This is a genomic window from Streptomyces sp. NPDC101110 (assembly GCF_044759525.1).
Classification (GTDB): domain Bacteria; phylum Actinomycetota; class Actinomycetes; order Streptomycetales; family Streptomycetaceae; genus Streptomyces.
This window is the reverse complement of the sequence record NZ_JBIVZM010000002.1, coordinates 1-109,893: the sequence shown is the minus strand read 5'-3', so window position 1 is coordinate 109,893 and position 109,893 is coordinate 1. Positions and strand designations below refer to the sequence as shown.

Below are 109,893 nucleotides of genomic sequence, written 5' to 3'. Positions count from 1 at the left end.
AGTACTTCGTCATCGCCGCGCACGCGGCCAGAGAGGGCGGGGACCGGCCCCGCGCGGGCGAGGCCCTGTCCCGCGCGGCCCGCCAGATGGTGCACCTGGGCAGGCCGGACGACGCCCTCGAGCTGATGAAGCTCGCCACCTCCGGCTCGGGTGACGAGGTGCTGCCCCGCACCCGGGCGATGCTCTACACCATCGAGGCCTGGGCGCAGGCGTCGATGGGCAAGGGCCAGGCGATGCGCCGCACCCTGGGGCGGGCGGAGGACCTGTTCGTCTCCGACAGGGCCGACGTCCCGCCGCCGGACTGGATGCAGACCTTCAAGGAGGAGGATCTGTACGGCATGCAGGCCCTGGCGTACCGCACGCTCGCCGAGTTCGAGCCGGGCGCGGCGGCACACGCCCAGCATTACGCGGAGAAGGCCCTCGCCCTGCGGGTCGACGGCAGGCAGCGGTCGAAGATCTTCGACTACCTGTCCATGGCGTCGGCCTGTTTCATCGCGGACGACCCCGAACAGGCCGACCGGTACGCACGCCTGGCCCTGGTGTCGATGGGATCGAACTCCTCCCACCGCACCTGGGACCGGCTGCGCCAGATGTACCGGCTCACGGCCGAGTACTCCGGCTACCCGAGGATCCAGGAGCTGCGGGAGGAGATCAAACTCGCCCTGCCGAAGCCGAAGGGCAGGGGCGGCAACCACGCACAGGCCTGAGTTCCTACGCCGTGACCTTGACCATCAGCACACAGGCGTTGTCCTCGCGCTCACCCCCGCCGAACTCCTCGACCACGCTCCGCAGACACTCCTCCGCGGAGCGGTTCCCGGCCAGACGGGGTGCAAGTCCGAGGAGCAGCCGTGCGGCCTGCGGCCCGGTGCGGCCGGGCACCAGTCCGTCGGTGTGCAGGAGCAGCAGGTCGCCCACTTCGAGTGTCTCCTCGGCCTGCCCGTAGACGGCGCCCGAGGTGGTGCCGAGCAGGACGCCGTCCGGGGCGTTCAGCACCCGCCCCGTCCCGTCGCGGAACAGCAGCGGGGCGGGGTGTCCGGCCTGTGCCCACACCAGGCTCCGGGTCGCGGGCCGGTACCGGCAGCAGACGGCGCTGCCCAGGGCGGGTTGCACGGTGGCGTCGAGTAACTGGTTCAGCCAGGCCATCAACTGCCCCGGCTGAGCGCCGGCCATCGCCATGCCGCGTACCGCGCCGAGCAGCATGGCCATGTCCGATGTGACGCCCGCACCCTGCCCGGTGAGATCGCCGACGCCGAGAAGCGTTTCTCCGTCGGTCAGTTCGAGGGCGTCGTACCAGTCGCCGCCGATGAGCGTGGCCGTGGAGGCCGGGAGGTGGCGGGTGGCGAGGTCGAGGGTACCGGGGCCGCGGTGCGGGAGCCGCAGGGAGCCGCGCCACGGTGGCGGTGCGGCCTCCTGCGGCTCGACCGCGAGCCGCTGCTCGCTCCGCGCGGCCTCCTGCCGGTGGCGCAGCGAGTCACGGGTCTCGCTCACCACCCGCTGGCTGCGCCGCAGTTCGCTGACGTCGCGCAGCACGGCCCACATGGAGGCGGTGCTGCCGTCGGCGTCGAGCACCGGTTCGCCCATCATGTGCAGGGTCCTCACGTCGCCGCCGCGGCGGGCGATGCGGAACTCGCCGTCGATGGGCCTGGCGTCCACGAGGCAACTGGTGACCATCGCCGTCAGCTTCGGCCGGTCCTCTTCCACCACCAGCGACGGCAGCTCGTCGAGCGTGAGTGGGGGAGTGGCCGGGGCGCGGCCCAGGATCTGGTAGAGCTCTCCGGACCAACTCGCCTGGTCCGTCTGCAGGTTCCACTCTGCGCTGCCGACCCGGCTGAGCAGTGAGCCCGGTGGGGCCGCGGCGGGTTCCGGGGCGACGGCCGTGGGCAGGGGGCCGTCCCGCAGCTGGGCCAGGTGCTCGTCGAGATCGTTGAGCTGGTGCAGGGCCAGGTCGCACAGGGCGCGTTGCCAGCGCCCGCGCGGGTGATCGGCTGCCTCCCCCTCGGAATCGCGGCGTACCGCGTCCACGTCGCCCTTGAGCCGCCGCGTCTGCGAGATGAGCGCGTCGACCGAGCCGCGCGGGGGCGGCTGGGCGGCTGGGCGGTCCGCGGAGAGGTGGGACGGCATGACGCACTCCGATGCGGGGACGGTACGACCAAGGCTGACGGAGGGACCGTTACGACTGTTGCACAGCCCGCGACGCCCTGTAAGGGATTCGGCGACACACGATACGGTGGTGCTTCTGGCATATGCCACAGTCTCGCGGAGTTACTCCGAGGTAGGCATCGAGCCCGCCACCCGGAGGTTCAAGTCGTAGCGTACACACGGGATTTGGCGCCCCGGCGCGGCATCGGCACGAGGTCTATTCGGGTGTTCGACGACCCTCTGTTCGAGTCCGCGATGCAGGCCTGCGGGGCGGGTCGTCGGGGTGGGTCTGCGGGGCGGGCCTGCGGGGTGGGTTCACCGGGCGGGTTCCGGGTCAGTAGCGCAGCACCCCGGCCATGCCGTCCGACTCGGCGAGCGTGCCGTCCGGTAGGAAGCGCACGTCGGCCCCGGTCTCCAGGCACTGCTCGACGATCTCGTCCACGATGTCCTCCCGGGAGTCGAGGTCGCCGGCCTCTGCGGGGAGCAGATGGTCCCCGGCGTCGCGGACCGTCACCCGGTAGTTCTCCTCGACGGCCAGCAGCCGGACGCGGCCCTCCCGGGCGCTCTGCCACAGTTCGTCGACACCGGCCGCGAACTCCCGCCGCCCGCGGGCGGTTTCGAGGGCCCGGGTCACGGCGTCCGTACTTCTGCGGGCCTCCTCCTCGATCACCGGCCGCAGCGCCTGCCACACCGTCTCGGGGGTCCCGTGCGCGAGACCGCCGTGCGGGACGTGCACCGCACCCCGGGCGGTGACGCCGACCTCCTCCAGCAGGGACAGGGCGGCCGGCTCACCGGTGACGTAGAGCCTTCTCGGGTGGTCGCGCAGTACGGCGCCCATCGCGATGTCGGCCTCGCGGAGGAACTGGCGCGTGCGCTCCTCACGGAAGGCGCTCGGGGTGTCGCCGATCCGCTGCTGCCGCTCCGGGTCGAAGTTCTCCACGCGCCGGGTCAGCGGGAAGCCGCCGAGGCGGGCCGCGGAGACCCGGTCGACGCCGCCGTTCCACAGCGTGACGCGGTCCGCGGCGAGCGAGAGGACCCAGAACGGCCGCCCGGCCGTCTGGGCGGAGACGAGATTGCGGGTGAGGAAGGTGTCCGAGAGCACCACCCGTTCGGGGACGGGCCGGGCCAGCGACCACACCTGGTGCTCGCCCGGGGCGGCGAAGATCGCCAGGCCGTCCTCGGCGTGGGTCAGGTCGACCTCGGCCAAAGCCCGGTCGAGGTGCGCGCAGACCTCGGTGCGTCGCTCGCGGGTGACGGCCGGATCGGCCTCCAGCTGCCGCTTGGCCTCGGCGACCACGTTGCGCAGCCGGACCTGGTCCTGGGTGCTGTAGGGATCACGCCGGTGTGTCGGGGTCAGCACGGAGACCGCGGGGTAGGGGCGCGGGCGCCGCAGCTCGGACAGGGTCGCGGGACTCAGAACGTGCTCCATGACAGAACGATAGAGCGAATTCGGCACGGGGGCATTTGGGGTGAAAGATCTCATTCGTCGTCGCGGTCGGAGCCGCATGAACTGCCGTCCGGCGGCAGGGTCCCGTACAGCAGGAAGGCGTCCACCTTGCTGTGCACGCACTTGGACGAGCCGTAGCCGGTGTGGCCCTCCCCCCGGTTGTCGAGCACCACCGCCGACGATCCGAGCCGCCTGGCCGTCTCCACCGTCCAGCGGTACGGCGTGGCCGGGTCGCCCCGGGTGCCGACCAGCAGCATCCGCGGCGTCTCGACGTCCTTGACGTCGTCGCGGATGTAGTCGGTGCCCCTGGGGCGGCCGTAGCACATCAGTACCTGGGTGAGTCGGTACCGGCCGAACACCGGTGAGGCCTGCTCGTAGCGGGCGCGCAGCCGGCCGAGGTCCTCGGTGACCTGAGCGGCGGACGGGCGGTCGGGATCGTCGGCGCAGTTGACCGCCATCAGCGCCGCCGGCAGGTTGTCGAGGGGGATGTCAGCCGGGTCGGTGAGTCCGGCGTGCGGGGTGCGCCGCAGCGGCAGGGTGAAGCCGCCGGACAGAAACGCCTCCAGGCCGCGGGTGTCACCGTCCTCGAGCAGCTGGCCGACGGCCCGCTGCAGCGAGGGCCACAGCTCCCTGCTGTAGAGGCCCTGCCCGAGAGCGCCCGCGAAGTCCTGACCGGTGAACGCCTCACCGAAGTCGGTCGGCAGCGGGTCCTTGTCGAGCGACTCGACCACCTCCACGACGTGTTCCCGGGCCTCTCGGGGATTCCGTCCGAACGGGCACGCGATGTCCTCGGTGCACCAGGTCAGGAAACTCTCCAGTGCCGTCTGCTGCCCCTGGGCGCTCGCCACTCCCTGGTCGGTCAGCGGCTCGGTCAGGGTGTCGACGCCGTCCAGCACCATCCTGCCGACCTTCTCGGGGTACTGGGCCGCGTACACCGCGCCGAGCCGGCTGCCGTAGGAGAAACCCAGGTAGTTGAGCTTGTCGTCACCGAGGGCGTCCCGCATGACGTCCAGGTCGCGGGCGGCGTTGACCGTGCCGATGTGGGGCAGGACCGGACCCGAGTGCTCGGCGCACTCGGTCGCGGCCGCGCGCAGCTCATCGAGCACGGCACCGGGATCGGCCGTGCCGGCGTTGCCGTCCGTGGCGTCCAGGGCGGCGGTGGAGGCGTTCCCGCAGCTGACCGGCGAGGAGCGGCCCACGCCGCGCGGGTCGAAGGAGACGACGTCATAGCCGTTGGTCAGGCCCATGAAGTCCTTGCCGCCCATGGCGAGTTGGGCCACGCCCTGGCCGCCGGGGCCGCCGAAGTTCAGCAGCACCGAGCCCCGGGACCTGCCCGTGGCCCGGTAACGGGCGACGGCGAGGTCGAGGGTGCCCTTCCCTGGTTCGGCGTAGTCGAGCGGGACGGTGACCTTCCCGCACTGGAGGTCCTTCGGCATGTCCATGCCCGTGCAGCGTGACCAGGCGACCTTCTGGTCGTAGAAGCGCGTAAGGCCCGGCGGAGGGTCGTCGGCGGCCGGGAGTGCCGTGCCCAGCAGGGCCAGCCCGGCCGTGCCGGTGACCGCGCAGCGCCGTATCGAGGGGCGCGTGGACAGCTTGGCCAGCATCGATGCCTCCAGGTACGCGGGACGTCCCGCAGCGGACCGGATCGGTGCCCTCGCCCACCATAAGCGCGCCCCACGAGCCTCGCCTCCGGGCGGACGGCCCGTGCGGCGAGTCCGCGCGCCCGGTCCGCCGCCCCTGGGGCGTCCGTGCGCGAAACCCGCGTACGAAGGGCTTTACCGCTAGTTCGACAACCTGCCCGCTCGATGGAGTGAAAGGCGGATAAGCCATAACTCGGACCGGGGGCCCGGCGTTCTCTCCGTTGCGGGTGAGTGCCCGTCGACGATGTCTGGAAGGCAGGGTCCCATGCGAAGGGTTACCCGAAACGGAGTGATCGCCGTCGCCGCCGCCTCGGGCGCGATGGCCGTGACCGTCCCCGCGTACGCCGGTTCCGGTGCGGACGGCTCGGCGGCCGGTTCGCCGGGGGTGGTCTCCGGAAACACCCTCCAGCTGCCGGTGCGCGCCCCGGTGAACGTGTGCGGGAACACCGTGAACGTGGTGGGGCTCCTGAACCCCGCCGCCGGCAACGGCTGCGCCGGCCGGGACGACGGGCGGGCCGGGCGGCCGGGCGGCTCCGGCGGCGCGAACGCCGAGGGCAGCGGAAAGGCTTCCCCCGGTGTGGTCTCCGGCAACGGTGTGCACCTGCCGGTCGACCTCCCCGCCGACGTCACGGGCAACTCGGTGAACGTGGTGGGCATCGGCAACCCGGCTACCGGCGACGCGTCCTCGAAAGGCCCCGGCGACCACGACCGGGTCCGCCCCGAGCACCCGGCGAAGCCGGAGCCGCAGCCGGAGCCGGTCGCGCCGCCCCGGACCCACCCGGCCCCGGTACCGGCCCCGCGCACCGTGCCGCACGCCAGGGGCGACCTGGCCCACACGGGCGCTGATCACGCCCTCCAGGCGGTCGCGGCGGCCGCTGCGCTGGTCGCCGGGGGAGTGGTGCTGCGCCGGAGGTTCCGGCCCGGGGCGGACGGCTGACCGGCAGCGGTCACACCGCCTCCGCCACGCCCGTGAGCAGCACCATCCCCGAATCGCCGTAGTCCGGCAGGGTCGGGTCCATGTCGATGTGGGTCACGTCCAGGTCCCGGGTCAGCGGGGCGAAGACCTCCGTGACGGTGGTCGGGTTCACCGGGCAGCCCGGCCAGCGGGAGGCAGGCCCGATCCGGTAGGTCGGCATGTTCTCCATGAACGCGGCGACCAGGTGGCCGCCCGGCCGGGCCGTGCGGACGAAGGTGCGGCAGAAGTCCGCGAACTCGGCGAAGTCCTCGGTGACGCTCTCGGCGACGAAGTGCATGGAGGCCAGTCCGTAGGTGCCCGGGGGCAGGGACCGGACATCGGCGTGGACGACGTTCACCGGGGCCAGCGCCCCCGCCAGCGTCGGGGGCACCGAGGGGTTGAGGCTTCGGCACAGTGCGTGGAAGGGCAGCCAGCTCGCGTCGAGACGGTGGCAGATCTGGTCCTCGAGATAGGCGACATTGCTCGTCCCGGCCTCCACGGCGTCGATCCTGCGGCAGGCGGCCGAGGCGAGCATCAGCGGATACAGGTTCGGGCCCGCCCCGAACTCCACCGACCGGGCGATTCCGCCGGGCGGGAGTCCCCGGTAGAACGCCGAGTGGTGTGCGATGACCGCCGCGTCCGACGCGTGCACCTCGCGGTAGTTCTCCGCGAGGTAGTCGGCGACCGGCCAGCGGTCCCAGTCCACGTCGTCGTTGTGCGTCGTCATGGCCGTCTAGCCCTTCAGCCGCAGCGGGAAACGTTCCGACAACCGGGTCATCGTCGCGTTCAGATGGTCGATGTCCTCGTCGGAGTTGAGGGCGGTGAGCTGGACCCGGAAGCCCACCCGGTCCCGCGGGACCAGCGGGTAGGCGGCCAGGGTCACGTAGACGCCCTCCTCCCACAGGAAGGCCGCGACCGCGTCCAGGTCCGCGGGGTTCGCCAGCGGCACCTCCACGATCGGCAACCGGTCCGAGTTCAGACTGTGCACCCCCAAGCCCTCCAGGTGGTCGAGCACCCGGACCGTCTTGCGGTACAGATCGGCGCGGATCACGTCGCCCCTGCGGTCGTTGACGTCCAGCCCGGCCAGGGCCGTGGCCAGCGACGCCGTCGGCGACGGACCCGAGTACAGATAGGGCGCCGCCGCGGTCTTCAGCCGGTTCTTCAGCTCCGGCGGCAGCGCGAGGAACGCCAGGAGGGACGAGTACGCCTTGGAGAAGCCGCCCACGAGCACGATCCCGTCGTACGACTCCCCGGTGTGCCGCACCACGCAGTTGCCGCGCATGCCGTAGGGGCACGCCTCGTCCGGCCCGCGCTCACCGATCACGCCGAAGCCGTGCGCGTCGTCGACGTACAGCGTCGCTCCCTGCGAGCGGCACACCGCCGCCAGGGCCGGCAGGTCGGGGATGTTGCCGCTCATGCTGTTGACGCCGTCCAGGCACACCAGCCGCGGCGTGCCCGGTGGCACACCGGCCAGCAGGGCCTGCAGTTCGTCGAGCCGCTCGGCGTGGAAACGGTGCAGGGTGGCGCCCTGGGCCCGGGCCACCACGCAGCCGTCGTAGACCGTGCGGTGCGCGGTCGCCTCCACGAACACGTGCCCGTCCTCGGCGAGGGCGGGAATCACCGAGGAGTGGACCAGTGTCAGCGTCGGCAGCAGCAGCGTGTCCGGCGCACCCAGCAGCGCGGCGAGCCGCTCCTCGATGTCGGGGTACAGCCGCGGACTGCCCAGCAGGCGCGACCAGCTGGGGTGGGTGCCCCAGCGGCGCACGGCGGGTTCGACGGCCCCCATGACCTCCGGGTCCCAGTCGAAGCCCAGGTAGTTGCACGACGCGAAGTCGATCAGCCAGTGGTCGCCGCTGCGGATGTGCCGCCCGCGCACCTCGTCCAGGACCGCGTCGCTCATCGGGCTGGTGCGCCGCAGATGCTCCAGATCCGCCCAGCGTGCCTCCCGGCGTCCCCGGGCGGCGTCGATCCGGGGCCGCCGCGCCGGCGGCGACGCGAACGGACGGGCGCTCGGCTCCCGCAGCACCCGCGCGCTCTGCTCCACGGTCATCGGCCGGGCGAACAGGTACCCCTGCCCGAACCGGCATCCCATCCCGGCCAGCAGATCCCGCTGGGCCGCGTCCTCGATGCCCTCCGCGATGACCTGGAGACCCAGGGTGTCGGCGATCCTCACGATGCCCTCGACCAGGGCGACCTGCTGGGCGTCACGCACGATGTCGTCGATGAACGACTTGTCGATCTTCAACACGTCGATGGGGAAGTCCCGCAGGTAGCGCAACGAGGAGAAGCCGGTGCCGAAGTCGTCGACGGCGATGTGCACCCCGAGTTCCTTGAGCGTGTTCAGCACCGTCTGAAGGCGGTCGTCGCGTTGCAGCAGCACCGTCTCGGTCAGCTCCAGCTGCAGCGAGCCCGGCTCCAGCCCCGGTGTGCTCAGCGCCTCACCGACCTGCTCGATGAACCCGGCGTCGCGGAACTGACGGGCGGAGACGTTCACGCTGACGTACGGCGGCCGGGCTGGCCCGGGCAGGCGTTGCAGGTCCACGATGTCGCTGACCGCGTTCTCCAGCACCCATGCGCCGAGCGGGGAGATGTGCCCGGTCTCCTCGGCCAGCCTGATGAACTGGTCCGGCATGACGGGCGGCCGTTGCTCGTGCGGCCAGCGGACCAGCGCCTCGAACCCCACCACCTCGCCCGCCGCGATGTCCACGACGGGCTGGTAGCGCAGCGCGAACGCCTTGTCGGCGACCGCCCGGGCCAGCTGGGACTGCAGATCGTGGCGTTCCACCATGCGGCTGCGCAGCAGCGGCTTGAACCGGCGCCACTGCCGCTTGCCCGCCGCCTTCGCCGCGTACAGCGCGAGGTCGGCATGGCCGAGCAGCTCCTCTGCGTCCGTGCTGTCGCGCGCGGTGGCCACACCCACGCTCGCGGACACCGTCACCGACTCGTCGGCCAGGTCGAAGGGCCGGCTCAGCGTCTGGATCACCTGGGCGGCGAGCAGTTCTGCGTCCAGAGGCTGCTTGGCGTCCTCCATCAGCACGGCGAATTCGTCACCGCCGAGCCGGGCCGCGGTGTCGGTGCGCCGCAGCGTCCGGGACAGCCGGTTGCCGACGGCGACCAGCAGATGGTCGCCGACGCCGTGCCCCATCGTGTCGTTGACCAGTTTGAAGTCGTCGAGGTCGATGAAGAGCAGACAGGTCAGGGACGACTCGCGGCGCCCGCGCAGCAGGGCGCGTTCGATTCGCTCCAGCAGCAGGGTCCGGTTGGGCAGACCGGTCAGCGAGTCGTGGAAGGCCCGCTGCGTCAGCTCCTGTTCGAGCCGCCGCTGCTCGGTCACGTCCCGCAGGGTCACCACCAGACCGGACACGGTGCGCTCGTCGCGGAAGTCGCTGCACCGGACCTCCACCTCGACGCGCCCGTCCCGGCGCCGCACCCACCAGTGGTCGTGCCCCGACCACTGCCCCCGCTCCCGTACGGCGGTCAGTCCCCGCGCGGCCCGGTCCTGGTCGCCCGGATCCACCAGTTGCGGCAGCGGCACCCCCACGAGGTCGTCGGTGCCGAACACGGACCGCGCCGAGGGGCTGGCGTACCGGATGGTGTCGTCGTCCTCCAGGATCAGGATCACGTCGGAGGCGTTGCGGACGAGGGTGCGGAAGTACGCCTCGTTCTCCCGCCGGACGACTTCCTGCCGCAGTGCGACCCGCTCCATGGCCAGACCCGCGTGGGAGGCGAGGATCTCCAGGGAGCTCCGGGTCTCGTTCAGCTGCCGCTCGGGGGCGGCGACCAGCAGGACGCCCGGCACGGCCCCGGCGGGACGGTCCGGCTGCGTCATGGGGCAGGCCAGGACGGACGGCAGGCCGTTCAGGCCGGTGCAGATGTCGGGGTCGAGGGCGGCCGGGCTCACCAGCCGGGTCTCGCGGGCGCCCAGCTCCGCCGCGCGCTCCCGCGGCAGCAGCATGGTCCGGTGCGGTACGTCCGGCCCCATCAGCCGGTCGACCGCCGCTCGGCAGGACAGGTCCACCTCCTCCTGCCGGAAGGCGGAGACCAGCGAAGCGGCGGCCGTCCGCAGGGCGAGCTCCCTGCGGACCGCGTGGCGATGTGCGACGACCATCCCCGCCAGCCGCAGGATCACCAGGAGGAACAGCACGCCGGAGAAGGCCGCGATCACGGCGGCGTCCCGCGTCTGGCCGCTCAGCGCCTCCCAGAGCAGGATCCCCGGGGCGATGAGCGTGGCCACGGCGAGCATGACCAGCCGGCGTGGCGGCGGCAGCAGGGATTCCCGCCGGGGCACGGAGGCCGTCAGCTCGACCATGGACGGATGCAGCGCCGCCAGTCCCCAGGCGGTGTAGAAGGCGACCCAGCCGAGGTCCAGGAAGCTGCCGGTCTCCCACACATCGTTCAGCTGAAGGATCCCGTAGGCGATGTCGGTGACGAGCAGGGTCACGGTGCCGGCGACCAGCAGGCGTACGGCGCGATTGGAACCGTTGACCGGGCTAGGGGTGAGCAGCCGGACCAGCAGGGCCAGAACGAGGATGTCGCCGAGGGGGTAGGCGATGCTGATGGCCCGCTGCTGCCAGGTCAGGCCCTGGACCTCGGTCAGCGGCTGCACCAGGTAGACCCACACGGGCAGCGCGAGGCCGGCGGTGACGATCAGCGCGTCGAGCAGGCTCGGCACGTCGCGGCCGACCCACCGGTGCCGCACCAGCCCCGACAGGCCGAGCGCGATGAGCGGGTACATGGCCAGGTAGCAGGCGTCGGCCGGGGACGGGAACGGGTTGGAGGCCCCCAGATACTGCTCCATCACGAAGTAGTACGTGTCGCCCGCGACGAAGACCAGCAGGCCGGCCGCCAGGACCCACCAGGGCCACGGGTGGGCGGGCCGGTGGAGGCGGGTGCCGATCAGGACGGCGGCGACCCCGGCAAGCCCCATCACGGCCCACATCACGGGGACCATCACCGGCACGGTCATGTACACAACGGTGACAGCCGTGACCAGCGCGACGTAGACGGCCATGAGCCGACGTGCCGGCAATGAGGACATGTGCCTCCCCCCGTCGGGGAGACCGGCGCGTACGCCTGGTCTTACGCCTGGTCCAACTGAAAACGATCGTAGGTTCGTCCGAGCGGCCCTGCATCTCGGGCGGGTGCCCGTCCCGGCCGTGCCGGGCCTCAGCCACGCCCTTGGTGGAGCCGGATGTGCAACTCGCGGACCTGGCCGACGAGTTCCGGATCCGGACCGTCCGTCATCACGTCAGGTGCCACCTCGCGCACGAGCAGTGGCCGCACCGGCGGTGCGGCACACCCGATTCCGCCGGCCATGAGCCGAAAACCATCCGGCCGAGGCCGACCCGGGCCTGCGCGACCGCACCGTAAAACCCGTTGCCGGGCCGGCCCGGTGCCTGCTGAGGTGGGTGCGTGGATCATGCCGAGCTGCTCGCACTCTTCGACCGTGACCTGCGTGCGGGAGCGCGCCCGGACGGTCCCGGCGCCCGTGTCGAGCGGACCGGCGGTGTCGTCCGCCAGGTCGCCTCCGCGCAGGACTGGAACGGCATTCTGTGGTCCGGTCTCGACGAGGCCGGTGCGGATGCGGCGATCGCCGCGCAGATCGGCCACTACTCGGGGCTCGGTCTCGACTTCGAGTGGAAGCTCTACGGGCACGACCGGCCGGCGGACCTCGGGCGGCGGCTGCGCGCGGCCGGGTTCACGCCGGAGCCCGCGGAGACGCTGATGATCGGCGAGGTCGCCGCGGTCGCCCTCGACGCCGAACCACCCGAAGGCGTGCGCGTCGAGCCGGTCACCGGCCCGGCGGGCGTCGACCTCGTGGCCCGCGTCCACGAGGACGCGTTCGGCGCGGACAGCTCCTGGCTGCGCCATCAGCTCCTCGCCCGGCTGGCGGCGGACCCGGACACCGTCGTCGCCGTCGTGGCGATGGCCGGCGACGAGCCGGTGAGCGCGGCCCGCATGGAACTCGTTCCCGGCACGCCCTTCGCCGGCCTCTGGGGCGGCGGCACCGTACGGGGCTGGCGCGGCCGGGGCATCTACCGCTCCCTGGTGTCCCACCGTGCCCGGGCCGCCGGGGCTCGCGGCTACCGCTACCTCCAGGTCGACGCCTCCGACCAGAGCCGGCCGATCCTGGAACGGATCGGCTTCCTGCCGCTGACGACCACGACGCCGTACCTGTACACGTCCTAGCCGCACATGCGTGGCGGACGCGCGGGGACGTCACGCAGCCGGCCGTCCGTTGCACGGGCCGTCATGACGACGAACGGCAAGAGCCGGAGCATCCTCCCCGCCGGGGGAGCGGCGTGCTCGGCGGGCACCTCACCCGTGCCCGCAGCGGGACGGGCCCCGAGGTCATCGGGGGCGTGGCGCAGCGCTTCCCGGGCGCGGCACCAGGAGGGGGGTACGAGCGCGGCACCAGGAGGCGGGCACGAACGGGCCGGTCCAGGGGGGCGGACCGGCCTTGGGCTCCTCTCCGGTGTCCGCTACGGCCTGGGCGTGGCCTTCGCCGCCGTGCCGGCGCACACGAGCCCCAGGATCACGGCCAGTGCACCGATGACGATGTTGTTCCACACGACACCGGCGTCCGGGCTTTCGCCGACGACCCACGGCGAGATGATCATCCAGACGCCCAGGGCGCACATGGCCCAGCTCAGGCCGTACATGCGCTCGGGAGCGCGGGTGAACCCGAGCGCCAGCAGGCCGATCGCGATGCCCATGATCAGGTTGTGGGTCACGAGGGCGGGCTGGCTGGTCGTGTAGTGGACTATCCACGGGGAGGCGGCGCAGTACAGACCGAGCAGGAACACCGGTCCGTCCACGAGCGCCACATCGCGGCCGCCGAGCATGCGGGCGTACCGGTCACGCATCTCGGAGGCGTCGGGGTGGGTGGTGATGTCACCTCTGGTGGGCGAGACGTTGGCCATGACTCGTCTCCTTCGTGGTGCAGGGCGACCGCTTCTGGAGGGGTGTGCGGTAATCGCCGCGTACGTGTCATTCTGCTCTTATTTCCCCTTTATGTGTAGAGGTCGACGGGGCGTGCGGAATCCGTCCCGCGGTACATGTCCGGGCGGATCGGGGGCATCCGGATGTGTACGACAGCGACCGGCGACGTCGCCCCCCGGGCGACGAGGAGCAGGGAGGGCAGCGGACGTGACCACGGCCATCGGCGCGAAGGTGTTGGAGCGGTTCCCGGCGGGGTCTCCTCGCGGATCGTGGCCCGCTGAGGAGTACGCGGCACGCCGCCGTGCCGAGGGTGAGCCGGCCACCGTCGTGATGGACCTGGAGTCGGACGCCTTCCTCGTGGTCGTTCCCGCGGACGACCACTGAGACCGCCGCCGTTCGCCAGGCAGCAAACGCGCCCGCTCGGATCGTGCAGAACCGGGCGGGCGTGCACGGCACTTCCGGGGTGCCGTTCCTGAACGGCCGGTCCGGGATACGAGATGAGCCGCGCATTCCTTGACGGTCCACGACCGCCACTGCCACGATCCATGGCATGACCATGCGACTGGACCTCACGCGGCGACGCCACGTCGACCTCGCACGCGTCTCCAGCGCATCCTGTCGCGCCGCAGCCTGAGTCTCCCGGCTCGCCGCTTCTCCTCACCGCCGTATCCGTCGTCGGCCGGCCCGTGTCGTACCGACGGCTCATCCCGGGCGGTGCGTTCCCCTCCTGACCCGCCATCCCGGGCACACCCGCGGGACCCGACGTCCCGGACGCGGCGGTGCCCCGCGCCCTCGCGCCTTCTCCCGGAAATGAGCGCCCCATGGCCACCGTCCTGTCCGTCTCCGGCAGCCCCTCCGCCTCCTCCCGCACCAGCCGCCTGCTCCGCCACCTGGACCGGCGGCTGGTGGCCCAGGGTCACGACGTGATCCCGCTCGACGTGCGCACCATCCCCGCCGAGGCCCTGCTGGGCGCGGACTTCCGCCACCCCGCCATCGTCGAGGCCACCGAGCTGTTCGCCCGGGCCGACGGCGTCGTCGTCGGCACACCCGTCTACAAGGCGTCCTACTCCGGTGTCCTGAAGGCCCTGCTGGACCTGCTCCCGCAGTACGCACTCGCCGGCAAGACCGTGCTGCCGCTCGCCACGGGCGGCAGCGTCGCCCACGTCCTGGCCATCGACTACGCGCTGCGCCCGGTCCTCAACTCCATGGGCGCGGCCCACGTCGTGCAGGGCTGGTTCACCCTCGACAAGGACCTCACCGCCCACGACGACGGCTCGCTGACCGTCGCGCCCGACGCCATCGAGGCGCTGGGCCAGGTGGTCGACCAGTTCTCCGCGGCGCTCGGCCGCACCCCGCTGCTGGCCGCCGCGAGCTGACCGGCCCGCCGCCGCGCCCCCTTCGTGCCGGTCGCGAGCCGGCGCCGCGGGGGTGCGGCTGCCGGCTCGCGACCGGCCACCGCACCGTCCGAAGATCAACCCTGGAGCCGGGCGCGGGCGTCCTGGTCACCGAGAGGCAGCACCGCCCCTCGGTGACCAGGAGGCACAGACCCATGAAGCAGCGCTTCGCACGCACCGTTCCGCTCACCCTGACCCTGGCGCTGTGCGCCGGAACGGCGGCAGTCGCCCCGGCGGCGCAGGCAGCGGATCACCCGCACGGCCACGAGGCCACCCGGACCGCGTTACGCGCACTGGTCGAGCAGGGCGGCCTCCCCGGAGCGGCGGCCAAGGCACGTGACAGCGAGGGGACTTGGTTCGGCCGGGCCGGCTTCGCGGACACCGGCACCGGACGAGAGCGGTCGGCCGGCGATCACTTCCGCGGCGCCAGCATCACCAAGACGTTCGTCGCCACCGTCCTGCTCCAACTGGAGGCGGAGGGCAGACTGGACCTGGACGACACGGTCGAGCGATGGCTGCCCGGCCTGCTGCACGGCAACGGCTACGACGGCACCAAGGTCACACTGCGCCAGCTCCTCAACCACACCAGCGGCATCGCCAACCACACCGACGACCCCGTCCTCAGCCACGACAGCGCCGGGCCCGGCTTCCCCGAGCACCGGTACGACACCCACACGCCCGGGGAACTCGTGGCGATCGCCCTGCGGCGCGCACCGCAGCCCGGCCCGGAGCGCGAACCGGCCTACTCCAACACCAACTTCGTCATCGCGGGCATGGTCATCGAGAAGGCCACCGGCCACGGTTACGCCCAGGAGATCACCCGCCGCATCCTCCGGCCGCTGAAGCTGCGCGGGACGTCGTTCCCCGGCACGGCGCCCCACATGCCGAAGCCCCACCCCGTCGGCTACTCCCGGCTCCACCAGGACGCCCCCGACGCCGAGATCCACGACGCCACCGAACAGAACATGACCTGGCTGGGCGCGGCCGGCGACGTCATCTCCACCAGTGGAGACCTGAACCGATTCCAACGCGCCCTGGTGAAGGGCAAGTTGCTGCCCCAGCGGCAGTTGAAGAAGATGTTCGACGAGGTCCCGGCCGGTCACGGCACCGGGTACGGGCTCGGGGTCGAGTTCGCACAGCTCTCCTGCGGAGTGAAGGTGGTGGGCAAGAGCGGCCGTACGAACGGCTCCCTGTCGGCGATGGCCGGCACTCTGGACGGCGAGCACCAGCTCACCTTCAACATCAACGGAGACTGGCTGGCGGACTCCTCCCTCTACACCGACGTCCTCGAGGCGGAGTTCTGCGGGAGGATCCCGCCCCGTAAGGACCGGGCGTCCACCGTGCCCCGTCTCGGCTAGCCGGACGCCAGCGAGCCGAGGTGCGTCCTGCGCGCCTCGGCCGTCTGGCCCTGCACCAGCAGGAACATCCCCTCGCGCGCCAGCCGCTGCGCCGGGCTGTCCAGGTCCATGGACCGGCCGCCCCCGGCCACGATCGCCGCGGTCGTGGCCGCGCGCAGAAGGCCGTGGGCACGGGTCTTCACGGCCAGGCGTTCCGGGACGGAGTCCGCGGGGGCGGGCCGGTCGGCCAGGGCGTAGGCCTCGCGGCGGACCTCGTCGAGCCGGACCCGCAGCGAGCGGGCCGTCTCCTCGCCGTCCGGGGCCCGCGCCACCAGGTCCAGCGCCGCGTACGCCACCCCGAACACGGCCGGACCGGTGTTGGCGGCCCGGGCGAGGTCGACCAGGGCGAACTCCTGCTGCGGGGTGCGCAGCACGACGGACTCGTCCGGCACCCACAGGCCGTCCAGCTCCAGGGACACCGTGCGGGCGGCGCTCAGGGCCGCCAGCCGCATCGGCGCCGACGGCGTCAGCCCCGGCTGTTCGCGCGCCTCGACGCACACGAACACCACCTCGGCCGTGTCGGTCACCCCGGCCAGCAGCATCACGTCGTTCAGACCCCAGCCCGTGTACCAGGGCACCCTCCCGTCGAACTGCCAGCCGCCCTGCCGGGGAACGGCCCGCACCGGCACCCGGGGGAAGGCGCGGACATGGGCGAAGGCGATGCCGGCCATCAGCTCTCCGGCCGCCAGCGGACGCAGCAGCTTCTCCCGGACCGGCGAGTCGTATGTGGCGAGCAGCTTCACCGGTGTGTGGTGCTGTGTCTGCACGAACCATGTGGAGCAGCACGCCCCGGCCAGGATCTCCGCGGTCTCCCGGGCCACGGCCACGGGCGCGTCCGCCCCGCCGTACTCCCGGGGAGCCACCACGCCGAGCAGCCCGGCCCGCTTCACCGCCTCGACATGGCTCGCCGGCACCCCTTCCTGGTCGACGCGTTCGGCCTGCGGGACGAGGAGATCGTGGGCCAGTCGCCGGGCGTGGGTGACGAGGGGGTGGGGTGTGGTGGTCATGGGGGAATTCTCACGGTCGGGCGCCGCGTGGCGGGGATCCGGGGGTGTGTCGGCCGGTTCCTCGCCGTCAGGGGCGCACGCGTGTGCGCGCCCCGCGGGGAATGACGGGCCGTCAACCAGCGCGGATGCGACAGGTCCATACCTGACTGGTCTACACCCTTGACTGGTACAGACCAAAGCGGTTGAGTGTGCCTCCACAGCCCCCCACCACGGCCGCCCCCACGCCGTGACCGGACCACCGGTGCGTGCGATCGAGGGCCTGCTCCACCCTGCCCTCGTCAGGGTGCGGCCGTGCTCCGCGAAGGAGTTGAACCCGTGTCGAGACGCCGTATCTCCGCAGCCCTGGCCACCCTCGTCCTCGCCGGCGCCGCGCCGGTGCTCCTGCCCGCCGCGGACGCCTCGGCCGCCGCCTGCTCCAGCTATCCGAACTGGACGGCCGGGAAGTCGTACAACGCCGGCGACATCGTCCGCTACACCGACGGCAAGGCGTACATCGCCGAGCACGCCAACCCGGGCTACGACCCGGTCATCAGCACCTGGTACTGGGAGCCGTACGCCTGCGACAGCGGTCCGGGCACGCCCAACGCGCGCTTCGTGGTGAGCGAGGCGCAGTTCAACCAGATGTTCCCGAACCGGAATTCGTTCTACAGCTACAGCGGCCTGACCGCGGCCCTGAACGCCTACCCCGGCTTCGCCAACACCGGCGGCGACACGGTGAAGAAGCAGGAGGCCGCCGCCTTCCTCGCCAACGTCAGCCACGAGACGGGCGGTCTGGTGCACGTGGTGGAGCAGAACACCGCCAACTACCCGCACTACTGCGACTGGGGGCAGCCCTACGGCTGTCCGGCCGGACAGGCCGCCTACTACGGGCGCGGTCCCATCCAGCTGAGCTGGAACTTCAACTACAAGGCCGCGGGCGACGCGCTCGGCATCGACCTGCTGAACAACCCCTGGCTGGTGCAGAACGACTCGGCCGTCGCCTGGAAGACGGCCCTGTGGTACTGGAACACCCAGACGGGCCCCGGCAGTATGACTCCGCACAACGCCATGGTGAACGGCGCCGGATTCGGCCAGACGATCCGCAGCATCAACGGCTCCCTGGAGTGCGACGGCAAGAACCCGGCGCAGGTGCAGAGCCGAGTGAACAACTACCAGCGGTTCACACAGATCCTCGGGACGTCACCCGGAGGCAACCTGTACTGCTGACGCGGGACCGTGCGGCGTGGTGTCATGCGGGATGTCATGAACCTGACGGTTGACCGAAGGGCACCCTCATGCGCCTACGCACCCCCCACGCCCTGCTCGCCACGACCGCGGCACTGGCCGCCGCGGTCGTGGCACCCCAGCCCGCTGCCGCTGCCGCTCCGGCTCCGGGCGCGTACTACGTCCAGAGCGCCACCACCGGCCTCAACGCGGCCGACACCGGCGGGGCGGTCGAGCAGCACAGACCCCGCGGCAACGAGGACCGCCAGCAGTGGCGGCTGACGCCGAGCGGTTCCTCGTACCTCCTGGAGAACACCGACGCGCCCGGCAGGTGCCTCGGCCGCAGCGGGGACCAGGCCGCGACCGTCGACTGCACGAGCGGCGACGCCGGATGGGAGATCGACCCGATCGGCGCCGACCGCTACACGCTCAAGGCCCCGGGAACCACCCGCCACCTCACGGTCGCCCCCAAGCCGCCCGGCGCCACTTACCCCGCCCGGCTCGCCCTCGGCGGATCCGGCGACCTCGCCGCCTGGTACCTCACCCCGGTCACGCCCGCCACCCAGCCCATGCCGCCGCAGGACCGGCGCACCCTGGACCAGGTCACGTTCCTCACCACGCACAACGCCTACGCCAACGGCGTCGACGGCGGCTTCGCCCCGCCCTTCGTCAACCTCGTGCCCAATCAGACCCGCGGCATCGAACGCCAACTCGCAGACGGTGTGCGGGGATTCATGCTCGACATCCACCAGACGCCGGACGGCGCGATCCTCTGCCACAACAGCTGCACCCTCGTCAGCAGGCCCGTGGCCCTCTGGGTCGACCTCCAGCGCATGGTCGACTTCCTGAAGGCCCACCCCGACCAGTTCGTCACCGTCTTCCTGGAGGACTACGTCGATCCGGCCGTCCTGCGTGCCGAACTCGCCCGCGTCAACGGCCTGTCGGACGTGCTCTACCGACCTGATCTCGCCGGCGTGCGGCAGAGCGGCTGGCCGACGATGACGGAGCTGGCCGCCGCCGGAGACCGGCTGCTGATCTTCACCGACCACAGCCGCTCCGCCGACCAGGCCGCGGGCCTGACCCGGGACAGCTTCGGGGTCATGTACCAGCCCGAGTGGACCGTCGAGAACTACTGGTCGATGGGCTCTGGCCTCGGCACCTCCGACTGGTCCTGCTACAGCCGCTGGTACGGGGCCGACACCAACATCCCGCTGACCCGCACCGAACCGGGATTCCGCCCGCTGTTCGTCATGAACCACTTCCGCGACGTCCCGCTCACCGGCACCGCCGGTACGGACAACACCAAACTGGCCGACCGCGCCCAGAGGTTCTGCCAGCCGGCCGCCCGCAAGAAGCCCAACTTCCTCGCCGTGGACCACTACGACCGCGGCAACCCGGCCTCCGCCGTCACCACCCTCAACTCGTACACGTATCCGTAAACCGGCTTCGCCGGCCCGCGTGCCGTGTGTGAGACTCCGCCGATGAGCTCACAGACGATCACCGCGGCCGCCGCGGGCACCTGGAAACTCGGCGACCTGCCCGTCCACCGCCTAGGCTTCGGCGCGATGCGGCTGACGGGCAGCGCCGCCTTCCACCACGGCACCCCGAGCGACCGCGACCGCTCGATCGGCGTCCTGCGCAAGGCGATCGACCTCGGCGTCGACCACATCGACACGGCGGCCTTCTACTTCTCGTCCCTGCGCTCCGCCAACGAACTCATCAACAGCGCCCTCGCGCCCTACCCCGACGACCTGGTCATCGTCACCAAGGTGGGCCCCTACCGGGCCTACGACGGCGCGTGGGCCACCTCGGCCCGTCCCGAGGACCTGCGCGGCCACGTGGAGGAGAACCTGCGCCAGCTCGGGCGCGACCACCTGGACGTGGTCAACCTGCGCCGCATGCCCGCGTGGGAATCCATCACCGAGCACTTCGGCGCGCTCGCGGAGCTGCGCGAGGCCGGCCTGATCCGCCACCTCGGCGTCTCCAACGTCACGGCCCGCCATCTCGCCGAGGCCCAGGCCATAGCCCCCGTGGTCTGCGTCCAGAACCGGTACGCCCTCGACCGCCCCGACCCCGACGCCGACGAAGTGCTGCGCCGCTGCGGTGAACAGGGCATCGCCTTCGTGCCGTTCTACGCCGTCGCGGGCGAGGCCGGTGAGCAGGGCGCCGTCACCGCCCACGGCGAGGACGTCCTCGCCGTGGCCCGGGACCATGGCGCGAGCCCCGCCCAGATCCGCATCGCCTGGACCCTGCACCAAGGTCCCCACGTCCTCGCCATACCGGGGACTGGCGACCCCGGCCACCTCGCGGAGAACGTGGCAGCGGGCGCGATCCGCCTCACCGACGAGGAACTGAACCGGCTCGGCAGGGCGCACCACAAGGCCCGCTGACAGGCGTCTACACGGCCCGGACGCCCTCCCGGATGAGATGCCGGCGCGGCAGTTCCCGCACTCCGCACCATGCCTGCACCGGGAGCGGCCGCACGTGGAAGAACGCGTACGACGCAGGGTCCTCGCGCGGATCCCGACCGGTCTTCACACGGAAGGCCCCGGCCGCCGCCGACGGCACGTCCGGCGTCGGGTGGGTTCGCACCTCACCGTCGACGAGCACGACGTCCCGGGTGTCCCCGAGGGCCGGCCGGGCCCGCCCGCCGTCCCGCAGATTGCGGCCGGCGGGATTGGTCAGCCGGGTGCACAGCCACACGGCCTCGTCGTGCCACACGAACCACAGCGGGACCAGACACGGCACCCCTTCGGCATCCGCCGTCGCGACCCAGATGTCCATCTCCCGCCCCAGCCGCCCCCGTAGGTCCGCCTTGCGCTGCTCGGGGTGCGGGGCGGCTCAGTGATCTCCATGCGGGGACGCCGGCGGCCGGAGGGGCCGGGACACCTCCGGCCACAGCCCTAAGCCCGTGCCTGGGTCGTGTCCGCAAAGACCCGCCTGCCGCGCGACGCCTGGCACGCCCTCTCGCCGCACCGGGCGAAGCCCCGAGTACGTCCCGTACGAGGGTCTCCGCCCGGCACGCCGAGAGCACGCACCAGACGCCGCGCGGCCCAACCTCCGGGCGGACGACGGGACTTCGCGGACACGACCTAGGACCTCCGGTCGAGGTACTGCGCCACGCCCTCCCCGAGCGACCAGTCCGCCGACTCGTTCTCCGTCAGGACGACGAACACGTTGCGCGGCTCCGTGCCCGCGTACGCGTGGGCCAGCTCGGCGATCCTTCGGTAGAGCGCCTTCTTCTGCGCGGGCGTGCGGCCTGAGCGCAGTGTGATCGCGACGTAGGCGATGCCGTCGTCGCGGGGCACGCCGAGGTAGTCGTCGTGACGCAGGGTTCCGCTCGTGCCGTTGTGGTCCGTCAGCACCTGGAACCGGTCGTCGGGCGGGATGCCGATGGTTTCCGTCAGGGCGTCGTGCACGGCCCGGCCGAGTGCGGCGAGGCGCTCGGGACCGGCCCGGAGCGTGTCGATGCGAACGAAGGGCATGGGACCTCCGGGAGTCGTCGACGGTCAATGTACATACTAGTAGTTACAGGTACTTGGCCGCAGTCGGCCGGGTAGTTGCCATCGGCCGGGTTTTACGTATAACCTCACCGGTCAACCGCCCGCCCCGAGAGGCTCTGATGAGACGTATCGCCCTGGTCACCCTCGTCGTCGACGACTACGACGAGGCGATCCGCTTCTACACCGACGCCCTCGGATTCCGGCTCGCCGAGGACACCCCCCGGCCCGACGGCTCCCGCTGGGTCGTCGTCGAACCCGGCACTCCGGGGGTCGGCACCGGTCTGCTGCTGGCGCGGGCCAAGGGGGAGGCCCAGGCCGCCCGGGTCGGGAGCCAGACGGGCGGACGGGTCGGGTTCTTCCTGTACACCGAGGACTTCGCCGGCGATCACGCACGGATGACAGCCGCCGGTGTGACCTTCCTGGAGGACCCGCGGCACGAGCCGTACGGCACCGTCGCCGTCTTCGAGGACCTGTACGGAAACCGCTGGGACCTGCTCCAGCCCGCCGGCTGACCCCTTCACCGCCGCTTCGCGACCCCGGCTCGAACCACCGCTCGAACCGCCCGCCCGAGGAAAGACCCGCCATGACTGCTACGCGCGTAGACACCGATCTGATCCGCCGCCTCCCCAAGGCCGTGCTGCACGACCACCTCGACGGCGGCCTGCGCCCCGCCACCGTGGTGGAGCTCGCCGAGGCGGTCGGCCACACCCTGCCCACCACCGACCCGGACGAGCTCGCCGCCTGGTACTACGAGGCCGCCAACTCCGGCGACCTGGTGCGCTACATAGCCACCTTCGAGCACACCCTCGCCGTGATGCAGACCCGCGAAGGCCTGCTGCGCACGGCCGAGGAGTACGTGCTCGACCTGGCCGCCGACGGGGTCGTGTACGGCGAGGTGCGCTACGCCCCCGAGCTGAACACCAACGGCGAACTGACCATGGCCGAGGTCGTGGAGACGGTCCAGGAGGGCCTCGCGGCGGGCATGGCGAAGGCGGCTGCCGCGGGCACCCCGGTGCGGGTCGGCACCCTGCTGTGCGGGATGCGGATGTTCGACCGCGTGCGCGAGGCGGCCGACCTGGCCGTGGCGTTCCGCGACGCCGGGGTCGTCGGCTTCGACATCGCCGGCGCCGAGGACGGCTTCCCGCCCGCCGACCACCTGGCGGCCTTCGAGAACCTGCGCCGCGAGAACGTGCCGTTCACCATCCACGCCGGTGAGGCGCACGGCCTGCCCAGCATCCACCAGGCCCTCCAGGTCTGCGGCGCCCAGCGCATCGGGCACGGTGTGCGCATCACCGACGACATCCCGGACCTCGCGGCCGGCAAGCTCGGCAGGCTCGCGGGCTGGGTGCGCGACCGGCGCATCGCCCTGGAGATGTGCCCGACGTCCAACCTCCAGACGGGCGCCGCCACGTCGATCGCCGAGCACCCGATCACCGCGCTCAAGGACCTCGGCTTCCGCGTCACCCTCAACACCGACAACCGCCTGGTGTCGGGCACGACGATGACCCGCGAGATGTCCCTGCTGGTCGAGCAGGCGGGCTGGACCGTGGAGGATCTGCGCACGGTCACCGTCAACGCCCTGAAGAGCGCGTTCATCCCGTTCGACGAGCGCAACGCCCTCATCCGGGACGTGGTGCTGCCCGGTTACGCCGCCGCGCTCTGAAGCAGCCCCCGCAGGTAGGCGGCCTGTCCGATGTGCTGGAGATCGTCGGACAGGACGCTGACCAGCCGCACGCCCAGGGTGACCGGCGGGTCCCAGCGCTCGTCGATGACGCGCTCCAGATCCTTGGCGGCGAGACTCCGCAGCGCACCCACGCTCTGTTCGTGCACGGCGTCGTGGTAGCCGGTGAGCAGCTCGCCGGAGTCGACCCGGACCCGTGCGACCTTGGCGGGGCTGTGGCCGTAGCCGGTGTCGCGGCGGGGGAGGTCGAGACCGAAACGCTTCTCCCAGTCCTGGGACAACCACACCTGTTCGAGGCCGAAGGCGTCGGCCATGTGGTCGTCCTGGACGCGGGTGAGGTGCCACACCAGCCAGGCGATCGAGTTGGTGTCGGGGGAGGGGCGGGCGATCAGCTCGTCCGGCCCGAGACCCCCGACGGTGGCGTGGACTTCTTCGCGGATGCGGTTGAAACCGTCGATGAGGATGTCCTTCGCATGCATAGGTCCACCATCGCGCATCGCCGGGGATCATGCGTCGGCAGTCCGTCCGGCCTCCGCCATGGGGAACGGCGGGAGCCGCCGGGACGGCTCCCGCGCCGGCCCCGAGAGGGTCAGCCGGCCTGGACACCCTCGGGGGAGGGTGCCGGGCCTCCCGCGTCCAGCAGGGTCATCAGCGCCCGGGCGGCAGGACTGGTCGCCTGCTCGGGCGGCAGCAGCGCCACCGTCTCGTACACGGTGTCCCCCGCGCCCTTCACCGGCAGGGCGGTCAGCGAGGCGCGCTTGTGCCGGAAATGGCGCGGCACCACGGCGATGCCCAGATCCTCGTCCACCAGGTCGAGAAGGCTGTGCACGTCGTTCACCTCCAGGGCGACGCTCCGGCGGACCCCCGCCGCGGCGAAGGCGGCGTCGGTGGTGCGCCTCGGTCCCCAGTCCGGATGGAAGTCGACGAAGACCTCACCGCCGAGATCCTCCGGAGTCACCGCCGCCCCGGCCGAGGCGAGCCGGTGACTCGGATGGCACAGCACCGTCATCGGCTCGCTCGTCAGCGGCACGGCACGCAGCTGGTCGGTGTCCTCCTGGGCGGTGCGCACGGCGAACGCCAGATCCAGACGCCCGGCCGCGACCTCCTCCGCGAGGGCCCCCGAGCCCGCCTGCCGCAGGCAGATCTCCACGTTTGGGTGACGCCGCCGGAACGCCGCCAGCAGCCCCGCCACATGTACCCCGGCGATGCACTGCTCCGACCCGAGCGCGAGCATCCCGCGCAGCACGCCCTGCACCGCGGCCACCGCCTCGTGGGCCGAGCGCACCTGCGCCAGGATCCGCTCCGCCTCACCGAGCAGCGCCCGTCCTGCCGGGGTGAGCGTCACCCGCCGGGTCGTGCGCACGAACAGCGGCGTCTGCAGCTCGCGCTCCAGCGCCCGGATGGACGCCGACAGGCCCGACTGGGACACCAGGAGGCGCTCCGCCGCGCGGGTGAAGTGCTGGTCCTCGGCGACCGCGACGAAGTGCTGCAAGTGGCGCAGTTCCATGACTGAGAAGCCTAACCGCTGAATTCCATCGGATTCTTCTGTTGGACGCATGGACGCAGGTCACGCCAGAGTGGACACCGGTTTCCTCCCGACCGTGCCAACACCCTGGAGTCGCGTTGTACACCGCACACCCCGACCGTTACGCGGACATGCCCTACCGGCGCACCGGACGCAGTGGTCTGAAGCTCCCCGCGCTCTCGCTCGGCCTGTGGCACAACTTCGGCCCGGACCGCCCCGTCGAGACGCAGCGAGCCATCCTCCGCCGCGCCTTCGACCTCGGCGTCACCCACTTCGACCTCGCCAACAACTACGGCCCGCCGCCCGGCGCCGCCGAGTCCGCGCTGGGCGCGTTCCTGAAGCGGGACTTCGCGCCGTACCGGGACGAGCTGGTGATCTCCACCAAGGCCGGCTACCTGATGTGGCCCGGCCCGTACGGCGAGTGGGGCTCCAGGAAGTACGTGCTGTCCTCGCTGGACCAGAGCCTGAAGCGGATGGGCCTCGACTACGTCGACATCTTCTACTCGCACCGCCCCGACCCCGACACCCCGCTCGAGGAGACGATGGGCGCCCTGCACTCGGCGGTGCAGCAGGGCAAGGCACTCTACGTAGGCGTCTCCAACTACTCCGCGGAGCAGACCCGCGAGGCCGCCCGCATCCTGGGCGAGCTGGGTACTCCGCTCCTCATCCACCAGCCGCGCTACTCGATGCTGGACCGCCGCCCCGAGGACGAGGGCCTGCTCGACGCCCTCGACGAGCTCCAGGTCGGCTCGATCGTCTTCTCCCCGCTGGAGCAGGGCGTGCTCTCCGCCCGCTACCTCGACGGCATCCCCGAGGGCTCCCGGGCCGCGAGCGACAGCCCCTTCCTGAACTCGGACGCGCTCACCGAGGACCTGGTGGGCCGGCTGCGCGACCTGAACGACATCGCGACGTCGCGCGGCCAGACCCTGGCCCAGATGGCCCTGGCCTGGGTGCTGCGCGGCGGCCGGGTCACCTCCGCGCTGGTCGGCGCGAGCAGCGCGCGGCAGATCGAGGACAGCGTCGGCGCGATCCGCAACCTCGACTTCGACGCGGACGAGCTGGCCCGGATCGACGCCGTCGTCAAGCAGTGACACCTCCGTGCCGCCCGGAGCGCCCGCCCCGGGCGGCACAGGTCAGGAGCCGAGCCGTTCCTCCAGGCGCACGGTCACCGAGTCGCCCTCCTCCTTGCCGATGGCCTTGCGGATGTCCGCCTTCACGGGCAACTTGTGCGTGCCGTCCCCCAGGGCCATGAAGGAGCTGCGGAACGGGTGCCCGTCGATCGTCCCGCGGACCTTGACCAGGCCGCGGGTGCCGAAGAACTCGACGGACCGGGGCCAGACCAGATAGGTCCAGCCGCCCTCGGCGGGGCTCTTGCGCAGGACCGCGGTGAACTCCGCGTCCAGGTCTGCCGTGGTCGCCATGACATCCTCCGGTTGGTCGGCGGTCTCTCCCTCGTACAGACCGCCGGACGCCGGAGAACTCATCGTGGGGCCGTCCTCACGCCCCGGCGGGCACCCGGTCCAGGAACCCGAGCACTGACCTGATCCGGTCCTGGCCGTCCAGGGTGATCACATCCGACCCGCGACCGGCGCGGAGCCGTCGGCGGTGCTCACCGGTTCCCACGAGAAGCGGGCGATGCCATGGTGGCCGTCGACCCCGCCGGTGAGGCGGAACCAAGGAGTCGTACCTGCTGGTCAGGGCCCGGATTTTGCTCGTTGCGGACCCGGTACGACCACGTTGCCCGCACCCGCCGGGAGCGTCGATCACCTCCGGAGTCGTGGGCCGCTGCGACCCCTCGCCGGATTTCGGCCAACGCGGGAGGTGAATATGCCAGGAGAGTGGCCGGAAAGTCGTGGTGACAGTGGTTCAGTAGTGAACATACTGACCTGCGAGAGCGCTTTTCACCTCCAGCGACGGCGCCCTCACGCACAGCACGCGAGCCGCCGGCCAAGCCAGGCCGGGCCGGCGGACGGGCAGGGCACCGGGGGAGGGCCACGTGCACGACGAGTTCCTGTGTCACGTCACGGCGTACGGGGTCTGCGACGGCCGCCGCATCGGAGTGCCCCTCGGAACCTACCGGGCACCGACCCTCGCCCTCGCGCTGTGGTGGCTGCGCGACCGCGCCTCCTGGATCGCCCAGCGCCTCGATCCCCGGCCCGATGCCGAGCACTTACCACCGGGCGCGCTCGTGCCGGTCGCCCCCACCGTGCCCGACGTGCCCGGGCTGCTGCGCGCCTGGTGCGCGGATCCCGCCCAGCAGGAGCGTGTCGCCGAGGAGTTGGCGGCCGGACGGCTGGTGCGCATCGCCACCAGTGACGACACCACCGAATACGAACTGCTCGCCGAGTCCGTCGACGCTCTGCGGATGCAGCGCACCGCCCCCTTCGTCGGCCTTTCCGTCGGCTGACCTGCACGGATGCGCCCAGGCGCAGATCAGGGCAAATCGGTAGAATCTTGACCATGGCGCAACCCTCGGTAGCACCAGAGCTCGTCCTGGAGACGGAGACGGGCACCACCGTGATGATCCCGGGCCGCGACTACCACGTGGGGCGCGACCCGTTGAGCGACATCGTCATCGACGACGACCGGGTCTCCTGGCACCACGCGGTGCTGAAGCCGGTGGACGGCCACTGGACCATCGAGGACGAGGACAGCACCAACGGCACCTATGCCGACGGCCGCCGCATCCACGCATGGAACGTCGGACCCGGCAGCGTCATCCGCTTCGGCAATCCGGCCGACGGACCCCGCATGACCCTGACCGGCCGCCCCGCCCCCGCCCCGCGCAGCGCGGAACGCCCCTCCGCCGTCTCCATGCCCGCCCACACCGGCACCTACCGGCAGCCCACGACCGTACGGCCGTTGCCCTCCCGCACCGTCCGCATCGGCCGCGCCACCGACAACGACCTGGTCATCGACGACCTCATCGTCTCCCGCCGGCACGCCGAACTGCGCGCCCTGCCCGACGGCACCTACGAGATCACCGACCTGGGCAGCCACAACGGCACCTACCTCAACGGCAGCCCCGTCACCAGCGCCGCCGTCGGCCAGGGCGACATCGTCGGCATCGGACACTCGGCGTTCTGTCTCGTCGGCGACCAGCTCCAGGAGTACGTCGACACCGGCGAGGTCTCCCTCGACGTGCAGGACCTCGCCGTCAGCGTCGACCGCGGCCGCAAGACGCTGCTGGACCACGTGTCCTTCCCGGTGGGGGAGAAGTGCCTGCTCGCCGTCGTCGGCCCGAGCGGCGCCGGCAAGTCCACGCTCCTCAACGCCCTCACCGGCCAGCGGCCCGCGAACCACGGCACCGTCCTCTACGACGGCCGTGACCTCTACCGCGACTACGCCGAGCTGCGCCAGCGCATCGGCCTGGTCCCGCAGGACGACATCCTGCACGCGCAGCTGACCGTCCGCAAAGCCCTCTCCTACGCCGCCGAACTGCGCTTCCCGCAGGACACGGCCAAGGCCGAACGGCGCGCCCGGGTCGACGAGGTCATCCGCGAACTCGGCCTGGAACAACGCGCCGACCAGCCCGTGCACAGCCTCTCCGGGGGCCAGCGCAAGCGCGTCAGCGTGGCTCTGGAGCTGCTGACGAAGCCGTCGCTGCTGTTCCTCGACGAGCCGACCTCCGGCCTCGACCCCGGCATGGACCGCTCGGTGATGCACATGCTCCGCGGCCTCGCCGATGACGGCCGGACCGTCATCGTCGTCACCCACAGCGTGCTCAGCCTGGACGTCTGCGACCGGCTCCTGGTGCTCGCCCCCGGCGGGAAGATCGCCTACTACGGGCCGCCCGAGGACGCCCTGCCCTTCTTCGGCTTCGAGGAGTGGCCGGAGGCCTTCGAGGCCTTCGACCGGGACACCGCACGCGACTGGGCGGGGGAGTACCTCGCCTCGCCCTTCCACGGGCGGTACGTGGCCGACGCCTCCGCCCAGCCCCAGCAGTCCCGGTCCGAGCCCGTTGTCATCACGGCCCCGCCCCGCCCGCGCAGCCGTGGCGCCCAACTCGGCACGCTGGTGCGCCGGTACGCCGCCGCGCTGAGCGCCGACCGCACGTTCCTGATCATCATGATCGCCCTGCCCTTCGTGATGGGCGCGATGGCCCGCGCCCTGGCGGGCGGCAAACTGACCCTCGACACGGCGATGAACGCGCTGCTCATCCTGTGCGTCGGCGCGGTGCTCACCGGGGCCGCCAACGCCGTACGGGAACTGGTCAAGGAACGCGTGATCTACCAGCGGGAACGGGCGGTGGGCCTGTCCAGATCGGCGTACCTGATGTCCAAGGTCATCGTTCTGGGCGTCATCACGGTGCTCCAGGCGGTGGTGCTGACCCTGGTCGCCCTGCTCGGGGTGGACCTCGACGCCCCGGGCGGAGAAGGCGTGCTGATGCCGCCCCTGGTGGAGATCACCGTCGCCGTCGCCCTGCTGGCGTTCACGGCGATGATGCTCGGCCTGCTCGTCTCGGCCCTGGTGCGCAAGGAAGAGGTGACGATGCCGCTGCTGGTGCTCATCGCCATCGTCCAGGTCGTGTTCTGCGGGGCCCTGCTGAAGCTGGCGGACACGCCCGGCCTGGAGCAGCTGGGCTGGCTGGTGCCGGCACGCTGGGCGCTGGCCGCGATGGCCGGCACCGTCGGGCTCGCCCGGATCGTGCCCGACGACCTGACGAAGGATCCGCTCTTCGAGCACTCGGCCGGCACGTGGCTGCTGGACATCGCGATGCTGGTCGTGCTGTCGGTGCTCTTCGGCTTCCTCGTGTCCCGGCTGCTGCGCCGGCACGAACCGGCCGTCATGCGGAAGTAGGGGGCGCCGATGACTTCCCCCGGCTTCCGGCCCACGCACGTCGTCCCGCAGCACGGGATGCCCGCCTGGGAGGCCCCCGACCCGTCCCGGCCCACCGTGGACCTCGATGCGCTGCTGCCGGTGCAGTTGCTGGAGCGGCAGGGCGACTGGGGGCACGTGCTGTGCTTCAACGGCTGGTCGGCGTGGGTCGACGGCCGCCGTCTGGTCGCCGTACCGCAGGACCCGCCCGCCGCGGACGGACCCCTCACCCGTGCGGCGGATCCGCGGCCGCTGCTGGGGCGGGCGCAGGAAGCCCTGGCGCGGTACCGCGCCGCGGTGGAGGACCTCGCGGCGGGCCTCGACCGTGAGTCGTTCCGCACCCGCACCCACGGCATGCGGATCGGCGTCGTCGTCGACGGAGAGTCCGTGTGGCTCTACGACTCCGCCCACGGGCACTGGGTGTACGCCGACGGCACCCGGATGAACACCTACGCCACGGACGAGACACCCGAAGCGGAACCGGCGTCCCCTCGAGCGGAAGCGGCGCCCCGCCCGGCGGAACCGGCTTCCCGTCGGGCCGAAGCGCCGGTGCATCCCCCCACGCGGGTGGTGCCGCCCGAGGCATCCGACCCGGCGGGGACGGCCCCGCCCGGGGCCCCCGAACCCGCGGGCGTCGCGTCCCCGGGGCCTCCGGAGCCCACACGGGTGGTGACCCCGGAAACGCCCGAGCCGAAAGGGACCGCCCCGGCCGGGCCTCCGGAGCCCACGCGCGTGGTGCCACCCGGCGCTCCCGAACCGACGCGTGTGGTGGCACCCGACGCTCCCGAGCCCACGCGGGTCGTGGCTCCGGACGTCCCCGAACCCACTCGCCTGGTCGTCCCCGGGGACCGGGAGGACACCGGGGAGAGGGAGAGCGAGGGGGAGAAGGAGCGTCCGGCCGCGGCGCCGCCCACGCGGGTCGTGGGGCACGAGCCCACCCGCGTCGTCCCGCCCGAGGGTGACGGCCGTTGAACCGCCAGACAAGCCTGTTCTCGGGACGTCCCTCCGAGCTGGTCGGGCAGCAGATCGCCGGGTACCGGATCGAGCAGGAGATCGGGCGGGGTGGCATGGCCGTCGTGTACCGGGCCCGCGACCTGCGTCTGGAGCGCACCGTGGCCCTCAAGCTCCTTGCCCCCGAACTCGCCCGCAACGACACCTTCCGCCGCCGCTTCACCCACGAGTCAAGGGCTGCCGCGGCCATCGACCATCCGCACATCGTGCCGGTGTTCGAGGCCGGCGAGACGGACGGTGTGCTGTACATCGCCATGCGGTACGTCCCCGGCAGCGACCTGCGGCACGTCCTCGACCGCGAGGGCCCGATGCCGCCCGTCACCGCCGTGCGCGTCGCCGCCCAGGTGGCCTCCGCGCTCGACGCGGCCCACGACCACGGACTGGTCCACCGGGACGTCAAGCCCGGCAACATCCTGGTGGCACGCGGCACCGACAGCGACCACCCCGAGCACGTCTACCTCACGGACTTCGGCCTGACGAAGAAGTCGCTGTCGCTGACCGGCTTCACCACGGTCGGCCAGTTCGTCGGCACGCTCGACTACGTCGCCCCCGAGCAGATCTCCGGCAAGCCGGTCGATGCCCGCTGTGACGTGTACGGCTTCGCCTGCGTCGTCTTCGAGACCCTGGCCGGTCATCCGCCCTTCCTCCGCGACGACGACATGGCCCTGCTCTGGGCGCACCAGTACGACGAGCCGCCGCCGCTGACCGAGGACCGGCCGGACCTCGACCCGCGGGTGGACGCCGTCTTCGCGCAGGCCCTCGCCAAGAGCCCCGACGACCGCTACCCGTCCTGCCTCGCCTTCGTGGCCGCACTGCGCGCCGCGACGACCGGTGGCGGGACCGAATCCCCGAGGACGCCCACGCGGGTGGACCGGCAACTGCCGGGCGCGGGGGAGGAACGGCCCAAACCACCGCCGCGCTGGGCCGAACCGGTCTTCGTGCAGCGGCGGTAGGGCACCGCGTCAGCTCTCGGTCAGCTCTCGCCGCCGGTGGGAACCTCGCCCCGCCTCCGTACGCGACGCGCCAGCAGGGCACCGGCGAACCCGGCCGCCAGCCCCCAGGGAATGGCCAGGCCCACGGCACCCCACAACTTGGGCCGCATGAAGAGATCGCCCCCGAGTCCGCCGCCGAGATCACCGATGCCGAGCACGGAGAGGCCGAAGTGTGCGGAGACGCGCCCCACGAGACAGATCGTGAACACGGTGATCCCCAGGGCGACCGCCATGTGCACGGCGTGCTGCCAGGCCCGCACCCGGGCCGGTGACCGGGCCGCCATCACGAATCCGGCGGCCAGCAGCAGCACGGCGTCGACGACCAGCAGCCACCACACCCGGCCGTCCTGCTCGGCGAGGGTCCGCAGGTTCAGCTCGGACACGTCCGGCGTGCGCAGCACCTCGTCGAGCACATGCGGCATGGGGAGCCCGAACGGCCCCTCCACCCTGCCGTTCCAGGTGGCGCCGAGCCCGATCGTCAACGCCAGCCACACGAGGTTGGGGAGGCCGAGCAGGATCACCGCGAACGTCTCCCGCGCGTGCCCCTGGGTCGCGGCGACGACCAGGGCGACGACCACGCCGATGACGACACACGCCAGCAGCAGCGCGACCATCGCGTACGCGGCCGGCCGCACCGACGCCTGGAAGCGGAGCAGTCGCGCGGGCAGCGGCGCCCCACGCGACACCAGCAGCGCCAGCACCAGCACACCGGCCAGCCAGACCAACCCGACGAACACGGACAGCGGGACGTCGGTGGTGAAACCGAGCTGCGGGGACGCGCCGAACAGGTCGCCGAGTTCGCCGAGCGCGGCGTCCCCGAGGGAGATGTCGAAGGTGTGACGGGCGGCGAGCGTCAGGCCGATCAGCGCGAGCAGCCACAGGGCCGCCACCCGGCCGGCCCAGCCGGCCAGCTCCGCCGCACCGGCGACCGCGCGGTGCCGCAGCGGCCGCAGGAACCCCCACGCGAGCGCCAGCGCCCCGGTGAGCGTGACCGACAACGGCATCACCGTCAAAGCCGCCTGCGTCTCGGCCAGGTCGCCGGCGCTTCCGGCGAGTTTCACCGCGCCGCCGACAGAGGTGACCAGGGCGGCCGCCACCACTGGGCCGAAGGATCCGTCCGGAAGATCCGCGGCCCCGGCCGCCCACAGGCCGAGCGCGGCGACCACGGCCATGGCGAGCAGCCCGCCGAGCACCGTGACGAGGGCGTGCACCCAGCCATGGGGGGCGACGGCCCGCTGGCCGGAGGTGCGTGCCTGACCGGAGGGGATGCGCGAACTCACGCTGCCACGCTAAGCAGGCCTCACCCGGGACGCCCGCCGGAGAGGTCCGTCCGCGTCGGCTTGCGGGGCGCACGGGACCGGGGCACACAATGAACACGTAGTGGCAGAAGCGGCCCAAACCGGAATGAATGGCCCCGGGCGTGTGAAGGCCGCAGGGAACCCACGCGGGAGAAGAGCTCGTGAGCGTCGATCCACCGTCGTCCGGCCGTCCCACAGGACCTCCCTCGGGCCCGCTGTCGGGTCCCTCCCAGCCGCCCCCGGGCGGGGGCGGGCCGCCCGAGGAGCCGCCGAGCGGAGGCGGCAAGGAGCCGGAGCCCCGCCGCCCGTGGTGGGGGTCCGTGCCCCGGGTCGCGATCGTCGCCACCGCCGTGGTGGCCGCGGTGGTCCTGGCCGTGGTGCTCTCCCGGCCCGACAACGGCGGCACCGGCGCGTCCGACGGCGGCACGAGCACCGCCACCGGCGAGGTGTTCCTCCAGCCCGCGGCCGACACCGGCCCGGACGAGTTCACCGAGTCGACGGCCCAGGAGGACAGCTCCGCCTCCCCGGTCACACCCTCGGGGGCAACCGAGTCGGCCCCGCAGAACGCCGTGCGGGGTGTGAACGGCAACGCGCCCGGCCTGTACGGCGGCACCCGCAACGTCGCCAGCTGCGACGTGGAGAAGCAGATCGCGTACTTCCAGGACGCCCCGGACAAGGAACGCTCGTTCGCCTCGGTCGTCCGGATCCAGCCGTCCGAGGTTCCCGCCTACCTGCGTTCGCTCACGCCCGTGCAACTGCGCATGGACACCCGCGTGACCAACCACGGCTACAAGAACGGCGCCCCCACCAGTTACCAGGCCGTCATGCAGGCCGGCACGGCCGTCCTCGTCGACGACCGCGGCGTGCCCCGCGTGCGGTGTGCGTGCGGCAACCCGCTCTCCCCGCCGGTCGCCACGCCGAGCGCACCGAGGACGACCGGCGCCGCGTGGCCGGGCTACAAGTCCTCGAACGTCGTGACGGTGACGCCCGCGCGGCAGCCAGTCGACGTCTTCGTGATGTGCGAACCCGACGGTGAGTGGTTCAAGCGCGAGGCGGGCGACACGGGCAAGAAGGACCACAAGACCCACAAGCCCGACCAGCCGTCCCCGTCGGCGAGCGTCACCACACCCACGGCGCCGACGGACTCGACGTCGTCCGAACCGCCCACCAGTGAGCCGCCGACGACCTCGGACACCTCGGGGCCGACGACGAACGAGCCGTCGTCCGACACCCCGCCCCCGCCCGACGGCAACACCGACGGCAACACCGGGGGCGACACCGGCGGCGGCACGACGGATCAGCCTCCGGCCTCCTGACCCGGCCGGCTCAGGCGGCCCGGACCACCAGGGCGTAGTCGCCGAGTCCGAGCAGCCGGTCGGCCGGAAGGTCGCCATGGGCGGTGACGACCGCGTCGACGCGACCCGTCCCCGGTTCGAAAGCGACGTCCTGGACCGTGCCGAGCATGTCGCCCGTCTCGGTGAGGATCCTGAGGCCGGGCAGCTCGTGGTGCGGCGGCACCTCGGCCGGCGCGGCGGTCGAGCGGACCAGTACCGCGTCCGGGCCGATGGCGTGCAGGGCGCCCCAGGCCAGCACGGTCTCCTTGCGGGAGTGCCGGCCTCGCACCCGGAGGTGCGTGACCACCCCGGACACGGCGTCGACCGTCAGCGACCGCAGGGTGCCGACCTCCTCCGCCTCGGCCAGCGTCAGCACCGGCAGGCCCCGTGCCTCGGAGAACAGCATCATGACGCCGACCCCTCATGCCCGGCCCGGAAGGCGCCGACCCGGGCGACGAAGGCCGACAGGTCGTCGGCGACGTAGCGGGTGGCGTCCGCCGGGATGACCAGGGCACGGCCCGAGACGGCGAGCGTGTCGCCGCGCGGCACGTACACCCGGTGCCGGCGGCGCCGCGAGCCCTGCACCAGTGCCTTGCCCGCGGCGATCCGGAACCCCACGACGCGCCCGCTCGTTCCGCCCTCGACGATCACGTCGAGCACCGTGCCCACCTCGGCGCCCTCGTCGGTCAGCACCTTCGCGTGCAGCACCCGGCCCTGCTGAGCCTCGCGGCGGGCCACGACCGCGGAGGTGTCCTGGAGGGCGAGGGCGTCGCGGACCATGACCGCGTACGGGCCCAGGGAGTGCACCGCCGACCACGGCAGGCTCTGTTTCAGCGGGCCGCTCAGCAGACCGCGCCCGCTCAGCGTGAAACCGGTGATCCGGCCGCCCGCGGCGTCGAAGACGGTGTCCTTGACCTGTGCGACCGCGTCGCCCCCCAGGGTGACCACGGGCAGGGTCGTCAGGCTGCGCGCAGCCAGCAGCTCGTTCATCGCAGACCCTTCCCGCCCGGCCGGCGCCGGACCGCGATGACGGTTCCCGACCTGCGGCCCGCCTGCACGGCGAGCGACACCGCCACGACGGCGGCGAGCGCCGCGATCACCACGATCAGCCATGTCCACCAGGCCACCGCGCACCTCCGGCGATCCGGACCGGCCGCCCTCGGCCGGTCCTGATTCTTTCCGGGTGCCCCGCGGACGGGGGACAATGCCCGGGGCCGCGACCGGGCCCGCATCCGTGAGGACTGTGAAGCCCGGCTCGGGGTACGAGCACTGGTGCAGAGCGTCCGGCCAGTCCGGCTTCCCAGAGAGAAAAGAATGATCGACCACCTGGACGGGGCAGTGATAACGACTGGTTTCGACGTGCCCGTGGAACCGCTGCGGCGGGCGGCACACTACACCGGCGAGCAGGGATGCATCGCCGAGGCGAGGTCCTTCGCCGCGCTCTTTCTCGACCAGCTGAGGACCGAGTGGTGTGCGCGCATCGACGAGCGGCTCGACGGCGCCGTGCTGCTGGTGGTGAGCGAGCTGATCACCAACGCCGACCGGCACAGCAACGGTCCGTACATCCTGGAGCTCGTCGGCACCGACACCGCGGTGACGGTGTCGGTCTACGACAGCAGCTCCGCACTGCCCCGGATCTTCCCCCGCAACCCCGAGCGCATCGGCCGGCACGGCCTGGAGATCGTCCACGCGCTCGCGGAGCAGGTCAGCGTGGAACGTGTGCCCGTCGGCAAGCGGGTTCGCGCCGTACTGCCGCTCTCCGGCGGAACCGGCGGATGAGTGGTCCGGGTGGGATGCCTCACCCGGACGAAGCGAGTCACTCCCGTGCCCGGCCCGGTCGGGGAACAGCGCGTCCCGGCATGGGGATCTGCGCGCGCCGGACGACGTGCACGGGTGCCGTCCCACTCCCGCATGGGGGACGGCACCCGCTCGTCGCCGACGGTGTCAGGCGCAGCCCAGCTCGCCCAGCATGCCCTCGCGCAGTCGTGTGATGATCCGCTTGATCAGGCGGGAGACGTGCATCTGCGAGCAGCCGAGCCGCTCCCCGATCTCCGCCTGGGTGGCCTCTTCCACGAACCGCATGTGGATGATCTGCCGGTCGCGCTCGCTCAGCTCCGCCATCAGCGGGGCGAGCGAGTGGAAGTCCTCGACGAGTCGCAGCCCGTCCTCCTCGACTCCGATGAAGTCGGCCAGGACGGCCTCGCCGCCCTCGGGGCCGTCGCCGGTCAGTGCGGCGTCCAGCGACGACGAGTTGTACCCGTTCGCCGCGATCTGCCCCTCCATGACCTCACGCTCGGAGATGTTCATCAGCGTGGCCAGTTCACCGACCGTCGGCTCGCGGTCCAGGCGGCTGGCGAGCTCCTCGCGGGCCTTGGCCAGCTCCACGCGCAGCTCCTGCAGCCGTCGGGGCACGTGCACCGCCCACGTCGTGTCCCGGAAGAACCGCTTGATCTCGCCGACGATGTACGGCAGCGCGAAGGAGGTGAACTCGACCTCGCGCGAGAGCTCGAACCGGTCGATGGCCTTGATCAGGCCGATCATGCCGGTCTGGACGATGTCCTCCATGTCGTCGCCCCGGCCCCGGAACCGTCCGGCCGCGAAGCGCACGAGCGACATGTTCATCTCGATCAGGGTGTTGCGCGCGTACTGGTACTCGTGCGTTCCCTCTTCGAGTTCCGTCAGGCGCTGGAAGAACTGGCGGGACAGCTGCCTCGCGTCCCGCGGGGCCACGGACCGCGGGTCCACGACGCCCGGCAGTGCTCCGTCACCCGCGCTGGCCTCGGCGTTCTCCTCGACGACCTGTGCCTTCGACCGGATCACGGCGGTCTCCATTACCTCTCCCACGAACGTCACGGCGGACATCTGCATAGGTACTCCCGAGTTGCGGGTACCCGCGACGAGGCGCACCATGCCCTTCGATTTTGCCATGGGCGAAATGACTGGAATGTCATGTTCCGGCTCATGGTCCGGGTCGGCTCCCGGCCCGGTGATTCCACCCAGGGCGGAACGCCGGGCCCTTCCCCCGGCGGCCGGGATTCCTAGGCTGGAGAAGTGAGCAACCAGCCGCCGAACGAAGCCCGAGTCATCCCGCTGCGCCCGCACGCCGCGCGTCCCGCCGGCGCACCGCCGCGCCAGGGGCCGCCGCTCCCCGCCGCGAAGGAACCGCTCTGGCGGGACCTGGTGGGCGACGTCCTCCGGCGTGAACGCCTCGCGCAGGAGCGCACGCTGAAGGACGTCGCCGACGAGGCGCGGATCTCCATGCCCTACCTCTCGGAGGTGGAGCGCGGCCGCAAGGAGGCCTCCTCGGAGGTCCTCGCGGCCGCCGCCCACGCCCTCGGGCTGAACCTCGGTGACCTGCTGACGCGGGCGCACGGCGAACTGATCCGCCTCACGTCGCGCCATGCGGCGGTCCATCGCCGCGGGGTGGCCACCCCGTCGCACGACGGCATGTGCCTGGCCGCCTGAGCCGTACCCGCCGCCGTACCGGCCTGCGCCTCAGACCTTCACGAGGCGCCGGCTGAGCACCTCGTCGGCCAGTCCGTACTCCACCGCCTCCCGCGCCGTGAACACCTTGTCGCGGTCCATGTCGGCCCTCAGGGTCGCCACATCGTGGTGGGTGTGCCGTGCCAGCACCTCCTCGACCTGCGAGCGGATGCGCACCATCTCCCTGGCCCGGAGCGCCAGATCGGAGACCGTGCCGCGCTGTCCCCCGCTGGCCGGCTGGCCCAGCAGCACCCGTGAGTGCTCCAGCACGAACCGCCGCCCGGGGTCCCCGCCGGCCAGCAGCACGGCCGCCGTGGAGGCCGCCTGCCCGACACAGAACGTGGAGACAGGTGCCTGCACGAACGTCATGGTGTCGTAGATGGCCATGAGTGAAGTGAACGAGCCGCCCGGGGAGTTGATGTAGACGGCGATCTCGCTCTCGGGAGACGAGGACTCCAGGTGGAGGAGCTGGGCGATGACGACGTTGGCGACGCCGTCGTCGATCTCCGTGCCCAGGAAGATGATCCGCTCGGACAGCAGCCGGCTGAACACGTCGTAGGACCGCTCGCCCTGCGGAGTGCGCTCGACGACGTTCGGAATCGCGTAGGAGCCCATCACTGCAGCCCCATCCTGCGCCGGGTGGCCGCGGGGCGGACGTCCGCGAGGGACTCCACGACCCGGTCCACCATGCCGTACTCCCTGGCCTCCTCGGCCGTGAACCAGCGGTCCCGGTCACCGTCCCGGGAGATGGTCTCCGGGCTCTGACCGGTGTGCTCGGCGGTGATCCGCTCGATGGTGCGCTTGGTGAACTCCAGGTTCTCCGCCTGGATCTCGATGTCGGCGGTGGTGCCGCCGATGCCCGCGGACGGCTGGTGCATCATGATCCGCGCGTTCGGCAGGGCGTAGCGCTTGCCCGGCGCCCCGACGCTCAGCAGGAACTGGCCCATGCTGGCCGCGAAACCCATGGCCAGCGTGGAGACGTCGTTCGGGATCAGCCGCATCGTGTCGTAGATGGCGAGGCCCGCGTGCACCCCGCCGCCCGGGCTGTTGATGTACAGGCTGATGTCGGTGTGGGCGTCCTCCGCGGACAGGATGAGCAGCTGGGCGCAGACCCGGTTGGCGGAGACCTCGTCGACCTGGGTGCCCAGCAGCACGATGCGCTGCGCGAGCAGCTGGGCGGCCAGGTGGTCGTCGAAACGGGTGGGAGGGGTGTCGCCCTCCTCCGCCCGCGGGGCGAGCGTCGTGAGTGGAGTCATCGGTTCTCCTCGCCGGGGCAACGCGTGCCGCCGACAGATCGGGGATGTGCCGTCGACTCCACTCTTGGCCTCGGACGATGCCCGCGAACGAATTCTCTGCCCTCGGCAGATCCGCTACCGGCGGAGCCCGGACGGCTCAGCTCCCGTCGCGCAACTGGCGGAAGAACGCCCGCACATCACCGACCAGGAGCTCCGGCTGCTCCAGAGCGGCGAAGTGCCCGCCGCGGTTGCACTCCGTCCAGCGGACGATGTTCTCCGTGCGCTCGGCCCTGCGCGCCGTCGATCTCGGTGACGTACCGCGGCCACACGGTGAGCCGGACCTCCGCGCCCCGCCAGTCGTGGTCGTGCCGCCCGTACCGCACCAGCTCGCGCAGATGGCCCGTGGGAACGCCGTAGGTCCAGCCCTCCCCCGGCAGCCAGTCGGGCCAGTCGGGCCAGTCGGGCCACCGGGTCCGGTCGAGCCGGTCCTGGAGGCCGTCGAGGTCGCTCTGCGGTGCGTCGATGCGAAAGGGACGGATGCCGCTGCCGAAGGGCGTGGACGTCATGAGCATGACGCTGGTTCCGAACGGTGTAACGGTCATCTGAATTGACGGCCGCCCGGCCGATGAGTTCCGGGGCGAGAACCGGTCGACAGTGGTGACAGCGTTCCACGCACCCGGGAGGACTCATGACCACCGACGGATTCACCACCTGCCTCTGGTTCGACGGTCAGGCCGAGGAGGCCGCCCACTTCTACGTCTCGGTCTTCAAGAACTCCAGCGTCGGCAAGATCGCCCGCTACCCCGAGGGCGCCCCGCAGCCCGCCGGGAGTGTGATGACCGTGGAGTTCACGGCCAACGGACACCGGTTCCTGGGGCTCAACGGCGGGCCCGAGTTCACGTTCAGCGAGGCGGTCTCCTTCATGATCTTCTGCGAGAACCAGGAGGAGATCGACTACTACTGGAGCAGGCTCACCGAGAACGGCGGCGAGCCGGGCCCCTGCGGCTGGCTCAAGGACCGGTTCGGCGTGTCCTGGCAGGTCGTCCCGGAGCGGCTCGACGCGATGATCACCGACCCGGATCCGGCGAAGGCCGCCCGCGTCACCCAGGCGTTCATGGCGATGAGCAAGTTCGACATCGCCGCCCTGGACCAGGCCTACGCCGGCGGGTGACGCGTCTTTCCCCGCGGGGGCGGAGCCGTCCCGCACACCGTACCGGCTCGGCCCCTACGCCGTCTCGGCGGCGATCTCCCCGATCACATACCGGGAGTTCGCCGCGACGGGCGGGTTCGTGTCCCAGTAGTAGGGCAGCGCGATGACCGCGATCGACAGGGCCCAGCCCCGGGCCCGTGCCCATTCGGCCTCGCCGGCGCCCACGGCTTCGCGGAACACCCCGCGGGCCGCGGCCGGCAGCAGGCACCAGGCTCCGATCAGGTCGACGGCCGGATCACCGACGCCCACCGTCCCGAAGTCGATCACGGCGCTGAGCCGCCCGCCCGTGATCAGCAGGTTCCCGGCCATCAGGTCGCCGTGGGCCCAGACCGGCGGCCCGGTGTGCTCCGGAGCGCTCAGGGCCGCTTCCCACGCCTTCGTCACCGCGACGGTGTCGACCCGCCCGGTGAGGTCCGAGAGCGCCTCACGCAGCAAGGGGTCCCGGGCCGCCAACGGCACTCCCCGGTAGCCCGGCGGACCTTCCGACGCGTCGATGCGACGCAGGGCGGTGACCCATCCCGCCAGGTCACCGGCGAGCAGCGCGGGCTCCTCGAGCCTGCCGGGCACCGGGTTGCGGCCGTCCAGCCAGCGGTACACCGACCAGGGCCAGGGGAAGCCTTCGCCGGGCGCGCCCCGCCCGAGCGGTTCGGGCGCGCCGACGGGCAGTGCCGGGCCCAGCCGGGGCAGCCAGTGCAGCTCGTGCGCGATGGCTTCCACGGCACGAGGGTGCCTCGGGAGCCGTACGACCTTGTCCGTGCCGAGGCGGAACATGGCGTTCTCCGTGCCGGAGGACTCCAGCCGCCGCAGCGGCAGCCCTGCCCACCGCGGGAACCGTCCGGCGATCAGCCGCTCGACGAGCGCCACGTCGATCTCCAGCTCGTCCTCATGCATCCGCACCGCACCCATGACGCCCATTCGAGCGGTCAACGCACCGCCTGTCGAACGGTTTTGGTGACCTCCCGGGCGATGCGCAGGATCCCGGGGGAGCGGACCGGGCAGGGCTTCGGCCTGGACGTCGTGGGGGCAAGGCAGAAGTGCAGATGGTCGTCGTCGCGGTGCAGCGCCGTGCGGTCGCGGCCCGGCTGGGTGCAGTAGTCCGGGTGGGCGTGCTCGTAGGCCGTGCAGGGCAGGTACTGCGTCCAGGTGTAGCGGCCCCCGGCGGGGCTCACGGCCTTCCCAGCGTCCGCCACCAGACCGCCCGAAGCGGCGGCGCGCTTCGCGTAGAGCGCGTTGACACGGCGCACCCGGTCGGGCGTGAGCGGATCCGGGCCCTGGGACACCCAGACGATCCTCGGCCGGTGGCCGCCCCCGGCCGCGGTGATCTGCTCGGTGAGCCGGCGCGCGTCTGCCTCGTAGCGGCTGAAGTACCGGGCCGGGGACTTGTCGTAGGTGATGCCGTCCATGCACGGCGTGTAGCCCCAGGAGTTCCCCCAGAACTGCAGGACCACGAAGTCCGGCCGCAGCCTGCGCACCAGCGCGGCGGCCTTGTCGGCGGCCGGAACCAGGGACCGCTCGGCCGTGCCCTCCAGGTAGTCGCACAGGGTGGTGCCCGAGTACGGGGCGCCGGTGTACTTCGCTTTCAGATCCCGGCGCAACTCCCCGCCCAGGACCGTCCGGCTCTCCATCGCCAGCGAGTCGCCGAGGTACAGCACCGTCGGCGCCCGCTCGGGCTGAGGGCCGGGGGAGACGGGGGCCCGCCGGTGGGTGGTTGCCGACGCGTGTGCCTCCGGAGCCGGTTCCTCCGGCGCGGAGGCGGGATCCCCGCACCCGCCGAGGAGCATCCCGGCCAGCAGTAACCCCACGACCCACGGCTTGCGCATACGGCAACTCCCGCCCCGGCCACCGAAAGGGCCCTCAGGCAAGCACAACCGGGGCGCCGGGGGGAAGACGTGCGTGCGTCACGTACGGGCCCGCTCGGCGCGCGGGTCCGCCCCCGGGTGACTAGCGTGAGGAAACGGACGCATCCACTCCTGGGGAGAGGGCCGTAGCCATGGCCGTGCAACCTGAAGGGGCCCCGTGCTGGGCCGACGCGATGTTCGGCGACCTCGAAGGGGCCAAGAGCTTCTACGGCGAGGTCCTCGGCTGGACCTTCGCCGAGGCGTCGGCGGAGTTCGGCAACTACACGCAGGCCTCCGTGAACGGCAAGGCGGTGGCCGCGGTCGTTCCGCCCATGCCGGGCCAGGAGGGTCTGTCGCAGTGGTGCCTCTACTTCGCGTCCCAGGACGCGGCCGCCACCGCCGCCCGGATCCGCGACCACGGCGGCGAGGTGCTGATGGAACCCATGCAGGTCGGCGACTTCGGCACCATGTGCCTGGCCCGCGATCCCGGCGGCGTCGTCTTCGGCATCTGGCAGGCGGGCACCCACGAGGGCTTCGAGGCGATGGCCGAACCGGGCGCCTACGCCTGGGCGGAGGTCTTCACCCGCGAGCCGGAGAAGTCCGACGCGTTCTTCCCGGCCGTCTTCTCCTACCGGCAGCGGGACATGGAGGACGGCGAGATGGACTTCCGGATCTACGACCTGGGCGAGCGCAGCGTGCTGGGCCGGATGAAGATGAACGAGGACTTCCCGCCCGAGGTGCAGCCGTACATCAACGTCTACTTCACGGTCGAGGACTGCGACGCGGCCGTCGCCAGGGCCACCGGGCTGGGCGGCGTGCTGCGGTTCGGGCCGATGGACACCCCGTTCGGCCGGTTCGCCGCGATCAGCGACCCGCAGGGCGCGAACTTCTCGGTGATCGACGTCACGAAGACCGAGGGAGAGATGCCGAAGCTGACCGACGTGGCCTAGTGCCCAGGCACCAGGCCCCCGGCCTCCAGGCCCCCCGGCCTCCAGGGCCTCCCAGCCTCCCGGACCGCCCGGGCCTCCAGGATCTCCCCGGGCCTCCCGGGTCGGTCGGGGTGCCCCTCGTGGCCATGGCATGATCGAGCGCATGCCTGAACGTGTTGTGGCCGCGTGTGACGGGGCTTCGAAGGGAAATCCCGGGCCCGCGGGCTGGGCCTGGGTCGTCGCCGACGCTTCCGAGACGCCGGAGCGGTGGGAGGCGGGGCCGCTCGGCAGGGCCACCAACAACGTCGCCGAACTCACCGCGCTGGAGCGCCTGCTGGCGGCGACCGACCCGGACGTGCCGCTCGAGATCCGGATGGACTCGCAGTACGCGATGAAGGCCGTCACGACCTGGCTGCCGGGCTGGAAGCGCAACGGCTGGAAGACCTCGGCCGGCAAGCCGGTCGCCAACCAGGACCTCGTCGTGCGCATCGACGAACTCCTGGGCGGCCGCACGGTGGAGTTCCGCTACGTCCCCGCCCACCAGGTGGACGGCGACCGGCTCAACGACTTCGCCGACCGCGCCGCCAGCCAGGCCGCGACCGTCCAGGAGCCCGCCGGCAGCGGCCTCGGCTCTCCCGAGCCGCCGCCTTCCCCCGATACCCCGGCCAAGGCCCCGCGCTCCCGCCCACGCACCGCCAGGGCCGCGGGGACCGCGGGGAGCAAGGGCTCCGCGCGCACGATCAAGGCGAAGTTCCCCGGCCGCTGCCAGTGCGGCCGTCCCTACGCGGCCGGCGAGCCCATCGCCAAGAACGACAGCGGCTGGGGCCACCCGGAGTGCCGCACGGGCGCGAGCGTCTGATCAGACGTCGAACGTGTAGAACCGCGTGTGGTCCAGCAGGTCCGCGGGGCTCATGTCGTGCCACGGCCGCATCGTCTCGTTCAGGTCGATCACGTTCGGCGTCCCGGCCGTGGGCAGATAGGCCGAGCCGGGGTGGCGGCGCTGCCACTCGGCCCAGAGCTTGTCTATGTACGCGTGATGCAGCCAGAACACCGGGTCGTTGGGGGAGACCCCGGTGGCCATCTGCCCGCCGACCCAGACGTGGACACGGTTGTGCAGATTGACGCCCCGCCATCCCTCGAGGTGATTGCGGAAGCCGTCCGAGCCGCTGTTCCAGGGCGCCATGTCGTACGTGGGCATCGCCAGCACCGACTCGACCTCGGCCCGCGTCGGCAGCTCGCGCACCCCCGCCCCGAGGGCGCGCCGCAGGAACGTACGGCCGTCGACCCGCACGCTGACCGGCCACTTCCCGCCGGCCGCGGAGAACGGCCCGTCCGTCACCCGGCCGTCCCGCTCCCGCCCGGTGCCCCCGAGGAAGTCGGGCGCCCACAGCGAGGCCCGCGGGGTGCGGTCGACCGTCCAGTCCCAGTAGGGCAGCGTCACCGACGCGTCCACCGACTGCAGCGCCCGCTCGAACTCCAGGAGGAATCTCCGGTGCCAGGGCAGGAAGGACGGTGAGCGGTGCCCGGTCCGCTCGCCGTTGTCGGTGTCGGAGACGATGAACGCGTTGTGCGTCGTGACGAACTCGTCGTAGCGGCCGCTGCGCTTCAGCTCCAGCAGCGCGGCGACGAAACGCCGCTTCTCGTCGGCGGTCAGGGTGGACTGGTTCTTGCGGACAGCCATGTGCGGGTGCTCCAGATGCCTTGCGGGTCGGGTCAGTTGGCGGGGAACGGCAGAAGTGGCGCGCCCTGCAGCTCGTCCACCGCGGCGCGGGCCGCGGCGCGAGGGGTGGCCACCGGGTCGTAGTGGCTGACCACGCTGATCCAGCTGCCGTCGGCGTTACGCATCACGTGCAGCTCCACCCCGTCGACGAACACCGCGTAGCCGGCGCCGTGGTGGCCGTGGTGACCGGACCCGTCGGCCGGCCGGCCCTGTATCCGGCGCCCCTTGTAGACCTCGTCGAAGGCCCCGGGCGAGTCGTGGTGCCCGGCGGCCGACGCCGGCGTGATGGCTGACAACGTCCCCGCGCCCGTGGCGAGGACGGCCGCGGCGGTGAGCGCGCTGCGACGGCTGAGTTCCGGCATACGGACCTCCTGGATGGCTTTCGGCTGATGACCCCGCATACCTATCGGCCTGGCCGTCAACGGGAGAAATCCAGGCGAGCCGGTTGGCTGCGATCCGGGCAATTCCCCTTATGTCATGCAAGATTGAACGAAGGTGATCTTGCTGCGGCGGCCCTGCGGGTGAGTCCGGAACGGGAAATTCCGCCCCGGTCGGGGGGTTGTGGCGGATGTTTCTGCCCGTGCGTTGCGTTGCCCGTGGTGCGCGTCACGCCGTGAAACTGGCGTGATCCGGCGGTCGGTTCGGCCGGGTCCGGCACTGCTACTCTGCGTCCTCAATCGACAGCTCTCAGTCACCATGTGGGGTGTGTGTGAAGGTCGCCTGTGTCGGCGGCGGGCCCGCCGGTCTGTATCTCTCGATCCTGCTCAAGCTGCAGGATCCGTCCCACGACGTCACCGTCTACGAACGCGACCCGGAGGGGCGCACCTACGGCTGGGGCGTGACGTACTGGCGGGGACTGCTCGACCGGCTCCACGAGCAGGACCCCGAGTCGGCACGTGCCCTCGACGCCGACTCCGTCCGGTGGAGCGACGGCGTCGCCCACGTGCGGGACCTCACGACCCGGCACAGCGGCGACCAGGGGCACGGCATCGGCCGCCACCGGCTGCTGGAGATCCTCGCGGCCCGGGCCCGCGAGATCGGCGTACGCCTGGAGTACGAGCGCGAGATCGCCGCCGGCGACCTGCCCCACGACGCCGACCTGGTCGTGGCGGCCGACGGCGTCCGCAGCGCCCTGCGCACCCGTCACGGTGCGCACTTCGGGTCGCAGCTCACCCCCGGGCGCAATCGCTACGTCTGGCTCGGCACCGCCAAGGTCTTCGACGCCTTCACCTTCGCCTTCGTCGAGACCGCCCACGGCTGGATCTGGTGCTACGGGTACGGCTACGGCCCCGACCGCAGCACCTGCGTCGTCGAATGCACACCCGAGACCTGGACCGGGCTCGGCCTCGACCGCGCGAGCGACGCCGACGGGCGTGCTCTGCTGGAGAAGCTCTTCGCCGACGTCCTCGACGGCCACGCCCTGATGGGCCGACCCGGCGGTACCCCGTGGCAGATGTTCCGCACCCTTACGAACGACACCTGGCACCACGGCAACCTCGTCCTGCTCGGAGACGCGGCCCACACCACGCACTATTCCATCGGCGCCGGCACCACCCTCGCCCTGGAGGACGCGATCGCCCTGGCGACGGCGCTGCGTGAACAGCCGGACCTCCCGCGGGCCCTCGCCCACTACGAGCGGGAACGCAAGGCGGCCCTCCTGCCCGTCCAGAGCGCGGCCCGCTACAGCGCCCAGTGGTACGAGAACCTGCCGCGCTACATGCATCTGCCCCCGGAGCGCATGTTCGCCCTGCTCGGTCAGCGGCACTCACCGCTGCTGCCCTACGTCCCGCCCCAGCTGTACTACCGGCTCGACCGGGCGGCCGGACAGCTGGAGCCCCTGCGCCGCTTCAAACGCTGGCTGGGCCCGAAGGTCGCGCGGACGGTGCACGCACGGGCGATGACCTCCCGCGAATAGCGCCGCAGGCGTATCTCACGCCGTAGGGCTGACACGTTCCAGGGGGGGCCGGCACGCCCTTGGGGTGTCCGCGTCAGCCGAACAGCCGGTCCAGGAAGGCGTTGGCGTAGACGCGGTGCGGATCGAGGCGGTCCAGGACCGCGTCCGCCTCCGCCCACTCGGCCCGGCCGACCGCCGCGGGAACGGTCTCGCCCAGCACCTCCGCGTCGCTCCACACCCCCTCGTCCGTGTAGGCCCACCCCTTCGACCACTCCACGCGGGTCAGTGCGGAACCGCCGCCGAACGTGCGCAGCAGGAACCGCTCGATCTCGCGCAGGAACGCCTCCGCGTCCGGTGTGCCCGGCAGCGTCAGGACGTCCAGCCACACGGCCGTGTCCCACTCGGGGCGGTCCTCGCGCGGCCGGAGCGCCGACAGCAGCGGCGGGCGCGCCCCGGGCACGCCCACGTCGCCCGGGTCGTCCAGGCCGGTCACCCGGATCTCCACCGAGCCGTTGACGGGGAAGCTGCCCCGGGCGGCGTACGCCGTCAGCCGCTCGCGGTAGAAGGCGGCGAACTCGGAGACGACCCGCTGCACCCCGTCCCGCGAGGTGAGGACGGCGTAGCCGTTGGCGTGCACCCGCAGCGTGGTCGGCTTCAGGTACAGCAGCGTGTTCTTGGACGGCCCCCACAGGTCTGCGGAGAGGGTCGCCACCAGTCCGAGCGCCGCGGCCTCGTACTGGGCGGCGCCGAGCACCGGCGCCAGGTGCCAGGCGGCGTCCGACGTCATGCGGCCGACCAGCTCCGCCACCGGCGCCGGGACGTTGTCGGAGAACGGGTAGTTGTACGGCCGCGTCACCTTCCGCGAGACCGGCGGCCGGGTGGGGGCGAGGCTCCACACCTTCAGCCAGGGGTGCTCCGTGAAGGCGAACCAGATCGCCTCGACCCGCCCGGACTCGTCCAGGAAGCTCGCGAGGGTCCGTCCCCCGTCCTGGCCGGGCGAGGCGAAGAGTTCTCCGGCCGGGATGTCCGTCCGGCTCACGCACCGCAGATCGGTGTTCGCGCCCACCCGCAGCACCACCTCGGTCACCAGGGACCGCCCCAGGTGGGTCAGCAGGGCGGCGCAGTCCGCCTCGCCGCGATCGAAGGTGCGCAGCACGTACTTCCCGGCACGGGAGTCCCACACGACCGCCGTCAGCGACAGGACCAGATTGCTGAGCGAGCCGTAGGTGTGCCCGGGCCGCCGGTGCTCACCCCGCGCGGGTACGGCCGTGCCGTGTGCGTCGACGGCGAGGGCGCCGCCCAGCGTCAGCACGCCGGGCGCGGGTGCCGCCGTGACGCCGAGGCCTTGCTCCTCCAGGAAGGTCAGCAGGGCCTCCATGGTCACGCCGGTTCCGGCGCGCACGGCGGTGGGGGAGTCCAGGGTCAGACCGGTGAGGTGGGGGGCGGTGTCGACGAGGAGGACCGGTGTACCGGACGGCGTCCCGTCCGTGACCGTCAGGGGCGACCAGCCGTGCGCGGCGCCCCGGGCGCGCACCCGCCACCCGTGCCGCCACGCCCAGTTGACGACGGCGACCAACCGGTCCGGGCTGTCCGGAGCACAGGCCCACAGACCGTCCGCCGTGATCTCGCCGACCCAGTTCCGGTACGCCGAGCGGTACAGCGCGACGTCCGCCGGGAAGTCCGGCAGCTCCGCCGCGGCCGCGGCCGGATCCGCCGGCAGACCGGGCAGGGCGGCGAGTGCGGCTGCGGTGAGGAGGAAGCCCCGGCGCGTCCATGGCGAGGCGTTCGACGGGTCGTTGTTCGCGGAACCGGTGATCACGGGAGGTCACGCTAAGGGCCGGTTGACACGTGTCGTGTCCCTGTCGCATCTGATTCACTCGTGTGGGTGAATGGTGCGGGGGTCGGTGGGCCGGAGCGACACGTTCCGCGCCGTGCCGTGACAGGTGACACACTGACGCCCATGGACGAGCGCACATTCGACAGGTCGGGTCAGCACGCCTCCGTCATCGGTCTGGGCACCTGGCAGCTGGGTGCCGACTGGGGAGACGTCGACGACAAGGAAGCCCTCACGGTGCTGGAGGCCGCGGCGGAGGCCGGGGTCACCTTCTTCGACACCGCCGACGTGTACGGCGACGGCCGCAGCGAGCAGACCATCGCCGCGTTCCTCAGCGGCCGCCCGGACCTGCACGTCATGGTGGCCACGAAGATGGGCCGCCGGGTCGACCAGATTCCCGAGAACTACGTGCTCGCCAACTTCCGCGACTGGAACGACCGTTCCCGGCGCAACCTCGGCGTCGACCGGATCGACCTGGTCCAGCTGCACTGCCCGCCGACACCCGTCTACTCCACGGACGAGGTGTTCGACGCCCTCGACACCCTGGTCGAGGAGGAGCGCGTCGCCGCCTACGGCGTCAGCGTCGAGACCTGCGAGGAGGCCCTGACCGCGATCGCCCGGCCCAACGTGGCGAGCGTGCAGATCATCCTCAACCCGTTCCGCATGAAGCCCCTGCGCGAGGTGCTGCCGGCCGCCCGTGAGGCGGGCGTCGGCATCATCGCCCGGGTGCCGCTCGCCTCCGGCCTGCTTACGGGCAAGTACACCCGGGACACCGTCTTCCCGGAGAACGACCACCGCACCTACAACCGGCACGGCGAAGCCTTCGACCAGGGCGAGACCTTCTCCGGCGTCGACTACGCCACGGGCGTCGAGGCGGCCGCCGAGTTCGCGGCACTCGCCCCCGAGGGGTACACCCCGGCCCAGCTGGCGCTGCGCTGGATCGTCGAGCAGCCCGGCGTCACGACCGTGATCCCCGGTGCGCGCTCACCCGAGCAGGCACGGGCGAACGCGGCCGCCGCCCGCCTCCCGGAGCTGCCCGGCGAGACGACGGCGGCGATCCGCGACCTGTACGACCGGCGCATCCGGGAGCAGGTCGAATCGCGCTGGTGAGAGCGGCTCTCACGGCTCCAGGAGCAGCTGCCTCTCCTGCTCCTGGTCGCCGGAGGCGGCACCGTCGTCGCGTGCCGAGAACGCCCGGGTGAGGGTGTCGCTCGCCCGCCGCACGGCCTCCGGGCTGCCCTGCACGGTGACGGTCACCGGCGCGGACAGCCGCCCCGGACCCGTGGCCCCGCCACCGGTGGACGCCGCGTCGCCGTCCCCGTCGAAGGTCGCCGTGTGCACCGTCGCGTTCGAGTCGGCGGGACGTTCGTCCGGCGCCCCGAACGTGTCCTCCAGGGCCCGGACGACCGTTCGTGCGTCGTCGGTGCCTCCGCCGCTGAGCGTCACGGTGAGCTGCGTACCGGACATGCGTCCACGACCTCCTCGGTGCTCTGTGTCTTTCGCGCCGTCCGTGTAACCGTCCCCTGATCGCTCAAACCGCCGCCCGCCCCGGGACGACGAGCCGTTCCGGGGAACCCGGGAGAGCGGAGGGCCCGGATCTCACACGTGGAGGAACAGTGGCGGACGCGGCAGAGGGCGGGGGCATGCGCCGGGGGCGCAACGAGACGGAGGAGGAGCGCGCGGACCGGATGTGGCAGGAGCTCATCCAGGAGGTCCGGGTGGCCCAGATGGGCGTCCAGATCCTGTTCGGTTTCCTGCTCACCGTGGTCTTCACCGAGAAGTACGCGGATCTCTCGGACACCGACCAGACCATCTACCTGGTGACGGTCGTCCTGGGAGCCTGTGCCACCGGTGCGCTCATCGGACCGGTGTCCCTGCACCGCATCGTCGCCGGGCGGCGCGTCAAACCCCAGGCGGTGCGGCTGGCCTCCCGCCTCACCCTGCTCGGCCTCGTGCTGCTGCTCGCCACCACGACGGCCTCGCTGCTGCTGATCCTGCGCGTGGCGACGCACGACGGATTCGTGCCGTACCTGGTCGCCGGCGTGGTCGGCTGGTACCTGCTGTGCTGGTTCGTGCTGCCGCTGTGGACCCGGCACCGCCACACGTCGAGGTGAGGGCCCGGGGACCGGTCCCCGTCTCAGCCCCCGGCCAGGACCCCTTCCAGGAAGTCGTCGACCCGGACCTCCTCGCGGCCCGGCGGGACCACCGCATGGGTCTCGCGCAGGAACGCGGCGAATCCCGGCGCCCACCCGAACACCACCGCGTGGTGCCGGCCGCCATCGGGGCGGGCGTCGCCGAGGAACTCCATGCGCAGCTCTTGCCACATCCCCCGCGCCTGCGGGCGCATCCGCACGTCGCCCACCCCGACCGGACGCCGCAGCGCGTCACCCAGCATCTCCCGGTCCAGCTGCCACCGGGCGAGGACGCGGCCGTCATGGCTGAAGACCACGGTGACGGCGAACGGGTCCGCGGCGTCGTAGCTCAGGTGGGCGAGCACGGAGAAACGGTCCGTGTCGCCCGCCTGGAGCTGCACCACCAGGGTCTTGTGGACGAACGAGTTCACGAGGGGGCCTCCGGGAAGAACCGATGTAGAGCCCTCTAGTACCCCCGATTCCGGTGAAATGCTCAGCCGACCGGGTGATTCCCCCGAGCACCGCGCAGCGACTCGATGCAGACGGCCACGGCCCGCTGGAGATCCTCCAGGCGCTGCACCATGTCGTCCTCGTAGAACTCACCGGCGTCGTCGAAGGTCAGCTCCTCGAACACCTTCGTCGCCTTCTGCAGACTGCTGTAGAACTTCGTGCGCCGCTCCTGCACCCGCAGCCCCGGGTCCGCCTCCACGACCTCCACGACGAGCGCCTTCATGGTGTCGTAGGCCTCTCCGGCCCACTCGCCGGCGTCCTCGCCCTCGTCCAGCTCGTCGATGAGCGACAGGTGCCGCTCGGCCTCCTGCCGGAGCTCGGCGGGCGCCTCGACGGTCTGCCCGGCGGGCGTCTTGATCTGCCCGGACTCGGCGATCTGCCGCACGTACCCGATCCGGTCGGCCGCCCTGCTCTCACCGGCGACGGCCTTCTTCAGCTCGTCGGTGCGCACGACGTCACGGGCCAGCTCCGACTGGAGGTCCGGGTCCTCACGGACCCGGTCGAGCAGGGCCTGGCGGGCCGCGCGGGCGGTGGAGGGGTCGGCGAGGATCGCGGCCCGCAGGGCGGTGGGGTTCTCCGCGACCTCCAGCGCCTTGGTGGGCCGGATGCCCTCCGCCTCGGCTGCCTCGGAGATGGCGGTGCCGCGCTCGGACGTGGCGCTGTTGCGGGAGACGTAGTAGCTCAGCCACACGTCGGCGTCCGGCAGGTCCACCTCCTGACCCGGCGTCAGAGCCTCGAACTGCGGGACCATCCCGTCGTCCGCCGCCCGGTCCCACGCCTTGTAGTAGCGCATGACCCGCTCCGGGGAGCAGCCGGCGAGCTCCGCGAACTCCTTGGCGGACACCTTCGGGGTCTCGTCGGCGCCCTGCCCGCCGGGCCGCACGTTGCGCGCCACCTTCAGACCGAACGCCCACCCTCCGGTCCGGGCGTACGCGCCGAACTCGCGCGCGTCCCGCGCGACCAGGTCGGAGAGGGGCGCCGGGACGGCGGGGGACGTCTCGGGCGGGGTCATGGCTACGGTCACGGACGACTCTCCTGGGGCGGGGCAGATCGGGCTGCACGAGGTGCGGACGGAAGCCTAGCGGCAGCCGCTGACCTCGCCGTTCACCGTCCCCACGGCCCGCCCGAAAACCGTTGCCGCCCCGGGGTGACGGTGCGCGAGGATGCCCGGCATGGGACGAACGGGCAAGGGCGAGGCGCTCCGCCGGTGTGCGGAGTGCGGCGGTTACGCGTACGGCGGCGCTCCCGGCTGCCCGGTCTGCCGTGACTTGGTGGACGGCATCGTCGAGGGGGCGTGGGCGGTCTTCCTGCGGCAGTGGGACATCACGGCCGGAGGCGACCCGGAGCGGGCACTGGCCGAGATGGTCGCCGGTGAACCCGACCGGCACGACTGGCGGCTGGTGGATGCCGCTCTCGACCGGCTCCGGTGCCCCGACTGCGGCGACCGGCTCGCCCGTGGCCCGGCCGGCTGCCCGGCCTGCGACCGGGCGCACGGCTACCGCTACGCCGCGATAGAGACGGACCGGCCGGGCGTCCCGCCCGGCAACGAGCACGCGGTCCGGGTCAACGTTTCGGTGGTGCGCAGACCGCAGGTCAGCTCGGACAGCGAAGTGCTCGTCCGGCGCCTGCTGCTGCCCCTGCTGCTGGCGGGGTTCCTGCCCACGACGGAGGAGGCCCAGCGGATCAGCGCGCTCGTGAAGAAGAGCCCTCCGCAGCGGAGGGCTCGACTGGTGGAACAGACGGTGGGGGAACTGGCCGAGCGCTTCAGCCGAACGCGTCCCGCAGTGCGGGCAGCAGGGTCTTCTCCGACCAGTCCAGATACGCCGGCTGCGACTCGCCGCCGATCTGGACCAGGGCGACCTCGGTGAACCCGGCCTCGGCGTAGGGGCGGACGGCCTCGACGAACGCCTCCGGGTCGTCACCGCACGGGATGGCCTCGGCGACGTCGTCCTGCGTGACGAACTGGGTCGCCGCCTCGAAGGAATCCGGGTGCGGCAGCTCCGCGTTGACCTTCCAGCCGCTGCCGAACCAGCGGAACTGGGAGTGCGCCCGCTTGACGGCCGCGTCCCGGTCGGAGTCGTAGCAGACCGGGAGCTGGCCGACGCGGGGCTTGCCCGCGCCGCCGTGCCGGTCGAACGCCTCCAGCAGCCCGGCCTTCGGTTCGGTGGCGATCACCAGGTCGCCCAGCCGGCCCGCCAGTTCGCACGAGCGCTCCCCGGAGACGGCGATGCCGATGGGCGGCGCCTCGTCCGGCAGGTCCCACAGCCGGGCCGACTCCACGTCGAAGTGCGTGCCGCGGTGGTTGACGTGGCCGCCCTCGAAGAGGGCACGAATGATCTCCACGGCCTCCTCGAACATCTCGTGCCGCACATCGACGGACGGCCAGCCGCCGCCCACCACGTGCTCGTTGAGGTTCTCGCCCGAACCCAGACCCAGCCGGAACCGGCCCTCGGACAGCAGTTGCAGCGTCGCGGCCTTCTGCGCGACCACCGCCGGGTGGTAGCGGAACGTCGGGCACGTCACATACGTCATGAGCGGGATACGGGACGTGGCCTGGGCGGCCGCGCCGAGCACCGCCCACGCGTAGGGCGAATGGCCCTGCGAGCGCAACCACGGAAAGTAGTGGTCGGAGGTCACCGAGAAGTCGAAGCCCGCCTCCTCGGCCCGCACCACGTGGTCGACGAGCTCTCGGGGTCCGGCCTGCTCGGTCATCATCGTGTATCCGATTTGCACCATAACCGGCGAGTCCCCTGACACCGGACTTGAAAACGGGCTCGATCAAGGACGCCGGCAGGTGCAGGATGCGTGCATGAGTGCCCCCGCCCTGCCGTCCTCCCGCCCCGCCGCACAAGGTGTCGACGCCTCCGGAGTGCAGGCCTTCCTCGACGCCCTCGAAGCGGCGCCCGACATCGAGCCGCACAGCCTGATGATCATGCGGCACGGGTACCTGGTCGCGGCCGGCTGGTGGGCGCCGTACACCGCCGGCCGCCGCCACCTGCTGTACTCGCTCAGCAAGAGCTTCACCGCCACCGCCGCGGCCCTGGCCGAGGCCGAGGGGCTGCTCGCCTTCGACGCGCCCGTGATCTCGTACTTCCCGGAGTTCGAGGCCGGCATCTCCGATCCGCGCAGCCGGGACATGCTCGTACGGCACGTGGCGTCCATGACGAGCGGCCACCGGCGGGACACCGTCGACGAGGTCTTCGGGCCGGACGTCACCGAGCCCGTCCGGCAGTTCCTGATGCTGCCCCCGGACGAGGACCCGGGCACCGTGTTCGCCTACAACCAGCCCGCGACCTACACCCTCGCCGCGATCGTCCAGCGGGTGACCGGGCAGCCGCTCACCGCCTACCTGCGGCCCCGGCTGCTGGATCCCCTGGGCATCGGCGACGTGTCCTGGTTGCGCGACCGCACCGGCCGCGAGCTCGGCTTCAGCGGCCTGCACGCCGCCACCGACGCCGTCGCCCGGCTCGGACAGCTGTACCTGCGCGACGGCCTCTGGGCGGGCGAGCGACTGCTTCCCGAGGGATGGGCGGCCCGCGCCTCGCACCCCCGCACACCGACCGCCGGCGCCATGGGAGACCTGGACCGGCAGGACTGGGACCGGGGTTACGGCTATCAGTTCTGGACGTCCCGGCACGGCTACCGGGGGGACGGGGCGTTCGGCCAGTTCTGCCTGGTGCTGCCGGAGCACGACGTGGTGATCGCGGCGACCTCCGCGACCGAGCGGATGCAGGAGTACCTGAACCTGGTCTGGGAGCACCTGCTGCCCGCCTTCGGGCCCGGGCCGCTGGCCGGCCGCGAGGCCGCCGACGCGGAGCTGGGCGAGCGCCTGAGCCGGCTCGCGCTGCCACCCGCCCCGGGCGCCCCCGCACCCCCGGGGCGGGAGCGGGACTGGGCGACCGGCGCGTTCACGCCCTTCGTGCAGGCGGGACCGGTCCGGTCGGCAGGGCTCGACCCCGGCGCGGACGGCTGGACGCTGACCCTGACCGGAGAGGGAGACAGGCCGGACCGACCCGACCGGATCGACCTGCGGATCGGCCGGGCGGGCTGGACGGTCGCCGAGGGCCCCGTTCCGGCCGCGGTGAGCGGCGGCTGGACCGAGGACGGCACGCTGACCGTGGACGTGGCGTTCCTGGAGACCCCGCACCGTCTGGCGCTGACCTGCTCCCTGGCGGACCGGACGCTCACCTCGCACTGGCGCACCGTGCCGCTGCACGGCGGCCGGCTCACCGCCCTGCGCGCGCCGCGCGGTTCAGTCTGAGTCCGGCCGGAAGGTCTTGAAGAAGGTGCGCAACGCCTGCTGGTTGGCCGCGCTCTCCCAGTCCGCGTCCGGGGTCGTCCAGCGCAGTGAGAAGCTCCGGCCCCCGCCGAGCAGGACGCCGCGGCCGTAGGTGTGCAGTCGGGTGCCGTCGACGTCCGCGGTCCATTCCATGTCGGCGGACCTGCGGCCCTGATACGTCGTCGCGCGGATCGCGCCGATCCGGTCGTAGTCGTCCGCCTGTTTGAGGTTGGGCTCGACGTCGTCCCGCCACACGGCCACCGGGTCCGGGCCCGCCTGCTCGCTGTAGGTGACGGCCAGCGTGCGGTCGTCGCCCTCGGCGCCGAAGACGACCCGGTAGGCGGCTTCGTCGCGGTCGGTGTCCAGCCGCTCGAAACCCTTCGGGAGCGCGACGGAGAAGCCCTCCGGCGCCCGGTAGCGCTGGAAGCCGGCCGGCAGGGCCGTGCTCGGCGAGGAGGGCGTGGGTGTGGGTGTGGGTGTGGGTTTGCCCGCCGGGGAGGACGCGGGGGGCGTGGGGGAGGGGGACCCGGTCGGGCTGGGCGCCCCGGACGGTGCGGGGCTGCCGTCGCCGGTGCCCTCGCCCGGCGTGGCGGCGGAGGCAGGCGGGCGGGCCGGCGATTCGGCCGCGTCGCTGCCGCCGTCCGTGCCCGGCAGCCCCTGGGTCGCGGCGAGCACGGCGACCGCGACGGTGACGACGGCCAGGGCCGTTCCCGCCACCATGGTCCGTCTGCTCCACGTGGGGCTCCCTGTCCGCACCGCCGCGTAGGCGCCGCGCAGCCGCGGGACGGGAGACGCGGCCGGCGCGGCCTCGGGGTCCTCGCTGAGCGCGCGGGTCAGCGCCTCACGCACCACCGGGCGGGTCAGCCGCTCCCGCGAGTCCTTGCGGAGCAGTCCCTGGACGACCTGCGTGAGCGGCCCGGCGCGCATCGGCGTGCGCAGCGGCAGCCGGTCCACGCCCTTCAGCGTGTTCTCCGGGCGCCCGCGGTCCCGGAACGGCGGGCGGCCCTCGACCGTCGTGTACAGGATCGCGCCCAGCGCCCACAGGTCGGCGGCGGGGCCGATGCGCTGGTCGCGGGCCTGCTCCGGGGAGGCGAACGCCGGTGCCGTGAGCCGGGGCGCGAGCGTCGCGCCTGCCAGGCCGAAGCCTGTGACGACGACCGAGTGGTCCTCACGCACGAACACCTGGCCGGGGCTGAGTTCGCCGTGTGTGATGCCCTCGGCGTGCGCGGCGTCCAGCACGTCGAGCAGGGCCAGGCCTACCCGTGCCGCCCGCACATAGTTGAACGTGCCCTGCTCGGAGAGGAGTTCACCGAGCGGTGTGCCGTCGATCCACTCGTTGACCGTCCACAGGGCGCCGCCCTCCTCGACGGCGTCGACGACCGCGGCGATCCGGCCGGGGCACAGCAGCGCCATGTTCTCGCTGGTGCGCAGCAGGCGGGTCGCGGCCCGGCGCTCCGCCCTGCTCGGGTCCTCGGGAAGCCCGACCTGGGTGACGAGGCAGGGGCGCGAGAACTCGCCGGCCCCGGTGTCCTCGGCGTACCAGCAGACGCGGTTGGTCTCGCGATGGAGGATCTCGAGCAGCCGGTACCGTCCGGCGACCAACTGGTGTGTGGAGACGTGCGCCCTGCCCATGGCCATCCCTCGCTGGAAACCTGGCTCTCACTTTTCCAGAAGTACGGGGGGTGAGGCGGCCTGCGTTCAATCGGACCGCAACTCCGGCTCCAATCCTGTCTTTTGTTCAAGGGAAGGGATCAAGTGTGCGAGGAAAAGCGGCCTTTCGGGGGCACTGGCGCGGCTTACCTCGGCAGCCGGGCCGCGACGGCCGCGCGGAATTCGATCGCCGCGGCCCGGCTGATTGGCTATTTCGGTCCCGGCCTGCTGGTAACCGGCGGTAAATGCGGACGTGTACAACGTCTGAACTCCGAGCCCTCCGATGAATTCCGCGGTGGATTCGTCAAGAGGGGCCGCGACGTCAGCGCAGCCCGAAGCGGCGCGACCAGGCGAACACGTCGTCCGTCGTCGCGTTGCCCCCGCACACCACCAGACCGATCCTGGCCCCGTCGCCGACCCGCTCCAGGACCCGCCGGGCCGCGGGCAGCAGGCACCCGGCCGCCGGTTCGGCCCAGACCTTGGCGTGGTCGGCCAGGTCCAGCGAGCCCCGCACAGCCTCCCGGTCCGGAACCACCAGGACCTCGGTGACCAGCGCGGAGACATGGTCGTACGTCAGCTGCGACACGGACGGGGCACTGAGGGTGGAGACGATCGACGACAGGGCGACGGGCAGCGGGCCGCCCGCAGCCAGCGCCTCGGACATGGCCTGTGCGCCCTCGGTCTCCACCCCCCACACCCGCACGCCGGGCCGGCGGGCCCGCAGCGCGGCGGCGACACCGGCGATCAGGCCACCGCCCCCGATGCTCACGAGCACGTCGGTGAGCTCGCCGGCGTCGGCCGCCAGCTCCAGCCCCACCGTGCCCTGCCCGGCGATCACGGCCGGGTCGTCGAAGGGGTGGACCAGGGTCAGGCCCTCCTGCTGGAGCCGTGTCATGAGTGCGAACGCGCCGTCCATGTCGTCGGTCAGCCGCACCGACGCGCCGGCGGCCTCCGCGATCTCCACGGCACGGGCGGGCGCCGAGCGGGGCATCACGACCGTGGCCTTCACGTCGAGGGCCGCCGCCATGACGGCCACCGCGATCCCGTGGTTGCCCCCGCTGACCGCCACGACCCCGGCGGCCCGCTCCGCCTCGCCCAGCGACAACAGCTTCACCGTCGCCCCGCGTGCCTTGAACGAACCGGTGCGCTGCAGCAGTTCGAGCTTCACGGTCACCGGTGCGCCGAGCAGCGCCGACAGCCCCGGGCTGTCCACGGTCGGGGTGCGCACGACGTGCCCGGCGATGCGCCCGGCCGCCGCTTCGATCTCCGAAATGCCGATCATGGCAGTGGTCCTTCCGGCGCGGGGTCGCGAAACGCGCCGTGTCGAACCCTGACGCGCCGAGGGGACGAGGTCAAAGCATTACGCGACGGGCGCGCACGCCCCGGACGTGTCGCGGGGCGGGCGCGGGTGCCCCGGAGGTACTGCGCGGAGGGTGCACGCTCCGGACGTGTTGCGTGGCGGGCGCCGGTGCCGCGGACGTGTCGCGGGGCGGGCCCCCGCGCCCCGGGCGCGGCCGGCGCCGGGCGCTCAGACGTCGCGCCGCACCAGGTACTCCAGCAGCGACCGCAGATCGGTGACGGCGTTCGGTGCCAGCGGGGCCCCGGCCAGGGAGGTCTCGACGGCGGCGAGGTGCCGGCGTGCCTCCGCCATGGCGGCCGCACGGCCGCCCGCCTCCTCGATCAGCGCAGCCGCCGTACCGGACGCCTCGCCCGACTCCAGGAGCGCGGCGATGCGACCGCCCATCGGGGAGTCGAGCGCCACCAGCACCGGGAACGTCCTCTTGCGCTCGCGCAGATCACCGTGCACCGGCTTGCCGGTGACACGAGGGTCGCCCCAGATGCCCAGCACGTCGTCGACGATCTGGAACGCGACCCCGAGATGCCGGCCGGCCCGGTCGAGCGCGGCGGCCGTCTCGGGAGCGGCACCACCGAGCACGGCACCGAGCGCCGCCGCGCAGCCCAGCAGCGCACCCGTCTTGTGCTCGGCCATCGCCCGGTACTCGTCCGGCCGCACCCGCTCCGGTCCGGTCCACGGGCGGTCGGCGAACAGCAGGTCGTCCGCCTGCCCACGCACCAGGTCACCCAGTGCCACGGACAGCGTCCGCACGCCCCGCGCACCACCCGGCTGCGCCGCCAGTGTCTCGACGGCCAGGGCGAACAGGGCATCACCCGCGAGCACCGCGGGACCCGTGCCGTAGGCCTTCCACACGGTCGGGCGGCGACGCCGGTCCGTGTCACCGTCCATGATGTCGTCGTGCAGCAGGGAGAAGGTGTGCACGAGTTCCACCGCGACCGCCGCGGACACCCCGGCCCGGCCCGGCGCACCGGCCGCCTCCGCCCCGAGCACCGCGAGCGCCTGCCGCACCCCCTTGCCGCCGGAGGCCACGGCCGGTGCCCCGCCGACCTCGCACCAGCCGAAGGAGTAGGCGGCCATCTCGCCCACCCAGGGGTGCAGCCGCCCCACGGCTTCCTCCAGGGCCGGGCGGACCAGGGCACGGCAGCGGTCGAGAACCCGGGGGACGTCACCGGTGCCGGCCACGCGGTCGTTCGGCTCGCCCCGTCGTACCGCCCGAGCCGTGGCGGCGGCCTCGGCGGCCGTGTCCTGCCGATGCGACCACGCCGGTGCCGGCACCGGGGCCGTCGTGCCCCGGTGTGCCGCCTGCCCGGCTCCACCGGGCTGCGGCGCCTGCGTGACCGGCGCGGTGGACGTCGCGGCGGACCGTGTCGCCTGCGCCGTCGTCGGCAGCGCCGTCACAGGGCCGCCCCCGTCTCCCGCTCGGCGGACGGTATGCCGAGTTCCTCGTGGGCCCGGGCCACCATCCGGCGGGCATGCTGCAGGCCGATGCGCTCCAGCAGGCCGGCGAGGTCGGCCAGTTCGGCCGCCGTCTCGTCACGGTCGCGGCCCAGGCGGGCCAGGGACTTGGCGAGACCCAGCCGCGACAGTGCCTCCCCACGGGGCTCGCTCATCTCGCGGAACTCCGCGAGCGCCTGCTCGTACAGCTCCCGGGCCTCGGCGTAACGACCCGCCCGGTACAGGACGTTGCCGCGCATCTTGTGGTTGTAGGCGAGCGCGCTGGACAGCCGCATCGCGCGGCACGTCGTCTCCGCCTCGCTCAGCAACTCCAAAGCCCGCTCGGTGTCCTGGTCGCGGACCGACACCACGTCGGCCAGCCCGCGCAGCGCCCAGGCGTGACCGCGGCGGTCGTCGGCACGAGCGGCGATCTCGGCGGCCTCCTCGAAGACCGCGTACGCCGTGTCGTAACGGCCGGTGTTGCGGTGCATCTGCGCGATGCCCTCCAGCGCCCACACCGTGTGCCGCGCCTCGCCGCGCCGCCGGGCCTCGGCGAGCAACTGCTCGTGCAGACGGCCGACGGCCTCGTAGTCGCCCTGGATACGGCCGGTCTCGGCCAGTCCGGCCAGGGAGTAGCCGCGGACGACGATGTCCCCGCCGCGTTCGCCCAGGTCGGCCGCCAACTGCAGCAGCCTGCGGGCCAGCGGGAGCGCGCCGCGCTGCCGGGCCAGCGTGCCGCCGCTCCACAGCGCCCAGGCCATCGCTGCGAGGTCCCCGGCCTGCCGGGCCGCGCGGTAACTCGCCTTCCAGGCCCGGTCCGCCTCCTCGACCCGGCCCAGCCGCCGGTGCGCCTCGGCCACGGCGAGTCCGGAACGCGCCGCCTCCGCGGGCTGTCCGGCGCGCTCGGCCGCCCGCAACTGCTCGGTACCGGCGGCCAGGACGTCGGTCAGCGAGGAGTTGACGGACAGGGTGGTGAGCGCGCCCTGGTACTCCGGGGCGAATGCCTTGCCGTACATCGATGCCTTTCGGTCCGTACACACCCGAGGGAGAGCCACGATGTATACACGGAGCGTATACATGGGGTGTATAGAAGAGTGGAAAGCTGCCCCGGCCGTGAGGGCCGGGGCATCACCTGCTGCCGATCAAGACGTCGGCGGAACGGACCGGGTTGCCTCTGAGACGCACGTCACCTGACAGGCATTCAGTGCTGCCCCGCCTTGTGCGGAGTCGCCTCGCTCGGCCGGACGACGACGTACCCCTCGCCCTGGAGCAGCAGTTGCACCGCCTCCCCGGAGCCGCCGCGCAGCATCGACCCGATGGACTGCGAGCGGTGCAGCGATGTCTGCAGGCCCGCCGTCCAGCCGACGATCGCGTCCGTGTCGACGTACACCGGGTACTGCGGCGAGACCGGGATGACGAGCGGGTTGCCCTCGCACACCAGGCCCAGCTTGCCGTGCCCGGTGAAGACGCTGTTGAACAGACCGCCGCCGGTCATGCCGGCGCCCTTCACGGTGACGATGCGGTACGACAACGTGGCGTCGAAGCACAGGACGTTGCGGCCGTTGACCGTGAACTCGTCGCCCGGCTCGACATCGACGACGAAACAGTTCTGCGCCTCGTGCGCGAACCAGGCCTCGCCCTGCCCGCGCACCGCCATCAGGGGCAGACCCTCCCCGGTGACCGCGCGCTTGAGCATGCCGCCCACACCCTGGCCCTTGCGCTCGAAATGGAGGTCGCCGCGATAGGAGATCATCGCTCCCTGCCGGGCGAGCATCTCGCCGTTCACCGTGTACCGGATGCACTTGGCGTTCTCGACGGTCATGCCCGGCGCCACGGCCGGCTGCACCATGTGCTCACTGGAAAAGAGATCACCCTTCATACCGGCATCCTCGCCCGGAGCGTTTCCCTCCGCCAAGATCGGGCAGACGGTCGCTTCGCACACCCAATGCTCACGCCACTTCACCCACCGCCGGGGACGGCACGCCCGGCAAACCCGCCTGCGCACCGTCGCCGGCCGCACCACTACCGTGTCGTACGCCGGGACGACCTGCGCCCGCACCCGACCTACCGGCCTAAGGAGCGCCGCAGATGTCCCGCACCGTACGTTCCCGCTGCCGTGCCGCCCTGGCCGCCCTCACCTGCTGTGTGGCGATGGGCTGCGGGACCGGCGCGGGGTCCGCGGGAGACGGGCCGAGTCCGCCGGCCGACCCCGCGCCGACGGCGGCCGGGCGCGGAGTGGTCACCTGGGCCTCCTCCGCGGGCCAGATCGGCGAGACGGCCGGCGGCGGCCGCGGCTACCGGCTGATGGTGCACACCAGCGTCGGCGGCAGCGACCTCAGGGTGCGGCTCTCCAACGCCTTCGGTGACCGGCCGGTGACGTTCCGGAACGTCCACGCGGGCCTGCGACGGGACGGTGCCGCGCTCGTCCCGGGCAGCAACAGACGCCTGACCTTCCGCGGCGCACACTCCGTCACCGTCCCCGCGGGCGGCATCGTCTACAGCGATCCGCTGCCCGGCAGCGTGCCCGCCGGGCGCACCCTCGCCGTCAGCCTGTACGTCCCCCGGGCGGGCGGCGCGCTCACCGGGCACTGGCTGGCGATGCAGACCTCGTACACCACCCGCGGCGACCACGCGGCGGAGGAGGGCGCGGCCCACTGGAAGAACCGGATCCACTCGTGGTTCTACCTCGACGCCGTCACGGTACGGCCCCGCCGGGGAACGGGCGCCGTGGCCGCCCTCGGCGACTCCATCACCGACGGCTGGCACTCCACCACCGGCCACAACCGCCGCTGGCCCGACTACCTGGCCCGCCGCCTCGGCGCGTCCGCCGGCTCGGTCGAGGGCGTGGCCAACGCGGGCATCGCCGGGAACAAGGTCCTTCTCGACGGCCCCGGGCAGAGCGCCCTGAACCGTCTGCAGCGGGACGCGCTGTCGCTGCCGGGCGTGCGCACGGTGTTCCTCTTCCAGGGCGTCAACGACATCAAGGCCGAGCCCGCCGCCACGAGCGCGGGGCTGATCGCCGGGTACCGGCGGCTGATCGACCGGGCGCACGCGGCCGGGAAGTGCGTCGTCGGCGCCACGATCGCCCCCTACAAGGGCTGGCAGGAGTGGGATCCCGCCGGGGAAGCGGTACGGCGGCAGGTCAACGCATTCATCCGCGACAGCGGAGCGTTCGACGCCGTCACCGACTTCGACCGCGTCCTGCGCAGCCCCCGTGACCCCGAGCGGCTGCTGCCCGCCTTCGACGGCGGCGACCATCTGCACCCCAACGACAAGGGCATGCGGGCGATGGCCGACGCCGTCGACCTCGCCGACCTCGACTGCGGGACCCGCCAGGACACCACGGGGCGGGGGACGCGCTGAGCCCGGGGCGGGGAACCGGTCAGCCGGACGTCGAAGGCTCCGGGGCGATCAGGCCCTCGCGGTAGGCGATCGCCACGGCCTCGCCGCGGCTCGACGCGCCCAGCTTGGCGAGGATGTTGGAGACGTGCACGCTCGCGGTCTTGCCGCTGATGAACAGCTCCTCACCGACCTGACGGTTGCTGCGGCCGAGGGCGAGCAGCCGCAGGACGTCCTGCTCGCGCGCGGTGAGGACGGCGGCCCGGTCCCCGCCGCCGCCCGGCCTGTCCGACAGCCGACCGCGCCGGATCAGGTCGTCCACCTGTTCACGCAGCGGGGTGGCGCCGAGCCGGACCGCGGTCTCCCGCACCGTCCGCGCCTCGGACACGGCCTCCTCCCGGCGCCCGGCCGCCACCAGGGCCTCGGCGTAGCGCAGCCGGCACCGCGCCCGTTCGTGGACGTCGCCGTAACCGAACGCCGACACCACCTTCGCCCAGGCGGCCACCGCGTCCGGCCCCGACGCCGCCCTGAGCCACTCGGCCTCGGCCCGGGCCAGCCACGCCTGCCCCTCGGGACCCTGCGGCGTGCCGTCGTCGCGGACGGCCATGTCCCGCGCCAGTTCCACCAGTTCGGTCGCGGTGTCCGTCCAGCGGCGGGCACCGGCCTCGTCACCGGCCGACCGCAGCCCGACGGCCGCGTCGGCGACCGCCGACAACGCCAGCGCGGCGAGCCGCACCGCGACATCCGGGCGGGTGCCCGTCTCGTCGGTGAGGGCCCTGACCGTCGACCGCGCCCACCGCACCGCGTCCTCCGGGTCCCCCCGCAGCCCCGCCGCCTCGGTCAGCACGATGCCCGCGACCAGCGTGGCCATCCAGTCGAACGGCCCCTCCAGCAGAGCCCGCGCCCGATCGGCGGCCGTGAAGTCCCCCCGTGCGAGCGCCACGTACAGCGCGGGACCCATCGTGTACCCGCCGGCGGCCGGCAGCACGTCGGCGTCGGCCGCCGCCGCGCGCACACACTCGTCCCAGCGGCCCAGCACGTACAGCACCAGCAGTCGCAGATAGCGCATCTCCAGCGGGTACGGCGACGACAGCAGCCCGGCGCGCCGGGCCCGGTCGAGGCCCTCCGTCAGCCAGGGCACGCAGTCCGACAGGGCCCCGGACTCGTAACAGCCCATGGCCAGGTTGAACAGGGCACGCAGTTCCACGGGCGCGTTGCCCGAACTCCGCGCCAGGTCCCGGGCCTTGATCAGACGCTGCCGGCCTTCCGCGCCGCGCCGGCCCTCGCCGTCGAAGACGGCCAGCGAGATCAGCAGGTCCGCCTGGGCGTCGGTCACCCGCAGCCGCTCCGCCACTCCCAGGGCCCGCCGGGCGACCCGCAGCGCGGTCTCATTCTCCCCGACGTGACGTGCGGCCAGGACATGGGTCGCGGCCGCCCACACCCACGTTCGGGACGGGGGCTCCTCGGGGATCATCGCCAGGGCCTCGCTGCTGTAGGCGAACGCCGCCGTCAGGCTGTCCACGCTCAGCAGGTTCCCGGCGAGGGTGTAGCGGACCCGCGCGGCCAGTTCGGACTCGGCGTCCTGGCCGAGGCCGGCCAGCGCGGACCGGGTCAGGGAGACCGCACGGTGCAGCTCCCCGGCGTGTGCGGCCGCCGCCGACGCCCGCAGTGTCAGCGTCACACGGTCGACACCCCCGCCCGAGGGCCGGGCCTCGGGCCCGACCGCCGGCCACAGGTCCAGGGCCGCTTCGAGGTGCCGCTGCTCCTCGGCCGGGGCACCGACCCGCTGGGCGTGATCGGCGGCCTCCAGGGACGCGGCCAGCGCCTCGGCGAGATCGTGGCTCTCCCGGTAGTGGTGGGCCCGCTCCGCGGCACTCTCGGCCCGGTGCCCGCCTCCGGCGAGCAGGCGTGCGAACGCGCCGTGCAGCCTGGCCCGCTCCCCGGGCAGCAGGTCGGCGTAGACCGCCTCGCGGGCGAGGGCGTGCCGGAAGGAGTATGTGTCGTCGGCCCCGGCCACGAGCAGTTGCCGCCCGACCGCCTCGCGCAGCGCCGACTCCAGTTCCGCCTCCGGCAGCCCGGCCGCCTCCCGCAACAGGTCGTGCTCGACCCGGCGTCCGGCGACGGAGGCGGTCCGCAGCACCTGCTGCGCGGTCTCGGAGAGCTGCTCGAAGCGGATCAGCAGCACATCGGCGAGCCCACTGGGCACCCCGCCCGACTCGGTGTCGGTGGCGGCGAGCAGCTCCTCCGCGTAGAAGGCGTTCCCCTCGGCCCGCTCCACGATCCGCCGGACCGTGGCGTCCGGCAGCGGCCGGGGCTCCAGGGCGCGCACCAGCCGGTCCACGTCGGGGTCGGCCAGCGGCCGCAGTTCCAGCCGCTCGACGAGCGGCAGCCGTACCAGTTCCGCCAGCAGCGGCCGCAGCGGATGCCGGCGGTGCAGATCGTCGGCCCGGTACGAGGCGAACACCGCCAGCCGGTGCCGGAGCACGCCCCGGCCCAGCAGGAACCGCAGCAGGTCGCGCGACGACTGATCCGCCCAGTGCAGGTCCTCCAGCACCAGCAGCAACGGCGCGGCCTCCGCGGCGTCGGCCAGCAGCCCGGCCATCCCCTCGAACAGACGCAGCCGCCCGTCCACGTCCCGCACGGAGTCGGTCCCGGACCCCAGCAGCCGCTCGACCACGGGGTGGGCGGCGAGAGCACCGGAGAACCTCTCATCGCCGGCCAGCATCCCGAGGACCTCGGTGAACGGGAGGTACGGCAGCCCGACGTCGCCGAGGTCCACGCAGTGTCCGGTGAGCACGGTCATGCCCGTCGCGGCGGCCTGCCTCCCGGCCTCGTCGAGCACCCGGGTCTTGCCGACCCCGGCGTCCCCGGCGATCAGCACGGCCCGGGCCTCACCGCCTCGCGCGTGCTCCAGCACACCGGCCAGGCGCGCGAGTTCGGCGTCCCGCCCGACGACGGGGGCGGCCGATGAAGCCTGCTGCACAGGACCAACCTTCTTGTTCAGGGCGCGGAAACGGCGCGATCGACCACGAACGGCGTCCGGCCGCCGTACGCCGGACGGGCTCCGTCGCCTATGCGCGCAGGATCTTCGCCCAGTCGACGGGCACCCGCCCCGCCGGCCCCGGCGTGGGCTGATCCACCGGATGGCTCACCGGCGCGGTCAGCTCCGGCCCGCCCTCGTACAACTCGTTCGTCTCATAGTTCCAGTACCAGTCCTCACCCGGTTCGAAGCTCTGCACGAACGGGTGCCCGGTCTCCCGGAAGTGCCCCGTCGCGTGCTTCGCCGGCGAGCTGTCGCAGCACCCCACGTGCCCGCACTGCGCGCACCGCCGCAGGTGGAACCACCACCCCCCGGCCGTCTCGCACTCGGCACACCCGCTGCCGCTCGGCGGCACACTCGGGTCTATCCCGTTCTCGCCCGTCATGCAGACTCCTCCTCGGCCGCTGTCAGCGGAAGCAGTACCTGGAAACGTGTGTCGCCCGGCTCCGACTCCACGCGGATGGTGCCGTGGTGCTTGTTGACCACGATCCGCCAGGAGATGTCGAGCCCGAGCCCGGTCCCCTGGCCCACCGGTTTGGTGGTGAAGAAGGGATCGAAGATCCGCTCCCGGTCCTGTGCCGGGATGCCGACGCCCGTGTCCCCGAACTCCACCAGCAGCCGGTCGTGTTCCGCCGCCGTGCGCACGGTCAGCGTCCCCTCCCCGCCCGCGCTGTTCATCGCCGCGACCGCGTTGTCGATGAGGTTCGTCCACACCTGGTTGAGCTCCGCGGGATAGGCGGGGATCCGCGGCAGCGTACGGTCGTAGTCCTTGACGACCTTGATCTGCTTGCCGATCTTGCCGGACAGCATCAGCAGGGTGGAGTCGAGCAGTTCGTGCACATCGGCGTTCTGGAAGGGTGCCCGATCGAGCTGCGAGTACTGCTTGGCCGCGTCCACCAGGTGCGAGATGCGGGTGGTCGAGTCGTTGATCTCGTCCATCAGCAGCTCGGTCTCGACGGTGTAGTTGAGCCACCCGATGGCGCTCGGCAGGATGTCCTCGTCCACCGCCGCCGCGACCTGGTCCAGCCAGTCCACGTCGAGACCGGCCTGGACGAAGGTGGGCGCGATCCGCCAGCCCTCCGGGATGCCCTGGTCGTCCAGCCAGTCGGCCACGGCGTCCTCGCGGTCGGACGCCTCCAGCGGACTCAGCGCGGGGGCCTTGGCGACCCGCTCGGCCGTGCGCTCCTGGATGTCGATGAGGTTTGCCATGACCTCGGGCGCGTACGAACCCTGCGCGATGATCGCCAGCTTGTGGCGCATCTTGCCGACCCGCTCCCGAAGGGTGGCCGTCGCCCGCACGGCCGCCGCGGCCGGGTTGTTCAGCTCGTGCGTCAGACCCGCGGACAACGAGCCGAGCGCCAGCAGCCGTTCTCGCTGCCCGATGGCCCGCTGGGTGCTCTTCGAACCGAAGAACAACCCCTCCAGCAGGTGCACCGCCATCGGGAACCACTCCTGCATGATCTCCGCGAAGGTGTCGGCGGGCAGCACGAAGAACCGCGTCGGTTCCGTGACACGCATGGAGTTGTTGTAGACCTGCCGCACCCGGTCGCCCAGGTACGCCTGCATGGACCCCGCGTACACCCCGCGCTGCGAGGTCCGGGTCACCTCCACGTCGTCCCCACCGACCCGGCGATACAGCACCACGGTGCCGTCGAGCATCACGTAGAAGCAGGTCGCGGGCTCGCCCTCGGTGTACACCGGTCCGGGCTCGAACCGCTCCACGCGCCCCTCGGCGCACAACCGGCCGAGCTGCTCGGGCGTGAGCTTCTCGAACAGGAACAGCGCACCGATCTCCTGCGGGTTGCAGGGCCCCGCCTGCCCGCTCATGACTGCTCCAGGTACCGGTGGACGAGCATCACGGCCATGGCTCCCTCTCCGACGGCGGACGCGACCCGCTTCGCGGACTCCGAGCGGGCGTCGCCCGCCACGAACACGCCGGGCACATTGGTCTCCAGGTGGTACGGCGGCCGGTCCAGCTCCCAGTCCTCCGGCGGGCGTCCGTCGGGGGTCAGGTCCGGCCCGGCGAGGATGAACCCGCGCTCGTCCCGCAGCACCGTCCCGTCCAGCCAGTCGGTCAGCGGGGCCGCGCCGATGAACACGAACACCCACTGCGCGTCGACCTGTTCGGTGTGCCCGCTGTCCACGTCGCGCAGGGTCAGCCGCTCCAGACGGCCGTCGCCGTGCGCGGACTCGACGACCGTGCGGGCCCGGACCTGGATGTTGGGCGACTCCTCGATCTGCTGGATCAGGTAGTGCGACATCGACGCGGCCAGCGACTCGCCGCGCACCAGCAGCGTCACCGACTTGGCGCCCCGGGACAGGTACATCGCCGCCTGCCCGGCGGAGTTGGCGCCGCCCACGATGTACACGTCCTGGTCCTGGCAGGAGGGCGCCTCTGTGAGGGCCGACCCGTAGTACACCCCGCAACCGGTCAGTTCCTCGCAGCCGGGCGCGGCCAGCTGCCGGTAGGACACCCCGGTCGCGAGGATCACGCTGTGCGCGGCGACCGCCGAGCCGTCCGAGAACCGGACGATCCGCGCGGCGCCGTTGACCTCCAGGGCCGTCACCTCGCGCGCGGTGAGGATCTCGGCGCCGAACTTCGCCGCCTGCCGCCGCGCCCGGTCGGTGAGCTGGGCCCCCGACACGCCGTCGGGGAATCCCAGGTAGTTCTCGATGCGTGAGCTCTGACCGGCCTGGCCGCCGGTCGCCGACCGCTCCACCAGCACGGTCCGAAGGCCCTCGGAGGCGCCGTATACGGCCGCGCCGAGCCCGGCCGGGCCGCCGCCGATGACGACCAGGTCGTAGAAGTCGGCCGTCGGAGTCGTCGCCAGCCCGACCCGGGCGGCGAGGTCGACGTGCTCCGGCTCGACCAGCGGCGTCCCGTCCGGCGTGATCACCACCGGCAGCCGCATCCCGTCCTCGCCGGCCGCGGCCAGCAGCCGCCGCCCCTCCGGTTCGTCGGAGGAGTACCAGCGGTAGGGGACCTGGTTGCGGGCCAGGAACTCCCGCACGCCCGAGGAACGCGACGACCAGCGGTGTCCCACGACCTTGGTGCTGGGCACGGGCCGGAAGTCGCTGGACCGCCACGCCTGGAGCAGATCGTCGAGGACCGGGTACAGCTTCTCCTCGGGCGGGTCCCACGGTTTGAGCAGGTAGTGGTCGAGGTCGACGACGTTGATCGCGTCGATCGCGGCGTTGGTGTCCGCGTACGCGGTCAGCAGCACCCGGCGCGCGCCGGGGTAGACGTCCAGGGCCTGTTCGAGGAACTCGATGCCGTTCATCTGCGGCATCCGGTAGTCGGCCAGGATCACGGCCACGAGATCTCCGCGCAGCTTCAACTCCCGCAGCGCGTCCAGCGCGGACGCGCCGGACTCCGCCCGCACGATCCGGTACGACGCGCCGTACCGCCGTCTCAGGTCCCGGGCCACGGCCCGGGAGACCCCTGGGTCGTCGTCCACGGTCATGATGACGGTCCGCGCCGAATCGGCGGCCTGTGCCATACGTCCCCCACGCCGGGCGGTCGACTCACGGCACGGCGTCCCCGGGGCACCGCGCCGACCTCCGCCCATCGTATGTTCGATCGCCGCGCGGCGCTCCGATACGGAGATCGACTCCCGTGGGCGGGCACGGGCGGCGGTGGTGAAGACTGGGCGGGACAGTGACGTTCCACAGGGAGGCAGCCGGATGACACGCCCGATCACCGCAGGGGTCGACGGATCGGAGGAGAGCCTCGCGGCTCTCGCCTGGGCGGCGCGGGAGGCGGTGCGGCGCGACCGGCCGCTGCGCGTGGTGCACGCCTGGCGGGTGCAGACGCCGGAGCTGATCGAGAGCGCGGTCGCCACGGACGCGGACAGCCAGGCGCAGTGGGTGCACAGCGCGGTGGCCGAGGCCGTCGGGACCGTCACCGAACGGCACCCGGACCTCGAAGTGACCACCGACGTCATCGAGGGGCCCGTCGCCGCCGACACCCTGGTCGCCGCCGCGGCCGACGCCGAGATGCTGGTGCTCGGCTCGCGCGGGCACGGCCGCATCGTCGGGTTCCTGGTCGGCTCGGTCGGCCAGCATGTGATCGCCGAGGCCGACCGGCCCGTGGTGCTCGTGCGGGCAGGCGACCAGTCCTCCTCCGAGGCCGCCGGGCGGGAGATCGTCGTCGGCCAGCAGGGCGACCCGGAGGACAGCGCCGACGCGCTGCGCTTCGCCTTCGAGACGGCTGCCGCGCGCGGGGCGACCGTGCGGGTCGTACGGGCCTGGAGCCTGCCGCCCGTCTTCGCCTACAGCCCGGGCTCTCTGAAACTCCTCGACGAGGCCGGGGGACTGGAGCCGTTCGAGCAGAAGAGCCTGGCCGCGGCCGTCCGGCCGCTGCGGGAAAGGTTCCCCGACGTGCCCGTCGAGGAGCACGTGGAGATGGGCAGCGCGAGCCAGGTGCTGCTGTCGGTGGCCGGCACCGCCCAGCTGATGGTCGTCGGCCGCCGGGCCCACCGTACGGCCGTCGGGGCCCGCATCGGCTCGGTGGCCCACGGGATGCTGCACCACGCCGACTGCCCGGTGGCGGTGGTGCCGCACGCCTGAGGGCGCCGCTCCCTCACTCCGCCGTGGGCTGCAGCGTCTTGCGGGCCGTGGGCAGGATGTTCTGGATGTAGTCCTCGACCACGGCGTCCAGGCCGATGTCGTGCTGGGCCCGCTCGGACATGTACCAGCGGTGTTCGAGGAGCTGGTGGTAGATCTCCGCCGGGTCCATCGCACCGCGCAGTTCGACGGGCACGGCCCGCACGGTCGGCCGGAAGACCTCCCGCACCCAGCGGTGGGCGAGAACCTCGGGGCGTGCTCCCAGGGGATCGCCGGGGGCGTAGTCGTCCTGGGTCGCCATCCAGCTCTCCAGGTCGTTCAGCAGCCGCCGGGCCTGGTTCTCCTCCGTGTCCAGGCCGGTCAGGCGCAGCAGCTGGCGCTGGTGGTGGCCCGCGTCGACGACCTTGGGCACGAAGCTGACCGTGTCGCCGTTCGAGGCGTGCTCGATCTGCATCTCGGCGACGTCGAACCCGAGGTCGTTCAGGCGGCGGATGCGGCGTTCTATGTAGTGGTACTTGCCCGCCGGATAGACGGAGGCCCGGGTCAGCTCCTCCCACAGGCCGCGGTAGCGGGCACAGATCTCCATGCCGAACTCGATCGGGTCCACGGACGGGTGCAGCGCCCCCGACGCCTCCAGGTCCAGCAGCTCCCCACTGATGTTCACGCGGGCGAGGTCGAGGTCGTACTCGCGCTGTCCCGTGCTGAGCTGCGGATGCAGGTCACCGGTCTCGGCGTCCACCAGGTAGGCGGCGTAGGCGCCCGCGTCGCGCCGGAAGAGGGTGTTGGACAGGGAGCAGTCGCCCCAGGCGAAGCCGGCCAGGTGCAGCCGCACCAGGAGCACGGCGAGCGCGTCCATCAACCGGTGCATGGTGGCCGGGCGCATGGTCGTCTCGAACATCGAGCGGTACGGCATCGAGCCGCCCAGGTGCCGGGTGACCAGGACGCTCTCCAGCGGGGCGCCGCTCGCGTCGGTGCGGCCGGTGACCACGGCCAGCGGGTCCACCGACGGGATGCCGAGCCGGTCCAGGTCGCGCAGCATGTCGTACTCGCGCAGCGCCGGCCGCTCGGCCAGTTCCTTGACGGCGATCACCTCGTCGCCCGCGCGGGAGTAGCGCACCACGTGCCGGGAGATGCCCCGCGGCAGCGGTACCAGGTACTCCTCCGGCCACTCCTCCAGAGGTACGTCCCACGGCAGTTCCAGCAGGAGCGCGGGGTGCTCCGGATTGGTCGCGCTGATCTGCAGTGCCATGGGCCGGGTGTCCTTGTCTCGCCGCCGATCGTCACATCAGATTAGAGGGCCCGCTCCCGGGCCCGGAGAGCGGCGTCCCGCACCGGCCCCCGGTGGACCGGCCCGTGCCCGGGGAGCACCAGCTCGCCCTCCAGCTCCGCCAGTACGTCCAGGGATGCCAGGGCGCGCGGGCGCTCGTGGTGGAACATGTCCGGCAGCAGCTGCGGCCCCTCGACGCGTGCGGTGGGGTGGCCGCTGACCAGGGCATCGCCCGAGACCAGGACGCCGGTGCCCGGCAGGTGGTAGGCGCAGTGCCCATCGGTGTGGCCCGGCGTGTGCACCGGTACCGGCCGTCCCGGCAGGTCCAGGGCGCCCGGCGCCGGGAAGGCCCGGGGCGCGGTGACGGGGACGTCGGCGGTGCCGCCCGAGCGGATCGCGTGCACCGCCCACGGCAGCACGCCCGGCCGCCAGCCGTTCCTCAGCACCGTCCCGACGGACACCTGGTGCAGGAACTCCCGCCGGGCGTGCGGCACTTCGGCCTCGTGCAGGTACACGGGCGTGCCGTACGCGGCGCGCAGGTACTCGGCGGAGCCCAGGTGGTCGTTGTGCGCGTGGGTGATCAGCACGGCGGCGACGGCCTCCGGGGAGCCGCCCACCTCCGCGAGGGAGGCGAGGACCTGCTCCCGGTCGCCCGGGTAACCGGTGTCGATCAGGGTGAGTGCGTCACCCTCCGTGAGAATCACCCAGTTCGTGTTGGATCCGTGCACCAGATAGGTGCCCTCCGCGACCTGGTGTACGTCTGCGTGCATGATCGCCCCGCCTCGTGTGGTCCCGCTCCCGGCCCGACGGCACAAGGAAAGCAGAACCAAGAGCGGGCGGAATCGCGGGGTCCGGCTCAACGGGCGGGTGCGCCCGGGCCGTTCCGGCGCGTCAGCGCACGCCGTGCGGACGGAACTGGATGCTGATGCGCGGCCCCGTCGCCCGCGTGCTCTTGGGGATCGCGTGTTCCCAGGTGCGCTGGCAGGAACCGCCCATCACGACGAGGTCGCCGTGGCCCAGGGGGCGGCGCACGGTGTCCCGGCCACCTCGCAGCGGGCGCAGCAGAAGGTCCCTGGGCGCTCCCACCGACAGGATCGCGACCATGGTGTCCTCGCGCGCCCCGCGTCCGATCCGGTCGCCGTGCCAGGCCACGCTGTCCCGGCCGTCCCGGTAGTAGCACAGCCCGGCCGTGGTGAACGGCTCACCCAGTTCCTCGCGGTAGTGGGCGCTGAGCGCGTCCCGTGCCTGGGTCAGTACGGGGTGCGGGAGCGGATCGTCCCCGCCGTAGTACGCGAGCAGGCGGGGGACGTCGACCACGTGGTCGTACATCGTGCGCCGCTCGGCCCGCCACGGGACCTCGGACGCCAGTCGTTCGAACAGGTCGTCCGAGCCGCTGAGCCACCCGGGGAGCGCGTCGAGCCAGGCGCCGAAACCGAGGTCGGTACGGCCGATCCCGTCCAGCGGGCCGAGGCGCAGCTCGTCGGCCTGGTCGAAGAGGGAGCCCTGGAGGTGCATGCCGCCAGCGTACTCCTTAATCGAAAGTGTGTTCCATGTCTGCGAAGGGGGGTCCTCCTCGGGCGGGCTTTCGATGCATCGGTGTATCCAATACAGTCATGTATCGAAAGGTTCGAAGGGAGGCCGGGCATGGCGGTCGAGGGAAGCGCCGGGCGGGTGACCAGGCGCCGGGTCCACACCCGGGCCAACCTCCTCGAAGCGGCGTTCTCCGTGTTCGCGGCCAAGGGGTTCGGGCACGTCTCGATCGAGGAGGTCTGCGAGGCCGCCGGCTACAGCAGGGGCGCCTTCTACTCCAACTTCTCCAGCCTTGACGAGCTGTTCTTCGCCCTCTACCGCGAGCGCGCCGACCTGATCGCCGAGCAGGTCTCCGGAGCCCTCGCCCTCGACGGTCCCGACCTCGACGTGCCCGCCGCCGTGGACCGCGTCACCGACGTCCTGCTCCTGGACCGCGACTGGCTGCTGGTGAAGACGGACTTCCTCGTGCACGCCGCCCGCGACCCGGAGGTGGCGCGCAGCCTGCTCGAACACCGCGCGCGGCTGCGGCGGGCCGTCGCCGACCGGCTCGCCCGGGCCCGCGGGCACACCGCGCTGCCCGCCGTACTGGGTGACGCCGACGGCGCCGCCCACGCCGTGGTCGCCGCGTACGACGGCGTCACCACGCAACTGCTGCTGGACCGGGACCTGGACCAGGCCCGCGCCTGGCTGAAGCAACTGCTCACGGCCCTGCTGACCGACGGCAGCGGCACCCTCGATCACTAGAAGAACTGAAGAAGGGAACGGTCGCCATGGATGCCGATGTCATCGTCGTCGGAGCGGGCCTCGCCGGACTGGTCGCGGCGCACGAACTGACCAGCAGGGGCCGGCGGGTCGCTCTCGTCGACCAGGAGAACGCGGGCAACCTGGGCGGCCAGGCCTTCTGGTCCTTCGGCGGACTGTTCCTCGTCGGCTCACCGGAGCAGCGGCGCCTGGGGATCAAGGACTCCTTCGACCTCGCCTGGAGCGACTGGCGGGGCAGCGCGGGCTTCGACCGGCTGGAGGACGAGGACTCCTGGGCCGTGCGCTGGGCGCGCGCCTACGTCGAGTTCGCCGCGGGGGAGAAGCGGTCCTGGCTGGACGGACACGGCATCACCTTCCTGCCGACCGTCGGCTGGGCCGAGCGCGGCGACCTCACGGCGCACGGGCACGGCAACACCGTGCCCCGCTTCCACGTCGCCTGGGGCACCGGCACGGGCGTCGTCGAACCGTTCGTGCGCTACGCCGAGCAGGCCGCCCGCGACGGCCTGCTCACCTTCCACCACCGCCACCGGGTCGACGCACTCGTCGTCGAGGGCGGCACCGCCCGGGGCGTGCGCGGCACGGTCCTGGCCGAGGACCCGGCACCCCGGGGCGTCGCCTCCAGCCGCGAGGCCGTCGGCGAGTTCGAACTCACCGCCCAGGCCGTCGTCATCACCAGCGGCGGCATCGGCGCCAACCACGACATCGTCCGACGCCACTGGCCCGAACGCCTCGGCAACCCGCCCCGCGAGATGGTCACCGGCGTCCCCGCCTACGTCGACGGACGGATGCTCGACATCAGCGCCGAGGCCGGCGTACGGCTGGTCAACCGCGACCGCATGTGGCACTACACCGAGGGCCTGCGGAACTGGGACCCCATCTGGCCCGGCCACGGCATCCGCATCCTGCCCGGCCCGTCCTCCCTGTGGTTCGACGCCCTCGGCCGCCGGCTGCCCGGCCCGTACCTGCCCGGCTACGACACCCTCGGCACCCTGAAGCATCTGCGCACCACCGAGGACATCGCCGGGTACGACCACTCCTGGTTCATCCTCACGCAGAAGATCATCGAGAAGGAGTTCGCGCTGTCGGGCTCCGAGCAGAACCCCGACATCACCGCCAAGGACCGCGCCGGGTTCCTCAAGGAGCGCATTCTCGGCAAGGGTGCTCCGGGACCGGTCGACGCGTTCCTGCGCAAGGGCGCCGACTTCGTGACCGCGTCCACTGTGGAGCAACTCGTCGCGAAGATGAACGATCTCACCGACAAGCCGCTGCTCGACGCGGACGGGATCAAGCGCCAGATCCAGGCCCGCGACCTGCAGATCGCCAACCCCTACGCCAAGGACGCCCAGGTGCAGGGCATCCGCAACGCCCGCCGCTACATCGGCGACCGCCTCGGCCGGGTCGCCACCCCGCACCGCATCCTCGACCCGGCGGCCGGGCCGCTGATCGGCGTCAAGCTGCACATCCTCACCCGCAAGACCCTCGGCGGCATCCAGACCGACCTCGACTCGCGCGCCCTCGGCACCGACGGCAAGCCGGTCGACGGGCTGTACGCGGCAGGCGAGGTCGCCGGGTTCGGCGGCGGCGGCGTCCACGGCTACAACGCCCTGGAGGGCACCTTCCTCGGCGGGTGCCTTTTCTCGGGCCGGGCGGCGGGCCGGGCGGCGGCGCAGCAGACCGCCTGACCGACGGCGCCGCGTGGTGCCTTCAGGTTTCGAGGAGGCGGGCCAGCACGGTGGCGTGGCTCTGCTCGGGCGTCTTCGACGCGGTCAGCAGGGTCACGTCGCCCCGACGGACCAGCTCGCGCACACCGTCGAGCGCCTCGGCCGCCTCCTCGGAGGCGAGTTCCGCCTCGTACCGCTCGGAGAACTCCTCGTACGAGCCCTCGCCCGTGTGATACCAGCGTCGCAGCTCCGTCGACGGGGTGAGGGCCTTCGGCCACTCGTCCACCCGCGCCGCCTCCTTCGCCAGCCCGCGCGGCCACAGCCGGTCGACCAGGATCCGTGCCCCGTCCTCGGGCTCGGCGGGCTCGTAGACGCGGCGCACACGCACGCTCATGGTCGGCTCCTCTGGGCGGCGACACCGGCAGGTGCCGCGAGCCTAACCCCGGCCGGACGCCCGCACCGCCCGGCGCCGAGCGGCCGGTTCCGCCCGGGCCGGACGGGTACTCCGTTCGCCTGACCAGGTGGAGGAAGGGGGTCATGACATGAGTGCACAGGGCGATCTGCGGGTCGTGCGGACCCTCGACGAACTCGCCGGGCTCGTCGAGCGGCACCGGGGCCTGTACGTCCGCTGGTCGCGGGGCCCGGAGACCGATCTCCGTGAGGTGTCCAGCACCGACGACCTGACAGGTGTGTCCCTGCCGGGGCTGTCCGCCAGCCCGCTCGGCGTCGAGGACTGGTGGGGGGACCGGCCGGTACGGGTGTGGGTGGCCCGTCGGCTGCACGACTACGCGCACCTTCCGCACGACAAGGGGCCGGGCGTGCGCCCCTGGGTGCTCACCGGCACCGAGGCCGCCCGCGGACCCGACAACGAACCGCTGGTCACCGACGTCCGCCCGCTGTGCCGGCTCGACCAGCGGGTGATCGACGAGGCGAGGGCGGAGGTGGCCCGGCAGGCGAACCCCTGGGGACCGCTGCGACGCAGCTGAGACCCCAGGGGCGGTGGCCGTGGTCAGCCGGAGCGGCGGCGGGCGGCGGCGCGGCGCTTCAGCGCACGCCGTTCGTTCTCGCTCGTCCCGCCCCACACGCCGATGGACTGACCGGTGTCCAGGGCCCATTGCAGACACTGCTCCTGCACGGGGCAGCGCCGTCGGCACACCGCCTTGGCCTGTTCCGTCTGCAACAGGGCCGGCCCGGAGGTGCCGATCGGGAAGAAGAGCTCGGGGTCCTCGTGCCGACAGGCAGCGTGGTCTCGCCAGTTGTCCATCGAAGTCACCTGCATCGCAGTAGAAACGTACTCTCTCGGATGCTTACTCCTTTTCGGGTGACCTGTCGATGCCCGGTGAAACAGGCCGTTCCAGGACAGTCGTTCACTGCTCCCGCATGCCCCAGGGGGAGCCGTAGTCCGTCAGCAGGTCCAGGAACGGCCGGGCGGGGAAGGCCTCGGGCCCGAGCACGCCCGCACCGGACCAGGCGCCCGTCGCGATGAGTTCGAGCGCGACGACGGGGTTGATCGCCGTCTGCCACACCACGGCCTGGGAGCCGTACTCGGCCATCGACCATTGGTTGTCGACCACGTGGTACAGGTACACCTCGCGCGGCTCGCCGTCCTTCACGCCCCGTACCCAGGTGCCCGCACAGGTCTTGCCGTGCATCCGCTCGCCCAGCGTCGCCGGGTCGGGCAGGCACGCGGCGACCACGTCCCGGGGCGACACCTTCACCGGGCCGTCCGGCCCCGGCACGGTCACCGGATCGGTGCGGTCCAGGCCCAGCAGGTGCAGCGTCCGCAGCGTCTCGACGAACTCCCGGCCCAGGCCGTACTTGAAGGTCACCCGGCGGGCGTCGACCCAGCGCGGGACGAGCAGCACCTCCTCGTGCTCCACGTTCACGCACTCGACCGGGCCGATGCCCTCGGGGAAGTCGAAGACCTCGGGCTCGCTGAACGGCTCGGTGGTGAACCAGCCCTTTCCGCTCTCATAGACGACCGGCGGGTTGAGGCACTCCTCGATGGTGGTCCAGATGCTGAACGAGGGCGCGAAGTCATAGCCGTCGACGGCCAGGTTCGCTCCGTCGCGGATGCCGATCTCCTCGATCTCGTCGAAGAGTTCGTCGGCGGCGTAGCGCGCGAACACGTCCGAGAGACCCGGCTCCACGCCCATGCCGACGACGGCCAGCAGCCCCTCCTTCTCCCAGTCGGCGGCCTGGGCGAACTGCTCGTCACCCAGCTTGACCCCGCACTCCTCGTACGGCCGCTCGGCATGCGGACGGGACAGCGACATCGCCATGTCGAGATAGGTGGCGCCCGCGCTGCGGGCCGCGCGGAACAGCGGCATCACGAAGCGGGGATCCGTGGCGTTGAGCAGGACGTCGCAGCGGTGCCGGTCGAGCAGGCGGGCCACGGCGCTCTCGTCGCCGGCGTCGACCCGCTCCGCGGTGAAGCGCGCGTCGCCGCCGAGCGCCCCGACGGCCGCCTCCGCACGGTCCGGGTCGTAGTCGGCCACCACCATCGCCTCGAAGAACGGCCGCCGGGCCGCGATCCGGGTGATCGCCCCACCGACACCACCAGCACCCACGAGCAGTACACGCATGACAAAACTCCCTATATGCGAAGAACGTGACGCGCCCTTGCAGTGATGAAACGCCGCCCGGTGTCTTAAGGTCAATGGCGTTGGCATAAGGAGGGAGCCCGTCGTGCCCAAGCCCGTGGTGCCCGAGGAGAAACGCCGCCGGCGCAGGCCCACCAAGAGCGGCACCGTGCTGTCCGAGGAGCTGATCGTCGAGACCGCGCTGCGCATGCTGCGCGAACACGGCAGCGCCGGACTGACCGCCCGCCGGCTGGGGCTCGCCCTGGACGCCGACCCGAGCACGCTGTACCGGTACTTCCGCGGCATGGACGACCTGACCCTCGCCATCGGCGACGCCCTCATCGGCCAGGCGCTCCACGGCTGGCGGCGCACGGGGGAGTGGCGGGCGGACCTCAAGGCCTTCGGGCTGCGCATCCACGCCGCCTACCTCGCCCATCCGCAGGCCGCGCTGCTGACCACCAACCGGGTCACGGGCCGGGCACACGAGCTGGCCGCCGACGAGACCGTCCTGGACGTCCTGCGCTCGGCGGGATTCCCGCTGCCCGACACCGTGCGCATCTATCACGCCTTCATCGACCAGACCCTGGCCTTCGCCGCACTCGACGCCGCCTCGCTGGCCCTGCCCAGCGACTCGCTGCACGCCGACGAGGACATGTGGCGATCGACGTACGCCCGCCTGCCCGCCACCACCCACCCCCGCATCGCCGAGGCGGCGCCGCTGCTGGCCACCCGCATGCTGACCAGCGCCTACCCGACGGCCCTCGAGATGCTGCTGGACAGCGCGGCGGCCCGCCTGGAGGCCCTGCGGGGCTGACGCGGCGGGAACGCGAGCACCGTCGACACCGGTCTCAGGCCCGCAGCGCCTCCGCCGCGGTCGCGGTCACCGTCTCCGCCACCTGCGCGAGCGCCGGCGAGTCGAGCTTCCACTGCTGCCAGTACAGCGGCACGTCGACCGTGCGGCCCGGGTCGATGCCGACGAGCCGGCCGTCGCGCAGCAGCGGATCCGCCTGGGGCTCCGGCACCAGGCCCCAGCCCAGCCCCGCGGCGACGGCCTCGGCGAAGCCCTCCGAGGTCGGCACGTAGTGCCGCAGCGCGCTCGCGCCGACGCGTCCCCGGGTGAGCCCGCGGACGAAACCGTCCTGGAAGTCGTCGCGCCGGTCGAAGACCACCACGGGTGCCCGCGCGAGCGCCTCCGCCAAGGGTCCGCCGAGGTGGCGCCCGGCGAAGTCCGGCGCGGCCACGGGGAGGTAGCGCATGCGCCCGAGCGAGCGCACGGAGCAGCCCGGCACGGGGTCGGGCGACGAGGTCACCGCGGCCATCACGGCGCCCTCCCGCAGCAGGGCCGCCGTGTGGTCCTCGTCCTCGCGGCGCAGCTCGAAGTGGAGCCGCAGTTTCTCCGGCACGCGGGTGAGCACCGGGAGGAACCAGGTGGCCAGCGAGTCCGCGTTCACCGCCACCGACACCCGGGTCGGCTCCCCGGCACCGCTCAGTCCGAGCTCCGTGTAGGCGTCGTGCTCCAGCCGGGCCACCTGACGGGCCAGCCGCACCAGCACCTCGCCCGACTCCGTCGGCCGCACCGGCTTGGTCCGCAGCAGCAGCACCCGCCCGGTGCGCTGCTCCAGCGCCTTCACACGCTGGCTGATCGCCGACGGTGTGACGTGCAACGCGGCCGCCGCCGCGTCGAACGTCCCCTCGTCCACGACGGCGAGCAGGGTCCGCACCTGGTCCAGGGGGAGGTCCTTCATCAGCACAGGAGCTAATGATAGATAAGAATCATTAGCTGGACCCGGGTGGCGGCCGTCCGTAGCGTCGAGTCCATGACCAGCACCTTCACCGCCGGCGCCGCCGGTTTCGGCACCGGCCTGTCACTCATCGTCGCCATCGGCGCCCAGAACGCCTTCGTCCTGCGCCAGGGGATCCGCCGCCAGGCCGTCCTCGCCGTCGTCGGGATCTGCGCCCTGTCCGACGCCGCGCTCATCGCGCTCGGTGTCGGCGGTGTCGGCGCGGTGGTGGTGAAGTGGCCGGGCGCCCTGACAGCGGTCGGCTGGATCGGCGGCGCGTTCCTGCTGTGCTACGGGGCCCTGGCCGCCCGGCGGGTCCTGCGCAAGGACGGCGGCGCGCTGCGCACCGAGGGGGAGGCGGCCGGATCGGTGCGCCGGGCCGTGCTCACCTGCCTGGCGATGACCTGGCTCAACCCGCACGTCTACCTCGACACCGTGTTCCTGCTGGGCTCCGTGGCCGCCGACCACGGCCCGCTGCGCTGGACCTTCGGCCTCGGCGCCGTCCTGGCCAGCCTGTGCTGGTTCACCGCCCTCGGGTTCGGTGCCCGCCTGCTCGGCCGATTCCTCGCCAGGCCCGCCGCCTGGCGCGTCCTGGACGGCCTGGTCGCCGCCACCATGATCGTGCTCGGTGCCGTGCTCGTCGTCGGCAGCTGACCCCTCGGCCGCGGGCCGCCCCCGGGCCGGTGCGATAGTGATCCCCGCCCGGAAAGATGTAACGAGCATCCAGGAAGCGGCGCGTGGACACGAGCGAGAGCACGGACAAAGAGCGGGAACGCATACCGGAGGCGTCCCGGCGGCGCGGCCGGCGGCGGTGGGCCATGGACACCCGCCCTCTGCGCCGCCCCGCCTACCGGCGGCTGTGGGGGTCTACCGCCGTCACCGCCGTCGGCAGCCAGCTCACCGCCGTCGCCGTCCCCAAGCAGATCTACGACATCACGGGCTCGTCGGCATGGGTGGGCGCCGCGAGCCTGGCCGGCCTCGTGCCCCTGATCGTGTTCGCGCTCTGGGGCGGGGCGATCGCCGACACCATGGACCGGCGCAAGCTGCTGCTGATCACCAACAGCGGCATCGCCGTCACCTCGCTGCTGTTCTGGCTCCAGGCCTTCGCGGGCCTGGCGTCGGTGGCCACGCTGATGCTGCTGCTCGCCGTGCAGCAGGCCTTCTGGGGCCTGAACGCCCCGGCCCGCAACGCCTCCGTGGCGCGCCTGGTCCCCGATGACGAGCTGGCCGCCGCGAACGCCCTCGGCTCGACCGTGATGCAGACCGGCCAGGTGGCCGGCCCGCTGCTCGCCGGTGCCCTCATCCCCGTCATCGGGCTGCCCGAGCTGTACCTCATCGACGCCCTGGCGCTGGGGGTGACGGTGTGGGCGGTGTACCGGCTGCCCTCGCTGCCGCCCCTGGGCGGCACGACGGTGCGACGCGCGGGCGTGAAGGAGATCGCCGCCGGTTTCCGCTACATCTCCGGGCACACCGTGCTGCTGCTGTCCTTCCTCGCCGACATCGTCGCCATGGTCCTCGGCATGCCCCGCGCCCTGTTCCCGCAGCTCGCCTCCCAGACCTACGCACCGTACGGCGAAGGGCTCGCGCTGGGCCTGCTGTTCGCGGCGATCCCCGTCGGTGCCGTGCTGGGCGGACTGTTGTCGGGCACCTTCTCCCGGGCCAGGCGGCACGGCCCGATGGTCATCGGGGCGGTGGTCGCCTGGGGCGTGGCCATCACGGGTTTCGGGCTGAGCGGCAACCTCTGGGTCGCGGTGGCCTTCCTCGCCCTCGCCGGCGTCGCCGACATGGTCTCCATGGTCTTCCGTGGGGCGATCCTGCTGTCCGCCGCGACCGACGAGATGCGCGGACGCATGCAGGGCGTCTTCACCGTCGTCGTGGCGGGCGGGCCGCGTCTGGCGGACGTGCTGCACGGCACCGCCGGATCCGCCTTCGGCCCCCGCACCGCCGTCGCGGGCGGCGGACTGCTGGTCGTCGCGGTGATGCTGGTGCTCGCCGCCGCCGTGCCGGCGCTGCGGCGCTACCGCGTCTGAGCGCCCGAAGGGTTCACAGGGCGCCGCGCCGGTGCAGCGTGTACTGCTCCATCAGCTTGCCGCGGGTCATCTCCAGCCGGTGCGCGAGCACCTCGGCGACGTTGCGCACCAGCAGCATGCCGAGCTCCGAGTCCTCCTCGCACAGCCGCAGCACGGCCGCCGCGTCGAACTCGTAGGCCCGCACCGGGCTGAACGCCACCGCGCCGAAGTCCCAGGTGTACGGCGGGAACAGCCACGACCAGCCGAGCAGGTCGCCCGCGCCGAGACTGGCCACGGTCACCCGTTGCAGGGAGTTGACCTGCTGGTCGAGGGAGACGGCGCCGGACCGGATGACCCAGAAGCGGTCGGCCCTGCCGTCCGCCTCGAAGATGCGGGCGTCCTCGGGGAAGGACACCTCCCGGGCGAGCGTCATCAGGCGCTGCCGCTGGGGTGGAGGCAGGGCGGTCAGGAGTTTGATCGCTTTGGTCATGACGCGGAGCTCCTCGCCGGGCGGTCGACTGCGGTGCTGTCCCTAAGCCCATTTCAGCCGCTGCCGGGGCCTTGGGCACCTCGGCGTGCGCGACTTCTTCCGAGAGGTTGCCCGGGCATGAAAAAGCCCTGGCTGGACGGGGGAGACCAGCCAGGGCCGTCACACGGTGATGCACGGAGGACGAGAAGTCGACTCCGTCACCACGTATGAGTGAACGGTAAACCATTCGAGGGGTGTGCGCGCCCGGAGACCGGGTTGCGTGACCCGTTTCACTCCCGGCTCATTGCGCGAGCACCCGCACCGTCTCCAGCTCCGGGTCCTCGGGGTCGGGCAGGTGCATGCCCGCCTCCAGCCCCGTCCTCAGGTACGCCAGCACCGGCTCGGTCAGACACTCGCCGGGCAGCACGGCGGGGATCCCGGGCGGATACGGTGTGATCATCTCGGCGGCGACCCGCCCGGCGGCCTCGGAGACCGGTACGGCCTCGGCCCGGCCGAAGAACGCGTCCCGGGGCAGCACCGCCTGCTCCATCCGCAGCTCCGCCGGCGACGGCACCGCCACCCGCGGCGCCCGGGGCAGGTCCGGCGCCACCCGCGCGAGATCACGCAGCGCCTCCAGCAACGGCCCCGTGGTGTCCCGGTCGTCGCCGTGGGTGATCTGGGCGCCGATACGCCGGTGGTCCACCAGGTGCGCGTCGATGTGCCGGTGCTCGCGCAGCCAGTCCGCCGCCTGGAAGCCCGTGATCCCGAGGCCGGTGAGGTCGATGACCCCGGGCAGCGGGTCGAAGTCGTCGGCCAGGCCCGCACCGCAGAAGTCGTCCCGGTCGTTGACGTGCAGGCCGTCGATCCCCTCGATGGCCGCCCGGACCTCGGCCGCGAGATCCAGCGCACCTCCCATCAGCTCCTTGCCGCGCATCGCCATCTGCCGCCGCCAGCCGTCCAGCCCCGCGAAGATCAGCACCGACGGGCTGGTGGTGCCCAGCAGGTCCGCACGCATCCCCAGCAGCTCCGGCGGCACCAGATCGCCCTGGAGGTGGAAGACCGAACCCTGTTCAAGGCCGCTGCCCATCTTGTGGATGCTGGTCACGCAGATGTCCGCACCCGCGTCCATCGCCCAGGACGGCAGATCGGGGTGGAACGGCAGGTGCGCGCCCCACGCCTCGTCGACGATCAGCGGCCGCGAACGCCGGTGACACACGTCGGCGATCGCCCGCAGGTCCGCGCAGCCGCCGTACGGCGTGGGGCTCGTGACCAGCGCGCCGCGCGCGTCCGGATGCGCGTCGAAGGCCCGGTCGAACTCGTCGGCGGACGGAGGATGGGCGAGGTTGCGCCCGGCGTCCCACCTCGGCTCGACCCAGACCGGCTCGATACCGGAGATGATCAGACCCGCCACCACCGACTTGTGCGCGTCGCGCCCGATCAGCAGCTTCTCGTGCGGCCCCGCGACCGACAGCATCGCGGCCTTCACCGACAGGGAACTGCCGCACGTGCTGAAGAACGTGTGCTCGGCGTGCACCGCGTCGGCCATCAGCTCCTGGGCGCGCTCCAGCACCCGGCCCCGGGTCAGCCGGTCGTCCAGACCCCCCGAGGCCAGCACGTCCCCGTGGAACACCGCGTCACCGAGAATCTCCCGGACCGCCGGGTCCGCGCCACGGGCCTGTTTGTGACCGGGTGGCGTGAACGACAGACGCCCCTTGCGTCGGTACTCGTCCAGGGCTTCCAGGACCGGTGCTCGTGTGTGGTCGGCTGTCATGCGCACCGGGTTCCCGGCGTGTGCCCGCGCAATCCGGACCCGCCCGTACCGGCGGCCGCCGCCCGGTCAGCCCTCCGACGCGTGCCTGCCCGGAGTCACGATCTCGTCCAGCACCCGCAGCACCGCCTCGTAGGACATCCGCCGCACGGTCGCGTCCCGGGCCCCCTGCGGGTCGGTCGCGTCCAGCTCCTCGCTCCTGGCCCGCCACGTCCGCTCCTCCTGCACCGCGCACTCCCTCGCACGCTGGATGCGCCGCAGCAGCTCGTCCGAATCCACCACATCCGTCATGCAGACCGCGTACCCGCCGAACGCGCGGAGATGGCACCGGCATCCGGCCGTTCGAGGTGTTTTCCGATCCTGCAGGCGGACCGGAGGTTTGCAGGTGCGGGGAGAGGTGAGCCGAACAAGGAGACCGCGGCGTTCACGCGGTGCGCGCCCCGAACGCCGCGAGCGCGTTGCGAGCAGTGGGTCCGAGAACCCCGGGCCGCCCCAGCGGGCGGCCACGGCACCCGGTCCGGACCCGGTTTTCCGTCCGTGCTGACAGGGAGCTGCAGAATGTGCGAGGAGCACATGATCGAATTCGTAGGCGAGCCGCTCGGTGCTCACCGGACCCGGCCGTGCAAACCCGCCGAGGCACGCCGGGCGGTGGAGCGCGCCGTGGCCGAACGCTGCCGGGCCACCCGTACCCCGTGCGACACGGATGCCCTCTCCGACGCACTGCTCGTCGCCTCGGAACTGACTACCAACGCGATACTGCACGGTGGCGGTGTCACCGCCTTCCAGGTGGACGTCGACGACCCCGGCGTCCGCGTGTCGGTCAGCGACCGCAGTGACGCGCTGCCCGTGACCGTGCCCCGCACCGACCCGCACGGACGGCTGCGGCACGGCGGCCACGGCTGGCCCATCGTCTGCCGGCTCGCCCGCGACGTGCGGGTGTCGGACCTGCCCACCGGGGGCAAGTGCATCACCGCCGTCGTACCCCTGTCCTGAACACCCGTGAGCCGGCGTCGGACAGATTGCAGTGCAAAGCGGAGTTTGTTCCCCCGGGGTCAGGGCAGACGCACATTCGTGCTTCGGACCGGAGGCGCCCCAGCGGGAGCGGTATGACCGCCCCGGAGGCCCTCCAGGCGATCCGGGCGGCGCCCTTCCCGCGGTCAGTCCCTGAAACCACCGTTCAGGAGCGAATCCGCATGCTCATCGAAACGCCCACCCATCGTCCCGGCACGCCCGAAACGACGACCCCCGCCTCCCGGCGGCGTCACGACGACGCCCCCGACACCGCCGCCCTCTTCGCCCGGATGGCGGAACTCGAGGAGGGCCCCGAGCGGGAGGCCGTCCGCGACGAACTGGTCACCCTGTGGCTGCCCATGGCCCACCGCATCGCCGGCCGCTTCCGCGACCGCGGAGAGTCGATCGAGGACCTCAGGCAGGTCGCCGCCCTGGGTCTGGTCAAGGCCATCGACCGGTTCGACCCGAGCCGGGGTGCCTTCGAGAGTTACGCCGTCCCGACCATCACCGGCGAGGTCAAGCGGCACTTCCGGGACCGTATGTGGGCCCTGCGGGTGCCCCGCCGTGTGCAGGAACTGCGCAACAAGGTGCGGGTGGCACGCCGCGAACTCACCCAGAACCCGGGCAGCCCCGAGCCCTCCGTGGCGGATCTCGCCCGCCACACCGGCCTCACCGAGGAAGAGGTCAACGCCGGGCTCGAGGCCCTGGACAGCTTCAGCACCCTGTCGCTGGACGCCGAACTCTCGGCCGAGGACGACGGCTACAGCCTCGCGGACACCCTCGGCGCGGCCGACTCGTCCTACGACGTCGTCGTGGACCGGGAGTCCGCCAAGGAAGGGCTGCGCCGCCTGCCGGAACGCGAACGCGCCATCCTCTACATGCGCTTCTTCGAAGACATGACCCAAAGCCGCATCGCCGACCACCTCGGCATCTCACAGATGCACGTCTCCCGCCTCATCAGCCGCAGCTGCGCCCGGGTGCGCGACGAGGTCCTGGGGCAGCGAACGGGCAACCGGGGCACCGGCGGCCCCTCCACGACGGCCTGACCACCCGACATCCCGAGGAGCGAATAGTCACCATGCTGAGGCCCCACCCCGCCGTGCTGCGCCGGCTCGTCGACGAGTACGAAGCCCTGGCCGCCGCCGGAGCCACCGGCGGACCGGCGGAGCAGAACCCCCGGGTACGCGACCTGGCGTACACGCTGTGCGTGTCCACCGGCACCCGGACCGTCGAGCGTGCCCTCGAGGCCGCTCACCAGTGGCTCGCCACCGCACCCGCACCGGAGCGCGAACCCGCCGCGTCGGCGGCGGGGCAGCGCCTTGCGGTCACGGAGCCCGTCTGACCCCCGTGCGCCGCTGAGCGGCGGGGAGGACGAGGCCGAACCAGGGCCCGGCCGACGGCGCGAGCCGCGGCCGGGCCCCTTCGCGCCACTGCACCGACACCTTGAGGAGTTCCATGTCCACCACGGGGCGGGAGGCGACCGCCGACGACGGCGAGCTGGAGCGCCTGCGCGCCGAAGTACGCGACCTGAGGGCCCGCGCCCGTGTGCGCCCGTTGATCTCGCAGGCACAGGGGATCCTGCAGGAGCGGTACGCGCTGCAGGACGCCGAGAGCGCCTTCGCACTGATGCAGCGGGCGTCCCAGCGGTACAACGTCAAGCTGCGCACGCTGGCGGGGATGCTGGTGACCGCGCCGCGTCCCGAGGCGGGGGACGCACCGTGGTTCCCGGCGCGGGTGCGCGGGCCGGAACCCGAGCTGACCTTCACCCGGGCGCACCTGTCCGGGTCCGGCAGCCGCGGTGCCGTCCTGAAGGCCGTGCTGGGCTCCACCCTGACGGTGGTCGGCACCGACATGGGCAACGTGCAGCTGACGGACCGGGCGCGGGGCGGGCTGAACATCGAGGCGCACACCGGCCTCACGGCCGACTTCGTCGACTTCTTCGCCCACGTCGGCGAGGACGGCACGTCCTGCGCGCAGGCCGCCCGGGACGTCGCCCAGGTCACCGTGCGCGATGTGGAGAGCGACCCGGTGTTCACCGAACCGGCCCGGCGGGCCATCCTCGCGGCGGGCAGCCGGGCCTGCCACAGCGTGCCCCTGACGACGGCGTCCGGGCTGTGCGTCGGCATGGTCTCGGCCCACGTGGACCGGCCTCTGAGCGGACTGACGACAGCCCAGACCAAGGCGCTCGACACCGTGGGCGGCGAGGCGGGCCGCTGGCTCGCCTGGCATGACGGGACCGTCGTCCTGGACGCCCTGGAGCACCTGCACGCCCTCGGCCGCATCTGCCGTGGAACACGGCTCCGGCGGTCCTGAACCCCGGCAGGCGGGCCGCGGCTCCGGCCGGCCTGACCCCCACGAGCCGGCCGCTGGAACCGGAATCCGCTGGTCCGGGGGGTGCGCGGGTGTGTGGACGCCGCCCGGGGGGCATCCGGATTGCCGGGAGGTCGACATGAACACGAGTGCGATGGCACAAGGCGGTCGGTTCCGGGCCCGGCGAATGGCGCGGGGTTCGGTGACCGAGGGGGCGGCACGGGCGGGCTTCGCCGCCCGGGGCGTGATCTATCTGCTCGTCGGAGCGCTGGCCCTGCAGATCGCCTTCGGCGACACCGGCCGGCAGGCCGACCGTGGGGGAGCGTTGCAGGAACTGGCGCAGAAGCCGTTCGGCGCGGTGCTGCTGTGGGCGCTGGGCATCGGGCTCGTCGGCATGGCCCTGTGGCGGCTGTCCGAAGCCCTCTTCGGCTCGATCGGCAAGGACGGCCGCAGCGCACGCAAGCGGCTGATGGCGACGGTCCGCTTCGCGTTCTACGTCTTCGTCGCCTACTCGGTGCTGACGTTCGCGGCCAGCCGTCACCAGAGCGGCGGATCCAGCGACCAGCAGTCCCGGGACGCCACGGCCAGGGCCCTGGAGATACCCGGCGGCCAGTGGCTGGTGGGCGCCGCGGGGATCGGCATCGTCGTGGCCGGCGGCTGGATCGCGGTGCGCGCGGTGCTGCGCAAGTACCACGACAAGCTCCGGCTGGGGCAGATGAGCCACCGGACGCGACAGCTGGTGGACGTCACGGGCGTGGCCGGCGGAGCCGCCCGCGGGCTGGTGTTCGCCGTGGCCGGTGTCTTCGCCGTCCGCGCGGCCATCGACTACGAACCCGACAAGGCCAAGGGCCTGGACGACACCCTGCGGACCTTCGCCGACACCCCGCTCGGCCCGTGGCTGCTGGTGTGCGTGGCCGCCGGACTGGTGCTCTTCGGCGCGTTCTCCTTCGCCATGGCCCGGTGGCGGCGCGTCTGAGCCGTGTTCTTCGGGGAACACGATGCCAATGAGCGATTCCGAGATTCCGCATGGCGATGGCCGGCCCGTGGACATGTACCTGGACCTCCTGCGCATCCGGATGGACACCGAGGACTACCGCCTGCTGATGCGCGCGGTGGAACCGGTCCTCGAGGCGATCGAGGAGGAACGCCTGTCCAGCCTCGACTTCGCGCTCGACTCCGGGGCCGACGACGAACTGCCCCAGGAGGTCCGTGACGAGGTGGCCCTCGTCATCGCCACCGCCGTCACCGGCCGCCTGGACAACGAAGTGGTCGAACTCGACGTCGACGACACCGGCCCGGTCCGGATCGTCACGGACGCCACCACCGCGTCCGACCCGGTCCGCCTCGGCGAGATCGCCGACTACATCCGGGACCGGCACAAGCAGACCGAGGAGCTCCGGGGCATCGCCGAGGTCAGCGGACTGCCCACGGACTTCTGACGGGCAGCGGCTTCCAGGCCCCCGGGGGCCGGACGGCCGGACGGGCGGTGGCTTCCAGGCCCCGGGAGCCGGGCGGTCGGTGGCTCCCCGGTCACCGTCCCCCGCGGGCTTCACCCCTTGGGCGCCGCCACCGGCACGTCCAGCGGCCGGGCGAGGCCGACGACCGCCTCGTCCAGCCGCTCCAGATGCCGCAGCACGCGGTCGGTGATACGTCCGTAGCGCGGCGTGCCGGCGTCGGAACCCAGCAGGGAGGCGATGCTCGGCCCGGTCTCGACCTGTGCGCCCGCGTGCTCGTCGGCGACCCGGGCGGCGATGGCCTCGATGTTGCGCACGGTGCGCCCGGCGGCCCCGCGCAGTCGCGGGTCCGCCGCGATCGAGGGGTGCGTGGGCAGCAGCTCGGCGGTCGCCGCCAGCGTCCGCGCGTGGTACGCGCACGTCTCCAGCAGCGCCACCACGTACCGGGCCGTGTTCCGCCGCGTCCGCAGCGGTGTGACGGGGTGGATCAGCGGCTGCGTGGCGGCCCGCAGATCCGCCAGCGCCTGGTCCAGGTCGCGCGCCCGGTCCAGCAGCTCGTCCGCGGGCCCGCCGCTGAGCTGACCGACCGCAGCCTCGGTGACCTCGGCCAGCCGTTCCAGCACGGTCCCCAGCAGCTCGTTCGTACGGCGGTCCGTCTGCACCGGAAGGACCAGCGCCGCCGCGACCACTCCGCAGGCCGCGCCGAGCGCGGTCTCCCCGATGCGCAGCAGGAGCACGTCGAGGCTGTACGTGTGCAGCAGGGTGTACAGCAGCCCGAGCATCGCGGTGACGAAGAACGACATCAGCGTGTACGACAGCGGCGCCGAGTAGAACATCGCGAAGATCAGCACCAGGACCAGGGCGAACGCCGTCCAGGTGTGCTTGCCGACCAGCCCCGCCAGAACGATTCCGGCCACCACGCCGAACACCGTGCCCAGCAGCCGCCGGTAGCCCTTGACCAGGATCTCGCCCGTCGACGCGGTGTTGAGGAAAACGATCCAGCACGTCAGCACGGCCCAGTACCAGCGCTGCGTGGACAGCAGCTCGCCCCCGACGATGGCCAGTGAGGAGCCCACGGCGACCTGCACGGCCGCACGCGTGGTGGGCCGCCGCAGACCGGTCTGCTCCTCCTGCGCCGCGCCCTCGCCGCCGCCGTCGATCGCGGCGTCTTCGGCGTCCAGTTCCTCGCGGGAGCGGGCCGTCGCGGGGGTGTCGTCCGACTCGTCCTGGGGGCCGTCCAGGGCGATCCGCAGTCCCAGCACGGAACGGGCGGACTCGCCGATGCCGCGGAAGACGTCCTGGACGGCGGCCGACGCGGGCGGCAGGTTCTCCTCGTCCCGGTAGCCGAGGAGCCGGTTGCGCACATGGGCCAGGCCGGTGCCCGTGTCGCCGCTGCCGGCCTTCAGCACCAGGGCGTGCAGCGCCCGCAGATCGCGGCGCAGCGTGGCACCCGCCTCGTCGGGCATCCGCGGCCCGGCGAGCGACGGGGCGGGCGCGCCCGGCAGGTGCAGGGTCAGCGTGTCGGCCCGTTCGGCGGTACGGGCCGTCAGCAGCAGCAGGCCGAGCCGCTCCGCGGCGATCTCGGCGTCCGCGACCCTGCGCTGCACCAGCCGCGCCGCCGACTCGTCCGGAGTGCCCTCCTCCAGCCGTCCCTGGATCATCATCGCCGTCTCGTGGAGCCGGGCGGTCCCCTCGCGCACGGCCTCCAGCGCCTTGTCCATCTCGTCCGCCGGGGCGTCGAGGAGTTCCGCTTGCGCGGACACCAGCTGGGCCAGCCGGGCCCGGAAGGCCAGACGCAGCCGCAGCAGCACACCCGCGGGCGTCGCGGGCACGACCGCGAAGCGCATCAGGGCGCTGGAGCAGAACGCCAGCACCATGGCACCGCACAGCTCCGGCAGGGTGCCGACGGTGGCGCCGACGAACAGGGACAGGAAGTAGATCTGGAAACCGATCAGCCCGAGGGCCGTGCCCCGGTCGCCGAACCGGCGGCCGTAGACCGCGCAGAAGATCAGGACGACGAAGAACGCGTCACCGACGACGAGCCGCGAGTTGAGGACCGCGCCCAGGGACACCGAGGCCAGGGCGACCGGCAGTCCCAGCGCGAGCGTCACCGCCTGCGCGCCGAGCTGCTTCTCCCGGATGGCGAACGTGGCGACCATCGCCGCCATGGCCCCCGCCACCAGCAGGTGGACATCGGCCCCCAGCAGGGAGAGCACGGCCAGCGTGAGGACGATCGCGCCCACCGTCCGCAACCCGGCCGTCAGACGCAGCAGTCCGGGGTCGGACGCCGCGATCCGGTCCCGCAGCCGTGCCCGCACCGCGCGTCCCGCTGCCCTCACGCCGCCGCACTCTCTTCCGACTCACACCAAGATCCGTATCTCAGCATGACATGCGCCGGCCGGACGCTCCCGTCCGGCCCGTTCCTACTCCGGCCCGCCGGGCCCCCCGGCCTGCGCCCGCACCTGCTCCGGCGTCAGATAGGCGTCGGTGTACTCGAAGTCCTTCAGCCGCGCGGCCTTGCGGGCCTGGAACCCCGTCCGTACGAAGTCGTCACCGGCGACAGCGTTGAGCAGCCAGTTCGTCATCACCCGCGTCTTGGCCACATTGGTGCGCAGCGCCGACCAGTGGTAGCCGCGGGCCACGGCCTGGGCGGGCAGGCCGCGCAGCTCGATGCCCAGCGGCTTGGAGACCGCGTCGGTGCCGCCGAGGTCGACGACGAGCCCGAGGTCCTTGTGGACGTACGGCTTCATCGTCTGGCCGCGCAGCGACGCGATGACGTTGTCGGCGACGTGCCTGCCCTGGCGCAGGGCGTGCTGTGCGGTGGGCGGGCACATGGCCCCGTCGCCCTTGGCCAGATCGGGCACCGCGGCCGAGTCGCCGAGGGCGAACACCCCGTCCTCGCCCGGCAGGTTCATCTCGGCGGCGACGGCGAGCCGCCCCTTGACCGTCTCCGCGCCGAGCGTGGCGATCAGCGGGCTGGCGACGACACCGGCCGTCCAGATGAGCGTGCGGGTCGGGATGACCCTCCCGTCGGTGAACGTGACCTCCTCGGGGCCGGCCTTGGCGATGGAGGTGCCCAGCGAGATCTCGATGCCCCGCCGGCGCAGGATCTCCTGCGCACTGCTGCCGAGCTTGTCACCCAGCTCCGGCATCAGCTTCGGCGCGATGTCGATCAGGTGCCACTTGATCAGACTCGGGTCCAGCCGCGGGTAGCGCTTGACCGCGGCATGCGTCAGCCGCTGCAGGCACGCCGCGGTCTCGGTGCCCGCGTATCCGCCGCCGACCACCACGAACTGCAACCGCGAGGCGCGCTCCACGGGGTCCTGGCTCGCGTCGGCCAGGTCCAGCTGCGAGATGACGTGGTCCCGGATGTAAGCCGCCTCGGCGAGCGTCTTCATCCCGAACGCGTGGTCCGTCAGCCCCGGGATGTCGAAGGTCCGGGTGATGCTGCCGGGCGCCAGCACGATGTAGTCGTACGGCTCGTTGACGATCTCGTCGGTGATGGTGCGGATCACGCAGACCTTGGACTTCAGGTCCACGCCGATGGCGCCGCCCGGAATGATCCGCGTGCGGTACTTCTTGCTGCGCCGCAGGGAGACGGCGATCGACTGCGGCGTCAGCACGCCGGAGGCGACCTGGGGGAGCAGCGGCAGGTAGAGCTGGTAGGCGAACGGCGTCACCAGAGTGACGTCGGCCTCGTCCGGGGAGAGTTTCCGTTCCAGACGGCGGACGCACTCCACGCCGGCGAAGCCTGCGCCAACCACCAGGATCCTGGGTCGTGTCACGGTGTTCATCCCTTTCTGCGGCTCCAGGCGGTCTGCCTCGAACGCCTTCCGACTGCCCCTGGATCGCTGGTTCGCACCCTTTCGATCCCACCGTGTGCCCGGCCGGCGCGCCAGCCGGACGCGGCAGGCAGACGAACGCGTCGATCACCACCATGCCCGCACCCTGGCCGAAAAGCACCGGGCGGGAGTGAAGAACGCGTGCACACCGGGCCGGCCGGACCCGCCGTCAGGACTCCACGCGGCCTTGGAAATGACACAGCAACAGACAGACGTCGTCGTCCCGCTCCGAATCGCTGAGCAGTGGATGCAGCAGCCGGTCCGCCGACCCCTCCAGGTCCGCGTCCAGCTCAGCCGACCGGAACCCGCCGAGCGCCGTGGCCAGCCGCCCGATGCCCGGGTCTATGCCCTGCGCACGCCGCTCCACCAGCCCGTCCGTGTACAGCGCGAGGGTCGAGCCGGGTTCCAGCTCCTCCGTGTGGTCGGCGATCTCCTGGGTGAGCGGGATACCGAGCATCGCACCCGGTTTGGCGTCGAGGGTGCGCACGGTGCCGTCGGGCAGGCGCAGCACCGGCGGCGGATGCCCCGCGGCGGCCCAGGTCAGCGTGGGCTCGTCCGGGTGGAACCGGGCGATGACGGCGGTGGCGTACAGGTCCGGCTGGAGATGGTGCAGGAACCGGTGCAGTCGCGTCAGCAGCCGGCCCGGGCTGTCGCCGTCGACGGCGTACGCCCGCAGCGCGGTGCGCAGCTGGCTCATCATGACCGCGGCGTGCAGCCCGTGACCGGTCACGTCGCCGATGACGGTGATGAGACCGCCGTCCCGCTGGGGGAACGCGTCGTACCAGTCACCGCCGATGTTCAGCCCGTGCGTGGCCGGAAGGTACCGTGCCGCCAGGCTGAGGCCGGGCGTGGTCGGCAGATCCGTCAGCAGGGCGCGCTGGAGCGTCTCGGCGATGTCCCGGTTGTGCTCGAAGCGCCGGGCGTTGTCGATCGCGATGCTGGCCCGGCGGGTGAGCTCGATCAGCATCACCGCGTCGTCCGGGTCCCAGCGCTCCCCGGGCGGTGACAGCGTCAGCACCCCCAGCGGGGCCCGGCGCGTCGGCAGCGGCACGCACAGCAGCGGCCGCCCCGGGTCCAGGGCCGACGGCGGCTGGTCCTCGACGCCGGGCAGGTTGCCCGGATGGTCGGCGGCGTACTGGGGCCGCCCGGTCCGGGCCGCGACCACGGCGGCTGCGGGATGCGCCGGCCGGTGCTCCTCCTCCTCGTGGTCGAACAGCCAGACGTCGACGCTGCGCGCGTACTCCGGCACCAGCAGGTCCGGCAGCCGGCGCACGATCTCCTCGTGGTTCAGCGACGCCGTCAGCACGGCGCTCGCGTCCGCGAGGAACGTCAGCCTGCGCCGGGCGCTCTCCGCCTCGTTGCGGGCACTGCGCTCGGCGGCGAAGGCCTCCCGCTGGGCCCGGCCGGCCGCGTCCAGCTCGGCGTGCAGTGCCAGGACGCCCTGGTTGGTCTGGTGCAGCTCCTCGCGGTGGAAGAGGACCAGATCCTCCTGCTCGGAGAGTTTGTCCAGCACGACGGCCGTGTCCTCGTCGGCGCCGAGCAGCGCCTCCGACAGGGCGGCCGGGTCGTCGGCGACGGTGCCGTCCTCGGTGGCCTCGGCCGACTCCGGGCAGGGGACCGTGACCTCCCAGAGCGGCTCTCCGGCGGCGCACGCCTCCGGCGAGGGGGTCACCGTGACGTGCAGCAGCCCCTCCTCCACGGGGGAGCCGGCCAGGTCCATGGTGAGCCGCCAGGTCCCGCCCTTGGTGAGGCACTGCCGCAGGTGGGCGCTGAGGCCGGAGGCGAGCCGGGTCCGTTCGACGGTGGGCACTCCGTACGCGGCGGCCAGGCGCGCGAGCGAGATGCGGGCCCGGGCCGCGTCGGTGACGGTGGTGATCTGCCAAGTGCGCATCATGGGCGTTCCGGCGGGTTCGAGGTCAGCACGGCCACGGCGGTGTCGTCCCGCACCGGTCGGGCGGGACTGCTGGCGTCACGTATCGCCACGGCGGCCGTCACAGCCGGGTCGGCCGCGTGCAGACCGGGGTCGGACGGCGGCGTCCAGCGGCTGGGCAGTCCGTCGGTGTGCAGGATCAGTACCGGGTCGCCCACCCAGGCGGCCTCCTCCTCCTGGAGGGTGCCGGGCCGGTGGACCCCGACGATGCCGGGCCGCGACAGCAGAGGGCGCCAGGTGCCGTCGGTGCGCAGCCGCGCCCCGACGTTGCCGATGCCGGCGAACCGCAGCCGCCCGGCCGTCAGGTCGAGCTGGGCCAGGGCGACGGCCGCGCCCCGAGTGCCCCGCAGCGCTTCGTGCAGCCGCCGCAGCGACGCGGCGGGGGAGAGGTCGGCCCAGCGGTACAGGGCCGTGACCGCGGCCGACGAGGCGCGGGCGGCCTCCGGCCCGTGCCCGAGCCCGTCCGCCAGCATCAACGTCACCCGGTCCCCGGCCCGGACCCACGCCCAGGCGTCCCCCGAGTACTCGGCTCCGCCGTAGGGGATGTTCACCCCACCGGCCCGCACCCCGGACACGGTCGAGGAAAGGTGCCGCGCGGTGGCTGCGGAGGCCGGGAGACCGTGGACCGACGTCCCTCGGCGATCCCACGGGCTGCTCGGGCCGCCGGCCGCGACCCCGGCGTCCGCGGCCGGGTGCCCCGGTTCCGCCGCACGCGCCCGATCGCCCGCCGGTGCCCCGGCGTCTGCGGGCCCGTGGGACGGTGCCGTCCGGTGGGCGGCCTCGTGCTCCGGTGCGACGGTGGCCGGGAGACCGTGGCCGGGCGCTCCGCAGAGCCCCCGATCGGTCCCCTGCGTACCGCCGCCCGGTTGCGCGGGACCGCCCGGAGCCCCCGGCGGAGTTCCGGCGGAGCCCGCCGTACCGCCCGAAGCCGCCGCGTGGCCCGTCAGACCGCCGCATGCCACCGTGCCGAACGGCGGTGCGCCGCCCGGCCACTGTCCACCGGCGGTGACACGGCCTGCGGGCCCGGCCGGCCCCTCGATGCCGCGCGGCGTCGAGCTCACCCGGGCCACCGCGACCGTGCCGCGGCCCGGGACGCTGTGCAGAGCGAAGTCGTCGCAGAGGCGCTGACACGTGCCGAGGCCCGCGCCCAGGGAACGGGAGGTGGAAAAGCCGTCGCGCAGCGCCGCGGGCACGTCCGGGATGCCCGGGCCGTGGTCGACCGCGGCGATCTGCACCACCCGTGCGTCGGCCCGGTCCTCCCGCAGCACCGGCGCCGCGACGACGTCGATGAGCACCTGACCGCCCCCGGCGTGCTTCAGCAGGTTGGTGGCGAGCTCGGTCGCGACCAGCGCGGCCGCCGCGGTACGCCGCTCGTCCAGCCCGGCCAGCGCGGCGGCGCCTTCCGCCGCGACCCGCGCGTCGCGCACCCGGGTCGAGTCGCGCACCGGCACGTCCCACACGCGTGGCATCAGACCTCCTCGCGCGGACGCGGCGGCCGGCCCACCCAGCACGTCACCCGCACCGTGGTGCCCGAGCCCGGCGTGGTGTCGATGTCGAAGTCGTGCACCAGGCGCCGCGCACCGCTCAGCCCCATCCCCAGACCACCGCCGGAGGTGTAGCCGTCGCTCAGTGCCAGATCGAGGTCGGCGATGCCCGGCCCCTCGTCCGTGAAGGCCAGTCGCAGCCCCCGCGCACCGGCACTGCCGACCTGCGTCGCCTCCATCTGTCCGCCACCGCCGTGCACCAGGGTGTTGCGGGCCAGCTCGCTGGCCGCGGTGACGAGCTTGGTCTGGTCCACCAGTCCGAAGCCGAGCCGGGCAGCGGCCTGCCGTACGTGCTGTCGCACCCACACCAGGTCCATGTCCGACCGGATGGGCAGGCAGGCCTCCACGCCCGAGGCGGTGTGCATCACGGACTCTCCTGACGCGGGCTGCCGGAAGGGGCCGCCGGGGTCCGCTGCGTGAGGAGCTCCATGCCCGCCTCGGTGCTGAGCGCGGTGCTCAGCCCCGGGAGCGTCAGACCCAGTTCGACCAGCGTGATGGCGACCGCCGGGCGCATGCCGGCCACCACGGTGCGCGCGGCCAGCAGCTTGGCCTGCGCGGCGATCTCGGCCAGCACCCGGCCGAGGAAGGAGTCGACGATCTCCACACCGGAGATGTCGATGAGGACCCCGTGCACCCCGGTACGGGAGATGGTCTCGGCGAGGTCCTGCTGGAGCTGCTGCGCCGTGCTGTCGTGCAGGTCGCCCTGGAGCGTGACCAGCAGGACGTCGCCGAGCCGGAGCACCGGCACATGGCCGGTCACGGGTCGGGGATGAGCGTCGTTCACCGCTGACCCGCACCCGGGGTGACGATGTCCGCGCCGAGCTGGTGCAGCGCGTACCCCAGCGCGTCGGCGAGGCTCGCGCGGGTGATCACGTCCAGGTCCAGACCCAGATGCACGATGGTCTGGGCGATGGCGGGGCGGATGCCGGAGACGATGCACTCGGCGCCCATGAGGCGGGCCGCGGCGACCGTCTTCATCAGGTGCTGCGCCACCAGCGAGTCGACCGTCGGGACGCCGGTGATGTCGAGGATCGCGAACCGCGCGTGCTGCTCGACGACGGCGTTCAGCAGCGTCTCCATCACGATCTGGCTGCGGGCGCTGTCGAGGGTGCCGATGAGCGGCACGGCCACGATGCCGTCCCACAGCCGGATGACAGGCGTGGCCACCTCCATCAGCTGCAGCCGCTGCCGGTCGCTGAGGGCCTGCCACTCGCTGAGCGCCGTCTGCATGGCCACCAGTCGCAGGGTCCCCATCAGCACGGTCAGTGCGGTCGAACACGCCCGCAGGTGCTCGGGGGTCGCCTGCGTCAGATCGGCGGCCAGCAGATTGTCCACGGGCGGGCGCAGGGCGGCCAGCTCGCTGGAGACCTGAGTGTTGCTCAGGCCGGCACGGGAACGAGCGGCGCCCATCCGGCCCAGCTGCTCGCGCACGGTGCTGAACCCCGCGGCGTCGGGATCCTCCACCTGCTCCGAGTCGGCCACTTGGGCCAGCGCGTCCACGACGACCTTGCCCGCTTCCACCGCCTCGTCGCGCGAGACGGTGAACACGGTGCGGAACAGGGGCTCGTCCGCCCATCGCTGGGCGATCTGCTCACGCCGGCGGTGCAGGAAGTCCCTGACCTCGTGGGTGGGCGTCGCGAGCTGTCCGTCCGCTTCGTGCTCCGGCACCTGGTTCTCTCCTCATCCGCGTTGCGTCGACCGAGCCCGCTTCTGGCAACGAGACGGCGATGTGACACTTGCCGGGCGACAACTCTAACCATGCGCCGACCTCGTACGACACCAGCTCCGGCGCAAGCGATCCGGTCCGGGACGACGGCGGTCGGCGCCGCGTCCGTCGGTGTGCGGAGGGTGAGCCGGCGTTCGGGCAGGGCGGAACGGGGGACCGCGCCGCCGGGCATCTCCGGCGCCGGGTCCGAACGGACGCTGTGACGGTCAGACGCTCTGTTCCCCCGGCTCCTCGGGGTGCTCCGGCCCCTGGTCGACTCGGGTCAGGGCCTCGTCGACACTCTCCGATATCGGCACGGTGATGCTGACGCCGGTCAGATCGAGGATGCGCCTCACGGCCGGCGTCGGACTGATGACGTGCACGCTGCCCTCGGTCTTACGGGTCTCCTGGTACACCCGCAGAATGATGTTCATCCCGGACGAGTCCATGAAGGGCACGGACGAGAGGTCGAGCAGGAAGTGCCGTCGGCCGTGGTGGAGTTGGTTGGCCAGATGGGCCTGGAACTCGGTCGCGGTGTCGACGTCCAGGTAGCCGTCGACCGTGATCAGGGCCACGTCCTCCCGGGGCAGCTCGACTTCCACGGACAGCGGGTTCTGGGCGAGGGGCACGGATACCTCCAACAAGTGCTACGGCCTGGGCTGGTCACCTCTGGGGATGACCGCGGTGCGAGGGGGTCCCGGTCGTTCTCCGGACTCGAATGCCGTTTCTCATGCGCCTCCCTTCGCTGACGGGCTTCGGATGTCACCGCGCCCCCGCGATTACCCCGGAAACCACCCTCCATGCCCCCTCGTTTCGAACTTCTCCGGGGACCGGCCGCCGGAAGTGCCGTGCGGTAGCAGGTGTGTGCGCCGAATGCGCTTGCGGCAGCAGGGTAATTGCTGCTGTGGAACGGGGCGGGCGCGGGCGTCCGCCGGAGGAATCGCGATCAGTACATCGCCAGGGAGGATGGGACAGCGTGGCCATCGACAGCATCTGGTCGTACGCGCCGGACAGCGGTCACAGCGAAGGGCAGGACCTGACCGGTTTCGCGGTCGCCGCGACCGACGGCACGATCGGGCACGTGGACCGGGAGGCCGCCCCGCACGACATGCGGCACTTGGTCGTCGACACCGGCGTCTGGGTGTTCGGCCGTAGCGTCCTGGTTCCGGCCGGAGTCGTCACCGGCATCGACACGCAGGGGAGGAAGGTCACACTGGCCTGCAGCAGGGCGGATGCCAAGGAGGCTCCCCGCTTCCAGACCGACAGCGAGACCAGGGACCGGGAGTACCTCCGGGCCGTGGGCGACTACTACGACCGGCTGCCGCCTCGCGAGACGGCCACGGTCTGAGCCGGGCACGGGCGCGCGACGCGCCCGTGCCGCTCCCGGCTCACCAGGGCATGAACACGTGGACGTCCTTGCCCCGGTCGTCGGCCACCACGCTGACCTGGTCGCACAGTGTGTGGATCAGATGCCAGCCGATGCCCCCGCCACCGCTGCGCGGATCGAAGGGGCGAGGGGCCGGCTCGGCGGTGCTGGTGTCGCGCAGCACCACGTGCACCCCGTCGAAGGTCCGGCGCATCCGCAGCGCGAACGGACCCGGGGCGTACTGGACCGCGTTGGCGGCCAGTTCCGTCACCACCAGCAGGATGTCGTCCCAGTACTCGGGGGCAGAGGGCGGGGAGGAGCGTGCCAGATCACGCAGGAACTCCTCCGCGGCCAAGCGCGCACCGGTCACGTCATGCGGCTCGCCGACGAAGCTGTTCGTGCGGCTCGGGATCTCCTCGGAGGTCAGGGCGTCGTCCCCACGCGGCTCGGTTGACATATCGCCTTTCCGGCCCGGGCGTCAGCTAGGGCTGTCGTCAGGGCTGTCGTCCTTTCTCTTGCGTCGCCACTGTTGCGTGTTCCCGAGGGGACGTGGCCTACGCGTCCGGCCGCACGCTCAGCGGAACACATTGTCGGAATCCTCCCAGTTCGACGGTTCGTCCTGAGCGCTCGGCCGCCCGGGACGCCTACGGGACTGGTACATCGCGTCGATCTCGGAAGCGTAGTGCCGCACGATCTCGTCCCGGCGCAGCTTCATCGACGGCGTCAGCAGACCGTTGGTCACGTCGAACGCCTCCGGCAGGACCCGGAACACCCGGATCGACTCCGAGGGCGACACGACGCTGTTGGCCGCGGCCACGGCCCGCGCGACCTCCTCGCGCAGCGCGTTCTCCTCCCGCGCCTCCCGCATCTCGCCCTGCAGCGCCAGCCCGGCCCGCCAGTGGGCGAGGAAGTCCGGATCCAGCGTGATCAGGGCTCCGACACAAGGCCGGTTGTCCCCCACGACCACCGCCTGGTGGATGAGCGGATGCATCCGCAGCCGCTGCTCCAGGGCCAGCGGGGCGACGCTCTTGCCGCTGCTGGTGATGATGATGTCCTTCTTGCGGCCGGTGATCGTCAGGTAGCCCTCCGAGTCCAGCCGTCCGAGGTCCCCGGTGGCGAGCCACCCGCCGCGCAGGGCGGCCCGGGTGGCGGCCTGGTCGCCCACGTACCCCTGGAACACCGACGCTCCGCGCACGAGGATCTCCCCGTCCTCGGCGACCTGGATCTCCGTCCCCGGCAGCGCCTGACCCACCGTCCCGGACTTCTCCCGGCCCAGCGGCTGCATCGTCACCCCGCCGGCGGTCTCCGTCAGGCCGTAGCCGTCGTGCACGTAGATGCCGATGCCCTCGTAGAACAGGGAGAGGTCACGGCTGAGAGGGGAGCCGCCGGACGTCGCCCGCTGCACCCGCCCGCCCAGAGCGGCCCGCAGCCTGCGGTACACCGTGCGTTCGTACAGGGCGTGCTGGAGCCGCAGGTCGAAGCCGGGCCCGCGGCCGCGGCCCAGCCGCTGGCGCTCCAGGGCCGCGGCGAAGTCCCGGGCGGTGTCGGCGGCCCGCTCGAACAGTGCGCCGTGACCCGCCTGCTGCGCCGTGCGCAGGAAGTTCTTGTAGATCTTCTCCAGGACCGAGGGGACCGCGTAGAGGTACGTGGGCCGGAACGAGCGCAGTGCCGACGCCAGTGCCTCCCCGCCCAGATCGGCCTGGTGGCCCATCAGCAGCCCGCCACGCATGCACAGCCCCTGGATCATCAGCCCGTAGACGTGGGAGAAGGGCAGGAACGCGAGCACGGAGCCCTGCTCCCCGCGCGGCGCCGCCGTGTGCCCCCAGCCCGCGAGCAGGGTGTCGCAGGGGGCGGCCAGGTTGCGGTGGCTGAGCGCGCAGCCCATGGCATGGCCGGACGTGCCCGAGGTGTAGGCGACGACCGCCGTGGAGTCCGGCAGTACGATGCGGCGCATCGAGTCGACCGTGGCGATCGGGACGAGTTCCCCCTGCACGGCCAGCTCCGCGAGGGCGCCGGCGTCCAGCTGCCAGACATGGCGCAGCAACGGCAGCTTGGCGCACACCGAGCCGACGGTCATGACGCCCTGCTCGTCCTCGACGACCACGGCCACGCACCCGGCGTCCCGCAGGATCCACTCCACCTGGTCGCGCGAGGCCGTCGGGTAGACCGGGACGACCTCGGCGCCCACGGCCCACAGCGCGTAGCACAGGATCGTCCACTCGAACCGGGTGCGGGCCATGATCGCCACCCGGTGGCCCGGCGCGATCCCCGAGGCGATCAGCCCCTTGGCCACGTCCACCACCTCGTCACGCAGCTCGATCGCCGTCACCTCCTCCCAGGCCGAGGAGGCCGGGTCGGCCCGCCGCGCGAGCAGCGGCCTGGTCGGTTCGCGGTCCGCCGTCTCGAAGACGCTGTCGGCGAGCCCGCCGGTCAGGGGCGCCACGGCCGGGGGAGCGAGGGCGAGGTCGCGCATGCACTGCTCCTGACATGTACGGGGTGTGACATTGCCGACGGGTACCGTCATCGGCGGTGCTCGAATGTAGTCGAGTCGAGACCCTTCGGGGTCGGAAAATACGGAAGTCGACACCCTGGTGATCTCGCCGTGATCGGGGGACCCGGACGGCATGACTCACATCAGTCCCGATCCCGAACCCGAACGCACCCCCGGTCTGGAACCCGGCGGCGGCGTACCGCCGGGCGAGACCCCGCCCGCCGAGAGCAGCATGCCCGAAACGCTGCCCCGGGAGACCCACAACCCGACCAAGGGCTGGTCCAAGGGCCCGATGACCGTGATCATCGTCCTCGTGGTGCTGATCGCGGCGTTCTTCCTGGCCTACGCCCTCGTCCTGATCCTCTGAACCCCGATCCGAAAACGACGGGGCGCCTCACGCCTGTGTACGGCGGACGCACTCGGTGACGACGTCCCGCAGGCTCCCCGTGCGCTCCATCAGGGCGCGCTGCACCTGAGCGCCGTTGCCCTCCCGCAGCAGCTCATCGCAGGCGGCGCGGGCCCGTTCCAGGTCCCCGGTGCCGTCGAGGGCCTCCTCGACATGCTCCAGCAGGGCACGTACGACTGCCTCGGCCGGCATGCGCCGCATGGTCGCGGGATGCAGCAGCTCGCCCGAGAGCCCGGACCGGGCGGCCTGCCAGTCGGCCAGCCGCAACAGGCTCACGCCGTGGCCGAGCGGCTCGCGGCCGGCCCGCCACTCGCGCGCGGCCGTCTCGACCAGCCCGCGGACGAGCGTGGCGACCAGCACGGCCGTGCCGGACTGCAGGCACACGTCCGCGACGCGCAGCTCCACCGTCGGATACTGCCGGGACAGCCGCGCGTCGAAGTAGATCATCCCCTCGTCGAGGAGGGCGCCGGTGGCCACCATGTCCGCGATGAGCCGGTGGTACCGCTCGGCCGAGCCGAAGATCTCGGTCGGTCCCGCCGACGGCCAGCGCAGCCACACCCGGCTGCGGTAGCTGCTGTACCCCGTGTCCTTGCCCTGCCAGAACGGCGAGTTCGCGCTGAGCGCCCGCAGCACCGGCAGCCACGGACGCAGCCGGTCGACGACCGCGACGCCCTCGTCGTCCGACTCGACCGACACGTGCACGTGGCAGCCCATGACGAGCTGCTCCTGGGTGGCGATGCCATACTGGTCCGCCATCCACCGGTAGCGCCGGTTGACGCTGACGGCGGGGCTGACCGGCAGCGGTGAGGTGGCGAGCGCCGCCACCGTGCAGCCGATCTCCCCCGCGTGGCGGGCGGCCTCCTTGCGGCAGCGGACGATCTCCTCGCGCAGGCTCTCCATGGACGACTGCGGATGGGTGGCGAACTCCAGCATCTGCTCGTGGAGTTCCTTCTCGAAGACGTCCTGGTCCGCGTCGTCCTTCTCGGCCCGGGCGAGCACCGCTGCGGACAGCGCCCGCGGTTCCCCGGTCTCCGGATCGACCAGGAGGAGTTCCTCCTCCACTCCCACGGTGCGCACCTGATGCCCGCCCTTCTGTGCCCTTGCCGCGTCGTACCACCGGGTGCTCCCGGTGGTACGACCCCCAGTGCCCCTCTAGGCGGGCAGGACACCTGGTGAGGCCGCGGGACTTCACACGGCGGACGGCCTCAGCCACACGGTGGCGAGCGGAGGCAGTGTGATCCGGACACATCCGTCCTCCGGCTTGGCCGGGTCCGGGTTGGTGACGCCGCTGCCGCCGTAGCGCGTGTCGTCGGTGTTGAGTCGTTCCTCCCAGGCGACGGCGTCACCCGGCACCCACAGGCCGTAGTCCTGCCGGACGACGGGGGAGAAGTTCGACACCACCAGCAGCGGATTCCCCGCGGCGTCGTGCCGGAGGAACGCGAAGACGTTGTCGTCGGCCGAGTCCACCGCGACCCACCGGAAGCCCTCCGGACGGGTGTCGCACTGCCACAGCGCAGGCGTCGCCCGGTACGCGGCGTTCAGGTCACGGACCAGGTCGAGCACGCCCCGGTGGTCGCCGGCCGAGTGGTACCCGTCGTCGAGGAGCCACCACTCCGGGCCGTGCTCCACCGACCACTCGGCTCCCTGCGCGAACTCCTGCCCCATGAAGAGCAGCTGCTTGCCGGGATGGCCCCACATGAAGCCGAGGTAGGCGCGGTGGGTGGCGCGCCGCTGCCACCAGTCCCCGGGCATCTTCGACACCAGGGCCTGCTTGCCGTGCACGACCTCGTCGTGGGAGATGGGCAGGACGTAGTTCTCGCTGTACGCGTACACCATCGAGAACGTCATCTCGTGGTGGTGGTACTTGCGGTGCACCGGCTCGTGGGCGATGTACTCCAGCGAGTCGTGCATCCACCCCATGTTCCACTTCAGGCCGAAACCCAGCCCGCCGGTGTCGGTGGGCCGGGTCACCCCGCCCCAGGCGGTGGACTCCTCGGCGATGGTCACCACCCCGGGGGAGCGCCGGTACACGGTCGCGTTCATCTCCTGGAGGAACCGCATGGCCGCCAGGTCCTCCCGGCCGCCGTAGGCGTTGGGCTCCCACTGGCCGTCCTCGCGCGAGTAGTCCAGGTACAGCATCGAGGCGACGGCATCCACGCGCAGGCCGTCGATGTGGAACTCCTCGCACCAGTACACGGCGTTCGCGACCAGGAAGTTGCGCACCTCGGTGCGGCCGAAGTCGAACTCGTAGGTGCCCCAGTCGGGGTGCTCCGCGCGCCGGTCGTCGCCGGGCTCGTACAGCGGCTCGCCGTCGAACCGGGCCAGTGCCCAGTCGTCCTTCGGGAAGTGCGCCGGCACCCAGTCCATGATCACACCGATACCGGCCCGGTGGCAGGCGTCGACGAAGAAACGGAAGTCGTCCGGCGTGCCCAGCCGGGCCGTCGGCGCGTAGAACCCGGTGACCTGGTAGCCCCAGGACCCGTGGAAGGGGTGCTCGGCGACCGGCATCAGCTCCACGTGCGTGAAGCCCAGGTCCTTGACGTACGCCGGGAGCTCCTCGGCGAGCTGCCGGTAGGTCAGCCCCGGCCGCCACGACGCCAGGTGCACCTCGTACACCGAGAACGGCGCCTCCTGCACGGGCGTGTCGGCGCGGTGCGCCATCCACGCGGCGTCGCCCCACTCGTAATGGGAGGCCGTCACGATCGACGCCGTGTTGGGCGGCTCCTCGCAGCGCCGGGCCATCGGGTCGGCCTTGAGGAAGCGGTGCCCGTAGCGGGAGTGGATCTCGAACTTGTATGCGGTGCCCTCGCCGACACCCGGCAGGAACAGCTCCCACACGCCCGAGGCGCCCAGGGACCGCATCGGGAACTGTGTGCCGTCCCAGTGGGTGAAGTCCGTGGCGACCCGCACGCCCTGCGCGTTCGGCGCCCACACCGTGAACCGGGTGCCGGTCACGCCCTCGTGGGTCATGGGCTGCGCGCCGAGCGCCTGCCACAGCTGCTCGTGCCGGCCCTCGCGGATCAGGTGCAGGTCGAGCTCGCCCAGCGCGGGCAGGAAGCGGTACGGGTCGTGGGTCTCCTGCTCGCCCTCCTCGTACGCCACGTGCAGCGTGTACGCGGGGATCGCCTCCAGCGGCAGCACGCCCGTGAACAGGCCGTCGCCCTCCGAGACGAGGGCCGTGCGCCTGCCGCCGATCACCACGCTCACCGCGCGGGCGAAGGGGCGCAGCGCCCGGAACACGACCCCGCCGGGTACGGGGTGGGCGCCCAGCAGCGCGTGCGGATCGTGGTGGGCGCCCGCCAGCAGGCGCCCGCGGTCCTCGGGGCTCAGGGCGGGCGCTGTCGTGCCCGGGACCGGGCCGGACGGCTCCGGGATTGAGGTGTCTCGCAGGGCCACGGCTCAGTCTCCTCTCACGGCGAGGCGCTCGATCGCCGCCATCGGTACGGGCAGCCAGTCGGGGCGGTGCCGTGCCTCGTACAGCACCTCGTACACGGCCCGGTCCGTCTCATAGGCGCGGAGCAGGCCGTGCTTCTTGCGGGGGTCCCAGCCGGCGCGGGCGGCGTAGCCCGCGCAGTAGGCCTCGCGGCAGCGGCGGGCCCACTCCGGGCGCCAGGGGCGGCGCTGCCGGGCGGCGTAGTCGAAGGAGCGCAGCATCCCCGCGATGTCCCGCAGGGGGGAGTGGGCGCTGCGCCGTTCGGAGAGCGGCCGGGACGGTTCGCCCTCGAAGTCGATGACGAACCACTCGCGCCCGGCCCGCAGCACCTGACCGAGGTGCAGGTCACCGTGGATGCGCTGGGCGGGTGGCCCCGGGTCGCAGTTGGTGAGGGCGGCGAACGCGGTCCGCAGGCCGGGCACGAACGGCTGCAACGCGGGCACGCAGTGCGTCGCTGCGTCCAGCCGCTCGGCCATCGCCGCCGCCGTCTGCCCGTTCTCCCCGGGCCCGCCGACGGGGAACGCCGACGCCAGCGCGAGGTGCACCTCCGCGGTGGCAGCGCCCAGCGCGCGGGCCTGGACCGTGAAGTCGTCCCCGGCGGCCAGCGCGTTCAGCCCCAGCGTCCAGCCGTCGGAGGCGTCCCGCAGATACGGCTGGAGCACGCCGAGGGTGGCCTTGAAGGGGTGGTTCGTCTGGAACCAGGCCACGGGCGCGGGCACACGGTGACAGCCCTGGCGGGCCAGCGCGCCCGGCACCTCCAGGTCCGGGTTGACGCCCGGCTGGATGCGCCGGAAGACCTTCAGGATGTACTCGTCGCCGTACACCAGCGAGGAGTTGGACTGCTCGGCGTCCAGCAGCCGCGGCACCAGCCCGGCGGGCACCCGCTGGTCCGGATCGCACTCGAAGCGCAGGGGGCCGGCGGTGCCCGGATGGCGCAGCCGGTCCAGCAGGAGCTGGGCCGAGCGGGGGTCGTGCAGCGCGTCGTAGACCGTCAGACCGGCCAGCGGCCCGTCCTCCACCCGCCCGATGAGGGCCCGTCCCGGGCGCGGCGACGGCTGCTCCCGCACGCCGAGCAGGAGCTGGTAGCAGTCGCCGGCCGGGGGAGTCCCGCCGGGCGAGGGCACCCCCGCGTGGCCGGCGTGACCGGCGTAGACCAGCAGATGCAGACAGCCCGGGAAGAGTTCGGTCATGGACAGCAGACCGAGCTCGGTGACGGGCCGGTCCTTGCCCGCGAACCAGCGCTGCCGGGGCAGCCAGTCGCGCAGCAGCCCGCCGAGCGACTCCATGGGCTCGGCCAGGCGCGGGAGATCCGGGCGCAGGGATGCGGTCTTCGGCATGGTCACGCCTCCTTGTCTCGGCGCAGGCTCACAGTCGCCGGCCGATGCGGGATGCGACTCGAGTGAGCCGGAACCAGTAGAAGCCGTGGCCCCCGAGGGTCAGCAGGTACGGCAGCTCGCCGATGGCGGGGAAGCGGACCCCGCCGAACAGCTCCACCGGGTGCCGCCCCGCGAATGCACGCAGGTCGAGTTCGGTGGGCTGTGCGAACCGCGCGAAGTTGTTGACGCACAGCACCAGGTCGTCCTCGTACTCCCGCAGGAACGCCAGCACCGCGGGGTTGGAGGAGGGTAGTTCGGTGTACGAGCCGAGTCCGAAGGCCGGGTTCTGCTTGCGGATCTCGATCATGCGGCGGGTCCAGTGCAGCAGCGACGACGGCGACGACATGGACGCCTCGACGTTGGTCACCTGGTGGCCGTAGACCGGATCCATGATCGCCGGCAGGAAGAGGCGGCCGGGGTCGGAGGTGGAGAAGCCGGCGTTGCGGTCGGGCGTCCACTGCATGGGCGTGCGCACCGCGTCGCGGTCGCCGAGCCAGATGTTGTCACCCATGCCGATCTCGTCGCCGTAGTACAGGATCGGCGAACCGGGCAGGGCCAGCAGCAGCGCGGTGAACAGTTCGATGGTGTGCCGGTCGTTGTCGAGCAGCGGGGCGAGCCTGCGGCGGATGCCGATGTTGGCGCGCATGCGGGGGTCCTTGGCGTACTCGGCCCACATGTAGTCGCGCTCTTCGTCGGTGACCATCTCGAGCGTGAGCTCGTCGTGGTTGCGCAGGAACATCCCCCACTGGCAGCCCGAGGGGATGGCCGGGGTCTTGGCGAGGATTTCCGACACGGGGTAGCGCGATTCCCGGCGTACGGCCATGAAGATGCGCGGCATGACCGGGAAGTGGAACGCCATGTGGCACTCGTCGCCGCCGGCGGCGTAGTCGCCGAAGTAGTCGACGACGTCCTCGGGCCACTGGTTGGCCTCCGCCAGCAGCACGGTGTCCGGGTACTGGGCGTCGATCTCCTTGCGCACCCGCTTCAGGAAGTCGTGCGTCTCGGGGAGGTTCTCGCAGTTGGTGTCCTCGGCCGCGTAGAGATAGGGCACCGCGTCCAGCCGGAAGCCGTCGATGCCCAGGTCCAGCCAGAACTTCAGCGCGGCCAGGATCTCCTCCTGGACGCGTGGGTTCTCGTAGTTGAGGTCGGGCTGGTGGGAGAAGAAGCGGTGGAAGAAGTACTGGCCGCGCACCGGGTCGAAGGTCCAGTTCGAGGTCTCGGTGTCGACGAAGATGATCCGGGCGTCCGGGTAGCCCTTGTCGTCGTCGGCCCACACGTAGTAGTCGCCGTAGGGCCCGTCGGGGTCCTTGCGCGACTCCTGGAACCACGGGTGCTGGTCGCTGGTGTGGTTCATGACGAAGTCGATGATCACGCGCATGCCGCGTTGGTGGGCGGCGTCGACGAACTCCACGAAGTCGGCCAGGTCGCCGAACTCCGGCAGGACGGCCGTGTAGTCCGCGACGTCGTAGCCGCCGTCGCGCAGCGGCGACTTGAAGAACGGCGGCAGCCACAGGCAGTCGACGCCCAGCCACTGGAGGTAGTCCAGCTTGGAGGTGAGGCCCTTCAGGTCGCCGACACCGTCCCCGTCGCTGTCCTGGAAGGAGCGGACGAGCACCTCGTAGAAGACGGCTCGCTTGAACCACTCCGGGTCACGGTCCCTCGCGGGAGTGTCCTCGAAGGTGTCCAGCACGGGCTCGTTCACGGTCATGACGTTCCTGCCCCTCCGTTCGCGTGCGCGGCGGGCGGGGACTGGACGTGAAAGACGTGCGCGGGAGCCCGCCCCGGCTCCAACCGCACGTAGTTGTTCCTGCTCCAGTGGTAGGTCTCCCCGGTGAGCTCGTCGCGCACCGGTACCGACTCGTGCCAGTCCAGGCCGAGTTGCGGCATGTCCAGGGAGACCGTGGCCTCCTGGGTGCGGTGCGGGTCGAGGTTGGCGACCACCAGGACCACGTCGGATCCGCTGCGCTTGCTGTACGCGAGGAGCGCGTCGTTGTCGGTGTGGTGGAAGCGGAGGTTCCTGAGGTGGTGCAGCGCGGGATGCTCGCGCCGGATGGTGTTGAGCCGGGTCAGCAGCGGGACGATGGTGCGGCCCTCGCGTTCGGCGTTGTCCCAGTCGCGGTGCCTGAGCTGGTACTTCTCCGAGTCCAGATACTCCTCGCCGCCCTCCTTCAGCGGGGTGTTCTCGCACAGCTCGTAGCCGGAGTAGATGCCCCAGGCGGGCGAGAGCGTCGCCGCGAGCACGGCCCGGACCTCGAAGGCGGGCCGGCCGCCGTGCTGGAGGTAGGCGTGCAGGATGTCGGGGGTGTTGGGGAAGAAGTTGGGCCGCATGTAGGAGGCGGCCTCACCCGACAGCTCCGTCAGGTACTCGGTGAGCTCCTCTTTGGTGTTGCGCCACGTGAAGTACGTGTAGGACTGCTGGAAGCCGATCTGCGCCAGCGTGTGCATCATCGCCGGCCGCGT

Annotated in this window: 105 protein-coding genes and 5 pseudogenes (1 of these 110 only partly in view); 44 read left to right on the top strand and 66 right to left on the bottom strand. The window is 72.3% G+C overall.

Features of this window, described 5'->3' with window-relative positions; translation table 11 throughout:
* A protein-coding gene (locus tag ACIQU3_RS03860; protein WP_403728018.1) for a hypothetical protein crosses the window boundary here: on the top strand, positions 1 to 707 show its 3' end. 787 nt of this gene lie to the left of the window's left edge; only the last 707 of its 1,494 coding nucleotides appear in the window; its start codon lies off the left edge, out of view; the stop codon is at positions 705 to 707.
* Between the two features lie 4 nt (positions 708 to 711).
* On the opposite strand, the gene ACIQU3_RS03855 is transcribed toward ACIQU3_RS03860, so the two are convergent.
* The 3 genes from ACIQU3_RS03855 to ACIQU3_RS03845 all read right to left on the bottom strand — a co-directional run bounded on the left by ACIQU3_RS03855 (position 712) and on the right by ACIQU3_RS03845 (position 5,190).
* Complete coding sequence (locus tag ACIQU3_RS03855; RefSeq protein WP_403728020.1) at positions 712 to 2,121, bottom strand: PP2C family protein-serine/threonine phosphatase; 1,410 nt, start codon at positions 2,119 to 2,121, stop codon at positions 712 to 714.
* 352 nt (positions 2,122 to 2,473) lie between these two features.
* Positions 2,474 to 3,568 (bottom strand): chemotaxis protein, encoded by a 1,095-nt coding sequence (locus ACIQU3_RS03850; protein WP_403728022.1) that lies wholly within the window; start codon positions 3,566 to 3,568, stop codon positions 2,474 to 2,476.
* Between the two features lie 50 nt (positions 3,569 to 3,618).
* Positions 3,619 to 5,190 carry an alpha/beta hydrolase gene (locus ACIQU3_RS03845; RefSeq protein ID WP_403728024.1) on the bottom strand — a complete coding sequence of 524 codons (1,572 nt, stop codon included), beginning with the start codon at positions 5,188 to 5,190 and terminating at the stop codon, positions 3,619 to 3,621.
* 325 nt (positions 5,191 to 5,515) lie between these two features.
* Between ACIQU3_RS03845 and ACIQU3_RS03840 the strand changes: the two genes are divergently transcribed.
* Entirely contained in the window at positions 5,516 to 6,163 is a 648-nt protein-coding gene (locus ACIQU3_RS03840; RefSeq protein ID WP_403728027.1) for a chaplin family protein, read from the top strand.
* Between the two features lie 10 nt (positions 6,164 to 6,173).
* Here the strand turns inward: ACIQU3_RS03840 and ACIQU3_RS03835 are convergent, their stop codons facing one another.
* Positions 6,174 to 6,908, bottom strand: coding sequence for a class I SAM-dependent methyltransferase (locus ACIQU3_RS03835; protein ID WP_403728030.1), 735 nt, complete (start codon positions 6,906 to 6,908; stop codon positions 6,174 to 6,176).
* Between the two features lie 6 nt (positions 6,909 to 6,914).
* Positions 6,915 to 11,192 (bottom strand): aminotransferase class I/II-fold pyridoxal phosphate-dependent enzyme, encoded by a 4,278-nt coding sequence (locus ACIQU3_RS03830; RefSeq protein ID WP_403728032.1) that lies wholly within the window; start codon positions 11,190 to 11,192, stop codon positions 6,915 to 6,917.
* A gap of 401 nt (positions 11,193 to 11,593) precedes the next feature.
* Between ACIQU3_RS03830 and ACIQU3_RS03825 the strand changes: the two genes are divergently transcribed.
* Positions 11,594 to 12,370, top strand: a complete 777-nt coding sequence (locus tag ACIQU3_RS03825; protein WP_403728035.1) for a GNAT family N-acetyltransferase — start codon at positions 11,594 to 11,596, stop codon at positions 12,368 to 12,370.
* 293 nt (positions 12,371 to 12,663) lie between these two features.
* On the opposite strand, the gene ACIQU3_RS03820 is transcribed toward ACIQU3_RS03825, so the two are convergent.
* Positions 12,664 to 13,104 carry an SPW repeat protein gene (locus ACIQU3_RS03820; protein WP_403728037.1) on the bottom strand — a complete coding sequence of 147 codons (441 nt, stop codon included), beginning with the start codon at positions 13,102 to 13,104 and terminating at the stop codon, positions 12,664 to 12,666.
* 226 nt (positions 13,105 to 13,330) lie between these two features.
* Between ACIQU3_RS03820 and ACIQU3_RS03815 the strand changes: the two genes are divergently transcribed.
* The 4 genes from ACIQU3_RS03815 to ACIQU3_RS03800 all read left to right on the top strand — a co-directional run bounded on the left by ACIQU3_RS03815 (position 13,331) and on the right by ACIQU3_RS03800 (position 15,875).
* A complete protein-coding gene (locus ACIQU3_RS03815; protein WP_403728040.1) occupies positions 13,331 to 13,507 on the top strand; it encodes a hypothetical protein in 177 nt (58 codons plus the stop codon).
* 166 nt (positions 13,508 to 13,673) lie between these two features.
* Positions 13,674 to 13,757: a putative leader peptide gene (locus ACIQU3_RS03810; RefSeq protein WP_350710819.1), complete on the top strand. Its 84-nt coding sequence runs from the start codon at positions 13,674 to 13,676 to the stop codon at positions 13,755 to 13,757.
* Between the two features lie 187 nt (positions 13,758 to 13,944).
* The gene (ssuE, locus tag ACIQU3_RS03805; RefSeq protein ID WP_403728042.1) at positions 13,945 to 14,499 is read left to right on the top strand and encodes an NADPH-dependent FMN reductase; all 555 of its coding nucleotides are present in this window, start codon (positions 13,945 to 13,947) and stop codon (positions 14,497 to 14,499) included.
* 173 nt (positions 14,500 to 14,672) lie between these two features.
* Positions 14,673 to 15,875 carry a serine hydrolase domain-containing protein gene (locus ACIQU3_RS03800; protein WP_403728044.1) on the top strand — a complete coding sequence of 401 codons (1,203 nt, stop codon included), beginning with the start codon at positions 14,673 to 14,675 and terminating at the stop codon, positions 15,873 to 15,875.
* On the opposite strand, the gene ACIQU3_RS03795 is transcribed toward ACIQU3_RS03800, so the two are convergent.
* On the bottom strand, positions 15,872 to 16,921 hold the full coding sequence (locus tag ACIQU3_RS03795) for an acyl-CoA dehydrogenase family protein (RefSeq protein ID WP_403923265.1): 1,050 nt from the start codon (positions 16,919 to 16,921) through the stop codon (positions 15,872 to 15,874). The genes ACIQU3_RS03800 and ACIQU3_RS03795 overlap by 4 nt on opposite strands.
* 315 nt (positions 16,922 to 17,236) lie before the next feature.
* Between ACIQU3_RS03795 and ACIQU3_RS03790 the strand changes: the two genes are divergently transcribed.
* From ACIQU3_RS03790 to ACIQU3_RS03780, 3 genes are all read left to right on the top strand, one after another.
* The gene (locus ACIQU3_RS03790) at positions 17,237 to 18,127 is read left to right on the top strand and encodes a glycoside hydrolase family 19 protein (protein WP_403728048.1); all 891 of its coding nucleotides are present in this window, start codon (positions 17,237 to 17,239) and stop codon (positions 18,125 to 18,127) included.
* Between the two features lie 68 nt (positions 18,128 to 18,195).
* The gene (locus ACIQU3_RS03785) at positions 18,196 to 19,563 is read left to right on the top strand and encodes a phospholipase (protein WP_403728050.1); all 1,368 of its coding nucleotides are present in this window, start codon (positions 18,196 to 18,198) and stop codon (positions 19,561 to 19,563) included.
* 42 nt (positions 19,564 to 19,605) lie between these two features.
* Positions 19,606 to 20,514: an oxidoreductase gene (locus ACIQU3_RS03780; protein WP_403728052.1), complete on the top strand. Its 909-nt coding sequence runs from the start codon at positions 19,606 to 19,608 to the stop codon at positions 20,512 to 20,514.
* Between the two features lie 7 nt (positions 20,515 to 20,521).
* Here ACIQU3_RS03780 and ACIQU3_RS03775 read toward each other — a convergent pair whose 3' ends face one another.
* Both ACIQU3_RS03775 and ACIQU3_RS03770 read right to left on the bottom strand, forming a co-directional pair.
* Positions 20,522 to 20,908 (bottom strand): pyridoxamine 5'-phosphate oxidase family protein, encoded by a 387-nt coding sequence (locus ACIQU3_RS03775; protein WP_403728056.1) that lies wholly within the window; start codon positions 20,906 to 20,908, stop codon positions 20,522 to 20,524.
* A gap of 308 nt (positions 20,909 to 21,216) precedes the next feature.
* Positions 21,217 to 21,609 (bottom strand): tautomerase family protein, encoded by a 393-nt coding sequence (locus ACIQU3_RS03770; RefSeq protein WP_403728059.1) that lies wholly within the window; start codon positions 21,607 to 21,609, stop codon positions 21,217 to 21,219.
* A gap of 137 nt (positions 21,610 to 21,746) precedes the next feature.
* Between ACIQU3_RS03770 and ACIQU3_RS03765 the strand changes: the two genes are divergently transcribed.
* Positions 21,747 to 22,139: a VOC family protein gene (locus ACIQU3_RS03765; protein ID WP_403728061.1), complete on the top strand. Its 393-nt coding sequence runs from the start codon at positions 21,747 to 21,749 to the stop codon at positions 22,137 to 22,139.
* Positions 22,140 to 22,210: 71 nt separating this feature from the next.
* Positions 22,211 to 23,290, top strand: a complete 1,080-nt coding sequence (locus ACIQU3_RS03760) for an adenosine deaminase (RefSeq protein ID WP_403728063.1) — start codon at positions 22,211 to 22,213, stop codon at positions 23,288 to 23,290.
* On the opposite strand, the gene ACIQU3_RS03755 is transcribed toward ACIQU3_RS03760, so the two are convergent.
* Positions 23,272 to 23,787 (bottom strand): DUF664 domain-containing protein, encoded by a 516-nt coding sequence (locus tag ACIQU3_RS03755; RefSeq protein ID WP_403728066.1) that lies wholly within the window; start codon positions 23,785 to 23,787, stop codon positions 23,272 to 23,274. The genes ACIQU3_RS03760 and ACIQU3_RS03755 overlap by 19 nt on opposite strands.
* Before the next feature lie 110 nt (positions 23,788 to 23,897).
* The gene (locus ACIQU3_RS03750; protein WP_403728068.1) at positions 23,898 to 24,815 is read right to left on the bottom strand and encodes a LysR substrate-binding domain-containing protein; all 918 of its coding nucleotides are present in this window, start codon (positions 24,813 to 24,815) and stop codon (positions 23,898 to 23,900) included.
* 116 nt (positions 24,816 to 24,931) lie between these two features.
* Here ACIQU3_RS03750 and mgrA point away from each other — a divergent pair, with 116 nt between their 5' ends.
* The gene (gene mgrA, locus ACIQU3_RS03745) at positions 24,932 to 25,924 is read left to right on the top strand and encodes an L-glyceraldehyde 3-phosphate reductase (RefSeq protein WP_403728070.1); all 993 of its coding nucleotides are present in this window, start codon (positions 24,932 to 24,934) and stop codon (positions 25,922 to 25,924) included.
* Positions 25,925 to 25,966: 42 nt separating this feature from the next.
* Here the strand turns inward: mgrA and ACIQU3_RS03740 are convergent, their stop codons facing one another.
* Positions 25,967 to 26,254 carry a DUF1905 domain-containing protein gene (locus ACIQU3_RS03740; RefSeq protein WP_403728285.1) on the bottom strand — a complete coding sequence of 96 codons (288 nt, stop codon included), beginning with the start codon at positions 26,252 to 26,254 and terminating at the stop codon, positions 25,967 to 25,969.
* 76 nt (positions 26,255 to 26,330) lie between these two features.
* Positions 26,331 to 26,506: pseudogene (locus tag ACIQU3_RS03735) on the bottom strand (nuclear transport factor 2 family protein); the annotation flags it as partial.
* A 323-nt stretch (positions 26,507 to 26,829) separates the two neighbouring features.
* On the opposite strand from ACIQU3_RS03735, the gene ACIQU3_RS03730 reads away from it, so the two are divergent.
* Genes ACIQU3_RS03730 through ACIQU3_RS03715 form a run of 4 tightly spaced genes read left to right on the top strand, consistent with a single transcriptional unit; the run spans position 26,830 to position 31,615 of the window.
* Positions 26,830 to 27,240, top strand: a complete 411-nt coding sequence (locus tag ACIQU3_RS03730; protein ID WP_403728072.1) for a hypothetical protein — start codon at positions 26,830 to 26,832, stop codon at positions 27,238 to 27,240.
* Positions 27,241 to 27,293: 53 nt separating this feature from the next.
* Positions 27,294 to 29,633 (top strand): FHA domain-containing protein, encoded by a 2,340-nt coding sequence (locus ACIQU3_RS03725; RefSeq protein WP_403923263.1) that lies wholly within the window; start codon positions 27,294 to 27,296, stop codon positions 29,631 to 29,633.
* Positions 29,634 to 29,642: 9 nt separating this feature from the next.
* Positions 29,643 to 30,623, top strand: a complete 981-nt coding sequence (locus tag ACIQU3_RS03720) for a hypothetical protein (RefSeq protein ID WP_403923261.1) — start codon at positions 29,643 to 29,645, stop codon at positions 30,621 to 30,623.
* A complete protein-coding gene (locus ACIQU3_RS03715) occupies positions 30,620 to 31,615 on the top strand; it encodes a serine/threonine-protein kinase (protein WP_403728078.1) in 996 nt (331 codons plus the stop codon). The genes ACIQU3_RS03720 and ACIQU3_RS03715 overlap by 4 nt, the downstream gene beginning before the upstream one ends.
* A gap of 20 nt (positions 31,616 to 31,635) precedes the next feature.
* Here ACIQU3_RS03715 and ACIQU3_RS03710 read toward each other — a convergent pair whose 3' ends face one another.
* The gene (locus ACIQU3_RS03710) at positions 31,636 to 32,934 is read right to left on the bottom strand and encodes a streptophobe family protein (RefSeq protein ID WP_403923259.1); all 1,299 of its coding nucleotides are present in this window, start codon (positions 32,932 to 32,934) and stop codon (positions 31,636 to 31,638) included.
* Between the two features lie 338 nt (positions 32,935 to 33,272).
* On the opposite strand from ACIQU3_RS03710, the gene ACIQU3_RS03705 reads away from it, so the two are divergent.
* Positions 33,273 to 34,268 carry a DUF6777 domain-containing protein gene (locus tag ACIQU3_RS03705; protein ID WP_403923258.1) on the top strand — a complete coding sequence of 332 codons (996 nt, stop codon included), beginning with the start codon at positions 33,273 to 33,275 and terminating at the stop codon, positions 34,266 to 34,268.
* Between the two features lie 10 nt (positions 34,269 to 34,278).
* Here ACIQU3_RS03705 and ACIQU3_RS03700 read toward each other — a convergent pair whose 3' ends face one another.
* Genes ACIQU3_RS03700 through ACIQU3_RS03690 form a run of 3 tightly spaced genes read right to left on the bottom strand, consistent with a single transcriptional unit; the run spans position 34,279 to position 35,413 of the window.
* Positions 34,279 to 34,695, bottom strand: coding sequence for a PRC-barrel domain-containing protein (locus ACIQU3_RS03700; protein WP_403923256.1), 417 nt, complete (start codon positions 34,693 to 34,695; stop codon positions 34,279 to 34,281).
* A complete protein-coding gene (locus tag ACIQU3_RS03695; RefSeq protein WP_403728089.1) occupies positions 34,692 to 35,276 on the bottom strand; it encodes a PRC-barrel domain-containing protein in 585 nt (194 codons plus the stop codon). Before ACIQU3_RS03695 ends, ACIQU3_RS03700 begins: the two co-directional genes overlap by 4 nt.
* Positions 35,273 to 35,413, bottom strand: a complete 141-nt coding sequence (locus ACIQU3_RS03690) for a hypothetical protein (protein WP_403728091.1) — start codon at positions 35,411 to 35,413, stop codon at positions 35,273 to 35,275. Before ACIQU3_RS03690 ends, ACIQU3_RS03695 begins: the two co-directional genes overlap by 4 nt.
* A gap of 187 nt (positions 35,414 to 35,600) precedes the next feature.
* On the opposite strand from ACIQU3_RS03690, the gene ACIQU3_RS03685 reads away from it, so the two are divergent.
* Positions 35,601 to 36,065: an ATP-binding protein gene (locus tag ACIQU3_RS03685; protein ID WP_403728093.1), complete on the top strand. Its 465-nt coding sequence runs from the start codon at positions 35,601 to 35,603 to the stop codon at positions 36,063 to 36,065.
* 165 nt (positions 36,066 to 36,230) lie between these two features.
* On the opposite strand, the gene ACIQU3_RS03680 is transcribed toward ACIQU3_RS03685, so the two are convergent.
* On the bottom strand, positions 36,231 to 37,118 hold the full coding sequence (locus ACIQU3_RS03680; protein ID WP_403728287.1) for an RNA polymerase sigma factor SigF: 888 nt from the start codon (positions 37,116 to 37,118) through the stop codon (positions 36,231 to 36,233).
* A gap of 219 nt (positions 37,119 to 37,337) precedes the next feature.
* Between ACIQU3_RS03680 and ACIQU3_RS03675 the strand changes: the two genes are divergently transcribed.
* Positions 37,338 to 37,751: a helix-turn-helix domain-containing protein gene (locus ACIQU3_RS03675; protein ID WP_403728095.1), complete on the top strand. Its 414-nt coding sequence runs from the start codon at positions 37,338 to 37,340 to the stop codon at positions 37,749 to 37,751.
* 30 nt (positions 37,752 to 37,781) lie between these two features.
* Here ACIQU3_RS03675 and ACIQU3_RS03670 read toward each other — a convergent pair whose 3' ends face one another.
* The 4 genes and pseudogenes from ACIQU3_RS03670 to ACIQU3_RS03655 form a co-directional block, all read right to left on the bottom strand.
* Positions 37,782 to 38,384, bottom strand: a complete 603-nt coding sequence (locus tag ACIQU3_RS03670) for a ClpP family protease (protein ID WP_403728097.1) — start codon at positions 38,382 to 38,384, stop codon at positions 37,782 to 37,784.
* A complete protein-coding gene (locus tag ACIQU3_RS03665; protein WP_403728100.1) occupies positions 38,384 to 39,025 on the bottom strand; it encodes an ATP-dependent Clp protease proteolytic subunit in 642 nt (213 codons plus the stop codon). Before ACIQU3_RS03665 ends, ACIQU3_RS03670 begins: the two co-directional genes overlap by 1 nt.
* 136 nt (positions 39,026 to 39,161) lie before the next feature.
* Positions 39,162 to 39,296: pseudogene (locus tag ACIQU3_RS03660) on the bottom strand (epoxide hydrolase); the annotation flags it as partial.
* Between the two features lie 61 nt (positions 39,297 to 39,357).
* Positions 39,358 to 39,570, bottom strand: a pseudogene (locus ACIQU3_RS03655) (epoxide hydrolase N-terminal domain-containing protein); the annotation flags it as partial.
* A 122-nt stretch (positions 39,571 to 39,692) separates the two neighbouring features.
* Between ACIQU3_RS03655 and ACIQU3_RS03650 the strand changes: the two are divergent.
* On the top strand, positions 39,693 to 40,175 hold the full coding sequence (locus ACIQU3_RS03650; RefSeq protein WP_403728102.1) for a VOC family protein: 483 nt from the start codon (positions 39,693 to 39,695) through the stop codon (positions 40,173 to 40,175).
* A gap of 54 nt (positions 40,176 to 40,229) precedes the next feature.
* Here the strand turns inward: ACIQU3_RS03650 and ACIQU3_RS03645 are convergent, their stop codons facing one another.
* A complete protein-coding gene (locus ACIQU3_RS03645) occupies positions 40,230 to 41,120 on the bottom strand; it encodes an aminoglycoside phosphotransferase family protein (protein WP_403923552.1) in 891 nt (296 codons plus the stop codon).
* A gap of 17 nt (positions 41,121 to 41,137) precedes the next feature.
* The gene (locus ACIQU3_RS03640; protein WP_403728107.1) at positions 41,138 to 42,034 is read right to left on the bottom strand and encodes an SGNH/GDSL hydrolase family protein; all 897 of its coding nucleotides are present in this window, start codon (positions 42,032 to 42,034) and stop codon (positions 41,138 to 41,140) included.
* A 170-nt stretch (positions 42,035 to 42,204) separates the two neighbouring features.
* On the opposite strand from ACIQU3_RS03640, the gene ACIQU3_RS03635 reads away from it, so the two are divergent.
* Both ACIQU3_RS03635 and ACIQU3_RS03630 read left to right on the top strand, forming a co-directional pair.
* Positions 42,205 to 43,002: a VOC family protein gene (locus ACIQU3_RS03635; protein ID WP_403728109.1), complete on the top strand. Its 798-nt coding sequence runs from the start codon at positions 42,205 to 42,207 to the stop codon at positions 43,000 to 43,002.
* A gap of 130 nt (positions 43,003 to 43,132) precedes the next feature.
* A complete protein-coding gene (locus ACIQU3_RS03630) occupies positions 43,133 to 43,840 on the top strand; it encodes a ribonuclease H (protein ID WP_403923254.1) in 708 nt (235 codons plus the stop codon).
* On the opposite strand, the gene ACIQU3_RS03625 is transcribed toward ACIQU3_RS03630, so the two are convergent.
* The gene (locus ACIQU3_RS03625) at positions 43,841 to 44,662 is read right to left on the bottom strand and encodes a tyrosinase family protein (protein ID WP_403728113.1); all 822 of its coding nucleotides are present in this window, start codon (positions 44,660 to 44,662) and stop codon (positions 43,841 to 43,843) included.
* 32 nt (positions 44,663 to 44,694) lie between these two features.
* Complete coding sequence (locus ACIQU3_RS03620; RefSeq protein ID WP_403728115.1) at positions 44,695 to 45,063, bottom strand: tyrosinase cofactor; 369 nt, start codon at positions 45,061 to 45,063, stop codon at positions 44,695 to 44,697.
* Positions 45,064 to 45,404: 341 nt separating this feature from the next.
* Between ACIQU3_RS03620 and ACIQU3_RS03615 the strand changes: the two genes are divergently transcribed.
* A complete protein-coding gene (locus ACIQU3_RS03615) occupies positions 45,405 to 46,616 on the top strand; it encodes an FAD-dependent monooxygenase (RefSeq protein WP_403923252.1) in 1,212 nt (403 codons plus the stop codon).
* 73 nt (positions 46,617 to 46,689) lie between these two features.
* Here the strand turns inward: ACIQU3_RS03615 and ACIQU3_RS03610 are convergent, their stop codons facing one another.
* Positions 46,690 to 48,414: a cholesterol oxidase substrate-binding domain-containing protein gene (locus tag ACIQU3_RS03610; RefSeq protein ID WP_403728119.1), complete on the bottom strand. Its 1,725-nt coding sequence runs from the start codon at positions 48,412 to 48,414 to the stop codon at positions 46,690 to 46,692.
* A gap of 141 nt (positions 48,415 to 48,555) precedes the next feature.
* Here ACIQU3_RS03610 and ACIQU3_RS03605 point away from each other — a divergent pair, with 141 nt between their 5' ends.
* The gene (locus ACIQU3_RS03605; protein WP_403728121.1) at positions 48,556 to 49,539 is read left to right on the top strand and encodes an aldo/keto reductase; all 984 of its coding nucleotides are present in this window, start codon (positions 48,556 to 48,558) and stop codon (positions 49,537 to 49,539) included.
* A gap of 9 nt (positions 49,540 to 49,548) precedes the next feature.
* On the opposite strand, the gene ACIQU3_RS03600 is transcribed toward ACIQU3_RS03605, so the two are convergent.
* Complete coding sequence (locus ACIQU3_RS03600) at positions 49,549 to 49,896, bottom strand: hypothetical protein (RefSeq protein WP_403728123.1); 348 nt, start codon at positions 49,894 to 49,896, stop codon at positions 49,549 to 49,551.
* A gap of 149 nt (positions 49,897 to 50,045) precedes the next feature.
* Here ACIQU3_RS03600 and ACIQU3_RS03595 point away from each other — a divergent pair, with 149 nt between their 5' ends.
* On the top strand, positions 50,046 to 50,543 hold the full coding sequence (locus tag ACIQU3_RS03595; RefSeq protein WP_403728125.1) for a DUF6328 family protein: 498 nt from the start codon (positions 50,046 to 50,048) through the stop codon (positions 50,541 to 50,543).
* A 23-nt stretch (positions 50,544 to 50,566) separates the two neighbouring features.
* On the opposite strand, the gene ACIQU3_RS03590 is transcribed toward ACIQU3_RS03595, so the two are convergent.
* Positions 50,567 to 50,992, bottom strand: coding sequence for an SsgA family sporulation/cell division regulator (locus ACIQU3_RS03590; protein WP_403728127.1), 426 nt, complete (start codon positions 50,990 to 50,992; stop codon positions 50,567 to 50,569).
* Positions 50,993 to 51,054: 62 nt separating this feature from the next.
* Positions 51,055 to 52,083 (bottom strand): hypothetical protein, encoded by a 1,029-nt coding sequence (locus tag ACIQU3_RS03585; protein ID WP_403728290.1) that lies wholly within the window; start codon positions 52,081 to 52,083, stop codon positions 51,055 to 51,057.
* Positions 52,084 to 52,243: 160 nt separating this feature from the next.
* On the opposite strand from ACIQU3_RS03585, the gene ACIQU3_RS03580 reads away from it, so the two are divergent.
* Positions 52,244 to 52,939 carry a hypothetical protein gene (locus ACIQU3_RS03580; protein WP_403728129.1) on the top strand — a complete coding sequence of 232 codons (696 nt, stop codon included), beginning with the start codon at positions 52,244 to 52,246 and terminating at the stop codon, positions 52,937 to 52,939.
* Here ACIQU3_RS03580 and ACIQU3_RS03575 read toward each other — a convergent pair.
* Positions 52,836 to 53,807: an LLM class F420-dependent oxidoreductase gene (locus tag ACIQU3_RS03575; protein WP_403728131.1), complete on the bottom strand. Its 972-nt coding sequence runs from the start codon at positions 53,805 to 53,807 to the stop codon at positions 52,836 to 52,838. The genes ACIQU3_RS03580 and ACIQU3_RS03575 overlap by 104 nt on opposite strands.
* Positions 53,808 to 53,880: 73 nt before the next feature.
* On the opposite strand from ACIQU3_RS03575, the gene ACIQU3_RS03570 reads away from it, so the two are divergent.
* Complete coding sequence (locus tag ACIQU3_RS03570; protein ID WP_403923250.1) at positions 53,881 to 55,332, top strand: serine hydrolase domain-containing protein; 1,452 nt, start codon at positions 53,881 to 53,883, stop codon at positions 55,330 to 55,332.
* Here ACIQU3_RS03570 and ACIQU3_RS03565 read toward each other — a convergent pair.
* The 5 genes from ACIQU3_RS03565 to ACIQU3_RS03545 form a co-directional block, all read right to left on the bottom strand.
* Positions 55,324 to 56,982 (bottom strand): serine/threonine protein kinase, encoded by a 1,659-nt coding sequence (locus tag ACIQU3_RS03565; RefSeq protein ID WP_403923248.1) that lies wholly within the window; start codon positions 56,980 to 56,982, stop codon positions 55,324 to 55,326. The two genes, ACIQU3_RS03570 and ACIQU3_RS03565, sit on opposite strands and share 9 nt — an antisense overlap.
* A 340-nt stretch (positions 56,983 to 57,322) precedes the next feature.
* A complete protein-coding gene (locus ACIQU3_RS03560) occupies positions 57,323 to 58,282 on the bottom strand; it encodes a threonine/serine dehydratase (RefSeq protein ID WP_403923246.1) in 960 nt (319 codons plus the stop codon).
* Positions 58,283 to 58,528: 246 nt separating this feature from the next.
* Positions 58,529 to 59,539: a polyprenyl synthetase family protein gene (locus tag ACIQU3_RS03555; RefSeq protein WP_403923550.1), complete on the bottom strand. Its 1,011-nt coding sequence runs from the start codon at positions 59,537 to 59,539 to the stop codon at positions 58,529 to 58,531.
* Between the two features lie 212 nt (positions 59,540 to 59,751).
* On the bottom strand, positions 59,752 to 60,807 hold the full coding sequence (locus tag ACIQU3_RS03550; RefSeq protein ID WP_403923244.1) for a tetratricopeptide repeat protein: 1,056 nt from the start codon (positions 60,805 to 60,807) through the stop codon (positions 59,752 to 59,754).
* A 185-nt stretch (positions 60,808 to 60,992) separates the two neighbouring features.
* Positions 60,993 to 61,670, bottom strand: coding sequence for an AIM24 family protein (locus ACIQU3_RS03545; RefSeq protein WP_403728145.1), 678 nt, complete (start codon positions 61,668 to 61,670; stop codon positions 60,993 to 60,995).
* A 209-nt stretch (positions 61,671 to 61,879) separates the two neighbouring features.
* Here ACIQU3_RS03545 and ACIQU3_RS03540 point away from each other — a divergent pair, with 209 nt between their 5' ends.
* Positions 61,880 to 63,154 (top strand): SGNH/GDSL hydrolase family protein, encoded by a 1,275-nt coding sequence (locus tag ACIQU3_RS03540; protein WP_403728147.1) that lies wholly within the window; start codon positions 61,880 to 61,882, stop codon positions 63,152 to 63,154.
* A 19-nt stretch (positions 63,155 to 63,173) separates the two neighbouring features.
* Here the strand turns inward: ACIQU3_RS03540 and ACIQU3_RS03535 are convergent, their stop codons facing one another.
* The 4 genes from ACIQU3_RS03535 to ACIQU3_RS03520 form a co-directional block, all read right to left on the bottom strand.
* A complete protein-coding gene (locus ACIQU3_RS03535) occupies positions 63,174 to 66,113 on the bottom strand; it encodes a helix-turn-helix transcriptional regulator (protein WP_403728149.1) in 2,940 nt (979 codons plus the stop codon).
* 88 nt (positions 66,114 to 66,201) lie between these two features.
* Entirely contained in the window at positions 66,202 to 66,555 is a 354-nt protein-coding gene (locus ACIQU3_RS03530; RefSeq protein ID WP_403923242.1) for a UBP-type zinc finger domain-containing protein, read from the bottom strand.
* Complete coding sequence (locus ACIQU3_RS03525) at positions 66,552 to 67,997, bottom strand: ATP-binding protein (RefSeq protein WP_403728153.1); 1,446 nt, start codon at positions 67,995 to 67,997, stop codon at positions 66,552 to 66,554. Before ACIQU3_RS03525 ends, ACIQU3_RS03530 begins: the two co-directional genes overlap by 4 nt.
* Positions 67,994 to 69,670: an FAD-dependent oxidoreductase gene (locus ACIQU3_RS03520; protein ID WP_403728155.1), complete on the bottom strand. Its 1,677-nt coding sequence runs from the start codon at positions 69,668 to 69,670 to the stop codon at positions 67,994 to 67,996. The genes ACIQU3_RS03525 and ACIQU3_RS03520 overlap by 4 nt, the downstream gene beginning before the upstream one ends.
* Before the next feature lie 184 nt (positions 69,671 to 69,854).
* Here ACIQU3_RS03520 and ACIQU3_RS03515 point away from each other — a divergent pair, with 184 nt between their 5' ends.
* Complete coding sequence (locus ACIQU3_RS03515; protein WP_403728157.1) at positions 69,855 to 70,739, top strand: universal stress protein; 885 nt, start codon at positions 69,855 to 69,857, stop codon at positions 70,737 to 70,739.
* A gap of 13 nt (positions 70,740 to 70,752) precedes the next feature.
* Here the strand turns inward: ACIQU3_RS03515 and ACIQU3_RS03510 are convergent, their stop codons facing one another.
* From ACIQU3_RS03510 to ACIQU3_RS03500, 3 genes are all read right to left on the bottom strand, one after another.
* On the bottom strand, positions 70,753 to 71,985 hold the full coding sequence (locus ACIQU3_RS03510) for a DUF4032 domain-containing protein (protein ID WP_403728159.1): 1,233 nt from the start codon (positions 71,983 to 71,985) through the stop codon (positions 70,753 to 70,755).
* 41 nt (positions 71,986 to 72,026) lie between these two features.
* Positions 72,027 to 72,773: an MBL fold metallo-hydrolase gene (locus ACIQU3_RS03505; RefSeq protein ID WP_403923240.1), complete on the bottom strand. Its 747-nt coding sequence runs from the start codon at positions 72,771 to 72,773 to the stop codon at positions 72,027 to 72,029.
* A 121-nt stretch (positions 72,774 to 72,894) separates the two neighbouring features.
* A complete protein-coding gene (locus tag ACIQU3_RS03500) occupies positions 72,895 to 73,518 on the bottom strand; it encodes an alpha-ketoglutarate-dependent dioxygenase AlkB (protein ID WP_403728163.1) in 624 nt (207 codons plus the stop codon).
* 129 nt (positions 73,519 to 73,647) lie between these two features.
* Between ACIQU3_RS03500 and ACIQU3_RS03495 the strand changes: the two genes are divergently transcribed.
* Entirely contained in the window at positions 73,648 to 74,277 is a 630-nt protein-coding gene (locus tag ACIQU3_RS03495; RefSeq protein WP_403728166.1) for a TetR/AcrR family transcriptional regulator, read from the top strand.
* Positions 74,278 to 74,303: 26 nt separating this feature from the next.
* On the top strand, positions 74,304 to 75,977 hold the full coding sequence (locus tag ACIQU3_RS03490; protein ID WP_403728168.1) for an FAD-binding dehydrogenase: 1,674 nt from the start codon (positions 74,304 to 74,306) through the stop codon (positions 75,975 to 75,977).
* Positions 75,978 to 75,999: 22 nt separating this feature from the next.
* Here the strand turns inward: ACIQU3_RS03490 and ACIQU3_RS03485 are convergent, their stop codons facing one another.
* Complete coding sequence (locus ACIQU3_RS03485) at positions 76,000 to 76,350, bottom strand: DUF488 domain-containing protein (protein WP_403728170.1); 351 nt, start codon at positions 76,348 to 76,350, stop codon at positions 76,000 to 76,002.
* A 148-nt stretch (positions 76,351 to 76,498) separates the two neighbouring features.
* Between ACIQU3_RS03485 and ACIQU3_RS03480 the strand changes: the two genes are divergently transcribed.
* Positions 76,499 to 76,942, top strand: a complete 444-nt coding sequence (locus tag ACIQU3_RS03480; protein ID WP_403728173.1) for a DUF6098 family protein — start codon at positions 76,499 to 76,501, stop codon at positions 76,940 to 76,942.
* A 23-nt stretch (positions 76,943 to 76,965) separates the two neighbouring features.
* Here ACIQU3_RS03480 and ACIQU3_RS03475 read toward each other — a convergent pair whose 3' ends face one another.
* Positions 76,966 to 77,220: a WhiB family transcriptional regulator gene (locus ACIQU3_RS03475; RefSeq protein WP_102909756.1), complete on the bottom strand. Its 255-nt coding sequence runs from the start codon at positions 77,218 to 77,220 to the stop codon at positions 76,966 to 76,968.
* Positions 77,221 to 77,323: 103 nt separating this feature from the next.
* Entirely contained in the window at positions 77,324 to 78,541 is a 1,218-nt protein-coding gene (locus tag ACIQU3_RS03470) for a saccharopine dehydrogenase family protein (protein WP_403923239.1), read from the bottom strand.
* Positions 78,542 to 78,644: 103 nt separating this feature from the next.
* On the opposite strand from ACIQU3_RS03470, the gene ACIQU3_RS03465 reads away from it, so the two are divergent.
* Entirely contained in the window at positions 78,645 to 79,352 is a 708-nt protein-coding gene (locus ACIQU3_RS03465; protein WP_403728180.1) for a TetR/AcrR family transcriptional regulator, read from the top strand.
* A gap of 34 nt (positions 79,353 to 79,386) precedes the next feature.
* On the opposite strand, the gene ACIQU3_RS03460 is transcribed toward ACIQU3_RS03465, so the two are convergent.
* Positions 79,387 to 80,283, bottom strand: a complete 897-nt coding sequence (locus ACIQU3_RS03460; RefSeq protein WP_403923237.1) for a LysR family transcriptional regulator ArgP — start codon at positions 80,281 to 80,283, stop codon at positions 79,387 to 79,389.
* Positions 80,284 to 80,355: 72 nt separating this feature from the next.
* Here ACIQU3_RS03460 and ACIQU3_RS03455 point away from each other — a divergent pair, with 72 nt between their 5' ends.
* Entirely contained in the window at positions 80,356 to 80,973 is a 618-nt protein-coding gene (locus ACIQU3_RS03455) for a LysE/ArgO family amino acid transporter (protein WP_403728186.1), read from the top strand.
* Positions 80,974 to 81,056: 83 nt separating this feature from the next.
* Positions 81,057 to 82,349 carry an MFS transporter gene (locus tag ACIQU3_RS03450; RefSeq protein ID WP_403728190.1) on the top strand — a complete coding sequence of 431 codons (1,293 nt, stop codon included), beginning with the start codon at positions 81,057 to 81,059 and terminating at the stop codon, positions 82,347 to 82,349.
* A gap of 13 nt (positions 82,350 to 82,362) precedes the next feature.
* On the opposite strand, the gene ACIQU3_RS03445 is transcribed toward ACIQU3_RS03450, so the two are convergent.
* The 3 genes from ACIQU3_RS03445 to ACIQU3_RS03435 all read right to left on the bottom strand — a co-directional run bounded on the left by ACIQU3_RS03445 (position 82,363) and on the right by ACIQU3_RS03435 (position 84,856).
* Positions 82,363 to 82,818, bottom strand: a complete 456-nt coding sequence (locus ACIQU3_RS03445) for a cyclic nucleotide-binding domain-containing protein (RefSeq protein WP_403728193.1) — start codon at positions 82,816 to 82,818, stop codon at positions 82,363 to 82,365.
* 280 nt (positions 82,819 to 83,098) lie between these two features.
* On the bottom strand, positions 83,099 to 84,568 hold the full coding sequence (locus ACIQU3_RS03440) for an aminotransferase class I/II-fold pyridoxal phosphate-dependent enzyme (RefSeq protein ID WP_403728195.1): 1,470 nt from the start codon (positions 84,566 to 84,568) through the stop codon (positions 83,099 to 83,101).
* A 66-nt stretch (positions 84,569 to 84,634) separates the two neighbouring features.
* A complete protein-coding gene (locus tag ACIQU3_RS03435) occupies positions 84,635 to 84,856 on the bottom strand; it encodes a hypothetical protein (protein ID WP_403728198.1) in 222 nt (73 codons plus the stop codon).
* 267 nt (positions 84,857 to 85,123) lie between these two features.
* On the opposite strand from ACIQU3_RS03435, the gene ACIQU3_RS03430 reads away from it, so the two are divergent.
* From ACIQU3_RS03430 to ACIQU3_RS03405, 6 genes are all read left to right on the top strand, one after another.
* On the top strand, positions 85,124 to 85,558 hold the full coding sequence (locus tag ACIQU3_RS03430) for an ATP-binding protein (RefSeq protein WP_403923235.1): 435 nt from the start codon (positions 85,124 to 85,126) through the stop codon (positions 85,556 to 85,558).
* Positions 85,559 to 85,758: 200 nt separating this feature from the next.
* On the top strand, positions 85,759 to 86,622 hold the full coding sequence (locus tag ACIQU3_RS03425) for a SigB/SigF/SigG family RNA polymerase sigma factor (RefSeq protein ID WP_403923233.1): 864 nt from the start codon (positions 85,759 to 85,761) through the stop codon (positions 86,620 to 86,622).
* A gap of 32 nt (positions 86,623 to 86,654) precedes the next feature.
* Positions 86,655 to 86,918 (top strand): DUF5133 domain-containing protein, encoded by a 264-nt coding sequence (locus ACIQU3_RS03420; RefSeq protein ID WP_403728204.1) that lies wholly within the window; start codon positions 86,655 to 86,657, stop codon positions 86,916 to 86,918.
* Between the two features lie 113 nt (positions 86,919 to 87,031).
* Complete coding sequence (locus tag ACIQU3_RS03415; protein ID WP_403728206.1) at positions 87,032 to 87,889, top strand: ANTAR domain-containing protein; 858 nt, start codon at positions 87,032 to 87,034, stop codon at positions 87,887 to 87,889.
* Between the two features lie 136 nt (positions 87,890 to 88,025).
* A complete protein-coding gene (locus tag ACIQU3_RS03410; protein ID WP_403728209.1) occupies positions 88,026 to 88,862 on the top strand; it encodes a DUF1206 domain-containing protein in 837 nt (278 codons plus the stop codon).
* 28 nt (positions 88,863 to 88,890) lie between these two features.
* Positions 88,891 to 89,325, top strand: a complete 435-nt coding sequence (locus ACIQU3_RS03405; protein WP_403923231.1) for a hypothetical protein — start codon at positions 88,891 to 88,893, stop codon at positions 89,323 to 89,325.
* A gap of 110 nt (positions 89,326 to 89,435) precedes the next feature.
* Here ACIQU3_RS03405 and ACIQU3_RS03400 read toward each other — a convergent pair whose 3' ends face one another.
* From ACIQU3_RS03400 to ACIQU3_RS03360, 9 genes and pseudogenes are all read right to left on the bottom strand, one after another.
* Complete coding sequence (locus tag ACIQU3_RS03400) at positions 89,436 to 91,679, bottom strand: FUSC family protein (protein WP_403728212.1); 2,244 nt, start codon at positions 91,677 to 91,679, stop codon at positions 89,436 to 89,438.
* Between the two features lie 84 nt (positions 91,680 to 91,763).
* On the bottom strand, positions 91,764 to 93,134 hold the full coding sequence (locus ACIQU3_RS03395) for an NAD(P)/FAD-dependent oxidoreductase (RefSeq protein ID WP_403728215.1): 1,371 nt from the start codon (positions 93,132 to 93,134) through the stop codon (positions 91,764 to 91,766).
* 217 nt (positions 93,135 to 93,351) lie between these two features.
* Complete coding sequence (locus tag ACIQU3_RS03390; protein WP_403728217.1) at positions 93,352 to 95,076, bottom strand: PP2C family protein-serine/threonine phosphatase; 1,725 nt, start codon at positions 95,074 to 95,076, stop codon at positions 93,352 to 93,354.
* Positions 95,073 to 95,750 (bottom strand): annotated as a pseudogene (locus ACIQU3_RS03385) (SpoIIE family protein phosphatase); the annotation flags it as partial. The pseudogene ACIQU3_RS03385 and the gene ACIQU3_RS03390, both read right to left, overlap by 4 nt.
* Positions 95,751 to 96,197: 447 nt before the next feature.
* Positions 96,198 to 96,581 (bottom strand): annotated as a pseudogene (locus ACIQU3_RS03380) (anti-sigma regulatory factor); the annotation flags it as partial.
* Positions 96,581 to 97,021: an anti-sigma regulatory factor gene (locus ACIQU3_RS03375; RefSeq protein ID WP_403728220.1), complete on the bottom strand. Its 441-nt coding sequence runs from the start codon at positions 97,019 to 97,021 to the stop codon at positions 96,581 to 96,583. The pseudogene ACIQU3_RS03380 and the gene ACIQU3_RS03375, both read right to left, overlap by 1 nt.
* Positions 97,021 to 97,440, bottom strand: a complete 420-nt coding sequence (locus tag ACIQU3_RS03370; protein ID WP_403728223.1) for an STAS domain-containing protein — start codon at positions 97,438 to 97,440, stop codon at positions 97,021 to 97,023. Before ACIQU3_RS03370 ends, ACIQU3_RS03375 begins: the two co-directional genes overlap by 1 nt.
* Positions 97,437 to 98,324 (bottom strand): STAS domain-containing protein, encoded by an 888-nt coding sequence (locus ACIQU3_RS03365; protein ID WP_403728225.1) that lies wholly within the window; start codon positions 98,322 to 98,324, stop codon positions 97,437 to 97,439. Before ACIQU3_RS03365 ends, ACIQU3_RS03370 begins: the two co-directional genes overlap by 4 nt.
* Positions 98,325 to 98,588: 264 nt before the next feature.
* On the bottom strand, positions 98,589 to 98,990 hold the full coding sequence (locus ACIQU3_RS03360) for an STAS domain-containing protein (protein WP_403728228.1): 402 nt from the start codon (positions 98,988 to 98,990) through the stop codon (positions 98,589 to 98,591).
* Positions 98,991 to 99,337: 347 nt separating this feature from the next.
* On the opposite strand from ACIQU3_RS03360, the gene ACIQU3_RS03355 reads away from it, so the two are divergent.
* A complete protein-coding gene (locus ACIQU3_RS03355) occupies positions 99,338 to 99,709 on the top strand; it encodes a PRC-barrel domain containing protein (protein WP_403728231.1) in 372 nt (123 codons plus the stop codon).
* Positions 99,710 to 99,749: 40 nt separating this feature from the next.
* Here the strand turns inward: ACIQU3_RS03355 and ACIQU3_RS03350 are convergent, their stop codons facing one another.
* Both ACIQU3_RS03350 and ACIQU3_RS03345 read right to left on the bottom strand, forming a co-directional pair.
* Positions 99,750 to 100,184 (bottom strand): ATP-binding protein, encoded by a 435-nt coding sequence (locus ACIQU3_RS03350; protein WP_403728235.1) that lies wholly within the window; start codon positions 100,182 to 100,184, stop codon positions 99,750 to 99,752.
* Positions 100,185 to 100,301: 117 nt separating this feature from the next.
* Positions 100,302 to 102,200, bottom strand: coding sequence for an AMP-dependent synthetase/ligase (locus ACIQU3_RS03345; protein ID WP_403923229.1), 1,899 nt, complete (start codon positions 102,198 to 102,200; stop codon positions 100,302 to 100,304).
* 151 nt (positions 102,201 to 102,351) lie between these two features.
* On the opposite strand from ACIQU3_RS03345, the gene ACIQU3_RS03340 reads away from it, so the two are divergent.
* Positions 102,352 to 102,585 carry a DUF6480 family protein gene (locus ACIQU3_RS03340; RefSeq protein ID WP_104786230.1) on the top strand — a complete coding sequence of 78 codons (234 nt, stop codon included), beginning with the start codon at positions 102,352 to 102,354 and terminating at the stop codon, positions 102,583 to 102,585.
* 27 nt (positions 102,586 to 102,612) lie between these two features.
* Here ACIQU3_RS03340 and ACIQU3_RS03335 read toward each other — a convergent pair whose 3' ends face one another.
* The 5 genes from ACIQU3_RS03335 to ACIQU3_RS03315 form a co-directional block, all read right to left on the bottom strand.
* On the bottom strand, positions 102,613 to 103,701 hold the full coding sequence (locus tag ACIQU3_RS03335) for a glutamate--cysteine ligase (protein WP_403728240.1): 1,089 nt from the start codon (positions 103,699 to 103,701) through the stop codon (positions 102,613 to 102,615).
* Positions 103,702 to 103,812: 111 nt separating this feature from the next.
* Complete coding sequence (glgB, locus tag ACIQU3_RS03330; RefSeq protein ID WP_403728242.1) at positions 103,813 to 106,020, bottom strand: 1,4-alpha-glucan branching protein GlgB; 2,208 nt, start codon at positions 106,018 to 106,020, stop codon at positions 103,813 to 103,815.
* Between the two features lie 3 nt (positions 106,021 to 106,023).
* The gene (locus tag ACIQU3_RS03325; RefSeq protein WP_403728244.1) at positions 106,024 to 107,394 is read right to left on the bottom strand and encodes a maltokinase; all 1,371 of its coding nucleotides are present in this window, start codon (positions 107,392 to 107,394) and stop codon (positions 106,024 to 106,026) included.
* A gap of 28 nt (positions 107,395 to 107,422) precedes the next feature.
* On the bottom strand, positions 107,423 to 109,141 hold the full coding sequence (gene treS, locus ACIQU3_RS03320) for a maltose alpha-D-glucosyltransferase (protein ID WP_403923227.1): 1,719 nt from the start codon (positions 109,139 to 109,141) through the stop codon (positions 107,423 to 107,425).
* Positions 109,138 to 109,893 (bottom strand): DUF3459 domain-containing protein (locus ACIQU3_RS03315; RefSeq protein WP_403728248.1); only part of this gene is annotated, 756 nt, incomplete at its 5' end. The genes ACIQU3_RS03315 and treS, both read right to left, overlap by 4 nt.

What these genes read in the sequence shown, in the direction of transcription:
- ACIQU3_RS03855 (WP_403728020.1), bottom strand. Translation starts at nt 2,121, where the DNA reads ATGCCGTCCCACCTCTCCGCGGACCGCCCAGCCGCCCAGCCGCCCCCG.
- ACIQU3_RS03850 (WP_403728022.1), bottom strand. Translation starts at nt 3,568, where the DNA reads ATGGAGCACGTTCTGAGTCCCGCGACCCTGTCCGAGCTGCGGCGCCCG.
- ACIQU3_RS03845 (WP_403728024.1), bottom strand. Translation starts at nt 5,190, where the DNA reads ATGCTGGCCAAGCTGTCCACGCGCCCCTCGATACGGCGCTGCGCGGTC.
- ACIQU3_RS03835 (WP_403728030.1), bottom strand. Translation starts at nt 6,908, where the DNA reads ATGACGACGCACAACGACGACGTGGACTGGGACCGCTGGCCGGTCGCC.
- ACIQU3_RS03830 (WP_403728032.1), bottom strand. Translation starts at nt 11,192, where the DNA reads ATGGCCGTCTACGTCGCGCTGGTCACGGCTGTCACCGTTGTGTACATG.
- ACIQU3_RS03820 (WP_403728037.1), bottom strand. Translation starts at nt 13,104, where the DNA reads ATGGCCAACGTCTCGCCCACCAGAGGTGACATCACCACCCACCCCGAC.
- ACIQU3_RS03810 (WP_350710819.1), top strand. Translation starts at nt 13,674, where the DNA reads ATGACCATGCGACTGGACCTCACGCGGCGACGCCACGTCGACCTCGCA.
- ssuE (WP_403728042.1), top strand. Translation starts at nt 13,945, where the DNA reads ATGGCCACCGTCCTGTCCGTCTCCGGCAGCCCCTCCGCCTCCTCCCGC.
- ACIQU3_RS03800 (WP_403728044.1), top strand. Translation starts at nt 14,673, where the DNA reads ATGAAGCAGCGCTTCGCACGCACCGTTCCGCTCACCCTGACCCTGGCG.
- ACIQU3_RS03795 (WP_403923265.1), bottom strand. Translation starts at nt 16,921, where the DNA reads ATGACCACCACACCCCACCCCCTCGTCACCCACGCCCGGCGACTGGCC.
- ACIQU3_RS03785 (WP_403728050.1), top strand. Translation starts at nt 18,196, where the DNA reads ATGCGCCTACGCACCCCCCACGCCCTGCTCGCCACGACCGCGGCACTG.
- ACIQU3_RS03780 (WP_403728052.1), top strand. Translation starts at nt 19,606, where the DNA reads ATGAGCTCACAGACGATCACCGCGGCCGCCGCGGGCACCTGGAAACTC.
- ACIQU3_RS03775 (WP_403728056.1), bottom strand. Translation starts at nt 20,908, where the DNA reads ATGGACATCTGGGTCGCGACGGCGGATGCCGAAGGGGTGCCGTGTCTG.
- ACIQU3_RS03770 (WP_403728059.1), bottom strand. Translation starts at nt 21,609, where the DNA reads ATGCCCTTCGTTCGCATCGACACGCTCCGGGCCGGTCCCGAGCGCCTC.
- ACIQU3_RS03765 (WP_403728061.1), top strand. Translation starts at nt 21,747, where the DNA reads ATGAGACGTATCGCCCTGGTCACCCTCGTCGTCGACGACTACGACGAG.
- ACIQU3_RS03760 (WP_403728063.1), top strand. Translation starts at nt 22,211, where the DNA reads ATGACTGCTACGCGCGTAGACACCGATCTGATCCGCCGCCTCCCCAAG.
- ACIQU3_RS03755 (WP_403728066.1), bottom strand. Translation starts at nt 23,787, where the DNA reads ATGCATGCGAAGGACATCCTCATCGACGGTTTCAACCGCATCCGCGAA.
- ACIQU3_RS03750 (WP_403728068.1), bottom strand. Translation starts at nt 24,815, where the DNA reads ATGGAACTGCGCCACTTGCAGCACTTCGTCGCGGTCGCCGAGGACCAG.
- ACIQU3_RS03740 (WP_403728285.1), bottom strand. Translation starts at nt 26,254, where the DNA reads ATGGCGACCACGGCAGACCTGGACGCGGAGTTCACCGCGGTCCTGCGC.
- ACIQU3_RS03725 (WP_403923263.1), top strand. Translation starts at nt 27,294, where the DNA reads ATGGCGCAACCCTCGGTAGCACCAGAGCTCGTCCTGGAGACGGAGACG.
- ACIQU3_RS03720 (WP_403923261.1), top strand. Translation starts at nt 29,643, where the DNA reads ATGACTTCCCCCGGCTTCCGGCCCACGCACGTCGTCCCGCAGCACGGG.
- ACIQU3_RS03700 (WP_403923256.1), bottom strand. Translation starts at nt 34,695, where the DNA reads ATGATGCTGTTCTCCGAGGCACGGGGCCTGCCGGTGCTGACGCTGGCC.
- ACIQU3_RS03695 (WP_403728089.1), bottom strand. Translation starts at nt 35,276, where the DNA reads ATGAACGAGCTGCTGGCTGCGCGCAGCCTGACGACCCTGCCCGTGGTC.
- ACIQU3_RS03685 (WP_403728093.1), top strand. Translation starts at nt 35,601, where the DNA reads ATGATCGACCACCTGGACGGGGCAGTGATAACGACTGGTTTCGACGTG.
- ACIQU3_RS03680 (WP_403728287.1), bottom strand. Translation starts at nt 37,118, where the DNA reads ATGGAGACCGCCGTGATCCGGTCGAAGGCACAGGTCGTCGAGGAGAAC.
- ACIQU3_RS03670 (WP_403728097.1), bottom strand. Translation starts at nt 38,384, where the DNA reads ATGGGCTCCTACGCGATTCCGAACGTCGTCGAGCGCACTCCGCAGGGC.
- ACIQU3_RS03665 (WP_403728100.1), bottom strand. Translation starts at nt 39,025, where the DNA reads ATGACTCCACTCACGACGCTCGCCCCGCGGGCGGAGGAGGGCGACACC.
- ACIQU3_RS03650 (WP_403728102.1), top strand. Translation starts at nt 39,693, where the DNA reads ATGACCACCGACGGATTCACCACCTGCCTCTGGTTCGACGGTCAGGCC.
- ACIQU3_RS03645 (WP_403923552.1), bottom strand. Translation starts at nt 41,120, where the DNA reads ATGGGTGCGGTGCGGATGCATGAGGACGAGCTGGAGATCGACGTGGCG.
- ACIQU3_RS03640 (WP_403728107.1), bottom strand. Translation starts at nt 42,034, where the DNA reads ATGCGCAAGCCGTGGGTCGTGGGGTTACTGCTGGCCGGGATGCTCCTC.
- ACIQU3_RS03635 (WP_403728109.1), top strand. Translation starts at nt 42,205, where the DNA reads ATGGCCGTGCAACCTGAAGGGGCCCCGTGCTGGGCCGACGCGATGTTC.
- ACIQU3_RS03630 (WP_403923254.1), top strand. Translation starts at nt 43,133, where the DNA reads ATGATCGAGCGCATGCCTGAACGTGTTGTGGCCGCGTGTGACGGGGCT.
- ACIQU3_RS03625 (WP_403728113.1), bottom strand. Translation starts at nt 44,662, where the DNA reads ATGGCTGTCCGCAAGAACCAGTCCACCCTGACCGCCGACGAGAAGCGG.
- ACIQU3_RS03620 (WP_403728115.1), bottom strand. Translation starts at nt 45,063, where the DNA reads ATGCCGGAACTCAGCCGTCGCAGCGCGCTCACCGCCGCGGCCGTCCTC.
- ACIQU3_RS03605 (WP_403728121.1), top strand. Translation starts at nt 48,556, where the DNA reads ATGGACGAGCGCACATTCGACAGGTCGGGTCAGCACGCCTCCGTCATC.
- ACIQU3_RS03600 (WP_403728123.1), bottom strand. Translation starts at nt 49,896, where the DNA reads ATGTCCGGTACGCAGCTCACCGTGACGCTCAGCGGCGGAGGCACCGAC.
- ACIQU3_RS03585 (WP_403728290.1), bottom strand. Translation starts at nt 52,083, where the DNA reads ATGACCCCGCCCGAGACGTCCCCCGCCGTCCCGGCGCCCCTCTCCGAC.
- ACIQU3_RS03580 (WP_403728129.1), top strand. Translation starts at nt 52,244, where the DNA reads ATGGGACGAACGGGCAAGGGCGAGGCGCTCCGCCGGTGTGCGGAGTGC.
- ACIQU3_RS03575 (WP_403728131.1), bottom strand. Translation starts at nt 53,807, where the DNA reads ATGGTGCAAATCGGATACACGATGATGACCGAGCAGGCCGGACCCCGA.
- ACIQU3_RS03570 (WP_403923250.1), top strand. Translation starts at nt 53,881, where the DNA reads ATGAGTGCCCCCGCCCTGCCGTCCTCCCGCCCCGCCGCACAAGGTGTC.
- ACIQU3_RS03565 (WP_403923248.1), bottom strand. Translation starts at nt 56,982, where the DNA reads ATGGGCAGGGCGCACGTCTCCACACACCAGTTGGTCGCCGGACGGTAC.
- ACIQU3_RS03560 (WP_403923246.1), bottom strand. Translation starts at nt 58,282, where the DNA reads ATGATCGGCATTTCGGAGATCGAAGCGGCGGCCGGGCGCATCGCCGGG.
- ACIQU3_RS03550 (WP_403923244.1), bottom strand. Translation starts at nt 60,807, where the DNA reads ATGTACGGCAAGGCATTCGCCCCGGAGTACCAGGGCGCGCTCACCACC.
- ACIQU3_RS03545 (WP_403728145.1), bottom strand. Translation starts at nt 61,670, where the DNA reads ATGAAGGGTGATCTCTTTTCCAGTGAGCACATGGTGCAGCCGGCCGTG.
- ACIQU3_RS03540 (WP_403728147.1), top strand. Translation starts at nt 61,880, where the DNA reads ATGTCCCGCACCGTACGTTCCCGCTGCCGTGCCGCCCTGGCCGCCCTC.
- ACIQU3_RS03530 (WP_403923242.1), bottom strand. Translation starts at nt 66,555, where the DNA reads ATGACGGGCGAGAACGGGATAGACCCGAGTGTGCCGCCGAGCGGCAGC.
- ACIQU3_RS03525 (WP_403728153.1), bottom strand. Translation starts at nt 67,997, where the DNA reads ATGAGCGGGCAGGCGGGGCCCTGCAACCCGCAGGAGATCGGTGCGCTG.
- ACIQU3_RS03520 (WP_403728155.1), bottom strand. Translation starts at nt 69,670, where the DNA reads ATGGCACAGGCCGCCGATTCGGCGCGGACCGTCATCATGACCGTGGAC.
- ACIQU3_RS03515 (WP_403728157.1), top strand. Translation starts at nt 69,855, where the DNA reads ATGACACGCCCGATCACCGCAGGGGTCGACGGATCGGAGGAGAGCCTC.
- ACIQU3_RS03510 (WP_403728159.1), bottom strand. Translation starts at nt 71,985, where the DNA reads ATGGCACTGCAGATCAGCGCGACCAATCCGGAGCACCCCGCGCTCCTG.
- ACIQU3_RS03505 (WP_403923240.1), bottom strand. Translation starts at nt 72,773, where the DNA reads ATGCACGCAGACGTACACCAGGTCGCGGAGGGCACCTATCTGGTGCAC.
- ACIQU3_RS03500 (WP_403728163.1), bottom strand. Translation starts at nt 73,518, where the DNA reads ATGCACCTCCAGGGCTCCCTCTTCGACCAGGCCGACGAGCTGCGCCTC.
- ACIQU3_RS03495 (WP_403728166.1), top strand. Translation starts at nt 73,648, where the DNA reads ATGGCGGTCGAGGGAAGCGCCGGGCGGGTGACCAGGCGCCGGGTCCAC.
- ACIQU3_RS03490 (WP_403728168.1), top strand. Translation starts at nt 74,304, where the DNA reads ATGGATGCCGATGTCATCGTCGTCGGAGCGGGCCTCGCCGGACTGGTC.
- ACIQU3_RS03485 (WP_403728170.1), bottom strand. Translation starts at nt 76,350, where the DNA reads ATGAGCGTGCGTGTGCGCCGCGTCTACGAGCCCGCCGAGCCCGAGGAC.
- ACIQU3_RS03480 (WP_403728173.1), top strand. Translation starts at nt 76,499, where the DNA reads ATGAGTGCACAGGGCGATCTGCGGGTCGTGCGGACCCTCGACGAACTC.
- ACIQU3_RS03475 (WP_102909756.1), bottom strand. Translation starts at nt 77,220, where the DNA reads ATGGACAACTGGCGAGACCACGCTGCCTGTCGGCACGAGGACCCCGAG.
- ACIQU3_RS03470 (WP_403923239.1), bottom strand. Translation starts at nt 78,541, where the DNA reads ATGCGTGTACTGCTCGTGGGTGCTGGTGGTGTCGGTGGGGCGATCACC.
- ACIQU3_RS03460 (WP_403923237.1), bottom strand. Translation starts at nt 80,283, where the DNA reads ATGAAGGACCTCCCCCTGGACCAGGTGCGGACCCTGCTCGCCGTCGTG.
- ACIQU3_RS03455 (WP_403728186.1), top strand. Translation starts at nt 80,356, where the DNA reads ATGACCAGCACCTTCACCGCCGGCGCCGCCGGTTTCGGCACCGGCCTG.
- ACIQU3_RS03445 (WP_403728193.1), bottom strand. Translation starts at nt 82,818, where the DNA reads ATGACCAAAGCGATCAAACTCCTGACCGCCCTGCCTCCACCCCAGCGG.
- ACIQU3_RS03440 (WP_403728195.1), bottom strand. Translation starts at nt 84,568, where the DNA reads ATGACAGCCGACCACACACGAGCACCGGTCCTGGAAGCCCTGGACGAG.
- ACIQU3_RS03435 (WP_403728198.1), bottom strand. Translation starts at nt 84,856, where the DNA reads ATGACGGATGTGGTGGATTCGGACGAGCTGCTGCGGCGCATCCAGCGT.
- ACIQU3_RS03430 (WP_403923235.1), top strand. Translation starts at nt 85,124, where the DNA reads ATGTGCGAGGAGCACATGATCGAATTCGTAGGCGAGCCGCTCGGTGCT.
- ACIQU3_RS03425 (WP_403923233.1), top strand. Translation starts at nt 85,759, where the DNA reads ATGCTCATCGAAACGCCCACCCATCGTCCCGGCACGCCCGAAACGACG.
- ACIQU3_RS03420 (WP_403728204.1), top strand. Translation starts at nt 86,655, where the DNA reads ATGCTGAGGCCCCACCCCGCCGTGCTGCGCCGGCTCGTCGACGAGTAC.
- ACIQU3_RS03415 (WP_403728206.1), top strand. Translation starts at nt 87,032, where the DNA reads ATGTCCACCACGGGGCGGGAGGCGACCGCCGACGACGGCGAGCTGGAG.
- ACIQU3_RS03410 (WP_403728209.1), top strand. Translation starts at nt 88,026, where the DNA reads ATGAACACGAGTGCGATGGCACAAGGCGGTCGGTTCCGGGCCCGGCGA.
- ACIQU3_RS03405 (WP_403923231.1), top strand. Translation starts at nt 88,891, where the DNA reads ATGAGCGATTCCGAGATTCCGCATGGCGATGGCCGGCCCGTGGACATG.
- ACIQU3_RS03395 (WP_403728215.1), bottom strand. Translation starts at nt 93,134, where the DNA reads ATGAACACCGTGACACGACCCAGGATCCTGGTGGTTGGCGCAGGCTTC.
- ACIQU3_RS03390 (WP_403728217.1), bottom strand. Translation starts at nt 95,076, where the DNA reads ATGATGCGCACTTGGCAGATCACCACCGTCACCGACGCGGCCCGGGCC.
- ACIQU3_RS03375 (WP_403728220.1), bottom strand. Translation starts at nt 97,021, where the DNA reads ATGCACACCGCCTCGGGCGTGGAGGCCTGCCTGCCCATCCGGTCGGAC.
- ACIQU3_RS03350 (WP_403728235.1), bottom strand. Translation starts at nt 100,184, where the DNA reads ATGTCAACCGAGCCGCGTGGGGACGACGCCCTGACCTCCGAGGAGATC.
- ACIQU3_RS03345 (WP_403923229.1), bottom strand. Translation starts at nt 102,200, where the DNA reads ATGCGCGACCTCGCCCTCGCTCCCCCGGCCGTGGCGCCCCTGACCGGC.
- ACIQU3_RS03340 (WP_104786230.1), top strand. Translation starts at nt 102,352, where the DNA reads ATGACTCACATCAGTCCCGATCCCGAACCCGAACGCACCCCCGGTCTG.
- ACIQU3_RS03325 (WP_403728244.1), bottom strand. Translation starts at nt 107,394, where the DNA reads ATGCCGAAGACCGCATCCCTGCGCCCGGATCTCCCGCGCCTGGCCGAG.
- treS (WP_403923227.1), bottom strand. Translation starts at nt 109,141, where the DNA reads ATGACCGTGAACGAGCCCGTGCTGGACACCTTCGAGGACACTCCCGCG.